Origin of the sequence: Francisella hispaniensis FSC454, from assembly GCF_001885235.1 — a bacterium.
GTDB classification, from domain to species: Bacteria; Pseudomonadota; Gammaproteobacteria; order Francisellales; family Francisellaceae; genus Francisella; species Francisella hispaniensis.
Window position 1 is genome coordinate 1,787,816 of the sequence record NZ_CP018093.1, and the last position, 115,343, is coordinate 1,903,158.

Consider the following 115,343-nt stretch of genomic DNA (forward strand, 5'->3'; position numbering starts at 1 on the left):
TAAATCAATAGTTTTGCGTTTTCTAAATATTGCCACAACAATTGCTAAACCAATTGCTGTCTCAGCAGCAGCTACTGCCATTATAAAGAATACAAAAACTCCACCCATTGCCTGATGATGCATATTAGCAAATATCAAAAAATTAGTGTTGACTGCCAAAAGCATTAATTCTATCGACATCAATAATATAAGAATATTTCTTCTGTTTATAATTATACCAGCAACACTTATCACAAACAGAAGTGTACTAAAAATCAGCCCGTGTGTGACTGAAACTGAAATACTATTCATCTTTAGTGCCCTCATTATTACTTGGCATTTTCACCATAGTTAGACGATCTTTTGCTCTAACTTTAACTTGCTGAGCTGGATTAACAGTTTTGTTTCCTTTACGCTTAGCTCTTAATGTTAGTGTTATTGCTGCAGTCATTGCTGCCAATAAGATAAAGTCAACCAACTCAAATACATACAAGTTAGCATTATTAAACATAGTTAGACCAATAATCTTAAGACCACCAACTCCACCTTGCATCATAGCTCCGGCAAAAACATTGGTTGCAGCATAACTTATAACTGTAGCAAATATAGCACAAACAACGACAGCAGCTAGAGCATAGAAAAATCTACCAACACGGCCCTGTTCTTCAACATGCAGATCTAACATAAAGACCACAAATAAAAACATGACTAACACTGCACCGACATAAACCACAATAAGTAATAATGCTAGATATACTTGTTGTAAGATTATCCATACTGCCGCTGTAAATATGAATGTAAAAATCATTGCTATTACAGAATTTACTGGATTATTTGCCAAAACCAGTACTAAAGCAGAAATGATAGCAAGTGATGCAAATGTATAAAATAAAATATTTGTTACAACCATTTTTCTACCTAAAGTCCTTATCTTGCAATCTATCAGCAGCTATTTGTGCTTCATATTTATCACCTATAGCAAGAAGTTTAGCTTTTGTCATAATATTCTCACCACGTTCTTCAAAGTGGTATTCTAAAATATTTGTCTCAACAATAGAATCAACTGGACATGACTCTTCACAATAACCACAGAAAATACACTTAAATAAATCTATCTCGTAGCTTGAAGTTCTTCTGGTGCCATCCTCTCTTTCTGTTGAGTTGATTGTAATTGCTAATGCTGGACAAACAACCTCACATAATTTACATGCAATACATCTCTCCTCGCCATTCTCATAGCGTCTTAAGGCATGTAGACCTCTAAATCTATTAGAAATAGGAGTTTTTTCATCTGGATACTGTACTGTAACTTTACGTGTAAAAAAATGCTTACCTGTTACTTTTAATCCTTTTAGGAGCTCCCAAAGCAGAAAAGTCTTTAAAAAATTTGTTATATTTCTCATGATACTATCCTTTTTACCACCAAGGTCCTACACCAAGTCTAACCATGCAAGCAACAATAACAACCCATACAAACGTTAGTGGTATAAATATCTTCCAACCTAAGCGCATAATTTGATCATACCTATAACGAGGGTATGTAGCTCTGACCCATAAGAACATAAACATGAATATACCAGTCTTAGCAAACAACCATACCACACCTGGTACAAAACCAAATATAGATTCTAATGCAGTAGCTTGGAACGGCGAATTCCAACCACCTAAAAACATAATTGATGTTAGGATACTAATTAAAATCATATTTGCATATTCAGCTAAGAAAAATAGCGCAAACCTAGACCCAGTATATTCTATATGATGTCCAGCTACAATCTCAGACTCGCCCTCAACAACATCAAAAGGAGCCCTATTTGTCTCTGCTATGCCAGCAATAAAATACACAACAAACAAAGGGAATAGGGGAATAAAATACCAGTGCCAAATACCACCGCTTTGAGCTTCAATAATTCCTGTTATGCCCATAGAGCCTGCTGCTATAACAACTCCAACGATAGCAAAACCCATCGCCAACTCATAGGAAATAACCTGAGCTCCAGCTCTTAACGCACCAAATAGTGAGTATTTACTATTCGACGCCCAACCAGCAATTACTACCCCATATATAGAAAATGAAGTCATTGCTAATATGTACAGCAACCCTAAATTCATGTCAGAGAGAACAACTCCTTTGGAGAAAGGAATAACCGCCCAAGCGGCATATGCTGGCGCAAAAGCTAAAATTGGTGCGATGAAGAACAAATATCTATTTGAATTTGTTGGCACGATAATTTCTTTAAGAAAAAGTTTAAGTGCATCAAAAATAGGCTGTAACAAGCCAAAAGAACCCACTCTATTTGGTCCAATTCTATCTTGCATGTAGCCAATAACTTTACGTTCTGCATATGTATAGTATGCAACAACTAGTATTAAAGGAATGACTATCAATAATACATAAAGTGATGTCCATAAAATATACCCTAGCATATTATCTCTCCTCCTCTACCAGCTTAATACTAATATTATCACCACTCAAAAAGTCCTTAAACAGTGCTCTTGGTAGCATAATATTCTTAGCCTGCAAGCTTGGATCAACAATTACTTCAGGATTTATCTCATTGTCGATATTATAAATTTTGATAACCCCTGACTGACTTTTTAAGCCCACCTCATCTGCCAATTCTTGCGATATTCTCACACCAGCGAAACGTTTTGCATCGCCAGTTTTTTGCAAAGGCTCTGCTCTTCTAAGCAAACTAGTTGTGTTGTACATTGAATTTGAGGCTACAAACGCTACTTCTTTTTGATAATCAAGATTAGCATTGAGAATCTGTGTGACATGATTAACGCCAACTCTAGCTCGTGTAGCATAAGCATCATTAGTAACCTCTGAAATAGAATTATAATCAAAACCTTCTAGCTCTAACAGATTACCTAGAACTCTTAGGACTCTCCATAACTCCCTATTACCAGCATATGGTTTAACTACTTGTTTAAACTCTTTTTTATTACCAAATAAATCAACAAAGCTTCCACTAGTTTCATAGTGAGTTGCTATTGGTAAAATAATATCTGCGGTATCTTTGGTAAACTTATCAGCAAATGCTGTAAAGCTGACAACAATATCAATATTATCTAACGCATTTCTGAGCTTTTGCTCACCATACAAGCTATCTTTAACCAACTCAGTATGTGCTGTAAAAAGTAGCTTAGTATTTGTTTGACCATTTAAACACTTATATGTGCTAAATTTAGCCTTCGAAGAACTAAATATTCTATCAGCAGCAACAGAGTTAACATTAGTCGCTAAGATACCACCTCTTACACTAGTAACTTTTTCTAATACATCTAAAATACTAAAAACCGTTTCAAAACCACTTGTATTGACAATATCTTGACCAATAATTATCTTTGGAGCTTTTGCTGCAACTATTCTATCAGCAACATCTCTAACCTCTGCAGCTGGATCAACCTTTCTTAGGATTTCATCAAGGTCGCCATAAGGTAAATTTGCTCTAACAAAAATAGCCTTAAGTAAAGAAAGTGCAATATATTGAATGTTATCAGCAGCTAACCTTACCTGCTTAATATCATAATTGAAGCTATAATCACAAACGTTCCAAGCAACAGCCTTTGCAGCATTCTTTTCAACAGCGTCTTTGATAGCAATATTTACTAGTGGATATTCTTTTCTTATATTAGAACCAAAAACAAGGATAAAATCACTTTTACGAATATCCTCTAATGAACAACTCAGACCTTTACCTGCACTAATTCCTGGAATATCAGCATATTGTCTAATACGCGCATCTATATTAACTGAACCCACAGCAGCTAATAGCTTTTTGATCAGGTACATTTCTTCTGAAGTTGCAGTCTCTGAAACGATAGCAGAGATTGCATCAGCACCATCTTTTTCTTTAGTTTTTTGTATAGCTACTTTAACAAAATCTAATGCCTCTTCCCAAGATACTTCAACCCAACCACCAGATTTTTTAATCATTGGCTGTTGAATCCTGTCTTGACTATACAAACCAGTATATTCAAATCTATCTCTATCAGCTATCCAAGTACCAGTAATATCACTCTCTCTTGGCACCACTCTGACAAGTTTATTTTGATAAACATGTGCATTAATCTCAGTCGCTAAAGCATCGCCAGCTGAAAGCGTTGGGAACTGTTTTAACTCCCATGATCTAGCTTTAAATCTAAATGGTTTTGATGTCAAAGCTCCAACAGGACAAAGATCTATAATATTAGCAGAGACTTCAGAGTCAACCATTTCACCAGAAATATAAGTACTAATAGCAGAGTGATCTCCTCTACCCATAACCCCAAGCTCTTTAACACCAGCAACTTCTTCACCAAAACGTACACAACGTGTACATAAAATACACCTTGTCATATCAGTAGCCACCAAAGGACCTAACTCAGGATCCTCTACTGTTCTCTTAGACTCAAGATACTCTGAAGTTGTATTACCATATCCCATTGCAATATCTTGCAGCTCACACTCACCGCCTTGATCACATATAGGACAATCTAGAGGATGGTTTATAAGCAAAAACTCCATAACGTCTTTTTGCATTTGCAATGCTTTCTCCGAACGAGTCTTAACTTTCATTCCATCCATAACTGGTGTGGCACATGCTGGTGAAGCACGTCTTGCCCCCTCAACATCCACTAAACACATTCTACAGTTTGCAGCTACAGATAATTTTTTATGGTAGCAAAATCTCGGAATGTATATACCGTTTGCATCTGCCACTTCAATTATCGATTGATTTGGTAAGGCTTGATAACTCTTTCCATCAATCTCTATATTTATTTTTTTGGATTCTTTATTGTCTGACACAGAACTACTCCAATCAACTATTGATCCACTATACTTCTACCATTATTCTCGATCATATAAATAAATTCATCCCTAAATTTATCTATATAACTCTGGACTGGCCATGCAGCTGCATCACCTAAACCACAAATAGTATTACCCTCTATATTTGTTGCTACTCTGACTAAAGTATCTATATCTTCTGGTCTTCCTTCACCAGCAACAATCCTATGTAAAGTTCGTGCCAACCAACCAGTACCCTCTCTACAAGGTGTACACTGACCACAAGATTCTTCATAATAAAAGTCCGCAAGTCTTGCTAATGTTCTAACGATACAAGTAGTTTCATCCAGCACCACAACCGCACCTGAACCAAGCATTGAACCTGCCGCTGCTATTGACTCATAATCCATAGTAACAGCCATCATTTCATCGGCTGTCAAGATCTTAGATGAGCTTCCACCAGGGATTACGGCTTTAAGCTTATTACCATTGCGAATGCCTCCACACATGTCTAGAAGTTCTTTAAATGGCATGCCCAAACCTATTTCAACAACTCGTTGTTGCTGCACATGTCCAGAGACACAGAATAACTTAGTACCACCACTTTTCTCAGTACCTAGTTTCTTAAACCACTCCCCGCCATACTGCAATATTGCCGGCACTGATGCATATGTTTCTGTATTATTTATGTTTGTTGGCTTATCATAAAGACCCTTAAATGCCGGAAACGGTGGCTTAAATCTTGGACGCCCTTTTTTGCCCTCAAGTGAATTAAGCAATGCTGTCTCCTCACCACAGATATAAGCGCCAGCTCCAATAGCTGAATATAAATCAAAAGAGATTCCAGATGATTTGATATTTGTCCCCAATAAACCTGCTTGATATGCCTCGATAAGTGCATCTTCAAACCTAGCTATTGGCTCATAAAACTCGCCTCTAGTATAATTATAACCTGCAGTAGCCCCAACAACATATCCAGCAATAGCCATACCTTCAATTAATTGATGAGGATTATTCCTGAGAATTTCTCTATCCTTACATGTACCAGGCTCACCTTCATCAGAGTTACATACAACATATTTCTGCCCCGGAGCATTGCGTGGCATAAAGCTCCATTTTAACCCCGTAGGGAAACCAGCACCACCACGACCTCTAAGTCCAGATATTTTGAGCTCTTCAATAATTTGCTCAGGTGGAATCTTTTCTGTCAATATTTTATTCCAGTATGAATAACCGCCTACAGATAAATAAGACTCCAAACTATATGGCTTATCTAAATGCAGGGTACGAAAACAAACTTCATTTGCCATTTATAACTACTCCAAAGAATCAATTATTTGATTCACTTTTTCTATAGTTAGATTTTCATAAAAAACTTTATCCACCTCAAGCATAGGTGAACCACAGCATGCACCTTGGCATTCAACTTCTTTTAGAGTTATACGACCATCTTTAGTGGTCTGACCAGGCTTAATAGCAAGTTTTTTCTCTATATGTGCCAAAATTTCATAAGCACCATTCAACATACACGAAACATTTGTACATACATTCAATTTATGTCTTCCAACCGGTTTTAGGTCATACATACAATAAAATGTAGCAACCTCGTAAACATCAACCTTGCTAACCTGTAAGTACTCTGCTAGGGCCGTTTGCAAATCATCGGTTAAGTAGCCACCATTTTGATCTTGCAAAATATGTAAACCCTCCAATATTGCTGATCTACGTTGATCAACAGGAAACTTACTTAAAACTCTGTCAATATCTTCTCTCGCTTGTGGCGATATTAAATCTACTAAAGACATCTTTTTCCTCTATCTATCTACATCACCAAATACGACATCTATTGTTGAGATAATCGCTGGAGTATCTGCTAACATATGCCCAGATAATAATTCATCCATTGCACTAATATGTGCAAATCCTGGCGCTCTCATCTTTAATCTATACGGTTTATTTGCACCATCTGATTTGATATACACACCAAACTCACCTTTTGGATGCTCAGTACCAACATAAACCTCTCCTTCAGGAGTACAATAGCCTTCTGAGAAAAGTTTAAAGTGATGTATAAGCTCTTCCATATTATTTTTCATCGCATTTCTCTTAGGAGGCGCAACCTTATGATTATCTGACAATACAGGTCCTGGATTAGCTCTAAGCCAATCAACGCATTGTTTGATAAGTTTATTTGACTCACGCATCTCAGCCATTCTGACAAGATACCTATCATAACAGTCACCGTTTGCACCAATTGGAATATCAAACTCCAACTTATCATATACCTCATAAGGCTGAGTTTTTCTAAGATCCCATGCAACACCACTCCCTCTTAGCATTGGACCTGTAAAACCGAGCTCTTTAGCTCTCTTGGCACTTACTACACCTATATCGACAGTCCTTTGCTTCCACAATCTATTATCAGTCAAAAGAGTATCAATCTCATCTAAAGATTTTTCAAAATCAACAACAAAATGATCCAAGAAATCAAGCATACTCCCTTGTCTTGGCTCATTTAACTTCTTTGCTTTTCTCTTACTAGTAAATCTAGTCTTTTGGTATTGTGGCATTTGCGTTGGTAAATCCCTAGCAACACCACCAGGTCTAAAATATGCCGCATGCATACGCGCACCCGATACCGCCTCATAGCAGTCAAATAAATCTTCTCTGACTCTAAAAGCATATAAAAAAACTGTCATAGCACCAAGATCAATACCACACGCAGCAACCCATAACAGATGATTTAAAATTCTAGTCATCTCAGCAAACATTACGCGAATATATTTAGCTCTCTCTGGGACTTCTAACTGCAGAAGTTTCTCGATCGCCATCACATAAGCATGCTCATTACACATCATTGAGACATAATCAAGCCTATCCATATAACCAATACTTTGATTATATGGTTTAAATTCAGCAAGTTTTTCTGTACCCCTATGCAATAATCCAACGTGTGGATCAGCTCGCACAACATTTTCACCATCAAGTTCTAAAATAAGCCTAAGAACACCATGCGCCGCAGGATGAACCGGTCCAAAATTTAGTGTATAGTTTTTATACTCTGCCATTATATAAACCCATAGTTATATTTAGTTACGAATCACTCTTGGTGTATTGACTCTATCATTAATCTCTACCGGCTCATACACAACTCGACCAAGATTCTCATCATAACGCATCTCAACATAGCCTGTTTGCGGGAAATCTTTCCTCAAAGGATGGCCAACAAAGCCATAATCTGTAAGCACCCTTCTTAAATCAGGATGATTGTTAAAGTAAATCCCAAACATATCGTAAACTTCTCTTTCAGCCCAATTCGCTGATGCCCATAAGTCACTAACAGAATCAACCAAAATGATCTGCGCATCTTTTAATTTACACTTTACTCTAACTCTGACATTATTTGCCATACTTAGCAGCTGATAAATAATTTCAAATCTATTGTTCACATCTGCAGTTTTGAAATCTTGTTGACGCCCTCTAGAAAAACCAGTCTGTGAAACAACCTTACCGACTTGCCAATCTGATTGACCATAAGTTAAATAATCTACAGCCGTAACATCTGTAAGCTGTTCAAAAAGATACTCTTTTTTAAGTTTTTTTAAAATCAAATGGATATCGCGTTGGTCCTTGATAATAACATTTATCTCATCATAAGCCACACAAACTTCAACACCAAAGCCACTCAAAATCTTTGTTATGTTATTAAAATGATCTTGTAATCTAAGACTCACGATTACTTCCTCGCTATAGTATCTTTTCTAATAATCTTATTCTGCAGCTGTATAATACCGTAAACCAAAGCCTCAGCAGTTGGTGGACAGCCAGGGACATATATATCAACTGGCACGATTCTATCACAACCTCTAACCACCGAATATGAGTAATGATAATAACCACCACCATTTGCGCAAGAACCCATAGAAATCACCCATTTAGGGTCAGGCATTTGATCATATACTTGGCGCAATGCCGGAGCCATTTTATTACAAAGAGTCCCAGCAACAATGAGCACGTCAGATTGTCTTGGAGAAGGCCTAAAGACTATACCAAACCTATCCAAATCATATCTAGCAGCGCCTGCATGCATCATTTCTACAGCACAACAAGCCAACCCAGTTGTTACTGGCCATAAAGATCCTGTGCGCACCCAGTTTATAAGTGCATCTGCACTTGCGGTTATAAAACCTTTATTTTCGTTACCTATTCCCACTCTAAAGCTCCTTTCTTCCAGGCATATATTAAGCCTAAGAATAGTACCACTAAAAATATAATCATCGCAAAAAACGCATGATCTGAAATAGCTGGCATCCCTGCACTAGCTCGTAGATTTATTCCCCACGGGATAATAAATGCCAACTCCAAGTCAAAAACCAAGAACAGTACTGCAATTAGATAAAAACGCACATCCAGCTTTTCTCTTGCATCACCAAAAGTTGGGAAACCACATTCAAATGTTTCTCCTTTAGTTTTATTTGGATTATTTGCACCCACTATTACCGATAAAACTTTACCAATAATTGCAAAAGCAGCACCCAAACCAAAAGCTATGATTAAAAATATCAATATAGGGGCAAATTGTTCATAAACACTTGTACTCATAGAAAAAAAGATGAAAAAACAACTAGTGCGGTAATAATAGCACAATTACCCCCTAATTACAAAAGTCTAAAATACTGCAGCAGCATGGATTAGCTATGAAAATTAGAGTTAAAATCATAATATGAGCGATATTGATAATTATTATTGTTTAGTGTAATATTCTTAGACCTTGTCTCACATAGAGTCGAGTCATTATTCCACGAATAAATTTAGTAGCTAAAGGGGTAAAAATGTTAAGGAAATCCTCATCGATATTATTTCTTAGCATAATCAGCTGTAATCTTTATTCAGAAACGTTACCTGAATCTACTTCACATAAAAAAAATATACACAGCTCAGGTAATGAAAAACAAAATGATAATCAAGATAATATTTCTGAGCAAGAAAAAATGATCCTAGAGCTGCAAAAACAAATTCAACAACTTAATTCAGAAGTAAATAGTATAATAGTTAGTCAGGGTTATAAAAATATCCCCAACCCAACTGACTTTAAGAATTATTCTTCAATACTTGGTGGATCTACTCAAGCATCGGAGCAACTAGATAATGTATCAGTTTCTGATATTGATAATAATATAAATATAGAAACTGGACAAATAATACTAGGTAGCAACCCTGATAAAATAATTTATAAAAATGGTGGTATCGATGTTGGCTCAGCTCCAGCAATTACAACCGGTGGTAAAACAGCTTACTTAGGGGCCTACTCTGGTAATAATACCGTTCCGATTGGACAAATTCCTGATAACCTATTTGCATCAACGATAATTGGTCAGAGAGAATATTTTAGTGATTATTCGGTATTTTTTGGTGGATTCATTGAAATTGATCCCCAAGTTTACTTTGGCAATAGTAAAGTAAAAGGTGTTAATGGAAACACGTTACCACAGAATGGTCAAAATATATACCTAACTACAGCTAACTTATATTTCTTATCTAACCTTGGTCACTATGTAACCGCACAGTTTGATTTTGACACAGATGAGTCTAATTCTTTTAGTTTAGGCAATGCTTTTGTCATTTTTGGCAATTTAGATACATCACCGTTTTTTATAACTGCTGGTAAAAGCTACTTATCAGTTGGCACATATGGAGGTGGCGGTACTATAACAAATGGTATAACAGATAATTTTTTTGAACCAGGTCAAGTAACAAACATATCTCTCAACTATAAAGATAACGTATGGAATGCAAATATTGCGGTCTCAAGTTCAAATGATAAAAAAGCTAATTTCTCTACAGGTGTCTTTTATGCTGATAGCTGGACAGACAACTTAGCTGCAGGATTTAATATAGGTTATATTTATAATCTCGCTGGCTCATCTGACTCAGGATCTTTTGAACAGTTTCTTGAGCAAAACAATCGCCAAGGGGACACTATAGGTTCCTTTAATGTTGATGGCAACTTAACATACAACCTATGGGAAGGTTTTCTAAACTTGGCTGCAGGTTGGGCAACTACAACCAATCGTGAAGACTTTAATGGCAATGGTAATAACGTGCTTGCTGGAGGTTGGTATACCGCTGCAAACTACTCTTTAACGCTAGCTGGGAAAGACACCAACTTTGGTGTATCTTATGGACAAACATACAATGCCATGTTAATACCTATGGCTCTAGCCAGCTCACCTACGAGCTTCGGGATGTCACAGTCCGGGATTAAAAGCCAACTTATTTTTTCTGCTCAGCGCTCATATTTCGATAATAACGTATTATTTGGTCCAGAGTATGTATACCAAAAGCTCTACAATAACAATAGTACGAACACTATCACATTTGACATATCAGTCTACATATAAGATCTACACAGCAATTAAGATTTGCAATAATAGCCATATTTATGTCAAAATCTAATAAGTAATATGATTATTTAATATATCCATATGTCGGAAAATAACTTTGATCTAAAAGAGCTTGGCTTTAAAGTCACACAACCTCGAGTTGAGATACTTAAATTATTTGAAAAACACAAAGATAAACATCTCAGCCCTGATGAGGTTTTTTCTAAACTTAAAGCACAGGGAAGTACAACAGGAATTGCTACAGTTTACAGAGTACTTAATCAGTTTGAGTCAGCAGGAATAATAAATCGCTTAAAACTTGATAATGAACAAGTGATGTATGAGTTAAACCAGGGGGAACATCATGATCATATAATCTGTATTAAATGCAATATGATACAAGAGTTTTATAGTCCAGGAATTGAAGCTCTGCAAAAGCAAATTGTTGAATCATTTGGTGCTGAAATGATTGACCATAGTCTTAATATATATGTTAAATGCAAATCCTGTCGTGAAAAAGAATAGATCTATCATTAAATCAATACACACAAAATAGTCCAAAGCACATCTTACAACATCTATAAAACTTCTATGTTTTGTCATTTGTTTTTTGAAACCTAAAAATACGATTTTCCCTAGCTTTTAACTATATATAACTATTTTCCTTTTTTATCATTTTTTTGCAATAAATGATTGTATTTCATTTTTTTATAAATGATAATGATATTCGTTATCATTAAATGAGGTATGAAATGTACATTGAACAACTACAAAAAAACAACTCCCCTATCAACATAGAATCACTTGAATTAATTGGACTTATAACAACTGACCTAAGTCCAACTATCACCAATATTAAAGCCTCAACTCTTGAAAACCAATTTAAAAGAGTTGTATTAAGCTTTTATCGTGAGGAGCTTCTTGGAAAAGCTACGAAAATTAACAATGACTTACTTTTTTACAATAAAAAGAACAATAAAATATTGAAAATAAACAGTCCTACTCTTAAAAGTCTCAATAGAATAGATTTATCAAATAATCTAACTATACGAGATTGTCTAACTAAAAAAGAAACATCTCTTGAAAGTATTGAGGAGCTTATCAGCTGGGCAAAAGATAATAATCCACAAATTAATCACGATGACTGGCAACAGTTTGAGTATGAACTACACAACTCTTTTGAAAATGAGTTGTCAATGAATATCTATAGAAGTTTAAGACAAAAACAACTTGCAAATACCATAAAAACTGCAAACTACTCAAACCTTTGGCAGTGGCTAAATAAGACAATGTCTAAAAATGAACAACTTGCCTTTCTAGAGCAATGGGGAGCAGTTGGTCATAAATATCATCCTGGATCAAAAACTAAAATTGGACTAAGTAAGTTTGAGAACATTCTCTACTCTCCTGAGTTTGAAAATGAAGTTAATATAATTTTTGGAGCTATACATAAAAATATTGCACATATTGAGATAATTGATAATCGTATTGATAACTATCAAGACTGGATGATCACTAATTATCCAGAGCAGTATAAAATTTGGTATCACGAACTAGATAATAGAGGACTTGATAGTAACAACTATCTAATGATACCGATTCATCCATGGCAGGCTGAACATATTCTCCCTATTAAGCATAAATGTTTAATAGATTGCCAACAACTAATTATTATCAATGATTGTAAATATACTACTAAACCAAGTATGTCTTTTAGAACAATGCTACCAATGATTAATAAAGACAAAACACTAATGCCGCATATAAAACTACCTGTAGCAATTCATGCCACAAGTGTAACAAGGACAGTATCACCAGAATCTGTCAAAACAGGACCTCGAATCAGCAAAATTTTATTAGAGATACTTGCTAAAGAGCAACACATAGCTGAAAACATGGACATATTAGTTGACATTGCCGGTATCCATACCACCAAAGCTTGTAGAAAAGATGATATCCGCCAACTTGCAGCAATTTTTAGGGCAAATCCTGAAGCGTCATTACAGCCAGATGAAATGGCTTGCCCACTTGCGAGCTTATTTGTCAAAACACCAGAAAACCAAGCGCTTATATGTGATATTTTGGAGATATTAGATTATGATCAACCTAATCAAATTTTAGCATATTTTAGAAAGTATACTCAGATAACATTGACTGCTTGTCTAGATTTATATCTACTCTATGGTATAGCTCTAGAAGCCCATCAGCAAAACACACTTGTTATTTTCAAACAAAACATCCCGCAAAGATTACTAATCCGCGATCTAGGAGGAATGAGACTACACTTACCAAGCTTTGAAGCAAGTGGATTTCATCTTCCTAAAGATACATTCTCTCTGACATTTACTAATTCTCAAACAATTACTAGACGTAAGTTTATACATGCTTGCTTACAGAGTAATATTGGAGAGCTAATACTACAGCTAAATAACCATTATAAAATTGCTGAGGAGCATTTCTGGACTATCGTAAAAGATGAAATACACCAAAGATTTGAGTATTTAAAACCACGAATTAGTGCGGATAAATATAAACAAGAATATACTCAAATATTAGAAAAACCTTGGTCAATCAAAGCACTTACTAGAATGCGTTTAAATGACAAACTAGAGTGTGATAAAGATGACATGCAAGGAGATATATACGTTAAACTCAAAAATCCATTAGCCTAAAAAATCATGAATAATCATATAAAAGCACAAATACTGCTATTATGTTGTTGTCAGCTTATAATCATAGCTGCTATGGAGATGAGTAATCCTTTTTTACCAATTTACTTACAATCCCTTAGTGATTTTGATCTACTACCAGTAAATACCTGGAATGTCTTAGCTTATGCAATGCCTTTAATATCAGCAATGCTTTTCTCTCCTTTTTGGGGCAAATATGCCGATAGATTTGGCTATAAAACAATGATCCTTAGAGCTGCCTTAGCTTTAGCTATTATACAATTACTGATATATCTAACAAATAGTGCTTTGCTGTTTATAATCCTAAGATTTATCCAAGGAGCTATAGCTGGCTTTTTATTAGCAGCTCAAAGCTATGCTGTAGTTATTGTTTCAAAAGAATTTAGAAGTCGTATACTTGCCTGGTTACAATCATCTACAGCAATCGGTATCGCTATAGGTCCTTTGATAGGTGGAGTTTTAGCCACCTTACTTAGTTATAACCAAATATTTTTGATTTGTGCTGTTGTAGCTTGCTGTATCTTTATCGTATTACTGATTAAATTAGAAAGTATCTCAAAACCTTCTTTATTATTAAAACAAGATAATAATAAAAATTGCTATCATAAAAATACTTCTAATAACTATTTAATATATGTTTATTTCTCGGTAATTTTCTTAGCTATTTTATTATCTCAAACAGCAAAATTTTTGCCACAATCATTTTTTGCTATTTATGCTAAAGAGTTTTTTAGCTCAGACCCAATAATCATAGCTGTTATTTACGCAGCACCTGCATTTAGTCTACTGCTATTTTCAGCACCGATAGGTTATTTATTTGATAAGCTCCTTAACAAACAAGTTAATAATCAATATTTCTTTGCCAGTAGCTATTTTATAATTTTGTTTGCAATATCCACTGTAGCAATTTATGTTCATGGATTTACACACAACATTTACCTTATATTAGCAGCTAGATTCATACTTGGAGTTACCTTTGCCGGCACACTACCATGCTTATTTAGCTTAGCTTGTAGAACTAAAGATAATAATTTTGGTTTTCTAATTGGCTACTGTAATACATTCTCTAAATTTGGAAATCTCTGCGGTATTTTCTTAGGCGGATTTATATTCCAAATATCAACAATGCAAACTGTTTTCTATATTACCGCTGTTATTTATATGTTTTTAGTAGTGATGTATATATGTCTACTTTATCTTTTTGAGCTTAAATCATCCAATTTTAAAAATAAGGATTTAGTAAATGTCTAAACTAAGTAATTCTAAAAGTGTCTTTAATAAACTTTCAGAGAATCAAATTGAAACAATTATACAAAGATATGCTTCGCCATGTTTTATCATTGATGAAAATGCTTTACTAGAGCGTGCCAATTTTTTTCAACAAACTATTTTGAAACAATATAAAAATAGTATTGCTGCATACTCAGTAAAAACTCAATCTCTAAGCACTATTATCCAAAAATTTTATCAAGTAGGATTTATCCCTGAAGTTGTCTCAAGCGATGAATTCCAGCTGATAGAAAAACTGCAGCTCTGGGATAAAGGTATAATCTTTAATGGCCCATATAAAAACGATGCAAGCTTAATCAAAGCGTTACGTTTAAATGCTATAATAAACTGCGATCACTTTGATGAGATATTGCGTATTGCAAAGATTGCAAAAGAGCTAAATATAACTGCAAAAATTGGCTTAAGAGTAGCAGATAATAAAACTCCTCAAAATTGGTCTAGATTTGGATTTGCATTATCTAATCAACAAAATAATGATGATATATTTGCCGTCATCGACAAAATACAACAAATACAGAATATTCAATTAGCTGGGTTACATTGTCACATTGGCACAAATATTAGAGATATCTCGAGATTTGCAGCAATGGCAAAAAATATTGCCGGATTGGCTGAGACAATTCTAACAAAGTATAAACTTACTTTAGATTGGATAGACTTAGGCGGTGGTTTAGCAGGAATAAGTCCTACTCTAAAAGATAAACAATTACACCCATACAGACCCTTTGATTTAGAATTATATAGCACGACAATAATAGCTCCCTTAAAAGAGTATTTAAACAAAACTAATAATAAGACTAAACTAATTTTTGAGCTAGGACGTAGTTTGGTTGATTACTCAATAGCACTACTAACAACCATAGTCGGTACCAGAGAGCAAAATGAAGATTTTCAGAGCTTAATAACAGATGCAGGAATACACACCATACCAACCACATCTACATATAGACATCCAATCTATCACCTAAAAACTGATGACGACTATAAGAAAACCATACTATTGGGTCCTAGTTGTATGCAGCATGATTTTTTAGATGATAATGTGTTTTTACCTAAGCTTCGATATGGAGATAAATTACTGATAGATGGGGTTGGGGCTTATAACATATCAAGAAATAATGAGTTTATTCATCTAAAGCCAAGTGTAATCCTAATTGACAAAAATCAGCAATATCAAGTCCTCAGAGTCAAACAAACACATTAATTAAATAGGTAATAAAATGCAGATTGATACTAAAAGTTTAAAATATATTCCTTTACTTGTTCTTTTAACATGGTTTTTAGGTAATATGGGCGTACATTTTTTACTCCCATTACTGCCAATACTTTCTAAAAATCTCGATGCTTCCGTAAAGCTTACTCAATACGTAATAGCTTTCTTCTTAGCTGGTAAAGCTCTAGGAATGATAGTTTATGGACCACTGTCTGAAATCTATGGTCGCCGCAAATTTATGCTTCTTGGACTAATATTATATATGTCAAGTAGTCTGTTATGTATGCTAACAACAGATATATACTGGTTAATTTTTTGGCGTTTTGTTCAAGGACTCGGTGTAAGTGGTACTATACTTATGGGTAGAGTTATTATTAATGACTCATATCCAAATGATAAAGCTGCTAATATATTCGGCTACTTATTTGCTCTAGCCGCGGTAATTATTGCTTGTTTACCTACTTTAGGAGGAATAATAGCCATATTCAAAAATTGGCAGTTAGCTTTTGCTACGATGCTAGTCTATAGCAGTTTGATATTTATAATAATGCTAAAATATTTACCCGAGACCCAATCTGAGAAACTCCAAAAACCATTTTCTTTATTAGGAGTCCTTAAGGATTATTCTAGTATCTTGCGTAATCGCGTATTCTTTGGTTATCTAATGTGTACAAGCCTAATGGTAGCTGGTGAGTCAGCATTTAATACAAATGCTGCTTTCTTAATGATAAAAACTTATGCAGTTTCACCAAAAACTTTTGGGATGATGATGTCTAGTTTGTTAATAGCTCACCTACTTGGAGCCGCTATCTGTGGTCGTTATGTACTAAAAAGAGGTATTTCAAATTTAACTGGAGTTGGAGCATTGATCTTAGTATTAGCAGCTGTATTCCTATCAGCAACATCTATACTTAAATTTGATGGTCCATATCTTACTATTACAGCGATGTTCATTTATTTCTTAGGAACGGGTTTTATCATGACAACAGCGGCAGTTGGCGTAGTATCACCATTTCCTAAAATGATTGGTACAGCCATGGCTTTTGCACTATCATTGGAATTTTTATTATCTGCATTAAGTAGTTTTATTACTAGTCACTTGTCAATTTCTTCTTTATTTCCTATCACTGTACTTATAACTTTGCTAAGTCTAAGCTCTTTTGCAATGTGGTTTTTCTATATTAGGAGAGATAAATAAAACTTTTAGATTAATAATATTGATTATCATTATCATTTAATTTAATATCTAAAAATTAATTTATTTTCTTTGTTTCTTTATTAATATGCTAACTAAAATTAACATAGCATCTATATGCTTTTTAGTATTATCAATTACGCCCTTTATGGGATTTTCTAACAGTTTTGAAAATTCTAATGAACAGTCGCAAAAATCAGACTCAATTGATAAACAAGGCATAGTCGAACTACAATCACAAATAGCAAATATTCAAGCTGAAATAAATCATTTAACCCAAATAAAAAACTCAAATGATTCAGTATTATTTGCTACATACAGTTCAAAAGTCGAAAACATTGGTCTACCTAGCTTACCTGATAATAACAAATTAGCTCTCGATATAATGACAAACGTAGGTACTGATAGTTCTATCATAAATCTAAGCGACTACCCTATTGGCGGTATCTTTGATAAAGACGGTGGTATAAATGTTGGTGGTGCGCCTGCTATTACAACTCGAGGTGAAGTTACATTTTTAGGTGCATACTCTGGTAACAACACTGTACCTATAGGAATGATATCAAGTAATCTATTTGCCTCAACACTAATGGGCTTAAGGAATAAGTTTGATAGTTATTCGATATTCTTTGGTGGTAAAATTGAAGCTGATGCACAGCTCTGGTTTGGTAGTACAAATATAGCAAATAATGCTACTAAATTAAGTAGTAATGGTCAAAACATAGCACTAACTGCAGCAAACTTATACTTTTTATCAAATATCGGACATTATGTAACCACTGAAATAGAATTTAACACTACTGAACTTAATAATTTCTCTTTAGGTAATGCCTTTGTCATCTTTGGTAACCTTGATACTTCTCCTTTTTTCTTAACTGCTGGAAGAAACAAACTCTCAGTAGGTGCGTTTGGTGGAGGTGGTCCATGGACAGGTGGAATAACAAAAAACTTCCTCTCTCCTGGTAAAGTGACAAATGTTTCACTAAACTATAAAAGTGATATATTGAATGCTAATGTCGCTGTTTTTGGCTCTAATGATAACCAGTTTAATTTTTCAACTGGACTATTTTATGCACAAAAATGGACCCAAGATATAGCTGTCGGTTTTAATACTGGTTATGTTTATAATATGGCAGGAGCAGGTAATCCCTCTTTAAGTAAGTTCTTACAGAGTCAAGGACAACCAAACGATACTATTGGTAGTTTTAATATCAATACAAATATTACTTATGCTATTGCTGGTGGTTTCTTAAATTTAGGTGCTGGTTGGGCAACAACAACTAATAAAAAAGACTTTACAGGCTCTGGTAAAGATGTTTTAGCTGGAGGATGGTATGCTGCTGCCAACTATTCACTTATTTTTAGAGGTAGAAAAACCAACTTTGGAATGTCATATGGTGAATCTTATAATTCAACAAATATCCCGATGACTTTAACCGCCTCACCACTTAACTTTGGAAGATCATCATCAGGGATAAAAAAACAGCTTATAGTTTCCTCACAACGCGCATATTTTGATAATAATGTACTTTTTGGACCAGAGTACTCATACCAACAACTATATAATGGTAAACATATGAATACTATTACCGTAGATATGGCTGTATATCTTTAAGTATTATTATTTATTTCTGTATATCTAACAATAATATAGAGGTTTAAATGGAAAATAGTTTATTAATCAGTAACTTTAGCAATGGTTATTTTTAATCTTGTTATCGAGTATCTCTATAAATAGTATTTGCTACAGTAATGCTAGATCTGAAATTATTATAGAAAATAACTGCTCAGTACCAATATTTTTAAATGTTGCACCTGGTAATAGTACTGGTAAAAAAATAGACAATCAGAAGTTACTTGCTAATGAATATATTAATCTCGGTCAGTATACAAATGATAAAATCTTTAATAGTACATCGATAATAAATATCAATTATTATTCGGAAAATTTACACAATAATGGTTCGATACAATTCAGTTTAAAAAATGGCTGGAAATCAAATAAAGCTTACTTTAACAATTTAGTTGGTGATATTGCTATAGAGCATCAAAAAGGTGATTATAAATATAAATGGCATAGTTATACTACAACATTAAAATATCGAATACCAATATTTACAATTTCCGCATGTCCAAAATATGCAAACATAGATGATAGTAAATTAAAAAATATCGAAAGAATACTTATCTTTGGGGATAGTTTAAGTGATACTGGCAACTTATATAAGTACACTAATGGAATTATCCCAAGATCCATCCCTTATTATCGAGGAATGTTCTCAAATGGTTCTATTTGGATAACTATGCTCAATGGACTTCTAGAAAATAAAATTCCAATTAGCAATTATGCTGTTGGAGGTGCTACTGCAGTTTTTGAGCCATCATGGACAGATTTAGGATTACCTTATACATTAGGTACAGAATTAAGAGCATATGCAATAGATAATGGCGCTCATGATACAGATAAAAATCTAGCCATATTCTTTATTGGAGCAAATGACTATTTAACAATTGATGCGGATCAAGATCCAACCTCTCTTCATATTATTGCCTCAGAAGTAACTGATAAAATCATAGCAGCAGTTAACAAAGTAAATGCTCAAATGACATTAATCATTGGACTACCTAATTTAGGCTTAACCCCTGAATCAAAAGAGATTGGAAATCAAAATCTTCTCAGAGAAGTATCTTTGTTACATAACGAGCTCTTAAAACAGTTTGCAGAAAATCAAACAAATATCGAGTTTGTTGATATAAATCGAATCTTTGAAATACTAATTAATGATACAGATAACTTTAACAAAGAATTCCAAACTTCGATAGATCCAAACAAAACCACAGAAAGCTGTTGGAGAGGTGGATATTTTGCTTACGAGCATACAAATCAGTCTAAGCACTTCTATAAGGGTCTGTTAACCTCAAACCCTAAACTAAAGGTATTACAAAACTTTAACAATATTACTTCTAGGAAAATAGATATGGGTAAGATACCTCTAACTCCTGATATTACTACCTCAATATTAGCTGCTGAAACTGTAACTCTGTGTAAAAATCCTCAAGAATTTGTATTTTGGGATGGAGTTCATCCAACTTATCAAATTCATAAAGCACTTTTTAAATATATTGCTAAAGAATATTTAGGAATAAAGTTATAAGAAAATCAAGAGTAATTAATCTAAATATCCACCGGCTTCAAAGCGATCGATAAAATGTTGGCTAAAATGAATTTTATTTAGCCTAATATTTTCTAAAAGTTTCTTATATTGCCCAGCTCTAAAAATATAATTTAACACATAATAAACATTACCTTTGCCAACAACTTTTTCGACTTTTGCTTCAAAATTACTAAAGTCTGCTCTCTCATCAACATAATCATCTAGTAGAGAGCATAATTTATCGATAGTTTTTTCATCAGCTCTATCAAAGTACTTTGCAACCTCATAATGAAACTCATATTTGCTATCATGAAAGAAAGGATAGACATTTCCCTGCCACGCTGCTTTATAGCTATCATCAACATAACTACTACTTAAAACATTTAGCTTCATAAGTTCATAGTAAAATTTATTTGTATTCATTATATTTTCCTATTTTATTTATTTAGCTCTTCTTGAACTATTTGATTAACTTGCTTAGGATTTGCTTTACCTTTACTTGCTTTCATAGCTTGACCGACAAAAAAACTCATAAGCTTTGTTTTTCCAGCTTTAAAGTCAGCTGCTTGTTGAGGGTTAGCTGCTATTATACCTTGAACTAATTCGCGAATCATACCCTCATCTGATACTTGTTTTAGTCCAAGCTTTTCAATAATAGCCTCAATTTCACTAGGAGTATCTATATACTCTGCTATCACTTTCTTAGCATTAGCTTGAGATATTAGATCTTTTTGGACATTAGCAATAATTTCTAATAGAATCTCAGTAGGAACAATATCACTAGAAAATTCTTTTTCAGCTCTATTAAGAGTAGATATTAGATCGACTGTTATCCAGTTATACGCTGGCTTGTATCCTATCACAGCTGCTACTTGATCATAATAATCTGCTATCTCAAGATTCGATAATAAAAATTCAACCTCTTGATCAGCCAAATGTTCACGATATACTGCTTCACGCTCTTCTGGTTTCAGTGGCATTTGCTTTTTGATACTCTCAATATACTCATCAGTTATCACCAACGGTAATAAATCTGGATCTGGAAAATAGCGATAATCAAAAGCATCCTCTTTTGCACGCATCGAGCGCGTCTCATTAGCATCAGCATCATAAAGGCGAGTTTCTTGAACAACCTTGCCTCCTGATTCTAACACTATAACTTGACGAGCATATTCATATTCGATAGCCTTATCAATAAACTTAAATGAGTTTATATTTTTAAGCTCAGCACGCGTACCAAATTCAGACTGCCCATGTGGTCTGATAGATAAATTAACATCACATCTAAATGAGCCTTCTTGCATGTTTCCATCGCAAATACCTAGATGCTTAACTAACTGATGAAGTTTTTTAAGATAAGCAACGACCTCTTCTGCTGACCTAAAATCAGGATATGTAACAATCTCTAGAAGTGGTGTGCCTGCACGATTATAATCTAAGCCTGTTTCACCAGCAACATAACCATGAACAGATTTACCTGCATCTTCTTCTAAATGTGCGCGCTCAATTCTGATAGTTTTCATCCCCTTTGAAGTTTCAATCTCTAGCTTACCTTCTTGAACTATCGGATTAGTCGATTGGCTAATCTGATAACCTTTTGGTAAATCTGGATAAAAATAATTTTTTCGCGCAAAGAAACTATCTTTTGAAATCTTAGCATCTACAGCTAAGCCAAATATTACTGCTTTACGAATAGCTTCTTTATTTACAACTGGCAAAGTTCCAGGCAAACCTAAATCTAAAAATGCTGCTTGGGTATTTTGATGTTGCCCATACTTTGTTGCAGAAGTCGAAAACAGCTTAGATTTAGTACTTAATTGAATATGGACTTCTAGCCCTATCACCATTTCCCAATTCACTATTAAATCCTCGCTTGTTCTAAAATAAATTCTTCAATACCGTAGTGCTTTTGATACTGTACGACCATCTGAGTCAAGATATTATCATTAAATGCTTTAGCCATAAGCTGTCCGCCAACTGGTAAAGCATTAGCAAAACCAATAGGAAAAGCTATAGCTGGTAAACCAGATATATTAGCAGGAATAGTGTAGATATCTGATAAATATGCCGAAACTGGATCTAGCTTATCACCTTTTTTAAATGCCTCGCTTGGAGATGCTGGCATAAAGATAGCATCAACTTGGGTAAAGATTTCATTAATTTGATCAGTCATTACTTTACGTAGCTGCTGAGCCTTATTGTAATAAGAATCATACTGGCTCGATGCTAAAACATAGTTACCAATCATAATTCTACGCTTAACCTCTGTACCAAAACCATCTGTACGAGATTTTCTATATAATTCATCTAAGTCTCTAGCTTCTGGATTACGATAACCGTATCGAACACCATCATATCTAGCTAAGTTAGCAGCTGCTTCTGCTGGTGTTATGATATAGTAAGTTGATAAAGCTTCTTTTAAATCTGGAACTTTTACTGATTTTATCTTAGCGCCTAGCTTCTCAAAGTTTTTAAGCGTTGTTGCTACTGCCTGTTGGATTTGCTCTGGTAGGTCCTTGATTAGACTCTCATCAATTCCGATTACTTTACCAGAGATATCTTTTTCTATATCTTGAGTGAAATGATTTTGTTTAACACCAACACAAGTAGAATCAAACTCACACTCGCCAGCGACTGCATCTAACATGATCGCGACATCTTCAGCATAGTGTCCAAAAATACCTGCTTGATCAAAAGATGATGCAAACGCCACCATGCCAAACCTTGAAGTACTTCCATAACTAGGCTTCATAGCTGTTAGACCACAAAAGCTAGCAGGCTGTCTTACAGATCCACCAGTATCTGAACCTGTACTTACAGGGGCAAAACCTGCAGCAACTGCTGCAGCTGAGCCACCGGAAGATCCTCCCGGTACTCTCTCTAAGTCCCAAGGATTACTAACAGCACCATAGTAACTATGTTCATTAGTTGAGCCCATAGCAAACTCATCCATATTAAGTTTGCCTAGAGTGACCATCCCTTGATCCTTACAGTTTTTTGTCACTGTTGAGTCGTATGGTGCTACAAAATTATCCAACATCTTAGAGGCAGCCGTAGTTCTTATACCTTTAGTACAAAAAAGATCCTTATGCAGAATAGGAATACCTGTCAACAATCCTTGTTTTCCTTGAGATATTATACTATCTGCTGCTGCTGCTTCTTTTAGTGCTTCTGCTTCACATAGTGTAATTACAGAGTTTATATTTTTATCTTGTTCTTTTATTTTTGCTAGATATTGTTTAGTTAGTTCAACCGCTGTGACTTCGCGACTATCTAATCTAGCTCTTAATTTCTTAATATATGACATTGCTCACCCTATTTAACAACCTGTGGCACCATAAAATAATCATCAACTACTTCACAAGCAAATTTATCAAAACTTGCACGATTATCTTGATCTTGAGGTATATCTTCACGAAATTTAAAATCAACACTAATCGGAGATATCATTGGTTTGACTCCTTGAGCATCGAATTTTTTGACTGTATCTAGAATCTTACAGATATTGGTAAGATCTTTGGTATACTGCTCTAACTGCTCTTCAGTCAAATCAAAACAAGATAGTTTAGCAATATGTTTTACTAATTTTTTATCCATTTAAACACCTAAATAAATCGTTCAAAGTAAATACCCATTAGATTATAGAATACTCATTAGGATAAAGAAAGATTTACAATCGCTATTTTATATTTGAGGGTTGATTTTGTACTTGCTCTTTTATGGTCGCTGGTTTTTCAACCTCTTGGCTCTTTTTAATACCTATACGTAACTGACTACTATTTAGATTGATTGGGAAACCATTATATCTACGCCATAACTCGTAGCCTAAGCTAACATCATTAAGTAATACCCAACCATGTACTTTGGTACCTAGTCTTAATACATCTGGGGGTGGCCAATCTCTCTTACCACTTTGTTTAACAAAAATTTTAAACTGTCCTTGAGCATTATTTTGTGGTGATATAAATATAACTTCTCCCTCAAAAGTACCTATAGCAACTTGCGGCCAACCACTAAACTGTACCGCTGGCCATCCTTCAAATTGTAACATCACTTTATCACCGATTTTGACAAGTGGTACATCCATACTATTTACCCATAATTCAACAATACGTGATTTACTATCAGGGACAATTGTTGCTAATACATCTGTATCTTTGACAATCACACCTCCTAAACCATGGATACGATCAACTATAACACCATCTGCAGGAGCCTTGACTAATCGGCTTTGCTGACGCGCAATTTGTACCTTGACTTTAGCTAAATCAACATTCAACTTAGCTAGCTCCTGTGTATAGTTAACCATCTCCATCTGTGCCTGTTCGTATATCCTTTGGGTACTAGCTCCCTTATCAACAAGATACTTATGTCTTTCAATATTATTTTTTGTATTTTTTATCGCTAATTTGACAGAGTTGATACCTAGTTCAATTGCTGATTTTTCTTCTTCCAATCTTGAGACAACTTCTGGGTCCAAATCTAGAACCTCAACAATCGGATCACCTTTTTTGACTGCATCACCCTCAAAGACATACCACTTACCTAGCCTACCACCAATTGGTGCAGAGATATTCTGTTGACGTTCAGATGGTGAAAGAGTTGTAACATCACCATAGCCATCGATTGTCTGTTGCCATGGGATCATTGCTAAGATAATACCTACTACAATAATGCTTAGTAGCACTAGCAAAATTATTTTCTTAAAACTAGGATCCTTCTTAAGCATCTCATACGATTTTAACTGCATCAAAAGCCTCTTACTGAATAGATATAATTAATGTTGGTACTGCTATTTTCTGCAATATCTGCGTAATTGTCATATTACTTCTATTAGTTAAGCCATATGAATCAATTAGTATTAGCAACTTAGGCTGTTTTAAAATAGCTCTTATCAAGTTCATCTTAAGTACAACCATAGTATCAAATTCTAGATTATATTTGATAGTCTGTGAATCAATCTTCTTCTCAAAATATTTCTCAAGAAAACTAACACCAAAAGCATCTAATAACTCGCTTAGATACTTTAATTTTTCTTGAGAAAAATCATTTTCACATAAATTATCTAATACAGTACCTGCGACAACTTCTATACCGCTAGCTATATGAATCTTATTACAAATCTCTTCTTTACTATAATTACTCAAACAAACATTATTTATCTTAATAATCTCTTCTGAATTATCATCAAAAAAAGCATTTAATAATTTTTGTGCCTGCTGTCTTGTCAGGCAAAGATTATTAAAATGGTTTTGAATATAATCAAAACGCGCTTTTTGATAATCTGGCAATGTTATCTCTAAAGAAGTTACTTCAGTTTCTAATTTAGCATTTTTATGCTCAGATGTTGGGCTATCCTTTTTGGAAATCTCTAAAAGATCTAAGATTTTGCGAATTGCTACCATAAAACCATAACAATCATAAAGATATTGACTAAATTTCAATAATCCTAACAATACAATATTTACAAGTATTTCTGCAGCAATAAGTTGACCAATCGATAGCTGACCATTAATTATTAAATAACTCCCAATACCCAAAAGCAATATATTTATAAAGATATATGTCAAACCAATATATACATGTTGTCTTAATACTACACTAAAAAAGTTAGCTCTGGCATCTAAGTAGTTACATAATTTAGCATCTACTTTTTTTACAGAGCTTTCTTCTGGGCGCTGTCTGAATGATAAAAACTCAGCGGTTCTCTCTTCAAACCAGTAAACAATATCATAAATATTGCTTGATTCTTTTAAACCCGCCTCATAACCAGCTCTCATTGGGATAAAAATAACTAGTACAATACATGTAATTAATAATATATCAAAGACTAAAAACATCGGATGATAGAATGCTAGAATAATTACACAGAAAAGCGTCTGTAGGAATATATCAAGTAGAATTATAAATATCACAGAAACTGACTTTTGTAAGAACTTTAGCTCAAAAGCCCTATTGATTTTTTCTCTAACGTTAATTCTTATCAAATCATTAAAATCTACTCTATAAATAGCTGATATTATCCTAAGTACAGTTTCGACAAAAACCTTCCTTTGAATATCCTCGACAAGCTTTAGTTGAAAAATCCTAACAAAGAAAGCCGCTGTTAAAAAGATAAATAAAATAGTTATTAGCGATATAACAGGTCTTATTGACAGACTTACACCAACAAGATTTACTAGTGTCTGTACTGAAACAGGGATAGTAAGAGATAAAAACCCTAACAGAATACTATATATAATTAGTGAATATACAGTGTGTTTAGGAATTTTTAAAACTGTTTTTATTTGTCTATATAACATTATAAAATACAAGGTCTTTAAATTTATACCTTCTTAGTATAATCAAGATTTTTATAATGTCTACTTCTGATATGTTTTTAAACTATTAAGGTTTTGTAAATTTACAAAACTATAATTCTGCTCAGATAAATTATAATCGATAATTAATATACTCTAAGCTTTAATAGATCGCTCAAAAACATGATCTATTTCTTTTAAGTAAGTTTTTTTGATACCCTCAAAATCCATCTCTGGAATATCTAAAATAATATTACGTTCATCTTGCATAACTTTTTGTAATTTCTTCGAGAAAGATTCTCCTTGTTTAAGATCAAAAGCAACTTGCTGAACGATCTTGTAACAATCCTCTCGCATAAATGGTGTATTTGCTACCAAGAAATGTAAGTAAAAACTTGATAAATAAGCACTAGTACTTCTAACCCTATCTTCGATAATATCTCTTTGCACAACAAGGTTATCGATAGTATTTTTCATTCTACGCAGAGCATAGACCATAATACCAAAGTTATCTGGCAGATAAAAACGCTCTGCTGAAGAGTGAGAAATATCTCGCTCATGCCATAGCACACAGTTTTCTAGTGCTATAGATACATGAGATCTTAGCATTCTTGCCATGCCTGTTAGATTTTCTGTAGAAATTGGATTTTTCTTATGCGGCATAGTTGATGAGCCTTTTTGACCTTTAGAGAAACCTTCGTATACTTCAAAAACATCACTACGATGTAAATGTCTAATCTCTACCGCCAATCTCTCTATAGCAGAAGCAATAAGTCCGTGGATAGATATCAGCTTAGCAATTCTATCTCTTGGGATAACCTGAGTTGATACTTCTTCAACTGGCAAACCTAAAATATCAGCTGCTTTTTTCTCATCTTCTGTAGTTAAAATACAGTAGTTACCTACTGCACCTGAGAACTGCACAGTCAAGCCATCTTTTTGGAATTCTTTAAGATCTTTCAACCTACGCTTAAACTCAACATAAGCACCAAGAAACTTCTGACCAAAACTCATTGGCTCAGCAAACATACCATGACTTCTTCCCATAGTAATAATTTCTTTTGTTTCTTCTGCCTTAGCAAGTAGCGAATCACAAAGCGCCTCTAAATCTTTGATAACATAGCTCATGGAATCACGGATTTGTAGGCTAAGAGCAGAGTCGATAATATCTGAAGATGTAACACCAAAATGAAAAAACTTACCAGTTTCAGCAGTAAATTGCTCCGCGATAGAAGTACAAAATGCGATGATATCATGCTTGGTAACTTTCTCAATCTCATCAACTCTCTCTGGCCTAATTTGTGCTTTAGCACGAATCTCTGCAGTGGTACCTTTAGGTACCATTCTATCTTCAAGCGCCTCTAAAATGGCAAGCTCAACCTCTAACATTTTTGCATATTTGTTTTCATCTGCCCAAATCTTTGAGATTTCTGCTACATCATATCTTTTTATCATTTTACTACCCTATTCAATAAGACATCTGTAAACACACTCAAATACATATAATTAGCTATGACACAAGCGTGACAATACATGATGAAGTATTTGATTCAACTTAAATATAGTTTAATTTTCTCAAATAGAGTCATATTGTCAACATATTTATAAATAATACTCCATCATGGTTTTACTAATTAGCTGAAGTTATTTGCTATAATATTATTTGCTTGATAAGTTCTAAACCTAAATCATAATAATTTAACTAAAAATACATATTTTATTATAGTTGTGATAAAGTTAATTTAGGTAATTTGTAAAAGGAGATAATATGAAAAAGCTTATAGTCACATCTACATTTATAACTGCTTTAGTATCTGTGAGCTATGCCACTGAGCTAAAAGGTAGCGACTATATTTCAACTGAGGTTGGCTCAACATATAACTACCAACGGGTAAATGCTGATGATAAAGATAAATTCACAATCCAGACTACTATTAAAAGTTGTAATAATACTAAAACTTCATGTGAATATGTTAGCCAAATCAAAGACCCTAATGGTGAAGCCAATCTTAGTTCAAAATACAAGTATAGCTATGTTGTTAGTGCTGATGGCGCTGTTTATATAACCTATCCAAACTCAAAACAACAAACACTATTATTACCAGCTAAAATTGAGTTTAACAAAATCAGAAATGATAATGGTTCAAATGTCGATACTAAGTTTACAAATACTTATGAGTTTAAGAAACAAATTCCTAAAATAACTATTAATGGCAATAAATATAATGATTGTATTGAGCTTGAGACTAATTCAACAATTCAATCTAATAACAAAGTACAAAAAACCCAAAGCCAAGAAATATATTGTAAAGGGATTGGATTAGTTAAAGAAAATCTCAAGGAAACTAATAACTCAAGTAAACCTATAACTTATAAAAATATACTTATCTCAATTACAAAATAGTCTTTATATTATGAAAAAGATACTTTTTTCTTTAATTTCAATAGCATTATTATCAAGCTGTTCTACTACTATAATCAACGGCAGTGATTATATATCTATGCAACCTGATACTCAGTACCGCTATAAAAGAACCGCGCTAAAAGCAAATAAGTCTATTTTTATTGATATAGCTATTGAGTCTTGTAATAATGACAACACAAAATGTCAGTACTTTGTAACTGTAAAAAACACTAAAGATAAAATATTAGAACAATATTATGAGACATATTATGTAAATTACTTTGGTGACGTGTATTTAACCGATAAGGTATATCCTAACAGCACCCTACTTTTACCTGCTAGAATCACACTAGGTCAAGAGATGCTTTTAGATAATGGTGATAGATATGGTGCTGTTAATGAAAAACTACTTGCTTATAAAATTATTCCTGAAATTGAAGTAAATAACCACAAATATAAAAACTGTGTAAATATCTTATTTGAAACAACAACTCCAGCAGAGTCTGTAGATCTAAAGCTAGTAACTGATGAGATAACTTGTAAAGGTATTGGCTCTGTCCAAAAAGAAATGCAGATGTCATATAAACCTAAACATGCTAATACTAGTGCAGAAGAGATAAGTAATAGTGTTATGAAATTTGCAGCTACAAAATCTATAGGAAAAGATATGGCTCCTGTAGGTTTTCTTAAGCCTTTTGGACAAAAAACCATAAACCCCGATAGTAATGATTTTATTCTTATAGATACCTACTTAGATATTTTGCAAGCCATTACACAAAAATAAGCGACTTTTTGTAATAAAATTAATAACCAAACTCTATAGCATATGAGCGAGAAAAAGCCTGTTGTGGTTGTATATCAACATTACCAATACGATACTCAATATCAACATCCATACCTAGTGTATCACTTCTGCCACACCATGGTTCGATACATACATACGGAGCATTTGCTTTAGGTTTTGACCATAAACCAAGATATTCAAAACCATCAAAAGTCACTTCAATATATCTATTAGAGCCTTTCTCAGCTAGCCTAACCCTCTTATCTGTGAAACCACTATATACCAAAGCATCATTATCAAAAGTATTATTATCTAGCTCAATCTTAGATAATTTGAAATGCTTGGTTTCTCCAGTATAAAAAGCCTCTGGTGTAATAGGATGAAAATCTAATTTTTGCTCAGAGAATGTAATCTCATAATCATTTATCTGATGTTTATCATCAAACGGACAAGCAAATGCTGGATGAGCTCCAAAACCACATGATGCAATATTATCATCTAAGTTTATGATATTGTATTCTGTGATAAGTTTATTAGCTTCAAGAGTGTATGTGACTCCAAACCTTAGTCTAAATGGATAGTTTTCTTTGGTAGTCTCCATAGCTAAGATGACACTATTTTCACTATGTAAAACAATATCAAATACAGTATGGCGAGCAAGACCATGATTACCCATAGGATATTCTTTACCTTGGTATTTGATCTTATTATCGTGAGATTTACCCACTACCGGAAATAGTACCGGAGACACTCCAGCCCATACGCGACCATCACCAGACCACATATACTCATGCTCTGTTACTGTATTGATAACAGCGCGAACTTCAGCACCTAGCTCACTAATCTCTACTAATAAATTAGCATTTTTGATTGTAATCATAACAATACCCCATCGCTATTAGTGAAGAGGGGATTTATGTCAAAAGTGGTAGTCATTCCATTCCCTCTCGAGAGGGGTGCCAATTTATTGGCGGGGTGTGGTGGCTTGACCGCGGAATCTAGGAAATAGGTTTTTAAAATCTATTTCTACAAATACCACTTACCAAACAATACCCTCTTCAGGGTTAACTTCAATATCTTCACTAAAAAATGAGTAATTTAAAATCCAGGATTTAAAATACTCTACTAGTATTTTATCACAATATAAATGAATAGATTAAATAGTAAATCTTTATTTTAACTACAGTAATTCCCCTTGATTTATGAAGGGGAATTAACTTTTTTTAGCTTTGATTTATATCTTGATGCTTTAATAACACAAAATACTGCAGGTATCATTGTTAATAAGATCGTAACTATTAGCACAGGAACAAAATTATCTGCAAAAAATGGAATAGCTATAAAACCAACATATGGATATATATTTTTGCATATCGGCATAGCTAAATCTCTTCCCTGTGAACAAGGAGATAAAAAATAGTTTGTGACAATGTATAGCTAACTATTAATAAAAGTAGTATACTATTTTTTATTTAAGCTATGGCCTATTCACATCACTTTATAAAGAAGGTATTAAAGTTAAAATCAGAGGGTATGAGTTTTCTAATCTTGGCTGATAAATTTAATATAAGTGTTAGAAGTATCCAACAATGGTTAAAAGGGAATCTTCCTAAAGGCACTAGAAATAAACCTAATACAAAACTTGATATGAATAAGCTAAAACAAGACGTTATAGATTATCCTGATAGTTATTTACAAGAAAGAGCTACTAGGTTGGTCGTAAGTGAGTTTTGTATAAGCTATAACCTTAAAAAGTTAAATATTACATATAAAAAAACTCTAATTCACCCCAAAGTAGACGAAGAGAGGCGAGAATTATTCAGGAATAAGATTCAATCTTATAAAGATCAAGGGTTACCTATATGTTATCTTGATGAATCTGGTCATGCCTTAGATATGCCCCGAACTCATGGTTACTCTACACAAGGGCAAAGATGTTATGGGGTATGCAACTGGGGAGCTAGAGGTCGAACCAATGTCATAGGTGCTTTGATTGGCAAGGTATTATTTGCTGTTGGACTATTTACAAGCAATATTGATACGACTGTGTTTACAACTTGGGTAAAACATTTCTTATTACCTATCTTAAAAACTACAACTGTTATAGTAATGGATAATGCTACATTCCATAAAAATATAGATATGTTAAAAATGATTCGTGATGCAGGGCATATTATAGAGTTTTTACCTCCATACTCACCAGATTTAAATCCAATAGAGAGTAAATGGTCTGAGAAAAAAGCATATATCAGAAAACATAATTGCTCCGTGGAACAGTGTTATGCATATTAGTTTTATACATAGTTATCTATATAACACAGGAATCTCACATATCCACGATAAAATTGTCCATTTCCAATAACTTTTTTTTTATCTTTAATTTCCACACAATTCTCTCAATAGTTTTAAAAATTAAATTCCCCTTCATTTATGAAGGGGTGGCAGTCGCAGACTGACGGGGTAGTTTTACTTAATCTACCCAACCCACTTCCTAGCATTTCTAAACATTCTCATCCATACAGAATATTCATCATACTCTGCTGGGATATACGAGTTTGTAATCGCTCTATAGACACGCTCAGGATGTGGCATCATTGCAAGGACACGACCATCTAGAGCTGTGACAGCTGTTAGACCATTTACAGCACCATTTGGATTATATGGATATATTTCTGTTGCTTGACCTTGCCCATCGATATATTTAAGAGCTACTTGTGAGCTTGCTAGCATAGCTTGTTGCTGGCTGTCATTTTCAAATAATGGACGACCCTCACCATGAGCTACTGCAATTGGTGCTTTTGTGCCTGCCATATCAGCAAACCAAATAGAGTCAGACTCTTGAATCTCAACCATAGAAACTCTAGCCTCAAATTGCTCTGATTTATTCTTGATAAATATCGGCCAGTTTTCAGCTCCTTTGATTAATGATTTAAGTTGTGCCAGCATTTGACAACCATTACACACACCCAGTGCTAGAGTATCATCACGACCAAAGAATCTACTAAACTCATCTCTTAGCTTCTCTGTAAATAAGATGTTTTTAGCCCAGCCGCCGCCAGCACCCAAAACATCACCATACGAGAAACCACCACAAGCTACTAACACTTTAAAATCTGCCAAAGTTACACGCCCAGCATGTAAATCTGACATATGGACATCATGAGCCTCAAAACCAGCTGTAGTAAATGCTGCTGCCATCTCAACTTGACCGTTGACACCTTGCTCTCTTAGGATTGCTACTTTTGGCTTCTCAATATTGACAAACTTAGCTGTAATATCCTCTTCAAGATCAAATGTCGCCTCAACATGGATACCCTTATCATTAGTATTTAAGATACTATCAAACTCTTGTTTAGCACATTCACTATTATCACGAATTGATTGGATTTGATAAGAAGTCTCAGCCCACCATCTTTGTAAATTCACGCGTGTATTTGAGTATACTTTCTCGCCATTTACAAAGATATTTAGCTCCTCATTAGAGTTTAGCTTAGCTATTGCACACAGGTGAATTTGAATATCTTTGAACATCTCTTCAACTAGTGCTACATCGCTATTTTTAACTTGGATAACAACCCCGACTTCTTCAGCGAAGAGTTTCGCCAGCACATCTTGGGTTTGTAGTTTAATATCTAGACCTTTACGCCCAGCAAACGACATTTCCACTAGAGTTGCAAATACACCACCATCAGATACATCATGATATGCTAAGATTTTATTTTCAGCTTTTAGCTTTGTGATATTTTCAAATAGCACTTTCAACTTACTTGCTTCAACATCCGGTGCAACATTACCAACTTGGTTATAAGCTTGAGCTAAACATGAAGCTCCAAGTCTACCAGCACCATTTGATAGATCAATATGTAATAAAGTTGTATCATTATCATCTACTAAAACTGGTGTAAGAGTCTTACGTGCATTAGTAACTGGAGAGAAACCAGAAATCACTAATGATAATGGCGATGTTACTGATTTAGCTTGACCATTATCAGACCACTTAGTTTTCATTGACATTGAATCTTTACCAACTGGTATTGCAATACCTAACTCTGGTGCAAATTCCATACCAACAGCTTTGACAGTCTCGTATAACTTTTGGTTTTCATCACCTTGATTTGCAGCAACCATCCAGTTCGCCGATAGACGAATATTACTTAGTTTCTCAATATCTGCAGCTAATAAATTTGTTACAGCCTCAGCAATTGCTAATCTACCAGAGGCAGCCGCATTAATAGTTGCAACAGGAGTTCTCTCACCCATTGCCATTGCTTCACCAGCTTGGCTATCTACAGTTGCAGTTGTTACAGCACAATCAGCCACTGGGACTTGCCATGGACCTACCATCTGATCACGAGCAACCATACCTGTAATACTTCTATCACCAATTGTGATTAGAAAAGATTTAGAAGCTACAGCTGGTACTTTTAGTACACGCTCAATCGCCTCATCTAACTTAATAGCACTTGTATCAAAAACATCCTGATGAACTTTAACTGTTTTCACATCAATATGCATTTGTGGAGTATTACCAAATAATAATCCCATTGGTAAATCAACCGGCTTATTATCAAAATACTCATCATTAAGAGTAATATGTTTCTCAGAAATTGCCTCACCTACTACTGCAAATGGACATCTTTCTCTATTACATAACTGCTCAAAAAGTTCTAGCGATTCGGGATCTACAGATAATACATATCTTTCTTGTGACTCGTTTGACCATATTTCTAGTGGAGAAAGCCCTTCTTCGCCAACATTTACTTTCCTAAGCTCAAAATATCCACCAACGCCACCATCTTTGACAAGCTCTGGAAACGCATTTGAAATACCGCCAGCACCAACATCATGGATAAATGTGATTGGGTTATGCTCGCCCATCTGCCAACATCTATCGATAACTTCTTGGCAACGACGCTCCATCTCAGCATTATCACGCTGAACTGATGCAAAATCCAACTCTGAATTTGCTTCTGATGAAACTACAGATGACGCTGCACCACCACCAAGACCAATACGCATAGCAGGTCCACCAAGACAAATTAGCTTAGCTCCTACTTTGATATCACCTTTCTCAACGTGCATTCTTTTGATATTACCCATACCACCAGCAATCATAATCGGCTTGTGATAACCGAACATTTCTTTACCTGTAGATGTATTAACCTCTTGCTCATAGGTACGGAAATAACCATTTAAATTTGGACGACCAAATTCATTTGAGTAATGAGCACCACCTATAGGCGCTTCTAACATTATTTGTAAAGGTGTTACAATATGGTTAGGCTTACCATATTTACTAGTCTCCCAAGCCTGTTCAAAACCTGGGATATTTAGATTTGAAACTGTAAAACCGGTCAAACCAGCTTTTGGTTTTGCTCCAAGACCTGTTGCACCTTCATCACGAATCTCACCACCAACACCAGTTGCCGAACCACTAAATGGCGCAATCGCAGTTGGGTGATTATGAGTCTCAACTTTTATCAATATATCTACTTCCTCCTGATGAAAGTTATAAATACCTGTTTGAGTACTTGAATAAAATCTCTGCGCTGTTGTACCCTCTATCACAGCGGCATTGTCTTTATATGCAGAAAGTACTCCTTTGGGAGATTTCTCAGTAGTATTTCTAATCATCTTAAATAATGATTTATCTTGCTCCTGACCATCGATAGTCCATTTGGCATTAAAGATCTTATGGCGACAATGCTCTGAATTTGCTTGAGCAAACATATATAGCTCAGTATCTGTTGGATTTCTACCAAGCTTGGTATACTCATCAGTCAAGTATGCTATTTCTTGCTCACTGAGCGCTAGACCAAGCTTTTTATCAGCAGCTTTGATTGCTTGCTGGCCATTTTCTAAAACGTTGATAAATTCTAAAGCTTTAGGAGTTCTAGCTTCAAATAGGTGTTGTAAATCCTCTTTTGATGAGAAAATCTCTTCGACCATACGATCATGAACGATATCTTGAATTTCTTTTAGCTCACTAGTAGTAACTTGCCCCTCAATACCAAATAAAATTGCTCGCTCAACTCTCTTGACAGTATTAATACCAGTATTACGGATAATATCAGTAGCTTTAGAAGACCACGGCGAAATAGTACCAACTCTAGGTGCTGTAATAAAAGTATGACCTTTTGGATTAGCTGAACCATACTCTTTATTGTAATTAAGTAGAGATTTAATAATCTGTTCTTGTTTACTATTAAGCCCTTGATCAATTTCAACAACATGGATATATTGCGCTGATATTAACTCAACCTTGCTAGATATTTTTTTAGCAGCTACTAAAATTTTCTCTCGTTTAAAAGGAGACAGTGCACTTAAACCTTCAAAAATCCTAATCATTAGTTATCAAATCCTTTGTATTTTTTTTCTAATTCTTTTAACTCTTTACGATGTTTCTCTAACGCATCTAGATAAGCATCGTCAACATCACCTGTAATGTAATTACCAGAGAAAACACTATCCTCAAACTCTCTAATCTTAGGATTTTGCCTTTGAATAATCTCTTTTAGATCTTCTAATGGTAAGTATATCAGCCCATCTACACCAATCCATTGGCGAATCTCTTCTATAGTCTTTCCATGAGCAATTAAATCTGACTTAACCGGCATATCAATACCATAAACATTTGGATAACGAACGGCTGGAGATACTGAAGCAAGATAAACAGATTTAGCACCTAAATCTCTAATCATTTCAATAATACGCTTTGATGTTGTACCACGGACAATAGAGTCATCAACAAGTAGAACATTTTTATCCCTAAATTCTGCTGGAATAGGGTTTAGTTTTCTTCTGACAAAATTCTTTCTATCAACATTCTCTGGCATGATAAAGGTTCTACCAACATAACGGTTTTTGACAAAACCCTCACGATACTCTACCCCTAATGCTGTTGCAATCTCTTGAGCAGAAGCTCTACCTGTTTCAGGCACAGGGATAACGATATCTATATCCTTATCTTTCCATGCTTCTTTGATTCTCTTGCTTAAAATTTTGCCAGCATCTACTCGCGCTTGATAAACACTCACACCATTCATAATACTATCAGGACGTGCAAAATAGACATATTCAAATAGACAAGGTGCTAATACTGGATTCTTTGCACAGATTTTAGAGTGAACCTTTCTATCTTCTGTAATTATTATCACCTCACCAGGTTCAACATCACGCAATACTTTAAATCCGGAAATATCTAAAGCAACACTTTCACTAGCGACCATATAGGCTTTTTCACCATTATCATACTCTTTAAAACCAAGTACAAGTGGACGAATACCATAAGGATCTCTAAAGGTAATTAAACCAAAATTTGCTATCATCGCAGTACAAGCATAGCCACCCTTAACATGCTCAAAAACAAATTTACATGCTTTATAAACAGCCTCTGGAGTCGCAGATCCTTTTGATTTATTCATACCACAAGCAAAGAAATTAAGTAATAATTCTGAATCCGAACTTGTATTAAGATGACGCCTTTCGATATCATGGAGCATTTGCGCAAGCTCTGGCACATTAGTCAGATTACCATTATGAGCAAAAACTATACCATGAGGATTATTTACATAAAAAGGTTGGCTATCTGCTGCACCCAAACTACCTGCTGTAGGATATCTTACATGACCTATACCCATATTGCCTTTTGACTTTTCTAGTTTTTCATCTGTAAATACATCACTGACTAGGCCTGTATTTTTACGGATAAAAAAGTGTCCTTGATCCATAGTTGCGATCCCTGCAGCATCTTGACCTCTATGTTGCAAAAGACTTAAACCATAAAATAACGCATAACTAACCTGATCTGGTCCAGCGACTCCAATTACTCCACACATAAACTTCCGACTACTCTTAGTATAAATTAATTATTAACAAACATATTATAACAATATTTAACACAATAAATTAATCAAAATTGTCTAAAACACTAATGCGCAAAACTACTCCTTTTCAATACTTTTAACTTTCCCTCTAATGAATCAATTACCGCAACTAAATCTCTAATCATCAACTGTGCTAAGTCATAGCTAAAGCCTCTTCTAACTAATACACGCATAACCACTAAATCTTCACGATTGTTTGGCATTGTGTAAGCTGCTATTTGCCAAACTTATGTCCTGATGCTCCATCAACATGAACCGGAATATCTATACCAGTTTGTTTTTCAAAACCATCAAGTGCTTTACATACTTCTTCTACCGGCTCATATTGCCCTGTAAAAGTTACACCAAGCGTTGGTACTACACCAATTGTGTTTTCATCACATCTTTCTAGCACCGCCTCTGGAGTCATTATCAGGCTGTCTTGAGACATAGGTATTTCTCTAAGCTCTATATCCCAATATCTAGCAAATTTATGCCAACATACTTGAACTGGACCTGTAACTAAATTTGGTTTTGAATAATCTCTATCTTGAGCTTTCATTTTATCGCGCCAGCGCCATTTCATCGCCATACCGCCAAGCATAGCAGCCTCTGATGAACCTGTAGTCGAACACCCCACCGCGTTCTCAGAGGATGAGTTCCACAAATTTGCTAAAATATTTACACAGCGTGATTCTATTTCAGCAGTCTGTGGATATTCATCTTTATCAATCATATTTTTATCGATACAATCGTTCATAATCCTATGAATAAAATCATCAACTTGTGTTTGACAAAATGTCGCTAGATTCTGCTTTGAATTACCATCCAACATTAACTCATCTTTGATCTCTTGATATACTTGTAGTGGATCTTGTGAATTCTGTGGAATTTTAAACTTTGGTAAAGATTGTTCGAAAAAATCCAAGTTATCGATAGCATTATTTTTACCGTGTAGTGCCATAATCCTCTCTCTAAAGCTGTATCTGTTTAAATTTAAAATCTACTATCTCGAATAGGTTAATTTTCTGAGCAAAAATATTTTTACAACATATTGAAAATATTGAATCATCATATGAAAATGTCACAAAATCTCTTGGATAATTATTACTAAGCCATAAGTTATTGATTTTGCTAAAATCAGCACTACTCAAGCCTTTTGCTATACCAAGTGAGTCTCTTTTTACCTGTGCTTCTTTGAGTGTCCACAAAGCATAAAAATCCTTAGCAAGGTTATTACTAATAGCTAACTCATGGCTTTCTAACTCGCTAAAGTAACGTTGTGCGATCCTAATAATATTTCGTCTAGCTGATAGTTTTTCAATATCTACACCAATCTCTTGATCACCAACAGCGATTATAATCTTTGTCTGTGTATGACTAATATTAAAAAAAACAGCGTTATCTTTTAGATAAGGTTTACCACACTGATTTAAAAAAATTGGTGAAGAAATATGATAAAACTCTTCTAAGACAAAATAGCGAATAAACTGTGAAAATATTTTTTGCTTATTATTAAACCTTGCTGAATCAATATTTCTGCAACAAAGATAGTCTTTAAGATCCTCAGCTTTGTATTTCTCAAAATCCAAAATAAAAGCTGAGACTTGCGGCATCAAACTAATTACTCCGTTGCGATCTGTGATATTATATCTGTAGTGCCTAAAATAGTATTAACGTACTCAATATCTTTGTAAGTCAAGCTTCCTTGTAATTGCTTTAAGCGCACATAATCTTCAACATAGTTAAATATAGCATCTGCAAATGATAACTGTGCTTGAACAAGGATTGCCTGACGGTTAAGCAAGTCAACAATTGTCTGTGTCCCTGCTTCAAAACCTTCTAATATAGCTTTTACAGAAGCTATACCTGAATACACAGACTTCCTAAACGCCTCGATTCTAACTGCATCAAGGACAACTGTTTGATATGCCTCTACTGTACTAGCGTAGACTTCCCTCTTGGTTTGTAGCAAGGCATAGTTTGCTGCTTGATTATCATAACTAGCTTGCTTAAGTTGAGCATAGTCAGAACCACCTCTTAATAAATTCCAGCTAACTTGACCGCCAATATTAGCAACATCATATTTGGTTGGGATTTCGGCTATTTGTGCTGGTGACCCAGAGAGAGCATTACGCGACATCATTATGCCACCGGTTAAATTAGCTTGAGGGAAAAATTTACCCCATTGAATTCCAACACCTTCTTGTGCTGCTTCATATTCAAATTTTTTCTGCGCTATATCAAGATTATATTTCTCAGCCGTATTTAACCAATAGTTAATGTCATCTGGAACAGGATTACCAAATTCAGTATCTTTTGATATATATAAAATTGAACTTATACGCTTACCGATAAGTTTAGCCATCACAGCTTTGGCATTGATGAAATTTCTTTGTGCATTAACCCTATCAGCGATTGCTTGACGATATTGAGCATCTGTAGTTTTAAAATCCGCATATGAAACCATACCCGAGTTATACTGATATTTCTGAGTCAGATATAACTTTTTGTTCCAAGCCTCGTTTGCAAACTGAAACTGTAGCGCCTGCTCTGCTCTTAGTAGCTCAAAATATGCAGTAACAGTATCAGTTATAAGTGTCTGTTCAGCTTTAGCATAAATCATCGCATATGACTTTTGCAAATAAGTTGCTTGTGTATATGTTTTCCACTTACTCCAATCAAAGAGAACCTGAGAACCATTAAAATTTACAACATTTGAAGTGTCATTGACTCTACCACCAAACTGATTATACAAATCTCTTCTAAGATTATAACTAAAATCAATCTGTGGTAATAACGCACCTAAAGCAGTCGGCACAGTTTCAACATTTGCCGCAAAAGTCGATCTTGCCGCCTGATAATCAGCATTATGTTCAGCAGCTAGCTTATAGATATCAACCAAGCTATAATATTTGTCCTCAGTATCACCAACCATCGCGACTTCATCAGCCTTTTTAAGATTATAGAATTTATTGTCTACCTTAATCTGGTCTGCTTTGGCATATTGTTTTTCGACACTATATGGATTTTCAGCAACATCAGTACCAATAGGTCTTCCTGCATACTTATATTCAGGGACAGGTGTATCTTCATTAGCTAAAGCTAGGCAGAATCCCAAAAAACCTAAAAGATATAATGTTAACTTCTTCATAGTACTCTTTACTTATTATATGTATTAAAAAGAAAACTCTTTTGGTAGGTTTGCTTTGGAGTTTTTGTTATTAAGTACGCTTTATCACATATAGCTGTTCTAACGACAAATATTAGCCTACCACCAGTTTCAAGAAGCCCTAATAGCGACTCATCGATCTCATCTTCTGTAACAACATTTGAGATGTATATGCAATTATATTTTTTACCATTTTTTTTAATATTAGTCATATGCTCAGCACTATTAAACTCAACATTATATATACCAATATTTGCCAGCTGACGTCTTGATAAAGCTAGTCCCAGATCATCATAGTCAACAAGATCAACACTTTTACATAGCTTAGCTATTAAGGCTACTGGATAACCACTTTCTAGCCCAAGTTTTAAGATATTATCACTAGCTTTGATAGCTAATGCTTCTACAAGCTTAGCTGTAAACATTGGACTTCTTAATTCTTTTTCACCTATAAATAAATTTGTGTCACAATAAGCTAAACTTTGAATCTCTCTCGGTAAAAAAATCTCTCTAGGAATATCTGCCATAATTTTAGCAACACCATCTAAAGAAAGCCCTTCAGTAAGAACCTGTTGCTTTACCATATTTTCTCTAGCAAGCTCAAAATTCATATTAGATCCTATTAAATAATTGAGAAGTAAATTTCATCTACTATTCAGACAAAAGATAATAACATAATACCACAGCAAAAGAAACCTTACTACTTTTTGCTTTAAGTTATTTATTTTATAGAAATATTCTAACAAGAAATAAACAAAAGTATATGGATTGTATTAGCAAGATACTTAATATTATCTATATACTTTTATCAAAAAATAAATCTTTATAGACAAACAATAAAAAGTTAAAATATTTAAAGCAAATTATTCACTTTCTAAAAAATTAAATTAACAAATACTAAATCAAAGGATATAAGTTATAGATGAAAAGACCCGAACTACTATCTCCTGCAGGCACACTACAGGCGATGCGTTACGCTTTTGCATATGGCGCAGATGCTGTATATATTGGTCAGCCTAGATATAGCCTAAGAGCAAGAAATAATGAGTTTTCAAAGCTAGAAACTCTAGAAACAGCTATTACTGAAGCTCATGCTCAAGGCAAAAAAATAATGCTTGCAAATAATATCGCGCCTCATAATGCAAAAATCAAAACTTACATAAAAGATATAACTCCAGTAATCGCTCTTAAACCTGATGCAATGATTATGTCTGATCCAGGGATGATAATGCTTGTTAGAGAGCATTTCCCAGATCAAGAAATACATCTATCAGTACAAGCCAATGCTGTGAATTATGAAACTGTTAGATTCTGGCAAAAGTTTGGGATTAAGCGCGTTGTATTATCAAGAGAATTATCACTAAAAGAAATCGCAGAAATCAAAGAGCATGTTCCAGATATGGAAATTGAAACATTTGTCCATGGCTCTTTATGTATGGCTTATTCAGGTAGATGTCTACTATCAGGATACTACAGTCATAGAGATCCTAACCAAGGTGTCTGTAATAATGCTTGTCGCAATAACTATAAAGTTGCTGAGGCAAAACAAAATGAATGGGGTGATTTTGAACCGATACAGTCACAATCCACTTTAGGTATAGGTACACCATCTGACAAAGTTGTCTTAATAGAAAATGATAAAGAGCCTGGTCAATATAATCCAATGTTTGAGGATGAACATGGCACTTATATTATGAACTCAAAGGACCTCCGTGCAATACAACATGTAGAGACTATGATGAAAATGGGAGTTGATTGTTTTAAAATTGAGGGGAGAACTAAATCATTCTTTTATGCTGCAAGAACAGCGCAACTTTATGACCAAGCAATCAAGGATGCTCTAGCTGGCAGACCTTTTGATATGACACTAATGGATAAGCTTGAAGGCCTTGCACACAGAGGTTATACAGAAGGCTTCTATCGTCGCCATGTCCACGATGAATATCAAAAATATGATAATTCTGATTCACGCAGCACCACACAGCAATTTGTCGGAGAAATCATTAACTTTGATGAGCATACTGGATATGCTGATGTGAATGTCCGCAACAAAATTAATCTTGGTGATAGTATTGAGCTAATGTTACCATCTGGTAGCCGCGATATTATCTTAGATAATATGCAAGATAAAGATGGTAAACATATGGAAGAAGCCAAAGGTAGTGGCTATCAAGCTAAGATAAAGTTTGACAATGTTACAGCTGAAGATATGAAGTTCGCTTTAATGATTAAAAATAAATCACCAAACCTATAGAGTACTTGTTATTTAAAGTCGAAGATTTATTAATATTCTATCTAATGCTTAGCTTTGCCCTTTATCAAAAATAGTAACACAAAGCATAAAATTGACATAATAATCATTGTAATTGCAATTGGCAGAGAACTTGTTGCTGGAAATAGCATTGCTATACTTCCTATAACCCCACTAATAGCAAACTCCATAGTTCCAAATAATGCTGCAGCAACACCTGCTATTTCATAAAAGGGTTCCATACTACCACTTGCTCCAGTACCCGCGGTAAGTGCACAACCAAATGTTGCTAAAAAACATGGAGCAAAAAATCCCCACAAGCTTAATCCCCATATTTCATAAATACTTAAGGATAGAATACCTGCAGCAAAAACACATGCTACTCCTAACAATGCTGTTTTGTAAACACCTAATGCATTAACTATAACACCTGCAAATAAAGAGCCTATCAAAAATGCTAACCCTGCTGAACCAAATACCACATATATTTCAGATATTGGATATCCTAGATAATTGATAATATATGGTGTCATCGAAAATAGTATAAAAAATGAAGCCATTCCAGATACAGCTGCTAATGAGAAAGCCCAAAATTGCAAAGACTTGGCTACATATAAATATCTTGCAAATACGTTCCAAGACATCTTTTTTCGTCTTTCAACAGGTAAACTTTCTTTGACAAATATCACTACTATCAAAAACGCTACAACTGCTAATCCAGTAAGAAATACAAATGCCGATTGCCAATGAAAATGAATAGCTAATTGCACACCTATCAAAGGTCCGATAATAGGAGATACTGATATAATCGCGTTTATAAAACTGTAGATCATTGAGCTTGTTTTACCTGAAAAAGCATCTCGAATAATTGCAAATGCGCAAACAGACAAACCACAACAGCCCAATCCCTGCACCACTCTTGAGATTATCAAAAACTCTATATTAGTTGATAAAGCACAAAGTACAGAACCAATAACAAACAGCACCGCTGATAATAAAATAACTCTAAATCTACCAAGCTGGTCAGATAGAGGTCCCAAGAAAAGCTGACCAACACCTGTCACAACCAAAAATAAAGATAGTGTCACTTGTACCATCTGCTGAGTTGTATGTAGAGCTTCACGCATATCAGGCAGAACTGGCATATAGACATCCATAGCTAATGCAAAGGCAAAAACCATAGGTCCTAAAATAAGAATAGTTTTTAATGGAGAATATTTCCACATAAGAAAACACCCCTATATTTATTATTGAATAGCCGAGAATTATATCATTAATAATAAAAATATGTTACCGATTTAATGTATCAAGACTTATAACATCAGCTTATCTAGTTTATTTTAATTATATGATTGTCAATGTTATAATAGCCCTTATTCAAAGATTTCTATCAAATATAATGTATAAAAAGATTATACTAATTTTATCAATCATACTACTACCAATACTGTCATTTGCAAAAGATGAAAAAACGCTAAGTGCTGTCAGTGTTAATGCGGTTAATCACCCTTTAGCAATAGCTGCAATCATAGTATTTATTTTGGCTTATCTTCTAGTAATGACTGAGGATTTTACCAAACTAAACAAATCAAAGCCTGTAATTGTTGCTGCTGGGGTAATCTGGATTCTAGTCGCTATTGTTGGTGAGTCTCTGGGCGCGGATAATATTGTTCATAGTAATTTCAACCATATTATGACCGAGTATGGTGAGCTTTTATTATTCTTATTGGTTGCTATGGCATATATTAACCTGATGGAAGATCGTAATGTTTTTGCCAAACTAAAGAGCTCTCTTCTACGCGCAGGTTTTGGTTATCTAGCAACTTTCTGGCTTACTGGTATAATTGCATTTTTTTTATCAGCCGTTGCTGATAACTTAACTACGGCTTTAGTTATGAGTACTGTTGTAATATCTATTGGTAAAGATAATAAAAAGTTTATAACGATGGCTTGTGTAAATGTAGTAGTTGCTGCAAACGCTGGTGGAGCATTTTCACCATTTGGTGATATTACCACGCTTATGGTTTGGCAAACAGGGGTTATTAAATTTACCGAATTCTTCGCAATATTTTTACCTTCACTTGTCAACTTCTTAGTTCCCGCGATTATTATGAGCTTTTTTATACCAAAAATGGAAACTCAATCAATAATTGAGGAAAAAGTCGAACTTAAACGTGGTGCTATACCAGTAATAATACTATTTATCCTGACAATAGCTACCGCAGTATCATTTGAGCATATGCTTCACCTACCCCCATCTTTAGGAATGATGACTGGCTTTGGCTACGTAATGATTTATAATTATTTCTACGGGCTAAAAATAGCTCATGAAAATAAAAATCCAAAAAAGCATAAGATGCCTCCACATGCTTTTGATATTTTCGATAAAGTTAAAGAAGCCGAATGGGATACATTACTTTTCTTCTATGGAATACTAGTTTCTGTACAAGGTCTTGCTGCTCTTGGCTATTTAGGTATAGCTTCTCAATATATCTACTCGGATATGCAATCTATTGCTCCAAGTCTATTTTCTGCACATACTCAAGCAAACACTATAATTGGTATACTTTCAGCTATAATTGATAACATTCCTGTTATGTTTGCTGTATTAAGCATGAATCCTACTATGGAGCATGCTCAATGGCTACTAATAACTCTAACAGCCGGGGTTGGTGGTAGCTTACTAGCTATAGGCTCAGCTGCAGGTGTTGCTGTTATGGGTAAATCCAAAGGCAAATATACATTTATGGGTCACCTAAAGTGGACTTGGGCTATTGCTCTAGGGTATTTTGCAAGTATTATCGTTCATCTTTTGATTAATCATTAGAAAAATCTAAAAAGCTATTATGATATTCTCTAACTCTCTCACTATGACTTGTTGAGATGTATGTAAACCCTTTTTCTTGTAGAATTTCATATATTTTTCTTTCTGAGTTTATATCAATATTTGAGGTTGCCTCATCAAGTAATAATAAATCATATTCTTTAACAAAAATCCTACAAAAATTAAGCTTTTGCTGCTCACCAGACGATAGGAAATTTCGCCAATCATTTATTGTATTTATGTATTTGGCTAAGTAGCCAACATTTAATAACTCGAGAATCTCAATAAATCTGTCATCTGATGGTATACCAGACTGTATTGGATAAAAAACAGCTCTCTTAAAATCATCTTCAGGATAATAAGGTTTTTGAGGCAATAAGCAAATCTTGAGACACTTCTTAGCAAAGATAATATCACCCTCGTGACTACCACACCCGACTCCTGCAATAGCTCTTAACAAAGTACTTTTACCAACTCCAGAATGACCACTTATAAGCAATCTTTCTTGGTTTTTTAGCCTAAAACATATGTTATCCAACAAGAATGGCGAGTTTTGTGATTTTTGTAATGAAAAACTATTTACCTCTAAAATACTTTCTTCACAGTTAAGCAAATCTATCTCATCAGCATTTGTTTTTTCTGAGGATATTTCATGCTTTAGCTCCGTAAGTCGTGACATACTAGCTCTTAGGCTAGCTAGCGTCTCATATACATAGGTCAGATAAACCATAGGAAATATAACTTGCATTACTGCTGAGTTTACCTGCATCATCTGACCAAAACTTATCTGTTTTGCAAAATATCTAGGTAATGATAATATTGTACCAATAATTGCATAGACTTGACTAAATAGCGTATTTACAACATCTATTTTTGCATTACGAAACATTAAACTATAGAAGTTAGTTACAATTGCTCTAAAATTTCTTCTAGAGCGTGCATATTCATACCTTTCAGAATTATAGTCTCTAACTGAGAGTCTATTGTTTCTAATCGTAGATAAGTGGTATCTAAAGTTAGCTTGCAACTTTTGTTTTTGATACACCAGCTTTTTCAATGGTCTACCAATCCAAAATACTACAACGATATTTAAAAGACCTAATAAAAAAGCTACCCAAAAAAGATAGCCATAGATGGTAATATCTACACCTAGAATATTGAAAGTATAGTCTCCTGATAGTCCCCACAAAACTACAGCAAAAGAGAGAAAACTAAAAATACTTCTTGTGATTCCTAAAAATAATGATTGTGAATCAGTAATAAATCTTGTGACATCTTCATCAATTCTTTCTTCTGGATTATCAACCTGTTTACTTCTATAGTATGATCGTGAGTACAGCCAATTTTTAGTATAAAAATCAGTCATTGGTTTACGGATAAAAATAACAAAAAATTGCTTAACTAAATATGATAAAAAGAAATTAAACATCATAAATGATATCAAGACAATAAAGATGATTAATTGATGTATCAATAATGCCTTATTATATTCTTGAATCGAGTTGTAGAACCCAACATTCCACGAGTTTAGATAAACACTCAGAGTAACACTTGTACCCTCAAGGGCTAGCAACAAAGTCAATATTAGTAAAGCTATTTTACCGTGCTTACTCTTCCAGAAAAAATCAGATATATGCCAGAAATTTCTAAAAAATCCTAACATTCGTTATTCTGCCTTATATGGTACAGAGATAACTACTCTAGTGGCAGTTTTATCATCTTTTTTATCCATTGCTGCTATAGCTAATTTAACCATACGTGAATTTTGATTATGTAACAAAAAGTGCCACCATTTCGTATTTACAACCTCTGGGATTATTACAACAGAATAGCCTCGTTCTGGATCTCTTAGGTCATTTTTATGCAGAATTTGTAATACCGGAGTTATAAATGAGTTATATACAGGTCGCATTATCAAGAGTTTTTCTTTAAAAGCTAAATTTTTCCATTCAGTCTTAATTTTTTCGATTTTCTTTTGGTTTGCTGAAACAAAAACTGGGGTAATATCATCAGATAAATTTCTTGCTAATCTTAGCGCCTCTATTGTACCACGGTGAATACGTGAAACTAAAACAATTATTTTTGGCTTAAGGTTTTCATGTATACAAGCATTTACAACAGCTTCATCAACACTCAATGCTAAATTATGCTCTCTTCTTATGTAATGTGTTTTTATTGCATATAAACCATACATGATAATTGCTATCGCAATTATCACAATCCAAACGCCTTCGAAAAATTTACTCTCAACGATTGTAATTAATACTACAAATGTAGCAACACAACCAAAAGCATTTATAAATGCTCTAATTCCCCAACTTCTATACTTGCGTTTATTTCTATACCAGTATTTAACTAGTCCTGCTTGACAAAGTGTAAATGCAATAAAGACACCAAAAGCATATAACGGTATTAGACGACTAACTTTAGCATCAAATATTATGACCAAGATTGCCGATAAAACAGTTAACATTATAATACCATTTCTAAATGCAAATCTATCACCGACGCGCTGAAGTTGTTCAGGAAGATAGTTATCCTTACTCATAATCGAAGCCAAAATAGGGAAACCAGTAAAACAAGTATTTGCTGCCATAAGTAGAATCAAACAAGTAGATGCTTGCAAAAAATAATATAAAAAGCCATTACCTAAAATTTGATGAGCAACTTGTGATAGCACACTTTCAGAGAAATCTGGCAATATTTTTGTTTTTGCAGCAATAAAAGTAACTCCTGCAAACATCACTATTGATAGAAAGGTCATCATTAACAAACCAACTATTGATTTTGCTACGTTTGGAGTCTTATAAGCTGAAACTCCATTTGCATATGATTCAATACCTGTTAACGCAGCACTACCTGATGAAAAAGCACGCAGCAAAAGAGTTATAGTTAAGACACCCATCGAAGCTTGCATGTGATCAAGTTGATTTTGCGTATATGTAAATGTCTGCAAAGAGTTATGATTATACTGATATATCCCTACAATTATCATGATAATAATAGAAACAATAAACATATAGGTTGGCCAGATAAAAATTTTTGCAGTAGATTTAACACCGCGAAGATTTATAATCATCAAAAGTGCCAAAAGACCTAAAGCAAGCTTGACACTATAATGATCTAAAACAGGCAAAGCAGAACTAATTGCTACAGCTGCTGTAGAAACAGAAACTGCTACTGTAAGGATATAATCGATTATAAGAGATGCTGAAGTTAACAACAAAAGCTTTTCGTTAAAGTGAGTTTTAACTATTGAGTAAGAGCCACCACCTTCTGGGTGCGCACGTATAACTTGTGCATATGAAAAACCCATTAATAATATCAGTAATATCACCATTATTGATACTTCAATTGAGTACTGCATAACAGCTGCTGCTCCAGCTGTTGCTAAAACTATAAACACTTCTCCAGTAGCATACGATACTGAAGATAGTGCATTTGAAGAAAGTATTGCAAAACCAGCGAACAAGCCTATCTTCTGTTCTTGTTGCTTCGCATTAGGAATTGGTGAACCAAATATAAGATTTTTTATTTTCATCTATATTTACTCTTGCTTTTGTAAAAACTCATTGAGTTTTTTAGCCAACTCATCTGTTCCTTTTTTCATAGCTGCTGAAATTGTGTAGTAATTGCCCTGATAACCTATTTGCTCAACGAACTCTTGACATTTTTGTTCAACTTTATCAGCTAATAAATCAATTTTGTTAATAACTAAAAATCTTGGTTTCTCATATAGTTCTTTACTATACTTTTTAAGCTCTTTTTCAACTGCAAAATAGTTCTCAACAGGGTCTGACTCATTAAACGGACAAATATCAACAACATGCAATACGCATCTTGCTCTAGTTAAATGCTTTAAGAATCTAAGTCCAAGCCCAGCACCTTCAGCAGCACCCTCAATTACACCTGGTATATCCGCCATTACAAAACTATCCACACCGACTTTAACCACTCCTAGATGAGGATACATAGTTGTAAATGGATAATCAGCTACTTTTGGTGTAGCTTCAGACACTGAACGAATTAGAGTTGACTTACCAGCATTTGGCAAGCCTAACAATGCAATATCTGCTAACAAATTTAGTTCTAGACGAACCTCTTTATACTCGCCTTCTTCACCTAGAGTGAACTTTCTTGGAGCTTGATTTGTACTACTCTTGAAGTGGGTATTGCCTATTCCTCTCTTACCGCCTGAAACTAGTTTAAGAGTTTCTCCACTAGTTAGAACTTCACCAATTTTCTTGTTCGTTTCAATATCAAATACACTAGTACCAACTGGTACTATTAGATACATATCCTCACCAGCCTTACCATAGCAATTACGACCCTCACCAGGTCGACCATTCTCAGCATAATATTCTCTTTTATAACGGTAATCAATCAAGGTGTTTACATTTTCATCAGCTTTTAAATAAATACTGCCTCCGTTACCACCATCGCCACCATCAGGACCTCCACGAGGAACATATTTCTCACGACGGAAGCTTACACAGCCATTACCGCCTTTCCCTGCTTGAAGCTTAATTACTACTTCATCTACAAATCTCATAACACTAAAATCTTATACTTGTAAAAACCCTAATCATACATTATATATGTTCTAACTAAAATTATCATCGACTATTTAAAAGCCGCTAAAAGGATTAATATTAAAACACAAGTTAAAAATTTGGAAAAATATCACAACACTACCCATAGATATCACATAAAGATTTGAATAGTGGACTTTAAGGTCAGCTTCCCTACTTAGGAATGATGGCGTGTAAACGAATATTATCACCGCAAATATTGCTGCATATTGTAAAGCTAAAATAAAACCTCGCGGATAAAAAACAGTGAAAATCAATGGAGGGATAAAACATATCAAACCTAGAGCCAGATTACCTATTTGTCTATGATAACGCGTAAACAAATCGCGAATATAATGCATCAATGAAATACCAACACCAATAAAAGATGTAATAATTGCAATATGAATAAATGTATTTAACCCTACCTCTAGAAGCCCAGAACCAGATACTTCTCTAATCTCCGCTGCCATCCCTGCTGGAGTATTATTACCAGAACTAAATAGTGTTTGATAGCTATGTAAGCCTTGTTGTGGAATAAGTGCTAAAGCTAGAAGTATCCAGATAATATAAATTATTAGAACACTTAGACTGCCAATAAGAATGCTTTTTTTAATTTTACTAATATCTCCTTTTTGATATTCATAAATAACCGGAATTATATTATGAAAACCAAATGATGGTAATAAAGTCGGCCAAGCAAAGATAAATGCTGATAAACTAAGAGGAGACCGGCTTAAATAACTTGGATTTATATAAAACAGCATGATAACTACAGCAATTGCAAAAAATAAAAATTTAACTATCACAAAAAATCTATTTGCATAGTCACTGACTTTATAGCTAAACATTAGTGCGCCAAAAATTACTGTAAAGATAACAGCAGCTATCCCCACTTGAGTTTTATTAGAAATATCTAGGCTAGTTATAGTACTTACAAGAGATGAACCTTGGGTGGTATATGCAGACATTAAGGAATACAATAGTAATAGATAAATAATACTGAAAAATATTAAATACCCTTTTGATACTTGTGATTGCATCATAGATGTGAAATTGACACCTAAAGGGTACTTAGCACAAACTCTTAGTAGTTTAAGTGCTGTTATATACATTACACTCCAAGATAAAATCAAAAGGATTATTGCCATACTAAAACCACACGATGCAACTATCAAAGGTAGTGATAGCATCCCTGCACCAATTGTCGTACCTATTATCAAAAAAACTGAACCAATAGATCTAGAATTCATATATCAACTATATTTTTTTGTTAAACGCTATGAATAATAACGCTATTTTAATAACTAAGCAAATAATGCTGACTCCCTTGACAAAATTTTCTTATAATAAACTTAATTCGAATTACTATTAATTTCTATGGATTTATTTTCCAAATTACTACAAACAAAACACTTTGAATTTAGTGCTAAATGTGGCAAAAAATCATTAACCGGATGGAATGGTCATGGTCATGGAACTGTTATAGTACAACAAAATAACAATAGTATAACTTTCAAAGAAGATGGCTCTTTAAAACTTGACAATTCCACTAAGGTTTTAAGTATTTCCAATGAATATATCTGGCAAAAAATCAATACTAATCGCGTAAGCCTATCTCATGCACGCTTCGGATATAATAATCTCGTCAAACTTTTCGATTTAATACGTATAGATGATAATTTATGGCAAAGTGAGCAGGCTCATGTTTGTGTTGATGATCTGTATTCTGCTGTTATTGAAATTTTTACAGATCAAATTAAACTGGATTGGCGAATATTAGGACCTAAAAAGGATGAAAGAATAATTTATAAGTATAGGTGAGAATATTTAGAATATAAGCTTATTAAAAATACCAAACCAAACCTCCTGATACCATACTCATAGCAGCTCTAGCGTTAGGCTGATTCATTCCTGCGCCAGGAATAGGACTAGCAGCCATAGTCTGTATATATCTATAACTAGCAATAGCACTAAGTGTCTTTGATAGTGCAATATTAATACCACCTCCAACATCCCAAGCACCTTGTACAGAACCTGACATATTTGACCAACCAGCCCCAGCTGCAGCATATGGCATAATCATTGAACCAGTGGGAATCATAATCGTTGCCTCGCCTATACCTGTAAAGGTTCCGCCATATGAAATCATTTGATTATACTGAATACCTAGATATTTGTTAAAGTTATATCCAGGCATAATCATCACATTACCTGTAGCTCCACGCATTTTCATATTAGAGCCTCCCATAGTTCCACCGAACATCAAGCCCAAGTGCCAGTGCCCAGCTCTATTTTGCATACCCCAACTATCTTCAGCATTTGTTAAAGAATCAAAAGTATCTAAAAACGGATCTGTAAAATATTTTAAGGTGCTATTTATAGAGGTCTCACTCGCTGTATTAATATTTGTGGAATATCCCTCTTGTGACTCAGCAATCGCTGAATTAATAATTAAAAATAAAAAAATCACTTTAATAATTTTTCTAAACATTTTGTTACCAAATTACTCTTTTATAATTGAGCAGATAATATACTAATTAGTGATTATTTGCATTAATCAACATCAGCAAAGCGATAACCTATAGCATTTTCTGTGGTTATTAAAGGTTGTTTTTCACAAGCAGATAATTTTTTTCTTAATTGACCAATATATACTCTCAAATACTGTGCGCCATCACCATAACACTCGCCCCAAACTTCTTTTAAAAGAGTATTTTGCATCACTAATTTACCAGCATTATTTACTAAACAAGCCAATATTAGAAACTCTTTTTTCGATAAATGAATATCTTGATTATCTAAACTAACCTTATGATCATTAAGATCTATTTTTAGATTTGCAAAAGTATAAATATTATCAGCTTCAGTTTGTTTTTTTAGCAAAGGATTTAACTGCCTTTTAACTCTAGCAATAAGCTCAGGCATATCAAAAGGTTTTTTGACATAGTCATTAGCGCCATTATCAAGAGCTTTTACAACCTCTTCGGTATCATTGCGTGCTGAGACAACTATTATAGGAATTTCACTATAACTTCGTGCTGATTTTAGCCATTCTTGACCATCTTGATCAGGAAGCCCAAGATCGAGAATAATAACATCTGGATTATACTCTCTTAAAAATCTTGTCGCATTACCAGCTGTCGCAACAATCTCAACATCATAGCCTAGAACTAAAAAAGTTTTTTCTAAAAGCTTTTTAATCTGTGGCTCATCCTCTACTATTAATATTTTTTTTATCATCCTAACTATATAAATTTAGTCATATTGTGGTTATTTGATAGCTAATTTATGTTTGATTTTAAAGGTAATGTGATTTTGAAAACACTACCTTTACTCTCGCCATCACTATACACTCTGATCTTACCATTGTGCGCTGCTACTATACCCTTGCATATAGCTAAGCCTAAACCATTACCATGAGTATAGCTATCTCTTTTTTCAATCCTATGAAATATTGTAAATATTTTTTCCATATCTGATTCTCTTAAGCCAATGCCTTTATCTTGAACTTCAAAAAGACAGAATGCAGCTTTCTTTCTCTTAAGAGAAATTATAATCTCTTTTTCGAAATCACAAGTAAACTTAACAGCATTATCTATCAGATTAAGGATTACCTGTTGAAATAAAACTGGATCAAGCCCTATTTCAAATGGTTCCTTAGGCATTATAAACCTGAACTTTTGCTTATTGTATACTCTTGCACAAGTTTCTTGTATTTCTGTTAGAAAAAGATTACTGTTAATACTTTGAATATTTAATGAAAGTTTTCCTGAATCAACCTTGAGCATTTGGATTATATTATCAATATAACTATCAAGTCTTTTTGACTCTGTTAGCGCTAAATCTAACATTTCAGACTGCTGTTCTGGATTAAACGAATCTTTGTATGATTTGATACTACTTAATGCCCCCATTATAGAAGCTAATGGCGTTTTAAGGTCATGAGAAACTGAAGATAACATTGATTTTTGTAGACGCCTTTGCTCATCAAGAAGTAAAGATTTCTTCTCCTCTTTCTCAAGGTTTCTTTTCAAGAGAATATGAGAGATATGCGAAAGCATACTACTTAAAATGACACTATCTGTAGTTATTCGCTCTACTGCTGTTTCAGAACTTAAATATATTGCTATTACTCCTAGGACACGATTTTCTATCACTAGAGGTTCTACTGCCCAGTCTAGACCAGCAAAAGTATTAGTACCTTTACCGCAACTATCCTTGTACTTGAAACTCCATTTAGCTGCTGCTAATTCTTTTTGATTAAAATTTGGATGTTGTGGGAAGGCTGCCGAATCAAGTTCACCATCTGAAACACTTAAAAAAACAAAGTCACATTTAAAATACTCTTGTAAAGCATGTAAAAATACTGAGCGCAAATCTTTATCTAGGCTCTTTTCATTAAACATTTTTGTAAAGCGATATAAGACAGAAATATTATTCTCTCGTTCTTTTAAGAGGGTAAAAGCTCTTTTGGTTCTTAGAATCACATGACTAGAAAATATAACTATCGTCATAAAGAAAGCAAATGTAATTATCCCTGCTAAACTAGAAATATGAAAAACAAAATTTGGCTCTAAATATAGATAGATATACAAAAATAGCCCAACTAATGAAGATATTATCGATGGTATTAATCCATATCTATAAGCACATGCCGCTAAGACCATCAAAAAACACAAAGTTTGTGAAACCAGACCTGCAATACTAAGACTAAAGAATATAAATATTCCCGATACTGCTGTTATTAATGCAGATTTTATCACATCAATAATCAAGCCTTTTGTCTTAATTTTACTATGACGTGGCTGCTCCTGAATCTTATGCTCTTTTTTATTTATCGAAACAATATGTACTTGCATACCATTATTGTTATTACGAATAATATCGTAGACAACAGAGCCAAAAAGTTTATCTTTCCATTTTGGTCGTATCGATTTACCGATTACTAAATCAGTTGCACCTATTGATCTTGCGTACTCTAATATACTGTCTGAAAGCCTATCACCAAGGATATGATCAATATTATACCCAAGACTACTTGCCAACATTTTATAACGCCTAATAGCACCAAAATTAAGCTTAGTTGCAACTTTATTAGGCTTTTGTACAAAAACCGCTATTAACCTTGCGTTTAAAGTCGTTGCTAAGAGTTTACCTTTACGTAATAAACTAGGAGTTGCCTCATCATAGCCACAGCATACTAGTACATATGGTGAAGTTGGTATAGCACTACCATGTTGATAGAGCTTCCTATATTGCTGAATATCTTGACCGACATGATTTGCAGCCATCCTAAAAGTATAATCTCTGAGGATGGTTAAATTAGTGTATTGAAAATATCTTTCTAATGCTCTATCTATAGCATCACTTTTATAGACTTTACCTTGCTTAAGTCTTTTAATCAGTTCCTCTGGGCTTACATCAACTACAACAAGCTCATCAGCTGATTGAATGAAATCATTTGGAACAATTTCATTAACATTTGCTTGTGTAAGCTGTGTAACTTCATAAGATAAGCTAGCAATATGTTGAATATTAATTGCTGTATAAACTGAGATACCCTCATCAAGAAGTTCTTCAATATCAATATATCTTTTCTTATTTCGTGATGTCGGTAAATTCGAGTGAGGTAATTCATCAACAATCACAACATCAGGTTTTCTAGCTTTAATTGCATCTATATCTAACTCTTCAAATACTCTACCACGATAAGTTACCTTCTTTAGAGGCATAATCTCAAGGCCATCTAGTAGTGCCTGTGTATCTGCTCTACCATGACTTACAAGTAAGCCAACTACAACATCTTTGTTATCTTTCTGTAAAGCTCGAGCATTATTAAGCATTGCATAACTCTTACCGACACCAGGAGCATAGCCAAGAAAGATTTTTAATTTGCCTTTTTTAGATTCTTGGCTTTTATTAGCTAAATTTAGTAGCGCATCTACTTTTTGTTGATTATCCATTGAAACCTCAATAAGAATTTTTTACAAACAACGAAAAACATCTTGAGAATAAAATTATAACAGAAAAGTGAATATCAAGTTACTTATCATTTAATAGTTGCTAATTATTTATTTTTGTTGATAAGCTTCATAACATCGATATTCAAATTTAAAACATTAACAGTATCAACATTGAATACATGTCTTCTTGTATTAGCTTGTATAAGCTTAGTTACCTGCTCAAGAGAAAGGTTATTTTGCTTTGCCACATATGCTGCTTGATATAGCGCTGACTGTAGAGTTATATCAGGATCAACACCACTAGCTGATGCAAAAACTAAATCTGCGGGAATAGGATTATTACCATATTTTGTTTGCAAGACTTTTACTCTTTGTTGAACATCTTGCAATTGCTTCTGATTATTAACTGCATAATTAGTACCACCTGTAGCTAGCGGATTATATGCTGATGCCGAAGGTCTAGTTTGGAATAAATTAGCTGGCATATTCTGCCCAATTAACTCAGATCCTACTAACTTACCATCATAATAAGTCTGTGACCCTCTAGCTTGATTATTTGCAAAAGTATAGCCTAGTGCCATTATAAAAAATGGATATATCAAACCAAGCAATACTGTAAAGAAAAGCATTGCGATAAAAGATTTAAGTAGATTTTTCATGGTGTAACCTCCTCACCTAAACCAAGTGCATAGCTGTAATAAGCATATCTATAACCTTAATACATATAAAAGGTACTATAGCACCGCCAACACCGTAGTAGAGTAAATTTCTACGCAATAAAGTCTGCGATGATGCTACTACATTTTTTACACCAACTAGAGCCATTGGTATCAAAAATATGATGATCAATGCATTAAATATAACTGCTGAAAGTATCGCACTTGTTGATGAATGCAGTCCCATAAAATTAAGCGCACCAAGGCTTGGAAAAGCATTTACAAATAATGCAGGGATAACCACAAAATATTTTGCAATATCATTAGTTATACTAAATGTTGTCAATGCTCCTCTGGTTACTAGGATTTGCTTACCAATTTTTACTATTTCTATAATCTTCTTTGGATCCGAGTCTAGATCAACCATATTACCTGCTTCTCTAGCTGCGGATGTACCTGTTGCCATAGCAATACCAACATCAGCTTGGGCAAGAGCTGGAGCATCATTCGTACCATCACCACACATCGCTACTGTTTTACCCTCTTTTTGTGCTTTGATTATAAAATCTAGCTTATCTTGAGGAGACGCTTGGGCAACAAAATCATCAACACCTGCTTCAGCAGCTATCGCAGCCGCAGTTAATGGGTTATCCCCTGTTATCATAACAGTTTGTACGCCCATCTTACGCAACTCTTCAAAACGCTCTTTTATTCGTGGTTTTATAATATCTTTAAGATGAATCACACCTAGTAATTTATCTTTTTGAGCAACTGCTAGAGGAGTACCTCCTTGTTCAGATATTTGCTCAGTAACTTTTCTAAACATATTTACTAAGCCACTATCAAGCTTATCTTTTAGATAGTTTTCTATCGATGATATCGCACCTTTTCTTACCTCTAGGCCTTGATAATCAATACCACTCATTCTTGTATATGCTGAGAATGGTATAATCTCAGCTTGAGAAATATCTACATCTTTTGAATTAAAGTTAAAACGCTGCTCTGCTAACTTAACTATAGATTTACCCTCTGGAGTCTCATCAACCAAGGAGCTTAACCAAGCGGCATATGCTAATTCTTCAGGAGATGTTGCTCCTAGTGGAATAAAATCAGTCGCAAAACGATTACCTAACGTTATTGTTCCTGTTTTATCTAAAAGTAATAAATCAATATTACCAGAAGATTCGACAGCTCTTCCAGATAGTGCAACTACATTAAACTTTAAAAGCCTATCCATACCAGATATACCAATAGCTGAAAGTAAGCCGGCTATTGTGGTTGGAATAAGTGTTACAAATAGAGCTATTAAGACTACCGCTGATAATACCGTATTGCTATACATTGCCATGCCATATAATGAGCATATAGCAAATATAAAGATTAGAGTTAGTCCTGATAACAAAATCGTTAACGCAATCTCGTTTGGCGATTTAAGACGCTTTGCTCCCTCAACTAAATCAATCATCTTATCAAGGAAACTCTCACCTGGATTGGATGTAACTCTTACTTTGATACTATCTGAAAGAACTTTTGTACCAGTAGTTACAGCAGAGTTATCAGAGCCAGCCTCTTTGACTACTGGTTCAGATTCGCCTGTAATTGCAGATTCATCAATCGTTGCCATACCCTCTATGACATCACCATCACAAGGTATCAAAGTATTTGCCTCAACAATAACTGTATCACCTATTTTAAGGCTCTCAGCATCAACTTTTGTGACACTGCCATCTTCTTCTATTCTTAAGGCAAAAAGTTTAGATTTAGCAGCTTTAAGGGTATCTGCTTGAGCCTTACCCCTTCCTTCAGCGATACCTTCAGCAAAGTTTGCAAATAAAATTGTAAACCACAACCATATAACAACCTGTAATGTGAAACCAATCTTTTGATCTTGGATTATTTCTGAGACCAAATATAATGTACACAGAATAGTAACTACTTCAACACAAAACATTACAGGATTTTTGATCATCTGACGAGGATCACATTTTGTAAAAGATTTCTTTATAGCAGGAACTACAAGCTCTTTTGACAATAAATTAGGAGATTTTCTTGTACTCATAATTTTCACCTATAAGAAATTTAGATTTAATTGATCTAATATTGGCCCTAAACCTAAAGCTGGGAATATTGTCAAACCACCAATTAATAATATTGTAAAAAATACTAATATTGCAAAAATAAAACTAGTTGTATCTAGAGAGCTAATTTCACTCATTTGTAAGCTACGCTTCTTCTTGACTAGCGATCCAGCTAACATTATCACAGCAAAAATAATCCCAAATCTACCGATTAGCATACTCAAGGCAATTGTTATATTAAGATAGTTTGTATTTGCTGATAGTCCAGCAAATGCGCTACCGTTATTATTAGCTCCTGAAATGTATGCATATAATATCTCTGAGAAACCATGCGCACCACTATTAGTCAACGCTTGATGAACACTCGGAACAACTGCAGCTAAACCAGTAAATACTAGTACACAGCATGGAGATATCAATAAAGCAAACATCGTCCACTTCATATCATTAGCTTCTATACGCTTACCTAAAAAGCTAGGAGCTCTACCTATCATTAATGATCCAATAAATACCGCCAACATCAAGAACATAAAGAAACCATAAAAACCAGCTCCAACACCACCAAATATAACTTCGCCTATCGCCATATTAAGCATTGCCATCATTCCAGCTAATGGTGAATAACTATCAAGTACACTATTAACACCACCATCTGATGCAGAAGTTGAAACAGTATTATATAAAGTAGAGTAAAACACACCAAAACGGCTTTCTTTTCCTTCCATATTTGATAAGTGACCAACTTGACCATAGATATCTTGAATATCTTTGCTATGTAAAAAGTCTAGTCCATGCAATTCAGATATAGTCATAACTACTAAAGAGATTATAAATAATACAAACATTACACCAAATATTAACCACCCTTGCTTAGTATTACCAACCCACTTACCAAATGTATATGTAAGCGCAGCTGCTATAGCAAAGATTGAAACCATTTGGATATAATTGGTTATGACAGTTGGATTTTCATATGGATGCGCAGAGTTAGCATTAAAGAAACCTCCACCATTAGTACCTAGCGACTTTATAGCTTCTTGTGAAGCTATTGGTCCTTGAGGGATTATTTGCTCACTACCTGCTAATGTATGTACATGTAGATACGCCATTACATTTTGTGGGACACCTTGGAAAATATATACTATAGCAATCACTATAGATATTGGTAATAAAATCCAAAATATTCCCTTACCAAGATCATTCCAAAAATTACCAATTGTAGTTGCCTCATGCCTTGCTACAGCTCTTATTAATGCAATTGCAACACTTAAGCCAACAGCTGCTGAAACAAAGTTCTGTACTGCAAGAGCAAGCATTTGTGTAAAATAGCTTACACTAGTCTCACCACTATAACTCTGCCAGTTTGTATTAGTAATAAAACTAACTGCTGTATTAAATGCTTGAGAAAAACTCATTCCTTTAATTTCTTGAGGATTTAAATGTAATATGCCTTGTAACAGTAATATCACAAAAACAAACACAAAAGCCATAACTGAAAAACTTACTAAACTAAAGAAATAAGCTTTTGCCGTTTGCTCTTTTCTTGAACTCTCGCCTAGTACTAATAAATATACTCTTTGAAAAGGCTTTGCTAACCAATCTAGGTAAGTTCTTTCATTATTAAAAACCCTGAATATATAGCTACCTAAGGGTTTAGTTATTAAAGTAATTGTCACTATAAATAGTGCAAATAAAACAAATTTAGAAATCATAACTTACTCCTATAAGTTAAAATTTATCTGGGAATATAAGTGTAGCAGTCATATATACAGCCAGACCTAACATTACTAATGCTGAAAGAATAATCATATCAACCTCTTTTGTTATTTTTATACTACTCTTAAAATAGCTATAGATTATAAATATTAAAGATATAAAGATTCTATTATAAAATCAAAGTAAAAATATAAAATTTCTATAAAAAGAGGAACTATAACCTAGTTTTTAGTCAATAGGGAACAAAATTTTTAAAATTATTATATAGCTTATTTACTATCCTTATACTTTTGAATATTTTCACTAATCAAATCCATAACTCTTTCACACTCAATTAGTGTTAATATTTTTCTAGTCCTCGAGACTTTATCTTCTAAAACCTCAAACCAGCCAGAAGCTGCTTCTTGTGGAATCTTAAGCTTCCAGTATTTGTTAATTCCTTGAGCTAGTCTTTGTAGCAACCATTGGCTTTATTGGCTTCTTTCGGTATTCATTATTGTCTCAAATACAAGTTTAACTATATTTTCTACAGCATTACCTTTGTCATAATGTAGTACATCTTGTATATCTATAACTCTTTCACACTCAATTAGTGTTAATATTTTTCTAGTCCTCGAGACTTTATCTTCTAAAACCTCAAACCAGCCAGAAGCTGCTTCTTGTGGAATCTTAAGCTTCCAGTATTTGTTAATTCCTTGAGCTAGTCTTTGTAGCAACCATTGGCTTTATTGGCTTCTTTCGGTATTCATTATTGTCTCAAATACAAGTTTAACTATATTTTCTACAGCATTACCTTTGTCATAATGTAGTACATCTTGTATATCTTTTTTGTGATATTAAAATATTTTAACGACAAAAAAGCCCTATGTTAATTTAAGGCTAATTGATTCGTGCTTATTATGTAAGACTTTGAATTGAAAAAGATGGCGACTACCTACTTTCACCTGGGCAATGCCAGACTATCATCGGCGTTTTGTAGTTTCACTTCTGAGTTCGGAATGGGATCAGGTGGTTCCTACAAGCTATCATCGCCAAAACTGTGTTTTGGGGTTATAAAGATATTTAACAATTCAGCATAGAAATAGACTTAAGTCTCTCGGATCATTAGTACTGGTAAGCTTCATACATTGCTGTACTTCCACACCCAGCCTATCAACGTCGTAGTCTCCAACGTTCCTTACTGATTTTCATCAGAGAGATCTAATCTTGAAGGAGGCTTCACGCTTAGATGCTTTCAGCGTTTATCCCGTCCGAACGTAGCTACCCGGCAATGCTTCTGGCGAAACAACCGGAACACCAGTGGTTCGTTCACTCCGGTCCTCTCGTACTAGGAGCAACTCTTCTCAAATCTCTAACGCCCACGGCAGATAGGGACCGAACTGTCTCACGACGTTCTGAACCCAGCTCGCGTACCACTTTAAATGGCGAACAGCCATACCCTTGGGACCTGCTTCAGCCCCAGGATGTGATGAGCCGACATCGAGGTGCCAAACTCCTCCGTCGATATGAACTCTTGGGAGGAATCAGCCTATTATCCCCGGAGTACCTTTTATCCGTTGAGCGATGGCCCTTCCATTCGGGACCACCGGATCACTAAGACCTACTTTCGTACCTGCTCGAGCCGTCACTCTCGCAGTCAAGCGCACTTTGCCTTTATACTCTTGGCACGATTTCCGACCGTACCGAGTGCACCTTCGTACTCCTCCGTTACTCTTTAGGAGGAGACCGCCCCAGTCAAACTACCCACCATACACTGTCCTCGAATCTCTCCTGAGTTAGAACTTCAAATATTCAAGGGTGGTATTTCAAGGTCGACTCCACAACTACTGGCGTAGCTGCTTCATAGTCTCCCACCTATCCTACACATAAATATTCAAAGTCCAGTGCAAAGCTGTAGTAAAGGTTCACGGGGTCTTTCCGTCTAACCGCGGGTACACTGCATCTTCACAGCGATTTCAATTTCACTGAGCCTCTGGTGGAGACAGTGTGGCCATCGTTACGCCATTCGTGCAGGTCGGAACTTACCCGACAAGGAATTTCGCTACCTTAGGACCGTTATAGTTACGGCCGCCGTTTACTGGGGCTTCGATCCAGAGCTTCGCTTGCGCTAACCCCTTCAATTAACCTTCCAGCACCGGGCAGGCGTCACACCCTATACTTCATCTTACGATTTCGCAGAGTGCTGTGTTTTTGATAAACAGTCGCAGCCACCTGGTATTTGCAACCCCCAACAGCTCAAAGAGCAAGTCTCATCACCATCAAGGGCACACCTTCTTCCAAAGTTACGGTGTCATTTTGCCTAGTTCCTTCACCAGAGTTATCTCATAGCCTTAGTATTCTCTACCTACCCACCAGTGTCGGTTTACAGTACGGTCGCTTATACAATATACTTAGAAGCTTTTCCTGGAAGCATGGTATCAATAGCTTCGTCAAACAAGTTTGACTTCGTCTCGTATCTCAGATTAACAAGATGCCGGATTTGCCTAGCACCTCTACCTACATACTTTCACCTGGACAACCATTCGCCAGGCCTACCTAACCTTCTCCGTCCCTCCTTCGTTCATATAAGCGGCACAGGAATATTAACCTGTTTCCCATCGACTTCACTCTTCAGCTACGCCTTAGGGGCCGGCTTACCCTACGTTGATTAACATTGCGTAGGAATCCTTGGGTTTTCGGCCAATAAGAATCTCACTTATTTTACGTTACTCATGTCAGCATTCGCACTTCTGATACCTCCAGCAAACTTCTCAATTCACCTTCATCGGCTTACAGAACGCTCCCCTACCAATATACTAAATATATTCCGCAACTTCGGTGCATAGCTTAGCCCCGTTAAATCTTACGTGCAGGCCGACTCGACCAGTGAGCTATTACGCTTTCTTTAAAGGGTGGCTGCTTCTAAGCCAACCTCCTGGCTGTCTGGGCCTTCCCACTTCGTTTCCCACTTAGCTATGACTTTGGGACCTTAGTTGGCGGTCTGGGCTGTTTCCCTTTCCACTGCGGACCTTAGCACCCGCAGTGTGTCTCCCGTGATCGAACTTCATCGTATTCTGAGTTTGCATCGAGTCAGTAAGGTCGTAAAACCCCCATTGTCGAAACAGTGCTTTACCCCAATGAGTTATACACGAGGCACTACCTAAATAGTTTTCGGGGAGAACCAGCTATCTCCGTGCTTGATTAGCCTTTCACTCCGATCCACAGCTCATCCCATACTTTTGCAACAGTATTGGGTTCGGTCCTCCAATTAGTACTACCTAATCTTCAACCTGGCCATGGATAGATCGCGCCGGTTTCGGGTCTACTCCTAGCGACTAGTCGCCCTATTAAAACTCGCTTTCGCTACGGATCCCTTATTCAGTTATCCTCGCCACTAAAAGTAACTCGCTGACCCATTATACAAAAGGTACGCAGTCACATGACTAAATCATGCTCCTACTGCTTGTATGCAAGCGGTTTCAGATTCTATTTCACTCCCTTTATAAGGGTTCTTTTCACCTTTCCCTCACGGTACTAGTTCACTATCGGTCATTCAGGAGTATTTAGCCTTGGAGGATGGTCCCCCATGTTCAGACAAGGTTCCACGTGCCCCGTCCTACTTGTTCGTATGCTTAGTTCCATCTTGATTATTTCGTATACGGGACTATCACCCTCTATCGTCAAGCTTCCCAACTTGTTCTACTATAATTAAGACTATATCATACCAGGCTCTTCCCACTTCGCTCGCCACTACTACGGGAATCTCAATTGATTTCTCTTCCTAAGGGTACTTAGATGTTTCAGTTCCCCTCGTTCGCTCTACACTCTATATCGAGTGAGTACCTAACTTGTGTCAGGTGGGTTCCCCCATTCGGAAATCTCCGGGTCATAGCTCATTTACCAGCTAACCGAAGCTTATCGCAGATTATCACGTCCTTCATCGCCTCTGAATGCCAAGGCATCCACCGCTTGCACTTATTTTCTTAAGTCTATTTCTATACTAAATTGTTAAATATCTCTATCTTCATGTAAATAAAATATTGGTGGAGCCAAGCGGGATCGAACCGCTGACCCCCTGCGTGCAAAGCAGGTGCTCTCCCAGCTGAGCTATGGCCCCAACTAAACCTAAAATGGTGGGTCTGAGTAGACTTGAACTACCGACCTCACCCTTATCAGGGGTGCGCTCTAACCAACTGAGCTACAGACCCGTATTCTATTCACACTAAAATACATTACCTACAAACACTATGCTAAATCACTTGAACAGCAGTTAAAGCTTATTTCTTATTCTTTCGTATTTCCGTTAAGGAGGTGATCCAGCCGCAGGTTCCCCTACGGCTACCTTGTTACGACTTCACCCCAGTCATGAATCACTCCGTGGTAAACGCCCATTCGTTAAGCTATCTACTTCTGGAGCAACCCACTCCCATGGTGTGACGGGCGGTGTGTACAAGACCCGGGAACGTATTCACCGCAGTATTCTGACCTGCGATTACTAGCGATTCCGACTTCATGCAGTCGAGTTGCAGACTGCAATCCGGACTAAGAGTACCTTTTTGAGTTTCGCTCCAGCTCGCACCTTCGCAGCCCTCTGTAATACCCATTGTAGCACGTGTGTAGCCCTGGTCGTAAGGGCCATGATGACTTGACGTCGTCCCCACCTTCCTCCGCCTTGTCAGCGGCAGTCTCAATAGAGTACCCAACTTAATGATGGTAACTATCAATAGGGGTTGCGCTCGTTGCGGGACTTAACCCAACATTTCACAACACGAGCTGACGACAGCCGTGCAGCACCTGTCACTGCGTTCCCGAAGGCACCAATCTATCTCTAGAAAGTTCGCAGGATGTCAAGACCAGGTAAGGTTCTTCGCGTTGCATCGAATTAAACCACATGCTCCACCGCTTGTGCGGGTCCCCGTCAATTCCTTTGAGTTTTAGCCTTGCGGCCGTAGTCCCCAGGCGGAGTACTTATCGCGTTAGCTGCGCCACTAGAGCCTTTACACCGACTCCAACAGCTAGTACTCATCGTTTACAGCGTGGACTACCAGGGTATCTAATCCTGTTTGATCCCCACGCTTTCGTCCCTCAGTGTCAGTATCGGTCCAGAATGTTGCCTTCGCCATTGGTGTTCCTTCTGATCTCTACGCATTTCACCGCTACACCAGAAATTCCCCATTCCTCTACCGTACTCTAGTTTGCCAGTATCAAATGCAGTTCCAAGGTTGAGCCCTGGGCTTTCACATCTGACTTAACAAACCACCTACAGACCCTTTACGCCCAGTAATTCCGATTAACGCTTGCACCCCCCGTATTACCGCGGCTGCTGGCACGGAGTTAGCCGGTGCTTATTCTTTGGGTAACGTCCTTCCTCAAGGCTATTAACCTTAAGGCTTTCCTCCCCAACTAAAGTGCTTTACAACCCTAAGGCCTTCTTCACACACATGGCATTGCTGGATCAGGGTTGCCCCCATTGTCCAATATTCCCCACTGCTGCCTCCCGTAGGAGTTTGGGCCGTGTCTCAGTCCCAATGTGGCTGATCATCCTCTCAAATCAGCTATGGATCGTAGCCTTGGTGGGCCCTTACCCCACCAACTAGCTAATCCAACGCAGGCTCATCCATCTGCGACAGCCCGAAAGCCACCTTTAATCCACAGATATTATGCGGTATTAACAGTCGTTTCCAACTGGTATCCCCCTCAAATGGGCAGATTCCTACGCGTTACTCACCCGTCCGCCACTCGTCAGCATCCGAAGACCTGTTACCGTTCGACTTGCATGTGTTAAGCATGCCACCAGCGTTCAATCTGAGCCAGGATCAAACTCTTCAGTTTAATTCTCAAATTCTGACTCTAACTACTGATTACTCAAATTCTTTAACAAAGTGTTTGTATATAATATATCTCTTAAATACCTTAGAAACCTTAGCTTCAAACCGCTAACATCACTCGTCAGCCGGTGAAGACATATAATACACATCACTCATCAACAACGCAAGTACTTTTTTAAAAAAAATTAAACTTTTTGCAACTTTTTTAAAACTTTTTCTATCTTCCTTAACTTTCTACATAATCATCTACAAAATCAATACTGAAAATGAGCTTTTATATAAGATTTTCTATCCTTTTATTAGTTATTTAGATAGTTCTACAAAAATAAAACAACTATTACCCTTCTAAAAAAATACAAAAAATTATTTAATTAATTCTTTTCAATAAATAAACTAAATCTTGTCATTGCATCTACTAAAATATTTAAATCATCTGCGCAGCTTATTCTTATATAATTTTCCAAACCAAAGTAGCTTCCAGGAGTTATAGCTAAAGCCTGATCTCTTAATAAAGCCAAGCAAAACTCTATATCATTTTTAAATGAAGTTTTTTGTAGCAACTTCTCTATTTTTGGAAAAAGATAAAAAGTTCCAGAAGGTCTCACTATTTCAATCCCCTCTACATTTTTTAAATAGTCATAAACATACATTACCCTTTCTTTATAAATAGATGTATATCTCTCTAAATATTTATTATCTAAAGCTAAAGCTGCTATAGAAGCCATCTGAGATATTGAACAAGCACCTCCAGTAGTTTGCGATTGTAGTTTTGTTATAGCATTCTTTAAGGTTTCTGGAGCTATAATATAACCGACTCTCCAACCAGCCATAGCATAACCTTTAGACATACCACTTGCTACAATAAATCTATTTGATAAATCAGGAGCAATCTGTAATAAAGAAATAGCTGTATCATCAAATAAAGTCTGATCATATATTTCATCTGAAATAATCCATATATCTGGATACTTTCTAATCATCTCTGTAAAAGAGGCTAGTGTTTGTTTTGTATATAAAACACCTGTAGGATTATTAGGTGAATTGAGAATAATAGCTTTTGTTTTAGACGTTATAGCTTTTTCAATTTCTTTAATATCTAATTGGAAATTGTTTTCGGCATGAGTCTTTACTATAACTGATTTTGCTCCAGCTAATTTTAATTGTTCTGGATAACACACCCAATACGGCGCGAAATATATAGCCTCATCTCCATCATCAAAAATACATGTAAAAATATTATGTATACTTTGCTTAGTGCCACTTGTCACACAAATCTGATATTTATTAAAACTTAAACCATAATCTCGTTTATATCTTTTGATTATGGCATCTTTTAATTCAGGGATTCCATCTATTGGAGGATATTTAGTAATATTATTATCTATAGCCTTTTTAGCAGCTTCTTTGACACAATCAGGTGAGAAAAATCCTGGCTCTCCGATAGAAAGGGATATTACATCTTTTCCCTGCCGCTTTAACTCCTCTGCTAATTCAGACATTACAACTGTAGCTGATGTTACAATACTATTTATCTTGTTACTAATTTTTAACATTTTTTGACCCTTGTTTTCATACCAACCAACTTGAGGCTTTCTTACTTTGTCTAACTGTATGAAGCTGCCCTTTATAAAAAATTATCTCCGCTGGTAAATTATGACATAAGAAGAAAGGCATACTTTCAGTAAAACCATATGCTCCAGTTTGCTTAAATATTAAATAATCATTTAGCCTTATATCTTTTGGTAAGCTTGCAATGCCAGCCTTATCCAAGCTTGTACATAAAGGTCCATGGATCTGAAAGTCATTAGTCTCGCTACCAGATTCTTCTCTAAGTAACTCTATTGGAAAACTCTCTCCAGTTAATGCTGGTCTGACTAAATGGTGAGCACCACCATCAGTTACTAGTAAATTAATATTATTTACTGATTTTCTATCGACAACTTTAGTTAAATAAACTCCACTTTCAGCTACCGCATATCTACCAAGCTCCAACCAATACTCTATGTTAGGAAACTCTTTTTTAAGCTCTTCAAAACAAGATATTAAATCATTTATTGATACCGATTTTTGACTAGCATTGTAAGGAACACCTATACCACCTCCTAAATCTATAACTTTTAAAGAAACATTAATAGCTTCACTTAAACCCAGTAAAGCTTTTGTTATTGTCTTCCATATCTGAGATAGTTTATCTAAGCAAAGAATATTTCCCCATTGAAAACAATGCATCCCAATTATAGACATATTATTAGAAATACTTGGAGTACTATTAAAAAAGTCTTTCCAATCATTTATAGATAATCCAAAAGGAGTTACACACCTACCTCCTCCAAGAACATTACTTTCTTGATCATTCCACATAAGCTGAACCCTTAAAAGAACTTCAACATTTATATTATTTTTTTCTACAAGGTCGGATAAATCTTTAAATTGATTTATGCTCTCGATTACAAAAATTCTAACGCCTTGAGCTAGAAAATATTCTAATTGAGAATATGATTTAGCAGGGCCAGTATGTAAAATATTTTTAGGATTTACCCCTTGAGCTAGAACTTGATCTAACTCACCAATACTAGCAACATCAAATCTAATTTTTTGCTCATCGAAGACTTTAATTATTCTAGATAATGGATTTGCTTTTAGTGCATACCATAACTTTACTGGTAGTTTCTGTAACTCTTTAGCATGAGCTTCTAACATGTCTAAATCATAATAAAAAAAGGGAGCTTCACTCTCTTTACATATGCTTTCTAAATTATTTCTATGAGCTTCTATATTCATTAAACTACCTTAATATTTCCTCTAAAGTTAATGAAGCGTCACTTTTTTCATCTCTGTATTTAATAATGATTGGGCAATAAGCTTGAAGACCATTTTCTTGAGCCCAACTAGTCCTAATTGGTCTACTCCCTGGAATAATTACTGCATTTTCTGGAATTTTTGAGCCTTTTGGTAAAACCTTATCATTCACAGCATCATAAACAGCTACGCCTTTTGATAAAACAACAGATGGCGCTATAACAGCACCTTTTCCTACAACTATACCTTCTATAATCACAGCACCCGCGCCAACAAACACATCATCCTCAATAACCACGGGATTCATCCCTATCGGCTCTAAAACACCGCCTATTTGAACTCCTGCCGATAAATGTACATTCTTACCAATCTGAGCACATGATCCAACCAAAGCATGACTATCAACCATAGTCCCAGAGTCAACATATGCTCCTATATTAATATAAGCTGGAGGCATAATAATAACAGATGGTGCTACATAAGCTCCTGCTCTAACAGATGAACCGCCTGGCACTAATCTAACACCATCATCTACACTAAAATTTCTGACTGGTAAATTATCTTTATCAACAAATCCCGAATAAGATCCTGAAAGCTCAACATTATGTCCAGCTTTAAAAGCTGCTAATATACCTTTCTTAACATCTTGATTTGCAATCCACTCACCATTTTCTAACCGTATCGCCGCTCTTAGTCTTCCTGCTTCTAACTCTTCAATAGTATTTTTCCAATCCATTATAAATCTGTCTCCTCTTTCTCTTTATATATGACTAAACCAATCTTTAACTAAGCTATCAGCGCTTATTAATAAACTTAAGTCCTGAAGCTCATCAGCTAATAGTGGAGCTCTTAAAGTATTTGTGGTTATTAAACCATTATGTGCTAGCCATACTTTAGCAGGTATTGGATTTGCAACGCTAAAACAAGATCTAGTTGCTGCTTCCCATACAGCTTTATCTTCAAGTGTTATTTCATGAGCAAGACTCTGTCTAACGTACTCTTTTGTTTGCTCCGGCCAAATATTAGATATAACTGAAACAAGACCCTTAGCACCAACATTTGCCAATTCTGGTAATAGTCCATCTTCTCCACTATATATAACTAAATTTGGCGCTAAATCATGATAACGAGCACACCTATTTACATCCCCAGAAGCCTCTTTTAATGCCCAAAGATTAGGATGCTCTTTTAAATTTATTAAAACCTCTTCTGCTAAATTAACTCCCGTTCTTGAAGGAACATTGTAAAGCATACAAGGTCTTTCTGCTTTATCCAAAACTGCCTTAAACCAACTAGTTTGGCTAGCTGATCCAGGTTTTGCATAAAGTGGAGTAACAACCAAGAAGCAATCAACTCTTTGGGTCTGGCAAAACTCTATCCATTGAAGCTGTTTAGTTAACTGAAAACCACCGACTCCTACCATAATTGGAACATTAAGATTTAAACCAGTAACAAATCTTACAACCTCACACTGCTCATCAAAATCTAAAGCTAAAGCCTCACCTGTACTACCAAGTATTAAAACCCCACATCCTTGGTATTCCTGCATTCTTAATAAATTTTCAAAGCTAACCCAATCAATAGAACCATCTTCAAACATTGGGGTAACTAATGCAGTATATAATCTATTATTAATATCTATAGACATAATCTCTCTCCTACCAGCTCATCAAAATAAACAAATCCAGTAATACCTCTTTGAAACACTTCTCTTGCTGCCCATATAGCCCCTTCAGCAAACAAGCTTCTATCATGAGCAGTATGTTTAAACTCAATTGTTTCATGCTGTGCATTTACCTTAACTTGATGTTGTCCTTTTATGTCTCCCTCCCTCATAGACTCTATAGATACATCTCCTATATTTAACCAATTTCTCCAAGATACTGCCGTACCACTAGGAATATCAACTTTTTGTATGTGATGCTTTTCTGTAATTGAATAATCAGCATTTTCATGTAATTGGTTTAGCTGACCCAATGAGACCAAAATATTTCTCACAACCACCATAGATAAACTAAAATTATTAGCAACGACCCAAGTCTTCTGGTTTTGGTTTATATAATTAATAAAATTCTGATCCCAGTCATATCCTGTTGTACCACAAACCACAGGCGTATTTGCCTCTAGTAATATCGGTAAAAGTTCTTGCAATACTTTTGCATTAACAAAAACTATTGCCACATCTGCATTTTGTAGTGCATCTGTTGTTAATACATTTTTTGAGTCATATACCCCTGATATTTCATGTTGTGGCAACAGTCCCGCTACCGCAGCTCCTGTCTTACCATTACCAACTATAGCTACTCTCATCGCTGTCTCCTCTAGCTAAAAAAACTACTGTAAACATTATTAACTACTTTTTGAGCATCTTTACTAGCGACAAGCATAGATATACTATTCTCACTAGCGCCATGACTAAAAAGCCTAATATTGTAGTCTTTAAGGCTACTAAAAAGCTCTCCACTAACGCCATTTATTTGGTGCAAGTTAGTACCAACTACGCTAACTAAAGATAAATCATTTTCAACTTTGATATTTACATTACCTATAGACTCTAGATCTTTTAAAAGCTCTGTAGTAACTAAATCATCACCCATAGAATGACTACCTAGTTTATCTAAAGTGATTGCAACACTTACCTCACTAGTGGAAACCAAGTCCACCGCAATATTATGGTCAGCCAAAATACTGAAAACCTTTACTAGAAAACCTTGGGAACCAAACATATTAAAGCTTTTTATAGTTAGTAGAGTTTGAGCTTTTCTTTCTGCTACAGCTATGATGTTTCTGTCGTAATCGATTTTTTGTGTAATTAAAGTACCACCAAGCTCTGGCTGAAAAGTTGAACCAATATAAATATCAAAATTACTGGATATTGCTGGCCAAAAAGTTTTAGGATGAACAACCTTAGCTCCAAAAGTAGCCAACTCTGCAGCCTCGCCAAATCCTAGCGTACGCAAAGAGCTAGCCTTAGGAATAACTCTTGGATCAGCCTGATAAATACCCGTTACATCCGTATAAATTTTTAGTTGAGTCGCTTTTATAGCTTGAGTGTATAAAGCTGCAGAATAATCGCCACATCCTCTACCTAAAGTTGTAGTATTTCCATGAGCATCTGAACCAATAAACCCTCCAAGAACACAAACATATCCTTGATCTATTTTAGGTAAAATATGCTCAATAGCATTAGTTTCTAAAGCTGATAAATTTGGGCTAGCACAACCAAAATCACTATTTGTCTTAAGGATTTTTCTTGAATCTAAATGATAAGTATTTATACCACTTTGATTAAAAACGCTAGCAACTAAAAAAGATGAAATAATCTCTCCAAAAGCTAAGATAGAATCTGATAGTTGCTTACCACTAAAATAAGCAGCCATGTTTGCGAACATCCTAAGCTCAGCAATCATATCACTTATAGAAGTAGTCACACTTTCAGAATTAATAGATTGTAATATAGGATTAACTATAGATTCTATCTGTCCTATAATTTTTTCTATTTTTGAATTATCTTTATTATTTGCTAATTGAATTAATAGATTTGTGATACCTGACTGAGCACTTACAACTACTAATTTTATTCTATTATCTGAATTAACTATATTAGCGCATTTTCTAATACTTTCTTGATTTGCTACACTTGTACCACCAAATTTAGCAACAATTGTTTCTGACATATTAGCTCTCCTATCTAATAGCTATATATCAGACGAGAGAACATAAAATTTGAGAAATACATACACAAACTAAAGCACTCCACGTCGATACATTTTTCTAAACGACATGACAGTTCTGCTACCTTTCAATATCAGAACCAAGACTACCAATCATAAACTTGGATAATCTTTCGGCATTAGTTCTATCTATCCTAGTGATCACAGGGGTTTATGCACCTAACACTAGAGATATAACCAATGCACCTCTTTAATTACACTTTTAATTAAGTGTTGGAACTGAGTCTAACATCCCAATAATATTGAATAAAAGTTTTTTATAGCAAAAAATTAATTTTTATAATACATGATAGAATACTGCTGTGCTTATTACCTGATAGCCTTGGCGGTATTGATTGCCTAATTAAATAAATTAGAAATGAGAAACTATACTGCTAATATTAATCTGCAAATTTATCTGTTGCTCTGACTAAAGCCTCTAGAATTCCTGGTTCGCTGATAGAGTGGCCAGCATCTGCGATAATATCTAGCTCTGCCTTTGGCCATACTTTATGCAAATCCCAAGCACTTACTGCTGGGCAAACCATATCATAACGACCTTGCACTATCACACCAGGGATATCCTTAATTTTATAAGCTTCTTTCAATAACTGAGCCTCTTGTATAAATAATTTGTTTTTAAAATAATGACATTCAATCCTTGCAAAGGCTAAACTAAACTTATCCTCTGCATACCTATCTATAGATTTCTTATCTATGAATAATTTACTTGTTGATGCCTCCCAAACACTCCAAGCTATAGCAGCTTGTTGTTTAAGCTTTTCATCATCACCTGTAAGTATTGAATGATATGCTGATATAAAATCTTTTCTCTGCTCTACTGGAATAGGTTCTATATATTTCTCCCACATATCAGGAAATACCATACTAGCACCATGCTGGTACAACCATGATAACTCCTTTTCTCGCCCAAGAAATATACCTCTAAGAACAAGCTCTGTTACAACCTCTGGATAGGCTTGAGCATAAGCCAACCCTAGAGTACTACCCCAAGATCCTCCAAAAATCATCCACTTATCAATATTCAATTTTTTACGAATTTTTTCAAAATCTTGAATTAAGTCTTGCGTTGTATTTTCTTTAAGCTCAGCAAATGGCGTACTTTTACCACAGCCTCGCTGATCTACTAATATTACACGATATTTATCTGGGTTGAAGTACTGCCTATAACTTGGTTGAATACCGCCTCCTGGACCACCATGAATAAATACAGCAGGCTTTCCATTAGGGTTTCCGCACTCTTCAAAATATATTGTATGAATATCTGAAACTTTTAAAAACTCTTGATTAAATGGTTCTATTTCTGGATACAATGGCATGATACACCTATAACTTTTAGACATTATAACTAAAAGTATCTATCAAAAAAAATAACTAAGCAAATCAAGATTTAGCTAAAGTAAAATATTTTTTTGATTCTCCTCTAAGATTTTTAAAAAAATATCTTTAGGAATTTGCTTAACTTCACATATTTTATCAATCACCTTAAATAATAAAGCTGGCATGCCATCATTTTGCTCTTTACCCAAAAGCCATGAATATGATGAAGGATTATCTGTCTCAGTCAAAATCCTCTCCAAAGGTATTCGTCTAGTTATCTCTCTAATATGTTCGCTAAATAGAATCTCAACACCAATTGAGAAATGGCCACCTAGTGCTAAATATTTGTCCAATACTTCAAGATCTCCTGCATACCAGTGGACAATAAACCTATGGCGCTTATATCTTTCTAAAATTTGCAAAACCTCTAGCTCTGCTTCACTTGTATGTAAATTTAGTAATTTATTATCTACGGCTCTGTGTGAGACTATATATTCAAATACTTGCTGCTGATCTCTAAATGAGGCAGCATAATCCAAAAATTTCTTATCTAAACCAATCTCTCCTATATATTTACTCTCAAACAAGTATTTATCTAAAGATATTAAATCTTGTGCATATATATCTGCCTTCCATGGATGAATGCCAAATGATGGAATAATAAAATCATACTTATCGCTTAGGGCTTTTATAGAAATATACGAAGGGACACACATTGCAACAGATAAGAGCTTTATATTATAAGTTCGACACTCTATAGCTACTTTACTTAAATCCTCTAATGAGTATTTATCTGTATGAACGTGTGCATCTAGTATCATCTATTTGTACATTAATTTTTTCCAATGAATATAGCCGTATATTGCCACAATTAGATATATAAATGTAGTAATAGCAGCAAATGGTAAATCTTTATACATATATAACAGTACATAAGTAGAATCAACAACCATCCATATCATCCAGTTATCTATTATTTTTCTGCTTGCTAAAAAAACGCAAACAAGTGATGCCACACTTGTAAAACCATCCATATAAGGAGTTGTTGAGTCTGTATAGTATATTAGTAATTGTGCAACCACCAAGCCAAACACCCCAATACTTACTAGAACTTTTAACCAACCAATGATTTTAAGTCTATGAACAACTATCTTTTTGTGACTAAAATTAGGCTGCCAACTATACCAACCATATCCAAAGCTAAATAAAAGAATTATCTGTAACATAGCATCAGCATATAAGCCACTTATAGAAAATAATACCGCACTCATAATCAAGCCAACTATACCTACAGGCCAACCAATAACATAAAGTCCTGCCAACAAAAAAGTACACAAAAGATTAATAACCATAGTACAAAAATCAAGAACGTGAATCATATTTATCCTACCAATAAAAAACCATGTATAAAGATTAATAATAACTTTGAACTTAGTATATTAAAACCATAGCCTTTAATATGCTAATTTCTCGTTAGCAAAGTTAACAATATATTACTCAAGTAATCTATTATCAATCTATATCAAGCAAATATTTTAGGTAAAAATTAGCTGATTAAAATACTTTTTGCTGTATCACAAATAATTAACATACAAAGGTTTAGTAAGCTTCTTTAATTTTCTTCAACGTATTCAAAGATTTATATCAAATAAGTAATTGACTTAACTTAAAAGCAAGTATAATATCGATTGTGTTATTACTGTAATATAAAACGAGGATAAAAAAAATATGAAATTAAGAAAAGTATTAATCGCGGTATTATTAGGAGCTTCTGTTTTATCTTTAAGTAGTTGTTGGTTACTTGTTGGTGCAGCTGTAGGTGGTGGAACTGCCGCATATATTTCTGGTGAGTATTCAATGAATATGAGCGGTAGTGTCAAAGATATTTATAATGCCACTTTAAAAGCTGTTCAAAGCAATGATGATTTTGTTATTACTAAAAAATCTATTACTTCTGTCGATGCAGTTGTTAATGGTAGCACTAAAGTAGACTCAACAAGTTTTTATGTTAAAATAGAAAAACTTACTGATAATGCTTCAAAAGTTACAATTAAGTTTGGTACTTTTGGTGATCAAGCAATGTCAGCAACATTAATGGATCAAATCCAAAAGAATGTTTAATTAAATAGGTAATTACTATAATGACTTTTCTAAAGAAAGCTTTATTTGCCGCTACAATTTCTATTTCGGCGTTAATCCTGAATAGTTGTATTGTTGCAGCAATAGCTGTTGGTGGTGGCACAGTTGCCTACATTGATGGAAATTATTCTATGAATATAGAAGGCAACTATAAAGCTGTCTATAAAGCCACTCTTAAGGCTATTAATGACAATAATGACTTTGTTCTAGTATCAAAAGATCTTGATCAAACAAAGCAAAATGCCGATATTGAAGGTGCTACTAAGATTGATAGCACGAGTTTTAGCGTCAAAATTGAAAGATTGACAGATCAGGCTACTAAGGTGACAATCAAATTTGGTACTTTCGGCGATCAAGCAATGTCATCAACATTAATGGATCAGATCCAAGCAGCTGTACATAAAGCTTCTTAAAAATGTACAGAAAAAAACTTTACCTAATTATAATATCAATAATAATTGCAATTTCTCTTAATAGCTGTGTTGTTGCCGCTGTTCTAATTGGTACAGCTGTAGTTGCTGGTGGCACAGTATATTATATAAATGGTAACTATATAATCGAAGTCCCTAGGGATATTAGAAGTGTGTACAATGCTACAATCAAGACTATACAAATGGATAGTCGAAATAAACTAATAAGTCAAACCTTTAATACTAAATCAGCTACAATTAAAGCTTTACAAAAAGATGAAAGTATTAGTATAGACTTAAGCAATATTAATAGTCGCTCTACAGAGATAAAAATTCGTATCGGCGTGCTTGGCGATGAGAAAAAATCCGCTGATTTAGCAAACTCAATAACAAAAAAATATCACCTAAGTAATATTTCTCGAACTTTGGTTAACTTTTTCTTTTTAAAAACTTTCAAAAATGTATAATTTGTGTTAACTTGCAAGCCAACCTTATATTTACAATGAGTAATAAGGTATTAGATACATACTATAAGAATAATAGACACATTTGGGTGCTAGTACTCTCTGGTGCTGTTATAGGTACTATGATTGGTCTTTTAGCGACAGCTTTTCAGCTACTTTTAGACTTTATTTTTAAAATTAAGCATGCCTTTTTTTCTCTCAGTGGTGGTAATATTTTTATTGAGATAAGCATGTCAATATCATTAACTATTGTAATGGTATTAATTTCGATTTTTATCGTTAGAAAATTTGCGAAAGAAGCTGGCGGTAGTGGTATCCAGGAGGTTGAAGGTGCTTTAAAAGGCTGTCGTAAGATACGTAAAAGAGTTATGCCTGTGAAGTTTATAAGTGGACTTTTTTCATTAGGCTCAGGTTTAAGTTTAGGTAAAGAGGGGCCATCAATTCATATGGCTGCAGCATTAGCACAATTTTTTGTTGATAAATTTAAACTTACTACAAAATATGCTAATGCTGTTATCTCTGCTGGTGCCGGGGCTGGGCTAGCAGCTGCTTTTAATACCCCACTTTCTGGCATTATCTTTGTTATTGAAGAGATGAATAGAAAGTTTAGATTTAGTGTTTCGGCAATAAAGTGTGTGCTAGTGGCATGTATTATGAGTACAGTTATCTCTAGAGCCATTATGGGTAATCCACCAGCAATACGCGTAGAAACTTTCAGCGCAGTACCACAAAATACTCTTTGGTTATTTATGGTTTTGGGAATTATATTTGGCTATTTTGGCTTACTATTCAACAAATCATTAATCAAAGTGGCAAACTTTTTCTCAGAAGGCTCAAGAAAAAGATACTGGACTTTAGTCATAACTGTTTGTGTAATTTTTGGTATTGGCGTGATCATATCACCAAATGCTGTTGGTGGTGGCTATATCGTCATAGCAAATACTCTTGATTATAATTTATCAATCAAGATGCTTTTAGTACTTTTTGTACTTCGTTTTGCTGGGGTTATTTTCTCATATGGGACGGGTGTTACAGGTGGTATATTTGCACCGATGATTGCTCTAGGTACTGTTTTTGGTCTTGCTTATGGCCTATGCATAGCTCAACTATTTCCTCAATATAATATTGATGCAGGTGTTTTTGCTGTTGCTGGAATGAGTGCTTTATTTACTGCAACGGTAGGCGCACCATTGACTGGTATTGTGCTAGTAATGGAAATGACTTGGAATTTCCATCTTTTACTTCCTCTTATGATAACTTGCTTTAGCGCATCTATGCTGACATATATTCATCATCAAAAACCAATATATGATACTCTATTAAGACGTACTATTTCTAATGAAAGAAAGCAGCAAGCAAAGGAAAAAAATGAGCGAAATCAAAAGCCAACTCCAAATACTTCAGGACAAACTATCTCAAAAGAAGAAATATAATCACGCAATTTCTCTAATGCACTGGGACTTAGAAACACAGGCGCCCAAAAACTCAATCAATACTACATCTGAAGTTATTGGATTTTTCAGCGAAAAAGTTTATGAAATAACTAATAGTGAAGAAATAACTAGCTGCTTAAAGTACTTAAATAACAACTTATCCGCGCTTGATGAGATTAACAAAAGAATTGTATATCTAACAACAAAGCAAAAAGATAGGCTAATTAAAATACCTAAAGATGAGTATGTTACATACAATAAGTTACTATCACAAGCTCAAAATATTTGGACAAAAGCTCGTAAAGATAATGACTTTGAAGCATTTGCTCCATATTTAGAAGAAATTATAAAGTATCAAAAAAAGTATATAAAAAGAATTGGCTATAACGAACATCCTTATGATGTACTGCTTGATGATTATGAAGAAAGTATGACTGTTGCAAAACTAGAGCCTTTTTTTGAGAGTCTAAAAGAAAAAATTGTCCCTCTATTAGCAAAAATAAAAAGCTCTACTCAAGTTGATACTAGCTGCATTGATAAACCATATAATATTGATAAGCAAAAAGAGTATTCTCACAAAATAGCCAAACAACTAGGATTTAACTTTGATAGCGGTATTCTAAAAGAGAGTGCTCATCCATTTACTTTGAACTTCAATAAGTATGATGTCAGAATGACAACACGCTACATCGAAGATCTTTTTACATCTTCATTATTTAGTACTATTCATGAAACTGGTCATGCAATGTATGAGCAAAATATTAGCGATAATATTTACGATACTATTCTAGGTACAGGAGTTAGCTTGGGCATACATGAATCACAATCAAGATTTTATGAAAATCTAGTTGGTAAAAATAAAGCTTTTTGGGATAGAAATTATATAGAGCTACAAAACTTATTTAGAGAAAACTTAGCTAGTACTAATGAAGAGGAGTTTTATAAAGCCATCAACAAAGTTAGTCCTAGCTTAATCCGCGTAGAAGCAGATGAATTAACATATTCTCTACATATATTAGTACGCTTTGAGATAGAAAAAGAAATTTTTGAGAAAGATATTGATGTTAGAGAGTTACCAAAGCTATGGAATGATAAATATCAAAAATACTTGGGTATTAGTCCGAATAATTTCTCTGATGGAATATTACAAGATGTGCATTGGTCAGCTGGGTTATTTGGTTACTTCCCAACATATGCTCTCGGTAGTGCCTATGCTTCACAGATTTTTCACTATATGAATAAAGATTTTGATGTAAATAATGCTATTAGAGAAAATAAACTAGAACTTATACTAAGCTTCTTAACTAAGCATATACACCAATTTGGTAGCCTAAAGTCTGCTGATGAAATTATCTATAATATGTGTGGTGAACATTTAAATGCCAAATACTATATTGATTATTTAGAAAAAAAATTTTCCGCCATCTACAAACTTTAAACTTTACTCTTAATCACCGGCATAAAAATCTACTTCTTTTGCTAAATAAAATGCAATATCTTTTTCATAATATGCGGATTCATTTATAAATATAGGATACCATTCTTCCGCAATATCTAGTAATTTATCACTTCCATCCATTAGTTCAAAAATAGAATCATTGAAACTAATAGCCTGGAAATCTTTACCATGAAGGTTTTTATGAATTACCGCGTTGATATTACCCTCACTATCTCTTGGGTAATGAATAGTTTTAATTGGTTCATACGCTTTGCATTGTTTGACTTCAGGTATATTATCACTATTTGATAACTCAATAAACTTTATTATTTCATTAATAATCTCTGTAGTTATATCAATTGCATTAGGATCATAAACACTCGTATTAACAGCGCCTATTTCTATAGTTAAAGACATTGGAGCAATATTATTCATTGTTACACTAGTAATGCTTTCATGCTTAATAACTCTAAGACCATCTACTTGCTCTACTAAATACGCGCATAGCCTATTAACGAATGGATTCTTGCCATCAGTAATAATAGTCTTACCAAGGTTTGAAGTAGTTGTGTGTAAGTCAACTAAAAAATCAATCGGAGAGTCTGATTTTGTACCATATAATTTGTTAATTTCTCTTGCTCTTTGGTTCTCATAACTACTCAATGAAGTGTTTTGTAAATCTTCAGTAGAGAAACAACGATTTAAATCTTTATCTTTATATCTTTTGCTTAGCCTAAAAGCTTCTGGATTTGCTAATAAGGGTATAACTTCTATGGACTTAGTTTTTAGTGGGTATTCTTTCATACGCTTAACAATATAAATCCCTGTATACTCATTTCCATGAATCCCACCAGATACTAGTAGTTTATTTATTTTCATATTTAATAATATCCATCATTAAATAAAGCTATTATACATATAATTATGTCATAAAAAGTAACTATAAAGTTTTTGAAAGGACAAGCTCTAGCCTTTAGGGTAAATATTAGCGATAATATAAGCATTAAAATTTAATCACAGTATTTAAATGTCAAAACTAAATGCTTATTTTGGTGAGTATGGTGGTCAATTCGTACCACAAATACTTGTCCCAGCTCTTGATCAACTCGAGCAAGAATTTATAAAAGCACAAACAGATGAATCTTTTAAGCAAGAATTTAAAGAGCTTTTGCAAGAGTATGCAGGTCGCCCTACTGCTCTTACAAAAACTAGAAATATAGTCAAAAACACAAAAACCAAGCTATACCTAAAACGCGAGGATCTACTACATGGTGGCGCTCACAAAACTAACCAAGTACTTGGTCAAGCTCTACTAGCCAAGAGAATGGGCAAAAAAGAGATAATTGCAGAAACTGGAGCTGGTCAGCATGGTGTTGCTACTGCTTTAGCTTGTGCATTACTAGATCTAAAATGTAGAGTATATATGGGAGCTAAAGATGTTGAGCGACAAAGCCCTAACGTTTTTAGAATGAGATTAATGGGTGCTGAAGTCATACCTGTGCATAGTGGATCAGCAACACTTAAAGATGCTTGTAATGAAGCTCTAAGAGATTGGTCAGCAAACTATAGCAAGGCTCACTATCTACTAGGAACTGCAGCAGGACCTCACCCCTTTCCGACAATTGTTAGAGAATTTCAAAGAATGATTGGTGAAGAAACCAAACAACAAATCCTTGCTAAAGAAGGTAGATTACCTGATGCTGTGATCGCCTGTGTTGGTGGCGGCTCTAATGCTATCGGTATGTTTGCTGACTTTATTGATGAAAAAAATGTCAAGCTTATAGGTATAGAACCGGCTGGTAAAGGTATCGAAACAGGTGAGCATGGAGCTCCACTTAAGCACGGTAAAACTGGTATATTTTTCGGTATGAAAGCACCACTAATGCAAAATTCTGATGGACAAATTGAAGAGTCATATTCAATATCAGCTGGTCTAGATTTCCCATCTGTTGGACCTCAACACGCTCATTTATTAGCAATAGGTCGTGCTGAATATGCATCTGCCACAGATGATGAAGCGTTAGATGCTTTTAAATTACTTTGTAAAAAAGAAGGAATTATCCCAGCTCTAGAATCATCTCACGCTCTAGCACATGCTCTTAAACTTGCTTACGACAATCCTGATAAAGAGCAACTTTTGGTTGTTAATTTATCTGGACGTGGTGATAAAGATATTTTTACAGTACATGATATTTTAAAAGAAAAGGGAGAGATTTAATAATGGATAGATATACAACCCTTTTTGCAAGTTTAGAGAAAAAAAATGAAGGTGCTTTTATACCTTTTGTAACAATTGGTGATCCTAATAAGGAACTATCCTTCGAGATTATCGATACTCTAGTTAACTCTGGTGCTGATGCTCTTGAACTAGGTATACCTTTTTCTGATCCATTGGCAGATGGACCAACAATTCAAGAGGCAAATATTCGCGCTCTGGAGAGTGGAGTAACTCCTAAAGATTGTTTTGATATCCTCACAAAAATAAGAGCTAAATACCCTCATATTCCTATTGGATTACTACTTTATGCTAATTTAGTCTATGCAAATGGTATAGAGAATTTTTATCAAAAATGTTTAGATGCAGGTGTTGATTCTATACTTATTGCTGATGTACCAACTCATGAATCTAAAGAGTTTCGTGATATTGCTAAAAAAGTTGGTATAGCACAAATATTTATAGCTCCACCTGATGCTAATGAGGCTACTCTTAAGCAAATTTCTGAACTTGGTAGTGGTTATACATATTTACTATCGAGGGTTGGGGTAACAGGAACAGAAACTGCAGCAAATATGCCCGTCGAGGATGTATTGGCTAAACTTAGAGAATATAAAGCTCCTAAACCAGTTTTAGGGTTTGGTATCTCTAAACCTGAACAGGTACAACAAGCTATTAAAGCTGGTGCTGCCGGTGCTATCTCTGGTTCTGCAATAGTGAAAATAATTCAAAATAATATCTCTGACAAAAATAAAATGCTTATACAACTTAGTAGCTTTATTAAAGATATGAAATCAAAAACTAAAATAATATGAAAAAAATTATATTTTTAGCTCTAGTCTTTATTTTTATCTGTAGTAGGTCAAATGCACAAAATATATTTAACGACTATAGTATAGTAAAAACCATACATGATAATAAAAACTTCAATTATGTGGTCATATCAAGAATATACAAAAAATACCCTAATGTAATGTTTTTAACAATGCGTGGAGGTGGAGTTACATCTCTTGATATTAGTAACCCTTCTGATCCTAAGATTTTAGATCATTGGTAGCCTGAGAAAAAAATAATGAGTGATGTTGAAGGGCAAGACTTAATTAATGATACCTTAGTTGTTGTAGGTAGAAATGGTTTTTTATACTTATTAGATGTCTCAGATCCTAGTCATATCAATCTTATCAAAAGTTATAATGTTCCTGGATTTAGTGGTGAATTTTCATTACTGCACAATAAAGTATATACTCAAAATAAAAAAATATACGTTGCGGCAACATCTGCTCTTACGAATAAGCTAGTAATAATTGAAATAACAAATAATAAACCAAAGTTAATAAATTCAGTAAACACTGTTAAAGGTACAGAAGCTATTTATATTAAAAAATACAACAAACATATATATGCTATAGTTGGAGGATTTTTTAGTAATTCTGTTGAGGTACTTGATATTACTGATCCCAAAGATATTAAGCATACCAAAACCTTAACAGAACCATACTATCTGCAAATGTGTCCTAGTACTACAAAAAATACTAATATATTATTTATGGCTCTTTGGGGTAATAAATGTGGCGGACTAGCTAGTTTTGATATTACTGATCCAAAAAATATTAAAGAACTAAGTCATACATGCTCAGCAGAGTCAGCTAAAGCCAACCGGGTTCGAATCAGTGGCAATTATGCTTTTTTACCTCTTGAACAAGAAAATACTGGAGCACTAAGCATAGTTGATATAACAAACCCATATGACTTAAAACAAGTCGCTGTAATAAAAAATATTCCAAATATAAAAAAATCATACACCCTAAGTGTAAAAGATAACTATATTTACATTTTTGGCACAAAGAACAATAATTTAACAATTTTAAAACTAAAACTGCTCAGCTAATAAAAAGTTTTGTCAAAGTAATTAAAAAAGCAACTACTATCATTTATTAATATAAGACTTATTAAAATAGTAAGTTTACTTATCACTCCTTTTTAGATTTTTCTGTAACTTCTTTCCTAGATTTTTATCATCCTTTAAATTAACCATGCCTTCACCTTCTCCAACCATCTGATTAACAACGTCAAGCTCGGTTTCTTTTTTATCTACAAGCTTTATTCCCGTGGCTTCAAAATGGTCTTTTTTAAACTTTTTCCAGTCTTTGTCTATTCTGAATATATAGCTACAAGCTTGCTCTATAAAATCAGCTTCATCTTCTATATCTGCCCATTTCAGATACTCAAGAATTTCATCAAGTACACTTTTATCAACTTCTAAATGCACTGGAACGGTATTCTTTTTCTCTTTCTTTGTCATTTTTATAATTGACATATTAGCTCCTTTTGAGAGTTTTGTAACTATATTTTATCAAACTAGTATACATATACAAAAAGTTACTCCAGCTGATTAAAAAGATTTTCTAAGCTGTTTTTTGAAGTTTATAAATTTTTCTCCAACTACTATAACCATATATAGCATTTATTAATGCTACAACTTTTGTAATGATAACAGGAATAATCGCAATGGTAATTGCTGAGTCCAAAATTCCATCAACCCAAATTGAAATTGTCAAAACATCTACAGCTAACCACAGTATCCAAAACTCTTTAAATAACAATACTGTAAGTATAAAAGCTATAATTGAAGTAACTTCAACAATAGCATCTGCAACCAACCCCACATTTTGACCAAAATATAGATGTAAAACAAAGTATCCATATATAGTCGATACCACAGCTATAAAAGCCAAAATACTTATAAACTGTAATCTCGTTAATTTTTTGATTTTTATATGTTTTTCTTTAGTTGTGTTTTTGGGTCTAGTCCAGTTATACCAACCATAAAACTGTATTGGACACAAAAAAAGTACCGCAAGAAGTAATTGACCATAAACTTGGTTTTGATATGAGATTACAGCGTACATAACTGCTGCTATAAGCCCTAAAACATAATTAAAAACTTTTCCTTTAGCTGCTAATATTAAATTTGTAATACTGATAACAGAAAATATTAGTATAAATGCACTACTTCCACTGATAGATGCTGCTAGAATAGTTAATACTATACAACTAATTAACCAGCGAACTTCTCTTTTACTCCAACCAGTAAAAGTATTTTGTAATATATTCATTTTATAAATTAGTAGAATATTTAGGATTGTATTTTAGAACTCTTGATATCAAGCTACAAGTACTATTTATTATTCGTGAAGAATGCAAAACTAAAAGCACCAATAAAACACATTAAAACTTATCTATATTTTTTTTCCAATAAGCTTAATTTATTACTTGAAAAACAGCAAAGTATCCTTAAATATATAACAGATACTATTTCTTAGGGGGAAATAATGGATATAAATAAATTTACAATAAAACTACAGGAAGCATTAGCAGAAGCTCAATCTTATGCTTTTCAGCAAAAAGCTACTGAGTTTACATCAGCACACATGCTAAAAGCTCTTTTGGAACAAAATGATAGTGTTGCAATAGCAATATTAAGTGTTTGTGGCATCAATACACAAAACTTTATAAAAGCTGTCAATGATATCGTTGATAGTGTTGCGGTACTATCTGGAGAAGGTAATCCTCAAGTAGCTCCATCTAGAGATTTGATAGCTACATTACATAAGATGCAAGAGCTTGCTAATAAAAATGGCGATGAGTTTATTTCAAGTGAAGTTTTCTTATTAGCCACTTTAGAAGACAAAAGTTTAATAGGACTGTATAACAAGTTTGGTATAACAAAAGAAAAACTTACAAAAGCAGTCAATGATTATCGCGGAGGGGAAAAAGTGAGTAGTCAAAATCAAGAAGATATGAAAGGTGCATTAGACAAATACACAGTAGATCTAACAGATCTAGCAAGAAAAGGAAAGATTGATCCTATTATTGGTAGAGATAGTGAGATCCGTAGAACTATACAAGTATTACAAAGAAGAACTAAGAACAACCCTGTGCTTATAGGTGAGCCAGGTGTTGGTAAAACTGCTATTGTAGAAGGCTTAGCTCAACGAATAGTTAATAATGAAGTCCCAGAAGGTGTAAAAGGTAAAAAAGTTCTATCTCTAGATATGGGTGCATTATTAGCAGGTGCTAAATTTAGAGGAGATTTTGAAGAGAGATTAAAATCTGTTTTAAAAGAATTATCAAAACAAGAAGGCAATGTAATTCTATTTATAGATGAGTTACACACTATGGTTGGAGCAGGTAAAGCAGAAGGCTCAATGGATGCTGGTAATATGCTTAAACCAGCTTTAGCTAGAGGTGAGCTAAAATGTGTTGGTGCAACAACTTTAGATGAATATCGTGAGTATGTTGAAAAAGATCCTGCACTTGAGCGAAGATTCCAAAAAGTGCTAGTTGATGAGCCAACTGTTGAAGATACTATTGCTATACTTAGAGGTCTGAAAGAAAGATACGAGTTGCACCATGGTGTAAATATCACGGACTCTGCTATTGTGAGTGCTGCTACTTTATCGCATAGATATATTACAGATAGACAACTACCTGATAAAGCTATTGATTTAGTGGATGAAGCAGCCAGCCAAATTCGTATGGAAATAGATTCTAAACCTGAAAAAATGGAGAGTTTATACCGTAGAATTATCCAACTAAAAATGCAACGTGAGCAGCTAAAAAAAGAAAAAGATGAGGCTACTAAGAAGCGTTTAGAAATACTAGAGACTGAAATCAAAGGCTTAGAATCTGAGTATAAAGGACTAGAAGAGCTTTGGAAAGCTGAGAAGCTGAAAATACAAGGGGCTAGTAAACTTAAAGAACAACTTGAAAAAGCCAAATTTGAGCTTGAGAAGTATCAAAGAGCTGGCGATTTGAGCAAAATGGCAGAATTACAATACGGTAAGATACCAGAACTTGAAGCTCAAATTAAACAAATTGAAAATACTGAAGCAGAACCTTCTGAAAATAAACTTGTAAGAACATCTGTCACAGAAAATGAAATTGCTGATGTAGTTTCTAAAGCTACGGGTATACCTGTATCTAAGATGATGGAAGGAGAAAAAGATAAACTTCTAAATATGGAAAGCTTCCTACATAAGAGAGTAATTGGCCAAGACCAAGCAATAAAAGCAGTATCTAATGCTGTGAGAAGATCTCGTTCTGGATTATCAGATCCAAATAGACCTATAGGTTCATTTATGTTCTTAGGTCCAACAGGTGTAGGTAAAACTGAGCTTACAAAAGCATTAGCGGAGTTCTTATTTGATGATGAAGATGCGATGCTTAGAGTGGATATGTCTGAGTTTATGGAGAAACATTCTGTAGCTAGACTAATCGGAGCTCCTCCAGGATATGTTGGTTATGAGCAAGGTGGTTATCTGACAGAGCATGTTAGAAGAAAACCTTATTCTGTGATCTTACTTGATGAGGTTGAAAAAGCTCATGCAGATGTATTTAACATATTGCTACAAGTATTAGATGATGGGCGACTAACTGATGGTCAAGGTAGAACAGTAGATTTTAAAAATACTGTAATAGTTATGACTTCTAATCTTGGTTCACATAGAATCCAAGAAATGCAAGGTCAAGACTATGACAAAGTCAAAGATGCTGTAATGGAAATGGTACTTAGCCACTTCAGACCGGAATTTGTAAACAGGATTGATGATGCAATTGTCTTCGAACCTCTAAATAAAGAGATGATAACTGAAATAGCTAAGATACAAATTAAGCGTTTAGAAAAACGTCTAAGAGATCTAAATATAGGCTTAGAAGTAACTGCTAAAGCTATGGATAAATTAGCTGATGCTGGTTTTGACCCTGTATTTGGTGCTAGACCACTTAAACGAGCTATCCAAAACAACTTAGAAAACCCTCTGGCTCTAAAACTTCTAGATGGTGAGTTTAAAGCTGAAGATAAAATAGTTGTTGATATTGATGCTAATAATAATATTACATTCTCTAGGTGAATTTAATTTTACTTAGATTGACTACATATGCATAAACTTGTTACAAATTATAAGCAAGCTCTTATGAAAAAATGATAGCAGCTATTAATTTTCCACAATTTACTCTAATTTTATCTATTGGTAAGCTTCCCGTCACAAATCATAATAACATTTAATTAGAGAAATTAACTGGGGCAGTTTATGAAGTACAGAAAGTTATTATTAACTACATTAATGACAGCATGTGGAGCTACAAGCTATGCTGCGGCAGTCGATTATAAGGCCGGAACCACTTATCAACAAGGACAAGAAGTCAATAATGCTGGATCTTGCTATGTATGTAATATCCCAGGATGGTGCTCTTCTTCAGCAGCTTGGGCTTATGAGCCTGGCAAAGGTACAGCATGGCAAGAAGCTTGGACAGAAGGATGTAAAGACCCTGGTCCTAGTCCACAACCTGTAGCTGAAAAAACAATCTCTGTAAATCTAACTGGTGATAGTTTACCAGCTGATGCAAAAATTGAATTCTCAAGTAATGGTAAAGTTTATACTGTTAATAATAACCAAATAACTTTGCCATATTCTGATACCCAAGCTATTAACTACACAATTAGTATAAGTGGCAAAGATACTGGCTCAATCTCACCTGATTCTTTTGCAATGACAAAAGATACAAACTCAATTAACTTAACTTATAAAACTAAACCGGCACCAGTACCTGGAAAGTGTGATAGCATACCAAGCGATGTTAAAGATTTTATACCTAATGGAGAGGGAGGATTCTGGGGAGGATATAGTAAAGGAGCTTTTGTTAAGTTTGATGGTAATATCTATGAACTTGTTGATAGCTATTGGACTAGTGCATCTCCCGCTGATGACTCTGGTTGGAAACTATGCGAAGCTGTGGTACAGGCTAATATTACTGTTAAAACAACAGGCTTACCTCAAACTATTAATAAGCTAAATATCAAAATTGGTTCAGAATTATATACTATAAACCCAAATAATCCTGAGCCTATAACTTTAGGCAAGGGAAGTTACGATGTCTCAGCTGAAAAAGTTTTAAGCTCTGATGCTTCTGAAATATATATTGCGAAAAATATAACGCCTAATCCTATTATAATTGATAAAGATAGCAGCAATATTGATCTAAATATAAATTTTGAAGCTGAAGCCGTTAAACCTACTCAAGTTAGCTTGAATGTTAGTTATGCTGAAGGGACTAATCCAGCTTCAATTACAGCTACAGTATCAAATGCTAACGGCTACAAGGACACTCTGCAATTAACAGCTGGCAATAATACTATCAGTCTACCATCAAAGGGCGAATTTACAATCAAGCCCGATGGTTACAAATATAATGATACTAGCTATCAAGCAAATATCCTAACTGTAATTGATGGTAAGTTTAAAGATGGTAATAGTATAAACTACACTCCTGCTGGCGCTTGGCCAGAGAGATCTATGGTAGGATACTGGGGTACTTGGACTTGGGGTCAAAGTGCTGAGCTAGCTGATAAATTATCTCAATTCGCTGATTATTATAATGTAATAGTTCCAGGATTTGTTAGAGTTTCTGGGAATGAAGTAAATGGCTTTGCTGATGCTGTAAATCCAGATAACTTTGCTGAAACGGTTAAAAGAATTCATGCTAAAGAGGGGCTAGTTATAGCATCCACAGGTGGCGCAAATAATACTTGGCTACCATCATTATCAAGTGATAATACAGAATTAGCTAAAAATATTGTCAATTATCTTGCTGAAAATAATATGGATGGTTTTGATTTTGACCTTGAGGGTGATGCTATTAACGGCTCTGATCCTAACTGGACTAATCAAATGCAGGATTTAATAGGCAAAATGCGTGAATATGCTGACAGTGATAACATGAAGGATAAGTTCCCTAGAGGATTTTTTATAACAGCTGCTCCGCAGACATATGTTGATACAGGAATCCCTGCTTCTATATATTGGACATCAACTGGTGGAAGATATAATATCTTCAAAGATATGCTACCAATGAATGCTTGTGGCGGTAATATCTGCTTTGATGCACTACTAATACAAAACTATAATAACCGTAATGCTCCAGGCTGGCCAAACGAGGCTCCAACATTATCAATGAAGATAGCTGCAGATACGTTAAAAGCCGCTAATAATACTAAGACTAAAATAGTTATTGGTGATGATTTTGCTCCTGCAGAAAATAGTTATGTATCACCTCAAGAGCTACAAACAGCATATATTACAGGAGACAATGAAGGCGCTGCCCTTAATAGTTACAATAACTTCTCAGGTTTTATGGTTTGGTCTCTTGGCCAACCTTCACCAACAATAGATGCTCTTGATTTTGGTAAACAAATCGCAGAGTTCTATCCTATAAATGATAAATAAACTGGCTTTTTTCTGCTAATATATTTCTATCTCAAAACTTCTTTTACTCATTTATGAATGTTTCTAATATCAAAATTATGCTGCTTGGCTCAGGTGAGCTAGGCAAAGAATTTGTAATAGCAGCTCAAAGACTAGGTATACACACTATAGCTGTAGATCGTTATGAAAATGCTCCGGCTATGCAAGTAGCTGATGAGAGCTATGTTATAGATATGCTAAATGCTGATGCTCTTGAACAACTAGTATTAGCAAAAAAGCCAACTTATATAGTTCCTGAAATTGAAGCTATAAATACTGATAGCTTAGTAAAGTTAGAGGTTCATAACTTCAATATTGTCCCATGTGCCAAAGCTACAAAGCTCACTATGGATCGCCAAGGGATTAGAGCTTTAGCTGCCGACGAACTTAATTTGCCAACATCAAAGTTTGCATTTGCAAATAACGAGCAAGAGTATCTAGACGCTATACCTTCAATTGGAATCCCTTTTGTTATAAAGCCTGTAATGAGCTCTTCAGGTAAAGGTCAATCAATTGTTAAAGAACATAATGAAATTAAAAAAGCTTGGGATTATGCTCAAAGTGGTTCTCGAGGTCATGCTAAAGGTGTAATTATAGAGCAATTTATAGATTTTGATTATGAGATTACACTTCTAACTGTTAGACATAAAGATGGTACTTCATTTTGTGATCCTATCGGACATATCCAACAAGATGGTGACTATCGTTTTTCTTGGCAACCTCATGAGATGTCAAATACCGCTCTAGTAAAATCTCAGAAGATCGCTAAAGAAGTCACTGATGCCTTAGGTGGTTATGGACTTTTTGGTGTTGAGTTGTTTATAAAAGGTAATGAAGTATTTTTTAATGAAGTCTCGCCACGTCCTCATGATACGGGGATGGTTACACTTATATCTCAAAATATTAATGAGTTTGAGCTACATCTTCGTGCAATACTTGGGCTACCAATACCTGATATACAAACATTACAATCATCTGCTTCTGCAGCAATACTGCTTGAAGGAGATACCACTAATCCGAGTATTTACGGCATTGATAAAGCATTAGCTAATTCAAATGTAGATATAAGAATATTTGGCAAAAAAGAAATACATGGTAGACGACGTATGGGAGTTGTTTTAGCAAAAGCACAAAATACTCACAAAGCTTTAGAAACTGCTAAGAAAGCTCTAGCATATATCCAACTTGGTGAATAGGCTAACACTTCCTAAGTAAATTTATACCATCTCCAATCGGAATTATACAAGCTTCTACACGCTTATCATTGTAAATTAAGCTATTTAGCTGTCTTATTACAAGGGTACTTGCTTCACTATTTGACTCATCTGCTACTCTACCTGACCAAAGCACATTATCTATTGCAATAATCCCACCTGAGTTTATCAAGTTTAAAGCTTTTTCGTAGTAGCCAATACAGTTTGGCTTATCAGCATCTATATATACAAAGTCAAACTTCTTAGCTTGCTTCTCAAACTTTTCTAAAGTTTCTAAAGCTGGTCCAATATTAAGATTAATTTTATGCTCAACGTTTGCTACTTGCCAAAAATACTTGTATGGCTTGATATATTCATAACTAATATCACAAGCTTCTATTCTACCATCAGTAGGCAATGCTTGAGCCATAATCAATGTTGAAAAACCTCTAAAAACACCGATTTCTAAGACCCTTTTAGCATTAATCATTTTTAGCAAAAGACTAATAAGCTGTAGCTGATTAGGTGAGCTAAGCATATGACTTAGTTCATCATTTACTGCTTTATCAAAGAGATCTTGTGCAGTTTTATCAAGTTTTACTGAGTTATCATTTATATATTGGTTAAGACTGGGATTACTAAATAATGATGCTATAGACATAATAAATATAGGCTAATTTAGCGATACGATAGTAATAAGTTTAGAGAATCACAAATAAAAAGACAATTGTGCTTAAAAGGCTACTTAATTTTAGTAATAGAAAATGTCCAGAACCAGAAAATAAGAGCATAAACACCCCACCATTCAACGATATTATGATTAACGGTTGTCTGATCCATAAATACAGACCATATTGAAAATGCGATTGTTATTAAAATTGCTATTCTACGTAATATTAGTGGAGTTTTATTTAACTTAGAGGAATATCTATATTCAATAACCGTGTACCACACTTGACAAATACTCATCAGTACAAAAAATACTGCGACAGCTTTTAGATGTAGATTCATAAGCGTATCTTGACCATCAATCACAGCCGTACCTATTATCAAACCAATACAACCAACTGATGCTAAAAAAAGTATTACTTTACCTTGCTTGATTACCGCTTTGCTATAATCACTTATTTGTACAAGTAGATTCTGAATAAAAAAGAATATCACTGCCATCAATGTTGCTGTTGGTATTAAAATTGCCTTGAGCATATATTTCTCATATGAAGTAAATCCAGCATGAGTAATATCGGAGCAACCTGAAATAAAAGGATTACATAAAGTATTATGACCATTAGCTATAGATACAAGATAAGTAACAAAAAATAAGATAGCTACTGATATAGTTGTTCCAGCAATAAGTTTTCTCGGGTCAAGTTCAGCTTTCATTTTTTAACCAAAATATTAGTAAAATATTAATCTTATAGTATCACTTGTTAATAAATATTTCTAATCTTAGCTAATGAATTAAAAATTAAACTTAGTTGTATAATTATCATGCTGATGAACTACTTTATAAAAGTTATTCAAAATGAATGATATTTACCTTTTTAATATCTATGCTATAATTTGTGGGTTTCTTTAAAAAAATAGTAAAAAACGAAAGGATTTAATAAAATGCCATTTGTAGTTACTGAAAGTTGTATCAAATGTAAATACGGCGATTGCGTAGAAGTATGTCCAGTAGATTGTTTCTATGAAGGACCAAACATGCTAGTAATCAATCCAGATGAGTGTATCGATTGCGCTCTTTGTGAGCCTGAATGCCCTGTTAATGCGATTAAATCTAGTGATGATTTAAGCGAAAATGAAGAGCAAATGCTTGATCTTAACCGAGAACTAGCAGGTATTTGGCCAAATATCGTCGAAAAATGCGAACCTTGTGAAGATGCCGATAATTGGGCTTCTGTTCCTGATAAGTTAAAATATTTAGAAAAATAATATCTTTTTATTGTTCAGTTAATCTATTTTCATTATTAAGCCTATTTTTATCGGCAGCTGTTTCTAAAAAGTGTATAATGTTGTAAGCAAAATTAAGCTTCAGTTAGTAGCTTAAATTTATATAGTTATTTTTTAAACAAAAATTTTTATGGAGAATCTTTAATGAAATCTTTTCTTAAAAAGATTTGGAATATTTTAATGTGGGCAAGGATGACAGCATTTCAGCTTTACTCTTTTGCGGTAATTGGTGGTTGTAGTATCCTTATAAATATTTTTGCTTTTTTTAAATTGCCTTTATCATGGAGAATGGCTGTTTGCTATGTATGGACTTATCTTTATTGGATAGGTATGTTAGTCTTTTTACAAGTTTTCATTCGCATAACAGGGCGTGTAAATATAGATAAAGATTATCCATGTATCTATGTTTCTAAGCACCAGTCTATGCTTGAGACCTTTATGTTTTATGGTTTGCTTGGCAAATGTCATTTTATTATGAAGCAAGAGCTTTTTGATGCCCCAATTTTTGGTCCTGCTATGAAAAACTTAGGTAGTATTGCTATAGATAGAGACAAACCAAGAGAATCATTAAAAAAAGTTGTCACAGATGGCAAACAGAGTTTAGCTGATGGTATAAATGTGGTTATTTTCCCTGAGGGAACTAGAGTTAGTGTTGGTGAATACCCAGAATTTCAACGCTCGGCGATGAAATTAGCAACAGATGCTAATGTATATATTATTCCTGTTGCACATAATTTTGGTAGATTCTTCCCAAGAAAATGGGGACAAGTCATCAAACCTGGTATAGCTAGGATGGATTTTGGTAAGAGAATAGATCCTAGAGACTTTGACTCAAAAACGCTAACAAGCTATTGTCATAAAGTTATAACTGAGAAAACTAAAGAGTTTAACGGTTAAAAGAGGTAAACAGATGAAAAAAATAATTCATCTATTATTAGTAGCAAGAATGCAAGTTTTTAAGGTATATGCATATATAGTATTACTTCTATGCTGTATTTTAATGAATCTAGTTGGAGTTTTAGGCGCATCTTTGAAAGTTAGACTTTTTGTCTGTTGGATATGGTCTTGCTTATATCGGCTAGGCGTACTTGTTCTATTACAAATATATGTAAAAATAGATGGTAAAGAGAATATTCCTGACTATCCATGTATTTATGTTTCCAAGCACCAGTCTATGCTTGAGACTTTTGTATTTTATGGTCTAGTACGCAATTGCTGTTTTGTCATGAAACAGGAACTACTTGAGAAACCCATATTCGGTAAGGCTAATAATTTTGCTGAAGCAATAGGAATAGATAGATCTAAAGGGCTTTCAGCAATTAAGAAAGTACTCGAAGATGGTAAAGATAGAGTCGAAAATAAAAACCTTAGTATTGTAATATTTCCTGAGGGAACTAGAGTTCCTGTAGGAGAGTATCCAAAATTTCATCGCTCGGCAATGAAATTAGCAACTGTTACAAACATACCAATTATACCCGTAGCACATAATTTTGGTATTTATTTTGGACGTAAAAAAGGCGATTTTGTTAAGCCTGGCATTGCTAGAATGTCTTTTGAAAAGCCTATAAATCCTAAAAACTATTCAGTCGCTGAATTGACAGATATGTGTTATGACATCATCAATGATAAAACCAAATCTTATGGTGGTTAGTCAAAAATTTACTTGATACAAAATTCTGCAATAATCGGATTATGATCTGATATTTTTTTACAATCTAGTACCGCTGCTTTTTCAAGATTCAAACCTCGATACAAAACAAAGTCCAAGTGATTGTTTTGGAAAGATTTAACCAATTGAGGCTCATCGATAAAAGCTACTTTAAAACAAAATTCTCGACAGAAATCTTTGATTAGCTTGACTCTTTTTCTATTCCAAGTGTTAAAATCACCAGCAATTATAATTGGATGCTTATATTTTTCAGGAGCGATAAATTCTTTTATTTTTTCGAATTCATATTCATAAACTTTATTGCTTTTAAAGTTTATTGCGTGGATATTTACAACGACAACTTTTGTGCCTTGTATATTTAAATGTGTTATTAAAGAAGCTTTATGTGTGTTTATAACAGATTCACGATGAGTTGTAAGTATTTTGACATTTTTTATCACTGGGAAATGGCTAACTGTAGCCACCCCATAGTTGTGTGAACGCAACACAATGTTAGATGCAAAGTTTATATCAAATTTATCGATAGGAAATTTAGTATCATGCTGGTGTACTGCTTCTTGTAGACAGAAGATATCAACATTGTAATTAAAGTAAGTGTGCCTAATATAAGCTTTGAATGTTTCTGTATCTTTATAATCAATTTTGTATGAGTTCCAACTCATTAAGCAGAATTTTTTAGAGGCATCATCTTGTAAGTTTACTTCAAACATCTAGGCACTTAGAGCTGGCATAGCATAGTTCTATTATATATTAAAATTATTAGATCAAATCATATTAGTTAGGATTTATCACGATAAATCTCAGAACAATATAACCGCAAAATCCTGAAAGAAGCGAGCCGACAACCACACCTATTTTTATAGCATTAAGTAAATGAGTGTCATCAAAAGCAAGTACCCCTATAAATAAACTCATAGTAAAGCCAATACCACATAACAAGCTTATACCATATAGCTGCAGGTTGGATAAAGATTCACCTAATTTAAACCATTTTAATTTCTTAAAAATTGCTAATATTGAAAAAATTCCAAGCTGTTTACCAATAAATAATCCTAAAATAATCCCTAGTGTAATAGGTTCAAACAGTATCGAAAAATTCATCCCAGTAAAACTTATACCAGCATTAGCAAAGGCAAAAACTGGTAATATAAAATAGATAATCCAAGGATAAAGTGAGTCTTCCATAAAATTAGCTGGAGAATCTTTATCATTCTCTCTAAAAGGTATACATAGTGCTGTAGTAAAACCTGCTAAAGTCGCATGTACACCAGATTTGATCGTACAAAACCAAGCAAAAAAGCCAAGAACTACATATACAGAGCTTCTATTAACCTTAAACACTCTATTACAAATAATCATCGCAAAGATAAAAAGTGTTCCTAGAGATAACGAAAGTAAAGATAAAGATTTGGTATAAAATATAGCTATAATAGCTATCGCAGCTATATCATCAAAAATAGCGATTGTAACAACCAATAGCTTTAGCTTTGCTGGGATTCTTGAACCAAGTAGAGCTAATATACCTAAGGTAAATGCTATATCTGTTGCAGAAGGTATTGCCCAACCTGTGATATTAGCATCATAGTTAATTGATAAATATATCAAGCTCGGAACAGCCAGTCCTGCAAGAGCTGCTATAGCCGGTATTATAATATTAGAAGGCTTTGACAATGCTCCTGAGATTATCTCTCTTTTAATTTCTAAGCCAATATATAAAAAGTATATAGCCATCAAACCATCATTAATCCAGTGCATCAAATCTTTGTCAATAACTAGATTCTCAACTCCTAGTTTAACATTGATTGTCTCAAGCATTCCGTAGTAGCTTGCTAGCGGCGAATTATTAACAACAATAGCTAACAAAGCTGCTGAGAAAAGTATTAAACCACCAATGAGCTCTTGATTTTTTTGGCTTGCACCCATATTTATTGGTTATTTAGAGATTTGATTATTATTAATTATCTAATAGCTTAAGGTATAATTCCACCTATACAAAAATTATTTTGCCATATAGAATGAAAAACTTACCCAAAGCTTGGTATGCTATAGCTCATATCAAAGAAATCAAATCTAAACCTATCAAGCTAGAAAGACTCGGTAAAAATTTTGTTTTATGGAAAGATGCTGAGAAAATAATAGCTATGGAAAATCGCTGCCCTCATCGTGGTGCAGAATTAAGTTTAGGCAAAGTATGTGATGGTGCTATAACTTGTCCTTTTCATGGTTTTAGATTTGATACACAAGGTAAATGTATATACACACCAGAAACTCAAGGCGCTATCCCAAAACTACAAGTAAAAAGTTATCCAACAAAAATTGTCGCTGACATGATTTGGATAAATATTTTTGATGAAGAACTAGATAATAGCTACGCTTTTGAATTTGCACAAAACCTATATAATGATTTTGCTGGTAAGTACTCTCTTTTGACTGACACATGGGATAACAATATTCGCCACTGTATCGAGAACCAACTTGATTATACTCACTTAGCTACTGTGCATAAGAGATCTATCGGCAGAGGATACAAAATCCCCCAAGATATAAAACTAAATATAAGCAATGAATATATAGAAGCACTAAAAAACCAACGCTTAATGCTAAAGTACATCTTTCCTAACTTTTGGTTACTTAATAATGCTGATAAACTTAAAATTTGTGTTTATTTTGTACCTATTAATGAGCATCAAACAAAGCTATATTTAGTAAACTACCGTAAGTTTTTGACTGGTAAAATCATCAAACCTATCGCAGATATAGTATTTAGTATCACCAATAAAATCATTCTCAATGAAGATAAAAGAGTTGTTAAAACTCAGAAATATGATGAAAAATACGATACTGATGATTTTCTATTACGTCATGATCAAATCATCAAAGAATTTAGAAAGATTTGGCATACTCCAGATTAAAATATTTCTCAAAAGTTTGTAAATACTATACAATCAAAAAACACTCTATTAACTTATATAATTATGAAATACAGTCTATCTGTTAGGGTTCTACATAGCTTATTGGCTTTTTTGATAATAGCTCAACTTATTTTGGGCTTCGGTTATGCTTATGATCTATTTGATTCAAGATGGATTATGACCTTGCATAAATCTTTTGGTTTAGTAATTTTCTTTGTGATACCTCTTTTGGTTATAGCTAAGCTTTTTAGTATCAAGCCACCATATAACCCACCGCTACCACTATTACAATTAATTATCGCTAAAATTGTGCATCTTGGCTTATATATCTCAGCATTTGGTATGGCTTTTTCTGGAGTTATTGGCTCGATGCTAATGGGTTATCCATGGAAGATATTCTTTGTGATACCTTTTCCAGAAATCGTGACTCCAAACTTTGAGTTAGGTAGCAAAATTTTTAGTTATCATTATATCTTTGCATCAGTTTTATTAGTGCTAGTAGTACTACATATAGCTGCTGCTCTACACCATCAATTAATAGTAAAAGATAATATCTTAGCTAGAATGAAGTAATTAATATACAAAGGATCTAATAATAAATATGTTACAAAAAAATCAACGTAAAGCACTATTACTATCAAGTTTAGGTGGTATGCTTGAGTTTTATGATTTTATTATCTACGCTCTACTTGCTAGTTATATTTCTAAACTTTTCTTTCCTATTCAGTCAGCAATTACATCTTTACTAATCACGTTTAGTGCTTATGCTGTTGGCTATCTAGCTAGGCCTCTTGGTGGTATTATCTTTGGTCATTTTGGCGATAAGTATGGTAGAAAAAAAACTTTTACAATCTCTATCTTAATTATGGCTTTATCAACATTTTTGATTGGTATCTTGCCTACTTATAGTAGTATTGGGATTATGGCACCTATATTGTTAGTACTATGTAGGATAGCTCAAGGAATATCTGTTGGTGGTGAGATACCTGGTGCTATTACTTATGTTGGCGAGGCTGTCCCTGAGAAGTGTGGTTTTATGACCGCGGTGATTTTTGGATTCTTGATACTTGGTGTAGCTATAGGGTTTATAGTTGAGAGTTTACTATTGGAGTTCTTCACAAGTCAGAGTATGCTTGCCTACGGTTGGCGTATACCTTTTATTTTAGGTGGTCTGTTTGGGCTTGTTGCATACTATCTTAGACGTCAGCTTATTGATATCAAAGAATTTAATCCTTTTGTGAATGAAGAGTTTTCTCTACCGATTACAAAGATGCTTCTAACTCATCGCTGGAACTTGATCTATTCAACAATTATTGTGTCATTTGGTGCTCTTTGTTTTGTGACACTACTTTTGTTATTACCGGCATATTTTAGTACTATTCTAAATCTTCACTTAGATAACTTCACATGGATTAATAGTCTTGGTGTGATTATTATTTCTATCCTTTGTGTGGCTGTTGGTTTATTTGCTGATAAAGTTAGTAGAAATTTGATTTTATTAGTTAGTATATTGGCTACCTGTGCTTTTAGTTTTGTAATTTATACTACATACACATCACATCAAAATTTCTATTTCATCGCTATAGTTCTTAGTGCTATTTTGGTAGCTCTTTGTTGGGGCAATATACCTGCGATGCTGATTGATTTATTTAAGCAAGATATTCGCTACACTGGTATAGGTTTTGCTTATAATTTAGGATTTGCCGTCTTTGGTGGTCTGACACCAATGATTGTAATCAGTGCTATCAAATTCTCAAATAATAATCTAGCTCGAGCATATATATTAACTATAGGTGCATTAATTACACTTATAGCAATGATTATAAATACTTTAATACAAAGAAAAGTTTCTTCAAAGTAATAGTTTCAAACTCAATGCTAAACCAAACTTTTATAATTTAGTGAGGGCGATAACTAATTTATGTTAGGGTGGTTTTGTAATGCTTGATAATGTTGGCAAGCCAATTTATAAAGCTATATCTTGATCTAAGCGAAAGAGTGTTGTGATTACAGTGACGGCTAAGAATACTGCTAATTACTTAAATATCCTGATATACTTTATATGCAGATGTGGTTGTTATCAATAAGATTGATATTATTGTGTATGTTGATTTCGCTATAATAAATAGAAAAGTGTAACAAATCATAGTATAAATTCTTATAGACAATAAAGGGATCGAACTAATGAAAACACTAGAACAAGGACAATTAGCTCCAAACTTTAAACTAGAAAATCAAAATAATGAAGAAGTATCATTAAGCGACTTTAAAGGTAAAAAGAATGTCTTAATTTACTTCTATCCAAAAGCGATGACTCCAGGATGTACAACTCAATCTATAGGTCTAAGTAGTATTAGTGATAAGCTAGCTGAGCTTGATACTGTAGTTCTTGGTATTAGTCCAGATGCTCCAAAACGCCTCAAGAAATTTGAAGAGAGAGATAACCTAACAGTACAACTACTAAGTGATGAAGATCACAAAGTTGCTGAGCTATTTGGTGTCTGGGGCGAGAAGAAGTTCATGGGTAAGGTATACGATGGTATCAATAGAATTAGCTTCTTTATTGATAAGGATGGTAAAATACTGCATGTCTTCAAAGACTTTAAGACTAAAGATCATCATGAGATTGTATTAGAGTATATTCAAAACCATAAAAACTCATAACAGAATGTGATAGCTCAATAAATATAAAGTAGCATTTAAAGATAATATTCTTTAATTATATTTCCTAATTAGAGGTTATACTAAGTTATCACTGATTTTTGATTGTTCAATTATAGAGGCATTATCTAAAGTTGTTGTTGCAATACCTTCAAGAGCTTCTTTTGTTAGAAATGCTTGATGTGCAGTGACTAAAACATTTGGAAAAGTCAGTAGTCTTTCAAAAAGGTCGTCATTAATAATTTCACCGGACATATCTTTAAAGAAAAGATCTTTTTCATACTCATAGACATCAATAGCAAGAGCAGCAATTAATTTAGATTTTAATGTTTTAATAATTGCTTGGGTATCTATCAAAGCTCCACGGCTAGTATTTATGATAAATGCTGAAGGTTTGATAATTTGCAATGCTTTTTCATCGATAATATATTTAGTATCAGCATTTAATGGACAATGTAAACTTATGATATCAGCCTCAGCAAATAGTTTATTTTTATCGTCAACAAAAGTTACATAGCTTGGAGCTGTAGCTCTATCAGCATAAGGATCATAAACCAATATTTCACCACCAAAACCTGAGCAAATTTGCGCAAAAGCTTTACCAATATTGCCAAAACCTATTATACCGATTGTCTTACGATGAACATCAAAACCCTCTAAACCTTCGATATTAAAATTACTTTCTTTAACGCGATTATATGCTTTATGAATTTTACGATTTAAGCACAATAAAAGTGCTAAAGTATGCTCAGCTACCGAAAATGGCGAATATGCTGGTACTCTAGCAACTTTGATATCTAGCTTCTTCGCATGATTGATATCAACATTATTAAATCCTGCACATCTAAGCAAAACTGCCTTGATTCCTAAACTATATAGTTTATCTAGCACATCAGCATCACAAATATCATTGACAAATATACATACTGCATCATATCCTTTTGCGAAATCTGCTGTTTGTTGATTTAAACCGTATTCTTTAAATTCTAAAATATGTTGACTATTTTGTGCAGTAAAATAAGCTTGATCGTATTTTTTTGTAGAGTAAAAAAGTATTTTCATAAAAATCCTTCATTGTTTAATAGCTTAATTCTATCAGTTTTATATAAAAGCTAAATGATTTTAATGAGCGTAAATAAAAACAAATACTTGTCGAGATAGTTAAAAAACCTTTAAGCTTTATTACTGCTAAAATTATGACTAGTATATTTTTCATAAGTATATTCTAAAAGTTTGACAATTACAAAGTGTTATAATATAACATATTTAAGTTTAATCATTTATAATTCGTTTATAGTCAAGTTTATGAATAATTTAGTAAAAAGTAGTAAGTCTGAATCTAAAGATAAAGTAATATTATCTGATATCTACAAAGATGATGTTAATATTGCCATATGGCAAAGAAACCTCTCGAATGAACTATCTATATCAGCTAAAAACTACCTTGATATTGATAGTAGTGCATCTACTCTTTGTACTATTATAAAGCCTACAAATATTAATAGATTACTATCTCAACAACTACCAGACTTTTCGTTTAAAAATTATTTGATAGATGATATAGCAAATATTATTGATATGTTTTGTTATCTATTTGATTTAAAACAAGCAGGTCTACGATTAGCTACTATCAATAAAGCAATGTGCCCTCGTTTTCATATTGATCATGTTCCTTGTAGACTTATTACCAGTTATTCAAGTACAGCAACTGAGTGGCTATATAACCAAGATGTTGATAGAAGTCTATTAGGAAAAGTTGATAATCCTTTTATAGATAAAGAGATACAGATTCAAAAACTCAATATTGGTGACGTTGCTCTACTAAAAGGCGAATCTTGGATAGGCAACTCTGGCTCTGGTCTTGTACATAGATCACCAAATATTATAGATGGAAAAACAAGACTATTATTAACGCTAGACTTTGCTTGAAATATTTAAGAAATTATAATTATTTATTCAGCATTACATAAATATAAACTCAAAAGCACATCAATCTTTAATAATCTAATGTTTTACCATTTATCAAATCTGCAGGTAGTTTAAAAGTCATGTAAATAGCCCCACCCAAAGCAAAACCTACTGCTGCAAAAGGAGCTACAAAGATATTAACTATATCACTATCTCCAGAATGATACTCTCCATTATATAAGATAGCTTGAGACTTTGAAGCTCCTTTAAACAAACCAACAAAAGAACCAATTGGAGCTGTTGCCAATAAAGCTACATCAGTAATTGGAGTCACTATATAGTCATTTAAAAAACCTTTACTTTCTACTTTTGGAATATTAGAAGGAGCATTTATTGGATCATTACTACTATCTATATCAGCAAAGCTATAGTTTAGTAGAAAGAGAAAAAAACATATACAAAATACTATTTTTTTAATCATAAATCTTACCTTTAAATTTTTTATTAAAGCTTATTTAATTGAATATCTTATTTTAATATGATTATGATAGATAATGAAAAGTTTTTAAGGAAGTAAAATGAAGGCTATCTCATACAATGATAAAAATAATGTTTTTGAATATATTGAAAAAGATATTCCTAAACTAGATAAAAGCTTAGATGTTTTGGTCAAAGTTATCGCTGTCGGAGTAAATCCTGTTGATGCTAAAATTAATCAATGGGCTTCTATGAGAAAAGAACCTCAATCACAATGGATATGTGGTCTAGATGTCTGTGGTGAAGTTATTGAAATTGGTAAAGATGTATCAGGGTGGCATAAAGGTGATTTAGTTCTTTATCATGGTGATATGATGCGTGCTAATGGAGGTTTCGCAGAATATGCAATCCAAGACTCACGAACTATAATTAAAGCTAGTACAAGCTTAACAGCTGCCCAACAAGCAAGTATCCCATGTGCAGGTTGGACAGCTTATAGAGCAATGATAGAGAAGTTAAATACCACAAAAGGAGATAATATATTTATATCTGGTGGTTCTGGAGGAGTTGGTAGCTTTGCAATTCAACTAGCAAAAAACGCTGGAGCTAAATACATAATAGTAAGCTGTTCTGAGAAAAACTTTGAGTATGTAAAATCTCTAGGTGCAACTCATGTAATTAACGACAATGATAAAAATTTAATCGAAAAAGTTATCGATTGCACCGATGGCTATGGCATAGATAAATTATTGAACACTAGTGGCAGAAGTACAGATATTGCTTTAAGTGATTTGTTAGCTTTTAATGGTCATTTTTTAGAGCTTTTGGATGTTGTCAGACCTAGCGAATATAAAGATGTATTTATGAGGAATTTATCATTTCACCAATTAAGTTTAGGTGCTGCTCATAGATACGGTGGTGACAAGGCAAAGAATCAGCTAAAAAAAGTTGGTGAAAAAATGCTAACTCTAGTCGAAAATGGTTCTATAGAATTGCCTTTGATAAATACTCTTTCTATTCAAGAAATGCCAGAGATTTTAAAAGAAATGCGAAATGCACATACTAAAGGAAAATATGTGCTTGTTTTATAAACTCTCTCCAACAAAATAATTAGGTTCTGTGCACAAAAATAAATTTTCATCGTAGCCAAATAAAAGTACAAGCTAATTTAATCATTCCTATATATGCTGAAATGGTTTTATCAAACCTAGAGAATACTCTTCTAAAATGCTTAATTTTAGAAAAGAAATTCTCTATTAAATGTCTTTCTTTGTATATTTGAATATCAAAATCTATAGGGTTTATAGTATTTGATTTACAAGGAATAACAGCTTCAGAGGATATATTTTGAATATGTTTCCTAATCTCATTGGAATGATATGCTCTATCAGCGATAACTTTTGTATTATATACATTTTGTAGTAAGTCTATAGCTACTTTACTATCATGAGTTTTGCCTTCTGATAGTAATATTTCTATCGGATTGCCTAAAGCATCAGTCATAGCATGAATCTTGGTGGTTACTCCTCCAACTAATCTACCAATTGCTTGATTATTATCTTTATCATATCCTGTAGCACAAGCATGTGCTCTTGCTATTGTTGAGTCAAGCATAACTTCTTGTAAATCAGGGTTTTGTACTGACTTAAATAATCTACAGAATATGCCTTTATCACTCCAATCTTTAAAACGCTTATGTATTGATCTACATTTACCATAATAAAATGGTAACATTCTCCATTGGCAGCCTGTACGTAACACATAAAATACAGCTTCAATAAACAATCTTAATTTCGCTTCATCATTAGTATGTATACCTTTTTGTGATTTTAAGAATGATAAAATACTTGACCAGAATACTTCTTTTATATGATAATGCATTTGCTAAACCCTTGATATTTATTGTCTTTCAACTTTTAAATAACAACGGTTTAGCTATTTTCAATACAATTTATATTTTTTTGTGCACAGAACCTAGTTTCTAAACAGCTATTCTTAGGCCAATCTATAAATTCTGATGAGTACTCACCCGTTTTCTTGATAACAAAGAAATTTGATACAGCAAAGCTTGGAAATGTAGTTGATAAGAATCTCGCGATTTTTTTAGGAAAAGGATAAAATTGTGATCCTTTAATATTTTCGATAGTACAAAAACTTCCTGCTATATTTCTATAAAACTGTTTTATATCTTCGGGAGAAAAGCCTCTTACATGAGCTGATATAGATTTACTACAAGTAGGATGGTAGCCAAATAGCATAAGGATTCGATTATGAAGTGATAATATGTTTGGCACCCCAACATAGAAATAACCACCAACTTTTAAGCACCTAAATACCTCATGATTTATCCAAAAAAGCTCTTTAGTATGCTCTAAAACTTGATTAGCAATAATCAAATCGAAATGATTATTCTCAAAAGGTAATTTATCCTTTTCGATATCTATATTTATGAGATGAATATTATTTTTAGATAGTTTTTCTTGATTCCAATTACCAAAATCAATTCCTGTTAGATTAGCATTTTTATTGTTTTTTCTAACAACCAATAAATCAGAACCGGCACCACAACCAATATCTAATACATTTTTAAAACCTTTATCTTTTGAAAAAGAATCTAATATATGGCGACCATATGTTTCATTATGATCAACCATTTTCAACCTACTAGATGATCCTGTATGCATATTATTTTTAAATATTCTTAATCAACAGAAATTCGCTTATATTTGATCTTAGTAATAGCATCATACTTATCACCAAGGCGACGTTTTTTATCTTCAATATAAGCATCGTAGTTACCTTCAAACCAAACTACTTCACTATTACCCTCAAAAGCAAGCATGTGTGTAGCAATACGGTTTAGGAACCATCTATCATGCGAGATAACCATAATACAACCTGGGAATGCTAAAATAGCTTCCTCAAGTGCTCTTAAAGTCTCGACATCAAGATCATTTGTCGGTTCATCTAGTAGGATAACATTACCACCACTTCTAAGTAGCTTAGCAAGATGAACACGGTTTCTCTCACCACCTGATAGCTGAGAAATATACTTCTGCTGATCAGCACCTTTGAAGTTAAATCTACCTACATATTGGCGTGAAGGAATAGTGTATTTACCAACTGTAATTACATCTAAACCATCAGCAATCTCTTCCCAAACAGTTTTGCTATCATCTAAAGCATCACGTGACTGGTCTACATAAGCTAAATGTACTGTTTCTCCAAGCTCAATCTCGCCGTTATCTGGAGTCTCTTGTCCTGTAATCATTTTAAAGAATGTTGATTTACCAGCACCATTAGCACCAATTATCCCAACGATAGATCCAGCTGGAACATCCATATTTAGATGATCGATCAGTAACTTATCATCAAATGATTTAACAATATCTTTAACTTTAATTACATTTCTACCAAGTCTTTCTCCAGGTGGAATATATAGTTCTTGAGTTTCATTACGCTTTTGGAACTCTTGCGAGCTTAACTCATCAAACTTAGCTAATCTTGCTTTTGATTTAGCTTGACGTCCTTTGGCATTTTGACGTACCCACTCTAACTCTTCTTTTAAGGCTTTTTGATGAGCAGTCTCTCGCTTTTCTTCGATTTCTAGACGTTTTTCTTTTTGTTCTAACCATTGCGTATAGTTACCTTTAAATGGTATACCTTCTCCTCTATCAAGCTCAAGAATCCATTCAGCAACATTATCCAAGAAATATCTATCATGCGTAACAGCTACAACAGTACCTTTATATTCTGCTAAGAATTTCTCTAACCATGCCACAGACTCTGCATCTAAATGGTTAGTAGGCTCATCTAGTAATAAAATATCTGGAGCAGATAATAACAACTTACACAATGCAACACGACGAGCTTCACCACCTGATAATTTAGTAACATCAGCATCCCAAGGTGGTAAGCGTAGAGCTTCTGCAGCAACCTCTAATTTACGCTCTATTTCCCAAGCTCCAGCTGCATCGATAGCATTTTGTAGCTCACCTTGCTCTTCAAGAAGTTTTGCCATTTCATCATCAGACATCGGCTCACAGAATTTCATACTAATTTCATCAAATCTAGTAAGCATATCTTGTAAGTGTGCTAAGGCTTCTTCAACATTACCACGTACATCTTTAGTAGGATCAAGCTTTGGCTCTTGTGGAAGATAGCCTATTTTTACCCCTTTACGTGGAGCTGCTTCACCAACAATTTCTGTATCAAGCCCAGCCATAATTTTAAGTAATGTTGATTTACCAGAACCATTAAGACCTAGTACACCAATTTTTGCACCATCAAAAAAAGATAGTGAAATATCTTTAAGGATATATTTATTAGGTGGTACAACCTTACCGACCCTATGCATTGAGTATATATATTTTTCAGCCATGAAAATTATTTTTAAAAAATTTAAGATAAACAGATTATAGCAGATGATTAAAATAGTTTCTTTTATAAAGCAAAAATGACTTATTTTTTTGTTTTTTACAAAACCATATTCACTATAGCTTCATTATTTTCATGATATTATCTTACAAATTATATGCCTAATTATTATATGATTAAGCGCTTTTATTTAAATTTTGAAATTAGAGAGAAAAAATGAAGAACTTACAATTAAAAACTATTTTCCTTTGTTCTTTAGGCATGGTTCTAGAATATTTTGATTTTATAATATATTTGAGCTTTTCTGAAGTAATCGGGACTCATTTACTTCATAGTTCTAACTCGCAAATTATTGTACTTTTGATATTTGCATTAGGTTTTATTACAAGACCTATTGGTGGTATTATCTTTGGACAAATTGGTGATAGAGTTGGACGCAAAAAAGTATTGGTAGGTGCTGTACTTTTGATGACAATTGGTACATTAGGTATTGGTCTTATTCCTGATGCTTCAGTTATTGGGATATATGCTGGTTTACTATTACTTACTTTTCGTATCATGCAAGGTCTTTCTGCTGGTGGAGAGGTCAATAGTGCATTTACATATTTAAACGAAACTATCATTACTAACAAAATATATCCTATTGCAGCGATAATGATCTCGGCAGCTATAGGTGTAATGCTTGCTAAACTACTAACGATAATACTTAATTTTATTTTTCCTGAGGACTATGCTTGGAGAGTTGCTTTTATACTTGGTTCTACGCTAGGGATTGTTACCTTTTATATAAGAAAAGAACTACATGAGAGTCCTCTTTTTATACAGTTATTACAAAACAATCAACTGACAAAAAATCCAATTATTGAGCTATTTAAACATTACAAAATGCCACTATTAGGATGTTTTTTAATGACTGCTAATGTTATGTCTTGTATTACATTGTTCTATTATGCTTTACCAAGCTATTTAGCAAACCTATCTAGTTATAGTGCTAACAGTATGCTCAAGATTAGCATTATTGGCTTACTAATGATGTGTTTATTTGGCTTACTATCAGCATTACTAATAAAGAAAGATAGCATTCCAAAATTGGATAATTGGTTCTTACTTTTCTCATCAATATTATCTATCTGGTTATGCTATGCTTTTATTCATAACTCACAATATCTGGTTGCGTATTTAGTCTATAGTATTTTTTTTAGTACTTATATTATGATTGCTCAATTTAGATGTATTAATGCACTACCTGTCAAAGTAAGATTAGTTGGCATGGGAATTGGCTATGGTTTAGGTTCTGCAGTTTTCGTTGGATTTATGCCTCTTATAACACAGACTCTTATTCTAGAGTACCACTCACTTTATGTACCTGCTTTTATTGCTATTATTACAGCAGTATTATCTTTAGTAGGTTCTATTATTCTAAATATAACTTCCCATACTAAAAAAATAAAATTATGAAAAAAAGTATCAGCAGCAAAAGTACAGTAATGAATGTTATGCAAAAGCTTTTTAATGTAAATGTAGGTCTTTTACTTAAAATATAACTAGGACAGTATATACCTGATAATCTTTTATTGTAATTTTCAATAGATTCACCAGCTTTCATTTTATAAGGATCACAACAACTATCCTTATATAAAAATTTTACTGTTTTATCATACAGATCTATAAGAGGTTGAAATATAACAAATAATAGGGGTAAAAATATTAAAAACAAAACTCCTAAAATAATGTATAAAGCTGTCATATTATTTATGACTACTTTTCATAACCAATATATTCTATAGAATCATTAGCTACTTCAAACTTAAATATCACTAGCCTAAATCTAAAAAGAAACATGCCCTCAGTGATATTATCTTCTTTGACTCTTCTAATAATCTCATCTTCTAGAGATTCATTTGAATATCTACATAAATCAAAGATACTTGTAAAATCAGTATATAATTTTTCAAAGTTTTTAGTTTTCATTATTGTTTCTAATGTAAAATAAATCTATACAACCAAATATACATTACGGTAAAAGTTATCTCTATCAATAATTTTACTAAAAATAAGTTTTCTAATCCTCCAGGTAGTCCTATACGTAAAGGAGGAAGCAGAGATTTTTTAAAATTTATTTTTTCTTCTATGTTTAAGAAGCATAAAGAAGATTTTCCTCAAACCATGTTTTAGAAAAACAGCAAGCTTTAGAACAATTAAACAATGATAATAACTATAGTTTTACTTGGTTAGGGCATGCTGCTTTTTTGATTAAGCTTAATGGATATTTTATTATTACAGATCCTTTTTTAAGTAAAAATGCTGGACCTGGATTTTTAGGACCAAAACGAGAAATATATTCTCCTTTAGATTTAAATGAGCTTCCAAAAATTGATATCGTCGTTATTAGTCATAATCACTATGATCATTTAGACTCAAAAGTTATAAAAAACTTCCCCAATAAAGAAAATATTAAAGTGATAGTACCTCTAGGACTTAGTAGTTTCTTTATCAAAAGAGGTTTTAAAAATGTAACCGAAATGAACTGGTGGCAAGAGATTAATATAAATGATATTACTATAGGCTGTTTACCATGTGTTCATTTTTCTGGTCGAGGATTATTTGACAGAAACAAAACTCTATGGGCTAGCTTCTCAATCAAAGATAAAAATAAGAAAATATGGTTCTCAGGAGATACTGCTTACGGCGAAGTATTTAAAGAAATTGGTAAAAAAGAAGAGTATTTTGATCTCGCTTTGATAGGCATAGGGGCATACGAGCCTCGTGATTTTATGTGTTCTGTACATGCTACTCCGGAAGAAGCAATTCAAATAGCCAAAGATATCAAAGCATCCAAAACCATTGGTATGCATTGGGGAACTATCAGACTCACACCAGAACCTTTTTTTGAGCCTCCGAAAAGATTCAAACAAACTGCAAAAGATCAAGAATATGGTCAAGAAAACGCTTTAATTTTAAAAATTGGTGAGACTATAAACATATAGTTTTATCTTTAGATATTTCTCGCAAAAATAATAAGAGTTAATCCCAAAATATAGGTTATAAACATTAGTAATATTAACTTATTTGTACTTTTTGGTGCTTTGGCAAATTCTTTCCAAATAAATACACCCCAGAATGCCGCTATCATTGTTGCACCTTGACCCAAACCATACGAGATAGAAGGTCCAGCAATACCAGAAGCTATAAAGTTAAGACAAGATCCAATCCCCCAAATCACACCTCCTAATATACCTATAGTATGCAGCCATGGAGTTCCTTGAGAGAAATAATCTTTAAACTTAAGTTTCTTGCCTGAAATAGGAAACTTAATCATCCAACCATTGATTACAAAGTTAGATACAAAAATCCCTACAGCAAATATAAAACTTGCTGTATATGGTGTCATTAAGCCAGCTTGAGGTGTTACAAAATCACTTGAGATTGACTTAATAACTAAAGGGTAGAAAAAGCCCATTAAGATACCTGAAATAATCGAAACTATAAATCCTTTAAGCATATTTTTGCTTTTATTATCAGAAATACGCTTATATATGACAGCATCAATAATAATTGCTGCAAGTACACTCAAAACTCCTAAAAACAAAACTACAGGCTGACCTAAAGGTGTTGCTATATAGTTTGTAATCACACCTATGACTAGAGCCAAACCAATAGCCAAAGGAAAAGCTACAGACATTCCAGCAATATCAATAGCAGCTACAAGTAGTATATTAGCTAAGTTAAAAACCACACCACCCATAAAAGCATAAATAAAACTATCCGATGAAGCTTGTGAGATATCACTAAAGAATGATCTACCTTCAGTACCAAAACTTCCCATTGTTATAGCTAAGACAAAAGATACTATCAAAATCCCTAAAGCATAATCCCAATAATACTGTTGAAAAGGCCACTCTTTTGTCGAGAGCTTTTGTGTATTTGCCCAAGAACCCCAACATAGCATCGTAATTATGCAAAAAAATACCGCAACACCGTACGAGTGTAGTACAACCATTTTAAATCTCCATATATTATATTTTCTGTTCTAAATAAGTATTTAGCTTCTCTAAAGTAGGTGCAGAATCTTCTGCTCCCTCTACGTTTACTGCTAGAGCTGCTGCTGTATTAGCTATTTCTATTGATTGCACTATAGATAGTCCTTTGTCTAGACAAAATGCCAAAACACCATTAAAAGTATCTCCTGCAGCAGTAGTGTCTACCACATCTACTTTTTTAGTAGCAAATAGTTTTTGTTCTTGTCCATTATTTTTTGATAATAGAGCACCTTGCTCACCCAAAGTTATTATTATAGTGGCTACACCTTTATTATGTAACTCTTTTGCAGCCTGCTTAGCTGTTTCTAAATCTTTGACTTGTATACCAGAAAGGATAGATGCCTCAGTCTCATTTGGAGTTAAAATATCTACCTTTTTGAGTAATTCTTGAGGTAGTTCTCTAGCTGGGGCAGGGTTTAATATAAAAGTTTGTTCTTCCGTGATTTTATTTGCTAAATACTCAATAGTTTCTAAAGGAGTTTCTAGTTGAGTTAGTATGATATTAGCTTGTTGGATTTTTTGGTTATGTTTGTCCAAAATTTGCTGATCTAACTTAGCATTAGCACCCATTACTACATTAATTATATTTTGACCCTGACTATCAACACAAATAAAAGTCAAGCCTGTATTACTAGCTTCATCTTGATTGATAGTTGAGCTATCTAGACCTTCTTTTTTATAAAACTCTAAAAGCCTATCTCCAAAACTGTCTTTACCAAGATTTGTAATAAAAGTTACATTTTCACCTAGTCTTCTTGCGGCTACAGCTTGATTAGCTCCCTTACCACCACAAAACTCTTCATAATTTTGACTTATTATCGTTTGACCTTTTTGCGCAAGTTGATCAACTTTTACAACTAAATCCCTGTTAGCACTTCCTATAACAACTACTGACATTTTTATTCTTTGTTTTAAATATAAATAAATCTATTATAAGTATTTATAAGGTATAGCACTATAAAAATAATAAACTCTTATATTCTCTTCGAACTTTTATACATTTAACCTTACGGAAATGAGTTTTCTTTATTAGTTGTTTTGTTATAAGATTGATTACGAGGTCGTAAGAACTAATAAAATACATATAAATGTATGTTTACAATCTAGCTTCCAATATATAGCTACTAGTAAGTGGGCTGGCTGTGGTGCGGTAGCTGCTAGTAATATAACGAACTCAAATGTAACAAAAGTGTCAGGTCCTTCTAATGGTGTTTATAATTATAAAGTTACATCTGAAGTTCCTAGAGACACGTTTGAAAAAGTAGTTACAGGCGCAGTTTGGCAACACTATACAGGTTCTACATCAAAAAATGAATTTAAATATTATGTTTCTCTCTCAAATGGTAAGCAAATAATAGGTGCTTTATCTCCAAACTCTTCAATTTATCATGATATTCCTGGTTGCGCTAATCCAACGTAAATTATTATGTTTTTTATTCTATATATCCTATTTTTTCAAATAAATTTAAACCCTACCAATTCATATATTTGCAATAAAAACTTTTCATAATATAAACGTGTGAATATAATTAAGGCTTTATATCTTAATAAATTAAACGAGGAATAATAAATTTTATTTATCGTACTAATCTTCTTAATAACTCTACTATCAGGCTTTGTTTCAGGTATTTTTGGTGGAGGTTCGGGACTTATTAATGTACCGGGTTTTTATTTACTTTTACATTATTTTTACCCATTAAATGATCACTTAATGCAAGTAGCTATTGCCTCAGCTGTCAGCTCCGGTGTGTTAGTGGGTATACTCGCAACTTTCAAACAACATAAATACAAGCAAATTTGTTATGACACCTTACGATGGTCTCTTTTTAGCATACTTTTAGGTGGAGTTTTAGGTGTCTTTTTAGTAAATGTAATTAAAAGTAATGATCTAAAAATCGTATTTTCAATACTTCTTATTATTATGGCAACTTGGATGTGGCGTAAAACTAAAAAAGCTCTAAAAGTTTGGCAAGCTCCATTAATATTAAAAACCTTAAGTGCTTTTTTTGCAGGTATGTGTACTATGCTATCTGGAATATCAGTATTTTTCATACCATTATTGATAAAATGTGGCTTAGATATCCGTAAAGCTATCGGCACATCTACAATTATTACATTCTTTATAAGCTTAGTAATGTCTATCTTTTTTATATCATTTGGCTGGCATGCATCTAATTTACCACCATTTTGCATTGGCTATTTAAATCTAATAATTTTTTTAGCAGGTCTTATACCTAGTTTAATAGGTGTAAATATTGGTGTTAAAGTAACAGCTTTATTCTCTCATAAACATTTGCAAACTATATATATTTTAATGATGTTTATTATAGCTATAGTCATGATTGTTTAGAGAGAAAATGTATTATATTTGTTTTTGAATAAATTATGACTCCAAACTCTTACTAACAATCTCAAAGACATTTTTACTAGGATTAGAAGCTTTGATTTTCTCAAGGGCATTTTTCATCATAGCTTGTCTATCAGAGTCATAGCGTTTCCAGCTCATTAGATTACGAGCCATTCTAGCCGCAACTTGATGATTAAATTTATCAAGCTCTAGTACTGTATCAGCCATGAAAGCATATCCTAGACCATCTATGCGATGATATTGCGAAAAATTAGCACCAAAACTACCAATTAGCGAATAAACTTTATTAGGATTTTTAGGGTTATATGCAGGATGTTTAACTAAGCCTTTGACTATATCTAAAGCTGATTCATCAGACATCTGTGCTTGAGATAGTAGCCATTTATTTACAACTAAATCTTCATGCTTCCAACGCTTATAAAACTCACTGATAGCATTATCACGAATTTGTTTAT

At 34.0% G+C, this 115,343-nt stretch carries 98 protein-coding genes, 2 tRNA genes, 3 rRNA genes, 5 pseudogenes and 1 riboswitch (2 of these 109 running past the window's edge); of the genes and pseudogenes, 39 read left to right on the forward strand and 69 right to left on the reverse strand.

Annotation, left to right across the window (positions count from 1 at the left end; all coding sequences use genetic code 11):
• The 11 genes in view from nuoK to ndhC are tightly spaced (at most 21 nt apart) and all read right to left on the reverse strand, a layout consistent with a single transcriptional unit that may run on beyond the window.
• Window positions 1–306, reverse strand: the 5' portion of a protein-coding gene (gene nuoK, locus FSC454_RS08765; protein ID WP_080555395.1) for an NADH-quinone oxidoreductase subunit NuoK. It extends 27 nt beyond the left edge of the window; only the first 306 of its 333 coding nucleotides appear in the window; the start codon lies at window positions 304–306; its stop codon lies off the left edge, out of view.
• Window positions 284–889: an NADH-quinone oxidoreductase subunit J gene (locus FSC454_RS08770; RefSeq protein WP_014549015.1), complete on the reverse strand. Its 606-nt coding sequence runs from the start codon at window positions 887–889 to the stop codon at window positions 284–286. Before FSC454_RS08770 ends, nuoK begins: the two co-directional genes overlap by 23 nt.
• A gap of 4 nt (window positions 890–893) precedes the next feature.
• Window positions 894–1,382, reverse strand: coding sequence for an NADH-quinone oxidoreductase subunit NuoI (gene nuoI / locus FSC454_RS08775; protein WP_003035182.1), 489 nt, complete (start codon window positions 1,380–1,382; stop codon window positions 894–896).
• A gap of 13 nt (window positions 1,383–1,395) precedes the next feature.
• Window positions 1,396–2,406: an NADH-quinone oxidoreductase subunit NuoH gene (nuoH, locus tag FSC454_RS08780; protein WP_014549016.1), complete on the reverse strand. Its 1,011-nt coding sequence runs from the start codon at window positions 2,404–2,406 to the stop codon at window positions 1,396–1,398.
• Between the two features lies 1 nt (window position 2,407).
• Window positions 2,408–4,774 carry an NADH-quinone oxidoreductase subunit NuoG gene (gene nuoG / locus FSC454_RS08785; RefSeq protein ID WP_066046074.1) on the reverse strand — a complete coding sequence of 789 codons (2,367 nt, stop codon included), beginning with the start codon at window positions 4,772–4,774 and terminating at the stop codon, window positions 2,408–2,410.
• A 17-nt stretch (window positions 4,775–4,791) separates the two neighbouring features.
• Window positions 4,792–6,066, reverse strand: coding sequence for an NADH-quinone oxidoreductase subunit NuoF (gene nuoF / locus FSC454_RS08790; RefSeq protein WP_014549018.1), 1,275 nt, complete (start codon window positions 6,064–6,066; stop codon window positions 4,792–4,794).
• A 6-nt stretch (window positions 6,067–6,072) separates the two neighbouring features.
• Complete coding sequence (locus FSC454_RS08795; RefSeq protein ID WP_014549019.1) at window positions 6,073–6,561, reverse strand: NADH-quinone oxidoreductase subunit NuoE family protein; 489 nt, start codon at window positions 6,559–6,561, stop codon at window positions 6,073–6,075.
• A gap of 9 nt (window positions 6,562–6,570) precedes the next feature.
• Entirely contained in the window at window positions 6,571–7,824 is a 1,254-nt protein-coding gene (locus FSC454_RS08800; RefSeq protein ID WP_014549020.1) for an NADH-quinone oxidoreductase subunit D, read from the reverse strand.
• 21 nt (window positions 7,825–7,845) lie between these two features.
• Window positions 7,846–8,490 carry an NADH-quinone oxidoreductase subunit C gene (locus FSC454_RS08805; RefSeq protein WP_066046071.1) on the reverse strand — a complete coding sequence of 215 codons (645 nt, stop codon included), beginning with the start codon at window positions 8,488–8,490 and terminating at the stop codon, window positions 7,846–7,848.
• Window positions 8,491–8,492: 2 nt separating this feature from the next.
• On the reverse strand, window positions 8,493–8,969 hold the full coding sequence (locus FSC454_RS08810; protein ID WP_003017394.1) for a NuoB/complex I 20 kDa subunit family protein: 477 nt from the start codon (window positions 8,967–8,969) through the stop codon (window positions 8,493–8,495).
• Window positions 8,960–9,358 (reverse strand): NADH-quinone oxidoreductase subunit A, encoded by a 399-nt coding sequence (gene ndhC / locus FSC454_RS08815; protein WP_003022891.1) that lies wholly within the window; start codon window positions 9,356–9,358, stop codon window positions 8,960–8,962. The genes FSC454_RS08810 and ndhC overlap by 10 nt, the downstream gene beginning before the upstream one ends.
• Window positions 9,359–9,588: 230 nt before the next feature.
• Here ndhC and FSC454_RS08820 point away from each other — a divergent pair, with 230 nt between their 5' ends.
• From FSC454_RS08820 to fslF, 8 genes and pseudogenes are all read left to right on the forward strand, one after another.
• A complete protein-coding gene (locus FSC454_RS08820) occupies window positions 9,589–11,157 on the forward strand; it encodes a DUF3573 domain-containing protein (RefSeq protein ID WP_066046067.1) in 1,569 nt (522 codons plus the stop codon).
• 84 nt (window positions 11,158–11,241) lie between these two features.
• Entirely contained in the window at window positions 11,242–11,664 is a 423-nt protein-coding gene (locus FSC454_RS08825; protein WP_014549023.1) for a Fur family transcriptional regulator, read from the forward strand.
• 227 nt (window positions 11,665–11,891) lie between these two features.
• Complete coding sequence (fslA, locus tag FSC454_RS08830) at window positions 11,892–13,811, forward strand: rhizoferrin biosynthesis protein FslA (RefSeq protein WP_066046064.1); 1,920 nt, start codon at window positions 11,892–11,894, stop codon at window positions 13,809–13,811.
• 6 nt (window positions 13,812–13,817) lie between these two features.
• Window positions 13,818–15,080, forward strand: coding sequence for a rhizoferrin export MFS transporter FslB (fslB, locus tag FSC454_RS08835; RefSeq protein ID WP_066046062.1), 1,263 nt, complete (start codon window positions 13,818–13,820; stop codon window positions 15,078–15,080).
• The gene (fslC, locus tag FSC454_RS08840; protein ID WP_066046055.1) at window positions 15,073–16,323 is read left to right on the forward strand and encodes a rhizoferrin biosystnesis N-citrylornithine decarboxylase FslC; all 1,251 of its coding nucleotides are present in this window, start codon (window positions 15,073–15,075) and stop codon (window positions 16,321–16,323) included. The genes fslB and fslC overlap by 8 nt, the downstream gene beginning before the upstream one ends.
• 16 nt (window positions 16,324–16,339) lie before the next feature.
• Entirely contained in the window at window positions 16,340–17,530 is a 1,191-nt protein-coding gene (gene fslD / locus FSC454_RS08845) for a rhizoferrin import MFS transporter FslD (RefSeq protein WP_066046053.1), read from the forward strand.
• An 85-nt stretch (window positions 17,531–17,615) separates the two neighbouring features.
• Complete coding sequence (fslE, locus tag FSC454_RS08850; protein ID WP_066046051.1) at window positions 17,616–19,142, forward strand: rhizoferrin import outer membrane protein FslE; 1,527 nt, start codon at window positions 17,616–17,618, stop codon at window positions 19,140–19,142.
• Between the two features lie 47 nt (window positions 19,143–19,189).
• Window positions 19,190–20,682, forward strand: a pseudogene (gene fslF, locus FSC454_RS08855) (protein FslF).
• Window positions 20,683–20,697: 15 nt separating this feature from the next.
• Here the strand turns inward: fslF and FSC454_RS08860 are convergent.
• From FSC454_RS08860 to purB, 7 genes are all read right to left on the reverse strand, one after another.
• Window positions 20,698–21,105 carry a hypothetical protein gene (locus FSC454_RS08860; RefSeq protein ID WP_014549030.1) on the reverse strand — a complete coding sequence of 136 codons (408 nt, stop codon included), beginning with the start codon at window positions 21,103–21,105 and terminating at the stop codon, window positions 20,698–20,700.
• Between the two features lie 14 nt (window positions 21,106–21,119).
• Entirely contained in the window at window positions 21,120–22,541 is a 1,422-nt protein-coding gene (gene gatB / locus FSC454_RS08865; protein ID WP_156470882.1) for an Asp-tRNA(Asn)/Glu-tRNA(Gln) amidotransferase subunit GatB, read from the reverse strand.
• Window positions 22,542–22,543: 2 nt separating this feature from the next.
• Window positions 22,544–23,989 (reverse strand): Asp-tRNA(Asn)/Glu-tRNA(Gln) amidotransferase subunit GatA, encoded by a 1,446-nt coding sequence (gene gatA / locus FSC454_RS08870; RefSeq protein WP_066046046.1) that lies wholly within the window; start codon window positions 23,987–23,989, stop codon window positions 22,544–22,546.
• Between the two features lie 8 nt (window positions 23,990–23,997).
• Window positions 23,998–24,279, reverse strand: coding sequence for an Asp-tRNA(Asn)/Glu-tRNA(Gln) amidotransferase subunit GatC (gene gatC, locus FSC454_RS08875; RefSeq protein WP_014549033.1), 282 nt, complete (start codon window positions 24,277–24,279; stop codon window positions 23,998–24,000).
• Window positions 24,280–24,361: 82 nt separating this feature from the next.
• On the reverse strand, window positions 24,362–25,432 hold the full coding sequence (locus tag FSC454_RS08880; RefSeq protein ID WP_066046043.1) for an efflux RND transporter periplasmic adaptor subunit: 1,071 nt from the start codon (window positions 25,430–25,432) through the stop codon (window positions 24,362–24,364).
• A 10-nt stretch (window positions 25,433–25,442) separates the two neighbouring features.
• The gene (locus FSC454_RS08885; RefSeq protein ID WP_066046040.1) at window positions 25,443–26,984 is read right to left on the reverse strand and encodes an ATP-binding cassette domain-containing protein; all 1,542 of its coding nucleotides are present in this window, start codon (window positions 26,982–26,984) and stop codon (window positions 25,443–25,445) included.
• A 153-nt stretch (window positions 26,985–27,137) separates the two neighbouring features.
• Entirely contained in the window at window positions 27,138–28,436 is a 1,299-nt protein-coding gene (gene purB / locus FSC454_RS08890) for an adenylosuccinate lyase (RefSeq protein WP_066046036.1), read from the reverse strand.
• Between the two features lie 313 nt (window positions 28,437–28,749).
• On the opposite strand from purB, the gene FSC454_RS08895 reads away from it, so the two are divergent.
• Both FSC454_RS08895 and FSC454_RS08900 read left to right on the forward strand, forming a co-directional pair.
• On the forward strand, window positions 28,750–29,385 hold the full coding sequence (locus FSC454_RS08895; protein WP_066046034.1) for a hypothetical protein: 636 nt from the start codon (window positions 28,750–28,752) through the stop codon (window positions 29,383–29,385).
• A 10-nt stretch (window positions 29,386–29,395) separates the two neighbouring features.
• Window positions 29,396–30,169, forward strand: a complete 774-nt coding sequence (locus FSC454_RS08900) for a hypothetical protein (protein WP_066046031.1) — start codon at window positions 29,396–29,398, stop codon at window positions 30,167–30,169.
• Between the two features lie 19 nt (window positions 30,170–30,188).
• Here the strand turns inward: FSC454_RS08900 and FSC454_RS08905 are convergent, their stop codons facing one another.
• Together FSC454_RS08905 and FSC454_RS09715 are read right to left on the reverse strand one after the other, a co-directional pair.
• Window positions 30,189–31,049: an aldose 1-epimerase family protein gene (locus tag FSC454_RS08905; protein ID WP_066046028.1), complete on the reverse strand. Its 861-nt coding sequence runs from the start codon at window positions 31,047–31,049 to the stop codon at window positions 30,189–30,191.
• Between the two features lie 320 nt (window positions 31,050–31,369).
• Window positions 31,370–31,549 (reverse strand): hypothetical protein, encoded by a 180-nt coding sequence (locus FSC454_RS09715; protein WP_156860532.1) that lies wholly within the window; start codon window positions 31,547–31,549, stop codon window positions 31,370–31,372.
• A 99-nt stretch (window positions 31,550–31,648) separates the two neighbouring features.
• Here FSC454_RS09715 and FSC454_RS08915 point away from each other — a divergent pair, with 99 nt between their 5' ends.
• Entirely contained in the window at window positions 31,649–32,461 is an 813-nt protein-coding gene (locus FSC454_RS08915) for an IS630 family transposase (protein ID WP_071794746.1), read from the forward strand.
• Between the two features lie 183 nt (window positions 32,462–32,644).
• Here FSC454_RS08915 and purL read toward each other — a convergent pair whose 3' ends face one another.
• The 6 genes and pseudogenes from purL to FSC454_RS08945 all read right to left on the reverse strand — a co-directional run bounded on the left by purL (window position 32,645) and on the right by FSC454_RS08945 (window position 41,817).
• Window positions 32,645–36,517: a phosphoribosylformylglycinamidine synthase gene (purL, locus tag FSC454_RS08920; protein WP_066044921.1), complete on the reverse strand. Its 3,873-nt coding sequence runs from the start codon at window positions 36,515–36,517 to the stop codon at window positions 32,645–32,647.
• Window positions 36,517–38,007 (reverse strand): amidophosphoribosyltransferase, encoded by a 1,491-nt coding sequence (gene purF / locus FSC454_RS08925; protein WP_066044923.1) that lies wholly within the window; start codon window positions 38,005–38,007, stop codon window positions 36,517–36,519. The genes purL and purF overlap by 1 nt, the downstream gene beginning before the upstream one ends.
• Before the next feature lie 92 nt (window positions 38,008–38,099).
• Window positions 38,100–38,998 (reverse strand): annotated as a pseudogene (locus FSC454_RS08930) (pyridoxal-dependent decarboxylase).
• Window positions 38,999–39,008: 10 nt separating this feature from the next.
• On the reverse strand, window positions 39,009–39,650 hold the full coding sequence (locus FSC454_RS08935) for a 4'-phosphopantetheinyl transferase family protein (protein WP_066044925.1): 642 nt from the start codon (window positions 39,648–39,650) through the stop codon (window positions 39,009–39,011).
• Window positions 39,651–39,658: 8 nt separating this feature from the next.
• Window positions 39,659–41,188, reverse strand: a complete 1,530-nt coding sequence (gene tolC / locus FSC454_RS08940) for an outer membrane channel protein TolC (protein ID WP_014549049.1) — start codon at window positions 41,186–41,188, stop codon at window positions 39,659–39,661.
• An 8-nt stretch (window positions 41,189–41,196) separates the two neighbouring features.
• Window positions 41,197–41,817, reverse strand: a complete 621-nt coding sequence (locus FSC454_RS08945) for a protein-L-isoaspartate O-methyltransferase family protein (protein WP_066044927.1) — start codon at window positions 41,815–41,817, stop codon at window positions 41,197–41,199.
• A 311-nt stretch (window positions 41,818–42,128) separates the two neighbouring features.
• On the opposite strand from FSC454_RS08945, the gene trhP reads away from it, so the two are divergent.
• Window positions 42,129–43,460, forward strand: coding sequence for a prephenate-dependent tRNA uridine(34) hydroxylase TrhP (trhP, locus tag FSC454_RS08950; RefSeq protein ID WP_014549051.1), 1,332 nt, complete (start codon window positions 42,129–42,131; stop codon window positions 43,458–43,460).
• A gap of 41 nt (window positions 43,461–43,501) precedes the next feature.
• Here trhP and FSC454_RS08955 read toward each other — a convergent pair whose 3' ends face one another.
• Window positions 43,502–44,683 carry a multidrug effflux MFS transporter gene (locus FSC454_RS08955; protein ID WP_014549052.1) on the reverse strand — a complete coding sequence of 394 codons (1,182 nt, stop codon included), beginning with the start codon at window positions 44,681–44,683 and terminating at the stop codon, window positions 43,502–43,504.
• A gap of 173 nt (window positions 44,684–44,856) precedes the next feature.
• Between FSC454_RS08955 and nhaD the strand changes: the two genes are divergently transcribed.
• On the forward strand, window positions 44,857–46,284 hold the full coding sequence (gene nhaD / locus FSC454_RS08960) for a sodium:proton antiporter NhaD (protein WP_066044947.1): 1,428 nt from the start codon (window positions 44,857–44,859) through the stop codon (window positions 46,282–46,284).
• Here the strand turns inward: nhaD and FSC454_RS08965 are convergent.
• The 4 genes from FSC454_RS08965 to FSC454_RS08980 form a co-directional block, all read right to left on the reverse strand.
• Entirely contained in the window at window positions 46,274–47,944 is a 1,671-nt protein-coding gene (locus FSC454_RS08965; RefSeq protein WP_066044929.1) for an ABC transporter ATP-binding protein/permease, read from the reverse strand. The two genes, nhaD and FSC454_RS08965, sit on opposite strands and share 11 nt — an antisense overlap.
• Window positions 47,945–47,947: 3 nt before the next feature.
• Window positions 47,948–49,822, reverse strand: coding sequence for an APC family permease (locus FSC454_RS08970; protein WP_066044930.1), 1,875 nt, complete (start codon window positions 49,820–49,822; stop codon window positions 47,948–47,950).
• A 6-nt stretch (window positions 49,823–49,828) separates the two neighbouring features.
• Window positions 49,829–50,833, reverse strand: coding sequence for an Obg family GTPase CgtA (cgtA, locus tag FSC454_RS08975; protein ID WP_014549056.1), 1,005 nt, complete (start codon window positions 50,831–50,833; stop codon window positions 49,829–49,831).
• 75 nt (window positions 50,834–50,908) lie between these two features.
• Window positions 50,909–52,105 (reverse strand): amino acid permease, encoded by a 1,197-nt coding sequence (locus FSC454_RS08980; protein ID WP_066044932.1) that lies wholly within the window; start codon window positions 52,103–52,105, stop codon window positions 50,909–50,911.
• A gap of 127 nt (window positions 52,106–52,232) precedes the next feature.
• Here FSC454_RS08980 and FSC454_RS08985 point away from each other — a divergent pair, with 127 nt between their 5' ends.
• Window positions 52,233–52,676: a DUF6314 family protein gene (locus FSC454_RS08985; protein WP_066044934.1), complete on the forward strand. Its 444-nt coding sequence runs from the start codon at window positions 52,233–52,235 to the stop codon at window positions 52,674–52,676.
• Window positions 52,677–52,698: 22 nt separating this feature from the next.
• Here FSC454_RS08985 and FSC454_RS10210 read toward each other — a convergent pair whose 3' ends face one another.
• From FSC454_RS10210 to pnuC (FSC454_RS09100), 22 genes are all read right to left on the reverse strand, one after another.
• The gene (locus tag FSC454_RS10210; protein WP_052298578.1) at window positions 52,699–53,118 is read right to left on the reverse strand and encodes an outer membrane protein; all 420 of its coding nucleotides are present in this window, start codon (window positions 53,116–53,118) and stop codon (window positions 52,699–52,701) included.
• Window positions 53,119–53,408: 290 nt separating this feature from the next.
• Window positions 53,409–54,095, reverse strand: a complete 687-nt coding sequence (locus FSC454_RS09000; protein WP_066044936.1) for a response regulator transcription factor — start codon at window positions 54,093–54,095, stop codon at window positions 53,409–53,411.
• A 41-nt stretch (window positions 54,096–54,136) separates the two neighbouring features.
• Entirely contained in the window at window positions 54,137–56,818 is a 2,682-nt protein-coding gene (locus FSC454_RS09005) for an ATP-binding protein (protein ID WP_066044938.1), read from the reverse strand.
• Window positions 56,819–56,922: 104 nt separating this feature from the next.
• The gene (locus tag FSC454_RS09010; protein ID WP_066044940.1) at window positions 56,923–57,477 is read right to left on the reverse strand and encodes a potassium-transporting ATPase subunit C; all 555 of its coding nucleotides are present in this window, start codon (window positions 57,475–57,477) and stop codon (window positions 56,923–56,925) included.
• Between the two features lie 16 nt (window positions 57,478–57,493).
• Window positions 57,494–59,533: a potassium-transporting ATPase subunit KdpB gene (gene kdpB, locus FSC454_RS09015; RefSeq protein WP_014549063.1), complete on the reverse strand. Its 2,040-nt coding sequence runs from the start codon at window positions 59,531–59,533 to the stop codon at window positions 57,494–57,496.
• Between the two features lie 9 nt (window positions 59,534–59,542).
• The gene (gene kdpA, locus FSC454_RS09020; protein WP_066044941.1) at window positions 59,543–61,264 is read right to left on the reverse strand and encodes a potassium-transporting ATPase subunit KdpA; all 1,722 of its coding nucleotides are present in this window, start codon (window positions 61,262–61,264) and stop codon (window positions 59,543–59,545) included.
• A gap of 273 nt (window positions 61,265–61,537) precedes the next feature.
• The gene (locus tag FSC454_RS09025; protein ID WP_066044943.1) at window positions 61,538–61,729 is read right to left on the reverse strand and encodes a hypothetical protein; all 192 of its coding nucleotides are present in this window, start codon (window positions 61,727–61,729) and stop codon (window positions 61,538–61,540) included.
• A gap of 9 nt (window positions 61,730–61,738) precedes the next feature.
• A complete protein-coding gene (locus tag FSC454_RS09030) occupies window positions 61,739–61,984 on the reverse strand; it encodes a hypothetical protein (protein ID WP_066044945.1) in 246 nt (81 codons plus the stop codon).
• A gap of 205 nt (window positions 61,985–62,189) precedes the next feature.
• A 5S ribosomal RNA gene (gene rrf / locus FSC454_RS09035) occupies window positions 62,190–62,304 on the reverse strand.
• A gap of 47 nt (window positions 62,305–62,351) precedes the next feature.
• A 23S ribosomal RNA gene (locus tag FSC454_RS09040) occupies window positions 62,352–65,236 on the reverse strand.
• A gap of 52 nt (window positions 65,237–65,288) precedes the next feature.
• A tRNA-Ala gene (locus FSC454_RS09045) sits at window positions 65,289–65,364 on the reverse strand.
• Window positions 65,365–65,378: 14 nt separating this feature from the next.
• A tRNA-Ile gene (locus FSC454_RS09050) sits at window positions 65,379–65,455 on the reverse strand.
• A gap of 96 nt (window positions 65,456–65,551) precedes the next feature.
• Window positions 65,552–67,079 (reverse strand): 16S ribosomal RNA (locus FSC454_RS09055).
• Together the 16S, 23S and 5S rRNA genes with 2 tRNA genes alongside form the textbook arrangement of a ribosomal RNA operon.
• A 367-nt stretch (window positions 67,080–67,446) precedes the next feature.
• Window positions 67,447–68,628, reverse strand: coding sequence for a pyridoxal phosphate-dependent aminotransferase (locus tag FSC454_RS09060; protein WP_071794832.1), 1,182 nt, complete (start codon window positions 68,626–68,628; stop codon window positions 67,447–67,449).
• Window positions 68,629–68,644: 16 nt separating this feature from the next.
• A complete protein-coding gene (locus FSC454_RS09065; RefSeq protein WP_066046601.1) occupies window positions 68,645–69,856 on the reverse strand; it encodes a PLP-dependent decarboxylase in 1,212 nt (403 codons plus the stop codon).
• Window positions 69,857–69,860: 4 nt separating this feature from the next.
• Window positions 69,861–70,610, reverse strand: coding sequence for a 2,3,4,5-tetrahydropyridine-2,6-dicarboxylate N-succinyltransferase (locus tag FSC454_RS09070; protein ID WP_066046603.1), 750 nt, complete (start codon window positions 70,608–70,610; stop codon window positions 69,861–69,863).
• Between the two features lie 24 nt (window positions 70,611–70,634).
• Window positions 70,635–71,522: a 4-hydroxy-tetrahydrodipicolinate synthase gene (gene dapA, locus FSC454_RS09075; protein ID WP_066046604.1), complete on the reverse strand. Its 888-nt coding sequence runs from the start codon at window positions 71,520–71,522 to the stop codon at window positions 70,635–70,637.
• A complete protein-coding gene (locus FSC454_RS09080; RefSeq protein WP_066046606.1) occupies window positions 71,513–72,184 on the reverse strand; it encodes a 4-hydroxy-tetrahydrodipicolinate reductase in 672 nt (223 codons plus the stop codon). Before FSC454_RS09080 ends, dapA begins: the two co-directional genes overlap by 10 nt.
• A gap of 11 nt (window positions 72,185–72,195) precedes the next feature.
• On the reverse strand, window positions 72,196–73,551 hold the full coding sequence (gene lysC, locus FSC454_RS09085) for a lysine-sensitive aspartokinase 3 (protein ID WP_066046608.1): 1,356 nt from the start codon (window positions 73,549–73,551) through the stop codon (window positions 72,196–72,198).
• Between the two features lie 64 nt (window positions 73,552–73,615).
• Window positions 73,616–73,807: riboswitch (Lysine riboswitch) on the reverse strand.
• 181 nt (window positions 73,808–73,988) lie between these two features.
• Window positions 73,989–74,927, reverse strand: coding sequence for a prolyl aminopeptidase (gene pip / locus FSC454_RS09090; protein ID WP_066046610.1), 939 nt, complete (start codon window positions 74,925–74,927; stop codon window positions 73,989–73,991).
• Between the two features lie 75 nt (window positions 74,928–75,002).
• On the reverse strand, window positions 75,003–75,749 hold the full coding sequence (locus FSC454_RS09095; RefSeq protein WP_066046612.1) for a TatD family hydrolase: 747 nt from the start codon (window positions 75,747–75,749) through the stop codon (window positions 75,003–75,005).
• Window positions 75,750–76,307, reverse strand: coding sequence for a nicotinamide riboside transporter PnuC (pnuC, locus tag FSC454_RS09100; RefSeq protein ID WP_066046614.1), 558 nt, complete (start codon window positions 76,305–76,307; stop codon window positions 75,750–75,752).
• 349 nt (window positions 76,308–76,656) lie between these two features.
• On the opposite strand from pnuC (FSC454_RS09100), the gene FSC454_RS09105 reads away from it, so the two are divergent.
• The 5 genes and pseudogenes from FSC454_RS09105 to FSC454_RS09125 all read left to right on the forward strand — a co-directional run bounded on the left by FSC454_RS09105 (window position 76,657) and on the right by FSC454_RS09125 (window position 80,812).
• Entirely contained in the window at window positions 76,657–77,049 is a 393-nt protein-coding gene (locus FSC454_RS09105) for a DUF3568 domain-containing protein (RefSeq protein WP_066046618.1), read from the forward strand.
• 20 nt (window positions 77,050–77,069) lie between these two features.
• Window positions 77,070–77,480, forward strand: coding sequence for a DUF3568 domain-containing protein (locus FSC454_RS09110; protein WP_066046621.1), 411 nt, complete (start codon window positions 77,070–77,072; stop codon window positions 77,478–77,480).
• 2 nt (window positions 77,481–77,482) lie between these two features.
• Window positions 77,483–77,872, forward strand: a pseudogene (locus FSC454_RS09115) (DUF3568 family protein); the annotation flags it as partial.
• A 107-nt stretch (window positions 77,873–77,979) separates the two neighbouring features.
• Complete coding sequence (clcA, locus tag FSC454_RS09120; protein ID WP_066046626.1) at window positions 77,980–79,374, forward strand: H(+)/Cl(-) exchange transporter ClcA; 1,395 nt, start codon at window positions 77,980–77,982, stop codon at window positions 79,372–79,374.
• On the forward strand, window positions 79,310–80,812 hold the full coding sequence (locus FSC454_RS09125; protein WP_066046628.1) for a carboxypeptidase M32: 1,503 nt from the start codon (window positions 79,310–79,312) through the stop codon (window positions 80,810–80,812). The genes clcA and FSC454_RS09125 overlap by 65 nt, the downstream gene beginning before the upstream one ends.
• 9 nt (window positions 80,813–80,821) lie before the next feature.
• Here FSC454_RS09125 and FSC454_RS09130 read toward each other — a convergent pair whose 3' ends face one another.
• Window positions 80,822–81,691: an aspartoacylase gene (locus FSC454_RS09130; RefSeq protein ID WP_066046630.1), complete on the reverse strand. Its 870-nt coding sequence runs from the start codon at window positions 81,689–81,691 to the stop codon at window positions 80,822–80,824.
• Window positions 81,692–81,839: 148 nt separating this feature from the next.
• Between FSC454_RS09130 and trpB the strand changes: the two genes are divergently transcribed.
• Genes trpB through FSC454_RS09150 form a run of 4 tightly spaced genes read left to right on the forward strand, consistent with a single transcriptional unit; the run spans window position 81,840 to window position 84,915 of the window.
• Window positions 81,840–83,030, forward strand: a complete 1,191-nt coding sequence (gene trpB / locus FSC454_RS09135; protein ID WP_066046632.1) for a tryptophan synthase subunit beta — start codon at window positions 81,840–81,842, stop codon at window positions 83,028–83,030.
• On the forward strand, window positions 83,030–83,842 hold the full coding sequence (trpA, locus tag FSC454_RS09140; protein ID WP_156470909.1) for a tryptophan synthase subunit alpha: 813 nt from the start codon (window positions 83,030–83,032) through the stop codon (window positions 83,840–83,842). Before trpB ends, trpA begins: the two co-directional genes overlap by 1 nt.
• The gene (locus FSC454_RS09145; protein ID WP_066046636.1) at window positions 83,839–84,084 is read left to right on the forward strand and encodes a hypothetical protein; all 246 of its coding nucleotides are present in this window, start codon (window positions 83,839–83,841) and stop codon (window positions 84,082–84,084) included. Before trpA ends, FSC454_RS09145 begins: the two co-directional genes overlap by 4 nt.
• 15 nt (window positions 84,085–84,099) lie before the next feature.
• A complete protein-coding gene (locus FSC454_RS09150; RefSeq protein ID WP_066046638.1) occupies window positions 84,100–84,915 on the forward strand; it encodes an LVIVD repeat-containing protein in 816 nt (271 codons plus the stop codon).
• Between the two features lie 75 nt (window positions 84,916–84,990).
• Here FSC454_RS09150 and FSC454_RS09155 read toward each other — a convergent pair whose 3' ends face one another.
• Both FSC454_RS09155 and pnuC (FSC454_RS09160) read right to left on the reverse strand, forming a co-directional pair.
• Complete coding sequence (locus tag FSC454_RS09155) at window positions 84,991–85,344, reverse strand: hypothetical protein (RefSeq protein ID WP_014549085.1); 354 nt, start codon at window positions 85,342–85,344, stop codon at window positions 84,991–84,993.
• 88 nt (window positions 85,345–85,432) lie between these two features.
• Window positions 85,433–86,143, reverse strand: a complete 711-nt coding sequence (gene pnuC / locus FSC454_RS09160; RefSeq protein ID WP_066046639.1) for a nicotinamide riboside transporter PnuC — start codon at window positions 86,141–86,143, stop codon at window positions 85,433–85,435.
• Window positions 86,144–86,359: 216 nt separating this feature from the next.
• Between pnuC (FSC454_RS09160) and clpB the strand changes: the two genes are divergently transcribed.
• The 3 genes from clpB to purT all read left to right on the forward strand — a co-directional run bounded on the left by clpB (window position 86,360) and on the right by purT (window position 92,526).
• Window positions 86,360–88,939: an ATP-dependent chaperone ClpB gene (gene clpB, locus FSC454_RS09165; protein ID WP_066046641.1), complete on the forward strand. Its 2,580-nt coding sequence runs from the start codon at window positions 86,360–86,362 to the stop codon at window positions 88,937–88,939.
• A 180-nt stretch (window positions 88,940–89,119) separates the two neighbouring features.
• On the forward strand, window positions 89,120–91,312 hold the full coding sequence (locus FSC454_RS09170; RefSeq protein ID WP_066046643.1) for a glycosyl hydrolase family 18 protein: 2,193 nt from the start codon (window positions 89,120–89,122) through the stop codon (window positions 91,310–91,312).
• Window positions 91,313–91,365: 53 nt separating this feature from the next.
• Window positions 91,366–92,526, forward strand: coding sequence for a formate-dependent phosphoribosylglycinamide formyltransferase (gene purT / locus FSC454_RS09175; RefSeq protein WP_066046644.1), 1,161 nt, complete (start codon window positions 91,366–91,368; stop codon window positions 92,524–92,526).
• A gap of 1 nt (window position 92,527) precedes the next feature.
• Here purT and FSC454_RS09180 read toward each other — a convergent pair whose 3' ends face one another.
• Both FSC454_RS09180 and FSC454_RS09185 read right to left on the reverse strand, forming a co-directional pair.
• Window positions 92,528–93,184, reverse strand: coding sequence for a class I SAM-dependent methyltransferase (locus FSC454_RS09180; RefSeq protein WP_066046647.1), 657 nt, complete (start codon window positions 93,182–93,184; stop codon window positions 92,528–92,530).
• 80 nt (window positions 93,185–93,264) lie between these two features.
• Window positions 93,265–93,906, reverse strand: coding sequence for a Frag1/DRAM/Sfk1 family protein (locus tag FSC454_RS09185; protein ID WP_066046649.1), 642 nt, complete (start codon window positions 93,904–93,906; stop codon window positions 93,265–93,267).
• A gap of 228 nt (window positions 93,907–94,134) precedes the next feature.
• Here FSC454_RS09185 and fdxA point away from each other — a divergent pair, with 228 nt between their 5' ends.
• The 3 genes from fdxA to FSC454_RS09200 all read left to right on the forward strand — a co-directional run bounded on the left by fdxA (window position 94,135) and on the right by FSC454_RS09200 (window position 96,127).
• Window positions 94,135–94,458 (forward strand): ferredoxin FdxA, encoded by a 324-nt coding sequence (fdxA, locus tag FSC454_RS09190; protein ID WP_003014068.1) that lies wholly within the window; start codon window positions 94,135–94,137, stop codon window positions 94,456–94,458.
• A gap of 162 nt (window positions 94,459–94,620) precedes the next feature.
• Window positions 94,621–95,373, forward strand: coding sequence for a lysophospholipid acyltransferase family protein (locus FSC454_RS09195; protein WP_014549092.1), 753 nt, complete (start codon window positions 94,621–94,623; stop codon window positions 95,371–95,373).
• A gap of 13 nt (window positions 95,374–95,386) precedes the next feature.
• Window positions 95,387–96,127 carry a lysophospholipid acyltransferase family protein gene (locus FSC454_RS09200; protein ID WP_066046651.1) on the forward strand — a complete coding sequence of 247 codons (741 nt, stop codon included), beginning with the start codon at window positions 95,387–95,389 and terminating at the stop codon, window positions 96,125–96,127.
• Between the two features lie 8 nt (window positions 96,128–96,135).
• On the opposite strand, the gene FSC454_RS09205 is transcribed toward FSC454_RS09200, so the two are convergent.
• Both FSC454_RS09205 and nhaA read right to left on the reverse strand, forming a co-directional pair.
• Window positions 96,136–96,855: an endonuclease/exonuclease/phosphatase family protein gene (locus FSC454_RS09205; RefSeq protein ID WP_066046653.1), complete on the reverse strand. Its 720-nt coding sequence runs from the start codon at window positions 96,853–96,855 to the stop codon at window positions 96,136–96,138.
• A gap of 64 nt (window positions 96,856–96,919) precedes the next feature.
• Window positions 96,920–98,068, reverse strand: coding sequence for a Na+/H+ antiporter NhaA (gene nhaA, locus FSC454_RS09210; protein WP_066046655.1), 1,149 nt, complete (start codon window positions 98,066–98,068; stop codon window positions 96,920–96,922).
• A gap of 92 nt (window positions 98,069–98,160) precedes the next feature.
• Here nhaA and FSC454_RS09215 point away from each other — a divergent pair, with 92 nt between their 5' ends.
• The 4 genes from FSC454_RS09215 to bcp all read left to right on the forward strand — a co-directional run bounded on the left by FSC454_RS09215 (window position 98,161) and on the right by bcp (window position 101,721).
• Entirely contained in the window at window positions 98,161–99,057 is an 897-nt protein-coding gene (locus tag FSC454_RS09215) for an aromatic ring-hydroxylating oxygenase subunit alpha (RefSeq protein WP_066046658.1), read from the forward strand.
• Window positions 99,058–99,120: 63 nt separating this feature from the next.
• Complete coding sequence (locus tag FSC454_RS09220) at window positions 99,121–99,630, forward strand: cytochrome b (RefSeq protein WP_156470911.1); 510 nt, start codon at window positions 99,121–99,123, stop codon at window positions 99,628–99,630.
• A gap of 28 nt (window positions 99,631–99,658) precedes the next feature.
• Window positions 99,659–100,918 (forward strand): MFS transporter, encoded by a 1,260-nt coding sequence (locus FSC454_RS09225; protein WP_066046662.1) that lies wholly within the window; start codon window positions 99,659–99,661, stop codon window positions 100,916–100,918.
• A gap of 323 nt (window positions 100,919–101,241) precedes the next feature.
• Complete coding sequence (bcp, locus tag FSC454_RS09230) at window positions 101,242–101,721, forward strand: thioredoxin-dependent thiol peroxidase (protein ID WP_066046664.1); 480 nt, start codon at window positions 101,242–101,244, stop codon at window positions 101,719–101,721.
• 75 nt (window positions 101,722–101,796) lie between these two features.
• Here bcp and FSC454_RS09235 read toward each other — a convergent pair whose 3' ends face one another.
• Window positions 101,797–102,780 (reverse strand): 2-hydroxyacid dehydrogenase, encoded by a 984-nt coding sequence (locus tag FSC454_RS09235; RefSeq protein ID WP_066046667.1) that lies wholly within the window; start codon window positions 102,778–102,780, stop codon window positions 101,797–101,799.
• Between the two features lie 243 nt (window positions 102,781–103,023).
• Between FSC454_RS09235 and FSC454_RS09240 the strand changes: the two genes are divergently transcribed.
• Window positions 103,024–103,647: a DUF1826 domain-containing protein gene (locus tag FSC454_RS09240; protein WP_066046669.1), complete on the forward strand. Its 624-nt coding sequence runs from the start codon at window positions 103,024–103,026 to the stop codon at window positions 103,645–103,647.
• 67 nt (window positions 103,648–103,714) lie between these two features.
• On the opposite strand, the gene FSC454_RS09245 is transcribed toward FSC454_RS09240, so the two are convergent.
• On the reverse strand, window positions 103,715–104,107 hold the full coding sequence (locus FSC454_RS09245; protein WP_066046672.1) for a hypothetical protein: 393 nt from the start codon (window positions 104,105–104,107) through the stop codon (window positions 103,715–103,717).
• A gap of 97 nt (window positions 104,108–104,204) precedes the next feature.
• Between FSC454_RS09245 and FSC454_RS09250 the strand changes: the two genes are divergently transcribed.
• Entirely contained in the window at window positions 104,205–105,194 is a 990-nt protein-coding gene (locus tag FSC454_RS09250) for a zinc-binding dehydrogenase (RefSeq protein WP_066046675.1), read from the forward strand.
• A gap of 46 nt (window positions 105,195–105,240) precedes the next feature.
• Here FSC454_RS09250 and FSC454_RS09255 read toward each other — a convergent pair whose 3' ends face one another.
• From FSC454_RS09255 to ettA, 3 genes are read right to left on the reverse strand one after another with little or no spacing between them, the layout of a single operon-like run.
• Window positions 105,241–105,984: an IS5 family transposase gene (locus tag FSC454_RS09255; RefSeq protein ID WP_066046677.1), complete on the reverse strand. Its 744-nt coding sequence runs from the start codon at window positions 105,982–105,984 to the stop codon at window positions 105,241–105,243.
• Between the two features lie 50 nt (window positions 105,985–106,034).
• Window positions 106,035–106,757 carry a class I SAM-dependent methyltransferase gene (locus tag FSC454_RS09260; protein WP_066046679.1) on the reverse strand — a complete coding sequence of 241 codons (723 nt, stop codon included), beginning with the start codon at window positions 106,755–106,757 and terminating at the stop codon, window positions 106,035–106,037.
• A gap of 47 nt (window positions 106,758–106,804) precedes the next feature.
• Window positions 106,805–108,484, reverse strand: coding sequence for an energy-dependent translational throttle protein EttA (ettA, locus tag FSC454_RS09265; protein ID WP_044247539.1), 1,680 nt, complete (start codon window positions 108,482–108,484; stop codon window positions 106,805–106,807).
• Window positions 108,485–108,696: 212 nt separating this feature from the next.
• Between ettA and FSC454_RS09270 the strand changes: the two genes are divergently transcribed.
• Window positions 108,697–109,938 carry an MFS transporter gene (locus FSC454_RS09270; protein WP_066046682.1) on the forward strand — a complete coding sequence of 414 codons (1,242 nt, stop codon included), beginning with the start codon at window positions 108,697–108,699 and terminating at the stop codon, window positions 109,936–109,938.
• A 300-nt stretch (window positions 109,939–110,238) separates the two neighbouring features.
• On the opposite strand, the gene FSC454_RS09280 is transcribed toward FSC454_RS09270, so the two are convergent.
• The gene (locus tag FSC454_RS09280; RefSeq protein ID WP_066046685.1) at window positions 110,239–110,451 is read right to left on the reverse strand and encodes a hypothetical protein; all 213 of its coding nucleotides are present in this window, start codon (window positions 110,449–110,451) and stop codon (window positions 110,239–110,241) included.
• A 111-nt stretch (window positions 110,452–110,562) separates the two neighbouring features.
• Here FSC454_RS09280 and FSC454_RS09285 point away from each other — a divergent pair.
• Window positions 110,563–111,467: pseudogene (locus FSC454_RS09285) on the forward strand (MBL fold metallo-hydrolase).
• A gap of 8 nt (window positions 111,468–111,475) precedes the next feature.
• Here the strand turns inward: FSC454_RS09285 and FSC454_RS09290 are convergent.
• Together FSC454_RS09290 and rbsK are read right to left on the reverse strand one after the other, a co-directional pair.
• Complete coding sequence (locus FSC454_RS09290) at window positions 111,476–112,480, reverse strand: GRP family sugar transporter (protein ID WP_066046435.1); 1,005 nt, start codon at window positions 112,478–112,480, stop codon at window positions 111,476–111,478.
• Window positions 112,481–112,496: 16 nt separating this feature from the next.
• Window positions 112,497–113,417, reverse strand: coding sequence for a ribokinase (gene rbsK / locus FSC454_RS09295; protein ID WP_066046436.1), 921 nt, complete (start codon window positions 113,415–113,417; stop codon window positions 112,497–112,499).
• A gap of 136 nt (window positions 113,418–113,553) precedes the next feature.
• Between rbsK and FSC454_RS09300 the strand changes: the two genes are divergently transcribed.
• Both FSC454_RS09300 and FSC454_RS09305 read left to right on the forward strand, forming a co-directional pair.
• Window positions 113,554–113,940, forward strand: coding sequence for a hypothetical protein (locus FSC454_RS09300; RefSeq protein ID WP_066046437.1), 387 nt, complete (start codon window positions 113,554–113,556; stop codon window positions 113,938–113,940).
• 150 nt (window positions 113,941–114,090) lie between these two features.
• Complete coding sequence (locus tag FSC454_RS09305; protein ID WP_066046438.1) at window positions 114,091–114,870, forward strand: sulfite exporter TauE/SafE family protein; 780 nt, start codon at window positions 114,091–114,093, stop codon at window positions 114,868–114,870.
• Between the two features lie 33 nt (window positions 114,871–114,903).
• Here the strand turns inward: FSC454_RS09305 and FSC454_RS09310 are convergent.
• A pseudogene (locus tag FSC454_RS09310) lies at window positions 114,904–115,343 on the reverse strand (aminopeptidase N C-terminal domain-containing protein); its annotated part runs 364 nt beyond the window's last position; the annotation flags it as partial.

What these genes read in the sequence shown, in the direction of transcription:
- FSC454_RS08770 (WP_014549015.1), bottom strand. Translation starts at nt 889, where the DNA reads ATGGTTGTAACAAATATTTTATTTTATACATTTGCATCACTTGCTATC.
- nuoI (WP_003035182.1), bottom strand. Translation starts at nt 1,382, where the DNA reads ATGAGAAATATAACAAATTTTTTAAAGACTTTTCTGCTTTGGGAGCTC.
- nuoH (WP_014549016.1), bottom strand. Translation starts at nt 2,406, where the DNA reads ATGCTAGGGTATATTTTATGGACATCACTTTATGTATTATTGATAGTC.
- nuoF (WP_014549018.1), bottom strand. Translation starts at nt 6,066, where the DNA reads ATGGCAAATGAAGTTTGTTTTCGTACCCTGCATTTAGATAAGCCATAT.
- FSC454_RS08795 (WP_014549019.1), bottom strand. Translation starts at nt 6,561, where the DNA reads ATGTCTTTAGTAGATTTAATATCGCCACAAGCGAGAGAAGATATTGAC.
- FSC454_RS08800 (WP_014549020.1), bottom strand. Translation starts at nt 7,824, where the DNA reads ATGGCAGAGTATAAAAACTATACACTAAATTTTGGACCGGTTCATCCT.
- ndhC (WP_003022891.1), bottom strand. Translation starts at nt 9,358, where the DNA reads ATGAGTACAAGTGTTTATGAACAATTTGCCCCTATATTGATATTTTTA.
- FSC454_RS08820 (WP_066046067.1), top strand. Translation starts at nt 9,589, where the DNA reads ATGTTAAGGAAATCCTCATCGATATTATTTCTTAGCATAATCAGCTGT.
- FSC454_RS08825 (WP_014549023.1), top strand. Translation starts at nt 11,242, where the DNA reads ATGTCGGAAAATAACTTTGATCTAAAAGAGCTTGGCTTTAAAGTCACA.
- fslA (WP_066046064.1), top strand. Translation starts at nt 11,892, where the DNA reads ATGTACATTGAACAACTACAAAAAAACAACTCCCCTATCAACATAGAA.
- fslB (WP_066046062.1), top strand. Translation starts at nt 13,818, where the DNA reads ATGAATAATCATATAAAAGCACAAATACTGCTATTATGTTGTTGTCAG.
- fslC (WP_066046055.1), top strand. Translation starts at nt 15,073, where the DNA reads ATGTCTAAACTAAGTAATTCTAAAAGTGTCTTTAATAAACTTTCAGAG.
- fslD (WP_066046053.1), top strand. Translation starts at nt 16,340, where the DNA reads ATGCAGATTGATACTAAAAGTTTAAAATATATTCCTTTACTTGTTCTT.
- fslE (WP_066046051.1), top strand. Translation starts at nt 17,616, where the DNA reads ATGCTAACTAAAATTAACATAGCATCTATATGCTTTTTAGTATTATCA.
- FSC454_RS08860 (WP_014549030.1), bottom strand. Translation starts at nt 21,105, where the DNA reads ATGAATACAAATAAATTTTACTATGAACTTATGAAGCTAAATGTTTTA.
- gatA (WP_066046046.1), bottom strand. Translation starts at nt 23,989, where the DNA reads ATGTCATATATTAAGAAATTAAGAGCTAGATTAGATAGTCGCGAAGTC.
- gatC (WP_014549033.1), bottom strand. Translation starts at nt 24,279, where the DNA reads ATGGATAAAAAATTAGTAAAACATATTGCTAAACTATCTTGTTTTGAT.
- FSC454_RS08880 (WP_066046043.1), bottom strand. Translation starts at nt 25,432, where the DNA reads ATGCAGTTAAAATCGTATGAGATGCTTAAGAAGGATCCTAGTTTTAAG.
- FSC454_RS08885 (WP_066046040.1), bottom strand. Translation starts at nt 26,984, where the DNA reads ATGTTATATAGACAAATAAAAACAGTTTTAAAAATTCCTAAACACACT.
- purB (WP_066046036.1), bottom strand. Translation starts at nt 28,436, where the DNA reads ATGATAAAAAGATATGATGTAGCAGAAATCTCAAAGATTTGGGCAGAT.
- FSC454_RS08895 (WP_066046034.1), top strand. Translation starts at nt 28,750, where the DNA reads ATGAAAAAGCTTATAGTCACATCTACATTTATAACTGCTTTAGTATCT.
- FSC454_RS08900 (WP_066046031.1), top strand. Translation starts at nt 29,396, where the DNA reads ATGAAAAAGATACTTTTTTCTTTAATTTCAATAGCATTATTATCAAGC.
- FSC454_RS08905 (WP_066046028.1), bottom strand. Translation starts at nt 31,049, where the DNA reads ATGATTACAATCAAAAATGCTAATTTATTAGTAGAGATTAGTGAGCTA.
- FSC454_RS09715 (WP_156860532.1), bottom strand. Translation starts at nt 31,549, where the DNA reads ATGCCGATATGCAAAAATATATATCCATATGTTGGTTTTATAGCTATT.
- FSC454_RS08915 (WP_071794746.1), top strand. Translation starts at nt 31,649, where the DNA reads ATGGCCTATTCACATCACTTTATAAAGAAGGTATTAAAGTTAAAATCA.
- purL (WP_066044921.1), bottom strand. Translation starts at nt 36,517, where the DNA reads ATGATTAGGATTTTTGAAGGTTTAAGTGCACTGTCTCCTTTTAAACGA.
- purF (WP_066044923.1), bottom strand. Translation starts at nt 38,007, where the DNA reads ATGTGTGGAGTAATTGGAGTCGCTGGACCAGATCAGGTTAGTTATGCG.
- FSC454_RS08935 (WP_066044925.1), bottom strand. Translation starts at nt 39,650, where the DNA reads ATGCCGCAAGTCTCAGCTTTTATTTTGGATTTTGAGAAATACAAAGCT.
- tolC (WP_014549049.1), bottom strand. Translation starts at nt 41,188, where the DNA reads ATGAAGAAGTTAACATTATATCTTTTAGGTTTTTTGGGATTCTGCCTA.
- FSC454_RS08945 (WP_066044927.1), bottom strand. Translation starts at nt 41,817, where the DNA reads ATGAATTTTGAGCTTGCTAGAGAAAATATGGTAAAGCAACAGGTTCTT.
- trhP (WP_014549051.1), top strand. Translation starts at nt 42,129, where the DNA reads ATGAAAAGACCCGAACTACTATCTCCTGCAGGCACACTACAGGCGATG.
- FSC454_RS08955 (WP_014549052.1), bottom strand. Translation starts at nt 44,683, where the DNA reads ATGTGGAAATATTCTCCATTAAAAACTATTCTTATTTTAGGACCTATG.
- nhaD (WP_066044947.1), top strand. Translation starts at nt 44,857, where the DNA reads ATGTATAAAAAGATTATACTAATTTTATCAATCATACTACTACCAATA.
- FSC454_RS08965 (WP_066044929.1), bottom strand. Translation starts at nt 47,944, where the DNA reads ATGTTAGGATTTTTTAGAAATTTCTGGCATATATCTGATTTTTTCTGG.
- FSC454_RS08970 (WP_066044930.1), bottom strand. Translation starts at nt 49,822, where the DNA reads ATGAAAATAAAAAATCTTATATTTGGTTCACCAATTCCTAATGCGAAG.
- cgtA (WP_014549056.1), bottom strand. Translation starts at nt 50,833, where the DNA reads ATGAGATTTGTAGATGAAGTAGTAATTAAGCTTCAAGCAGGGAAAGGC.
- FSC454_RS08980 (WP_066044932.1), bottom strand. Translation starts at nt 52,105, where the DNA reads ATGAATTCTAGATCTATTGGTTCAGTTTTTTTGATAATAGGTACGACA.
- FSC454_RS08985 (WP_066044934.1), top strand. Translation starts at nt 52,233, where the DNA reads ATGGATTTATTTTCCAAATTACTACAAACAAAACACTTTGAATTTAGT.
- FSC454_RS10210 (WP_052298578.1), bottom strand. Translation starts at nt 53,118, where the DNA reads ATGTTCGGTGGAACTATGGGAGGCTCTAATATGAAAATGCGTGGAGCT.
- FSC454_RS09000 (WP_066044936.1), bottom strand. Translation starts at nt 54,095, where the DNA reads ATGATAAAAAAAATATTAATAGTAGAGGATGAGCCACAGATTAAAAAG.
- FSC454_RS09005 (WP_066044938.1), bottom strand. Translation starts at nt 56,818, where the DNA reads ATGGATAATCAACAAAAAGTAGATGCGCTACTAAATTTAGCTAATAAA.
- FSC454_RS09010 (WP_066044940.1), bottom strand. Translation starts at nt 57,477, where the DNA reads ATGAAAAATCTACTTAAATCTTTTATCGCAATGCTTTTCTTTACAGTA.
- kdpB (WP_014549063.1), bottom strand. Translation starts at nt 59,533, where the DNA reads ATGAGTACAAGAAAATCTCCTAATTTATTGTCAAAAGAGCTTGTAGTT.
- kdpA (WP_066044941.1), bottom strand. Translation starts at nt 61,264, where the DNA reads ATGATTTCTAAATTTGTTTTATTTGCACTATTTATAGTGACAATTACT.
- FSC454_RS09060 (WP_071794832.1), bottom strand. Translation starts at nt 68,628, where the DNA reads ATGTTAAAAATTAGTAACAAGATAAATAGTATTGTAACATCAGCTACA.
- FSC454_RS09065 (WP_066046601.1), bottom strand. Translation starts at nt 69,856, where the DNA reads ATGAATATAGAAGCTCATAGAAATAATTTAGAAAGCATATGTAAAGAG.
- FSC454_RS09070 (WP_066046603.1), bottom strand. Translation starts at nt 70,610, where the DNA reads ATGGATTGGAAAAATACTATTGAAGAGTTAGAAGCAGGAAGACTAAGA.
- dapA (WP_066046604.1), bottom strand. Translation starts at nt 71,522, where the DNA reads ATGTCTATAGATATTAATAATAGATTATATACTGCATTAGTTACCCCA.
- FSC454_RS09080 (WP_066046606.1), bottom strand. Translation starts at nt 72,184, where the DNA reads ATGAGAGTAGCTATAGTTGGTAATGGTAAGACAGGAGCTGCGGTAGCG.
- lysC (WP_066046608.1), bottom strand. Translation starts at nt 73,551, where the DNA reads ATGTCAGAAACAATTGTTGCTAAATTTGGTGGTACAAGTGTAGCAAAT.
- pip (WP_066046610.1), bottom strand. Translation starts at nt 74,927, where the DNA reads ATGCCATTGTATCCAGAAATAGAACCATTTAATCAAGAGTTTTTAAAA.
- FSC454_RS09095 (WP_066046612.1), bottom strand. Translation starts at nt 75,749, where the DNA reads ATGATACTAGATGCACACGTTCATACAGATAAATACTCATTAGAGGAT.
- pnuC (WP_066046614.1), bottom strand. Translation starts at nt 76,307, where the DNA reads ATGATTCACGTTCTTGATTTTTGTACTATGGTTATTAATCTTTTGTGT.
- FSC454_RS09105 (WP_066046618.1), top strand. Translation starts at nt 76,657, where the DNA reads ATGAAATTAAGAAAAGTATTAATCGCGGTATTATTAGGAGCTTCTGTT.
- FSC454_RS09110 (WP_066046621.1), top strand. Translation starts at nt 77,070, where the DNA reads ATGACTTTTCTAAAGAAAGCTTTATTTGCCGCTACAATTTCTATTTCG.
- clcA (WP_066046626.1), top strand. Translation starts at nt 77,980, where the DNA reads ATGAGTAATAAGGTATTAGATACATACTATAAGAATAATAGACACATT.
- FSC454_RS09125 (WP_066046628.1), top strand. Translation starts at nt 79,310, where the DNA reads ATGAGCGAAATCAAAAGCCAACTCCAAATACTTCAGGACAAACTATCT.
- FSC454_RS09130 (WP_066046630.1), bottom strand. Translation starts at nt 81,691, where the DNA reads ATGAAAATAAATAAACTACTAGTATCTGGTGGGATTCATGGAAATGAG.
- trpB (WP_066046632.1), top strand. Translation starts at nt 81,840, where the DNA reads ATGTCAAAACTAAATGCTTATTTTGGTGAGTATGGTGGTCAATTCGTA.
- FSC454_RS09145 (WP_066046636.1), top strand. Translation starts at nt 83,839, where the DNA reads ATGAAAAAAATTATATTTTTAGCTCTAGTCTTTATTTTTATCTGTAGT.
- FSC454_RS09150 (WP_066046638.1), top strand. Translation starts at nt 84,100, where the DNA reads ATGAGTGATGTTGAAGGGCAAGACTTAATTAATGATACCTTAGTTGTT.
- FSC454_RS09155 (WP_014549085.1), bottom strand. Translation starts at nt 85,344, where the DNA reads ATGTCAATTATAAAAATGACAAAGAAAGAGAAAAAGAATACCGTTCCA.
- pnuC (WP_066046639.1), bottom strand. Translation starts at nt 86,143, where the DNA reads ATGAATATATTACAAAATACTTTTACTGGTTGGAGTAAAAGAGAAGTT.
- clpB (WP_066046641.1), top strand. Translation starts at nt 86,360, where the DNA reads ATGGATATAAATAAATTTACAATAAAACTACAGGAAGCATTAGCAGAA.
- FSC454_RS09170 (WP_066046643.1), top strand. Translation starts at nt 89,120, where the DNA reads ATGAAGTACAGAAAGTTATTATTAACTACATTAATGACAGCATGTGGA.
- purT (WP_066046644.1), top strand. Translation starts at nt 91,366, where the DNA reads ATGAATGTTTCTAATATCAAAATTATGCTGCTTGGCTCAGGTGAGCTA.
- FSC454_RS09180 (WP_066046647.1), bottom strand. Translation starts at nt 93,184, where the DNA reads ATGTCTATAGCATCATTATTTAGTAATCCCAGTCTTAACCAATATATA.
- FSC454_RS09185 (WP_066046649.1), bottom strand. Translation starts at nt 93,906, where the DNA reads ATGAAAGCTGAACTTGACCCGAGAAAACTTATTGCTGGAACAACTATA.
- fdxA (WP_003014068.1), top strand. Translation starts at nt 94,135, where the DNA reads ATGCCATTTGTAGTTACTGAAAGTTGTATCAAATGTAAATACGGCGAT.
- FSC454_RS09195 (WP_014549092.1), top strand. Translation starts at nt 94,621, where the DNA reads ATGAAATCTTTTCTTAAAAAGATTTGGAATATTTTAATGTGGGCAAGG.
- FSC454_RS09200 (WP_066046651.1), top strand. Translation starts at nt 95,387, where the DNA reads ATGAAAAAAATAATTCATCTATTATTAGTAGCAAGAATGCAAGTTTTT.
- FSC454_RS09205 (WP_066046653.1), bottom strand. Translation starts at nt 96,855, where the DNA reads ATGTTTGAAGTAAACTTACAAGATGATGCCTCTAAAAAATTCTGCTTA.
- nhaA (WP_066046655.1), bottom strand. Translation starts at nt 98,068, where the DNA reads ATGGGTGCAAGCCAAAAAAATCAAGAGCTCATTGGTGGTTTAATACTT.
- FSC454_RS09215 (WP_066046658.1), top strand. Translation starts at nt 98,161, where the DNA reads ATGAAAAACTTACCCAAAGCTTGGTATGCTATAGCTCATATCAAAGAA.
- FSC454_RS09220 (WP_156470911.1), top strand. Translation starts at nt 99,121, where the DNA reads ATGAAATACAGTCTATCTGTTAGGGTTCTACATAGCTTATTGGCTTTT.
- FSC454_RS09225 (WP_066046662.1), top strand. Translation starts at nt 99,659, where the DNA reads ATGTTACAAAAAAATCAACGTAAAGCACTATTACTATCAAGTTTAGGT.
- bcp (WP_066046664.1), top strand. Translation starts at nt 101,242, where the DNA reads ATGAAAACACTAGAACAAGGACAATTAGCTCCAAACTTTAAACTAGAA.
- FSC454_RS09235 (WP_066046667.1), bottom strand. Translation starts at nt 102,780, where the DNA reads ATGAAAATACTTTTTTACTCTACAAAAAAATACGATCAAGCTTATTTT.
- FSC454_RS09240 (WP_066046669.1), top strand. Translation starts at nt 103,024, where the DNA reads ATGAATAATTTAGTAAAAAGTAGTAAGTCTGAATCTAAAGATAAAGTA.
- FSC454_RS09245 (WP_066046672.1), bottom strand. Translation starts at nt 104,107, where the DNA reads ATGATTAAAAAAATAGTATTTTGTATATGTTTTTTTCTCTTTCTACTA.
- FSC454_RS09250 (WP_066046675.1), top strand. Translation starts at nt 104,205, where the DNA reads ATGAAGGCTATCTCATACAATGATAAAAATAATGTTTTTGAATATATT.
- FSC454_RS09255 (WP_066046677.1), bottom strand. Translation starts at nt 105,984, where the DNA reads ATGCATTATCATATAAAAGAAGTATTCTGGTCAAGTATTTTATCATTC.
- FSC454_RS09260 (WP_066046679.1), bottom strand. Translation starts at nt 106,757, where the DNA reads ATGGTTGATCATAATGAAACATATGGTCGCCATATATTAGATTCTTTT.
- ettA (WP_044247539.1), bottom strand. Translation starts at nt 108,484, where the DNA reads ATGGCTGAAAAATATATATACTCAATGCATAGGGTCGGTAAGGTTGTA.
- FSC454_RS09270 (WP_066046682.1), top strand. Translation starts at nt 108,697, where the DNA reads ATGAAGAACTTACAATTAAAAACTATTTTCCTTTGTTCTTTAGGCATG.
- FSC454_RS09280 (WP_066046685.1), bottom strand. Translation starts at nt 110,451, where the DNA reads ATGAAAACTAAAAACTTTGAAAAATTATATACTGATTTTACAAGTATC.
- FSC454_RS09290 (WP_066046435.1), bottom strand. Translation starts at nt 112,480, where the DNA reads ATGGTTGTACTACACTCGTACGGTGTTGCGGTATTTTTTTGCATAATT.
- rbsK (WP_066046436.1), bottom strand. Translation starts at nt 113,417, where the DNA reads ATGTCAGTAGTTGTTATAGGAAGTGCTAACAGGGATTTAGTTGTAAAA.